Genomic DNA, 115,343 nt, shown 5'->3' on the forward strand with positions numbered 1-115,343 from the left:
GTGGTCGAGCCTGAAAGTATCGCATGCCCCTGCGGCTGCGGGGACATGGTCAAGATTGGCGAAGACCGGAGCGAGCGGCTGGATTACATCCCGGCGCGCTATCAGGTGATCGTCACGATCCGCCCGAAATACGCCTGCCCCAAGGGGCGCACAGGCGTGGTGCAAGCCAAGGCGCCTGCGCATCTGTTGGAGGGCAGCTGGCCCACCGAGGCGTTGCTGGCACAGATTGCCGTCTCCAAGCATTCCGAGCACATGCCACTGAACAGGCAGGCCATGGTCATGGCGCGGCACGGGGTCCCGATCGACCGATCCGTATTGGCCGACTGGATGGGCCGTACCGGGGCGCTGATCGCACCTGTCGTTGACCACATGGCCAAGCGCCTGATGGCCGAGAGCACGCGGCTTTACGTCGATGAAACCACCGCCCCGGTTCTCGACCCGGGGCGTGGAAAGACCAAGACTGGCTATTTGTGGGCCGTGTTGCGCGATGATCGCGGTTGGGGTGGGACTGCGCCGCCGGGTGTGGTGTTCCATTATCGTCCCGGACGGAAAGGCGCGTATGCCGCCGAAATCCTCGACGGCTTCAACGGCACGATCCAGGTCGATGCCTATGGTGGCTATACCCATCTGGCCACATCCAAGCGCACAGGTGGCGATCCGCTGCAGCTGGCTTTCTGCTGGGCGCACGGCAGGCGCAAGCTGATCAAGGCCAAGCCGAAGAAGGGATCGCCCATCGTGGACGAGGCGCTGTTGCGGATCGCGGCGCTTTACAAGATCGAGGACGCCATCCGGGGGCTCGACCCGGACCGCCGCCGGGCTGTCCGGCAGGAAATGTCCCACCCGCTTGTCGATGAATTCTTCACTTGGCTAAAGGCACAGGCCGCCCGCGTCTCGCGCAAATCCGACCTCGGTGAGGCCATGGCCTACATGCTGAAACGGCAGGACGGCTTCAGGCTATTCCTCGAGGACGGACGCGTCGACATCGACTCCAACCTTGTCGAAAACGCCATCCGCAGCCCGGCCATGAACCGCCGCAACGCGCTCTTCGCCGGCCACGACGAGGGCGGGCGCAATTGGGCCCGCTTCGCCAGCCTGATCGGCACATGCAAGATGAACGGCGTCGAACCCTATGCCTATCTGCGTGATCTCTTCACCAAGCTGGCCAATGGCCATCTCGACAAGGGCATCGATGCGCTGATGCCATGGGCATATGCCCAGCAGGACAAGGGTGCATAGGGAACTCGTTGCGTAGTACATTATGAGCTACTGCGCGCCCTCCGATCCGCACCATCTCACCAAAGCGCAAGCCCGGAACCAATGGGGCGTAGCCGCCGCTTGCGGTGATGCTCGATAGCCTGGATGCCGAGGGCCGTCGCAACATGCGATTTCCCTGTGCCAGGCCCCCCGATCAGCACCACATTCTCTGCGCCATCCAGAAATTCGCAGCGATGGAGCTGGCGGACCAGAGCTTCACGCATTTCACTGGCGGCAAAGTCGAACGCGGACAAGTCCTTGTATGCTGGGAAGCGGGCTGCCTTCATGTGATATGCGATCGAGCGCACCTCGCGCTCGGCCATTTCAGCCTTTAGCAGTTGCGACAGGATCGGCATGGCAGCCTCGAATGCAGGCGCTCCCTGATCGAGTAGATCCTGCACGGCCTGCGCCATGCCTGGCATTTTAAGGCTGCGCAACATGATGATGAGAGCTGCACCGGCGGGGTCATGACGCATGGCGTGTTCCTCTCGTGGTGCGCAACCCATCGTAGCGCGCGACATTGGCCTCGGGCTCTTTGCTCAGCGTCAAGGCCGCAGGAGGGTTCACATCCGGCTGGTCGGTCAGTTTGCCATCCAGCAGCCTGTGGAGCAGGTTCAGAACATGGGTCTTGGTCGGCACGCCCGCCTCCAGAGCCAATTCCACGGCGCACAGGACGGCCTGTTCGTCATGGTGCAGCACCAAGGACAGGATATCGACCATCTCGCGGTCCCCGCCGGGCTGGCGCAGTATCTTCGCCTGTAACATGCGGAAGGGTTCGGGCATTTCCACAAAGGGAGCACCATTGCGCAACGCTCCGGGTTTACGCTGAACCACCGCCAGATAGTGGCGCCAGTCATAGATCACGCGCCCCGGCTGGCGGTGCGACCGGTCGATGATGCGCTCATGCGTGCAAATCACATGCCCCTCGGCGACGACCACCAGCCGCTCAGGGTAAATGCGAAGGCTGACGGGGCGGTTTGCAAAGCTGGCGGGCACAGAATAACGGGTGCGATCAAAGTTGATCAGGCATGTCGGCGAGACGCGCTTTCTTTCCTCGACAAAGCCATCGAACATTGTGGGGAGCGCCATCAGCGCAGGCTTCTCGGCTGCCCACACATCTGCGATGCTGCCAGGCAAGGTGCCATGCGCCGTCTCTGCCCATAGCAGCTTACAGCGTTCTTCCAGCCAAGCATTCAGCGCATCCAGATCCGGAAAGGCCGGCATCAGCTGCCACATGCGTCGTGCTGGAAGCACGCCTCCGGCGTGACGGCGCGCGTCGCGGACATTCTTCTCGACCTGTCCCTTCTCCCAGCCCGCTGCCGGGTTACAGAACTCGGGATCAAAAACGTAATGGCTGGTCATCGCCGTGAACCGCGCATTCACATCGCGCTTCTTGCCAAGTCCGACCTTGTCGACCGCCGTCTTCGTTCGGCCTGGCCTCGGACCCGTGGCGGCCAAGCCTCACTGTCATAGATGCCGCGGCTTGGGACGCCTTCGAAGACACGGAACGCATGCCAATGGGCATCAAACAGCATCTCATGCGTTTGCAGCAGATAGGCCCGCACCAAAAATGCCCGGCTGTGCGACAGCTTAACGTGGGCGACCTGCAGCTTGATCCGCTCACCGCCGACATAGGCCCAGTCTTCGCTCCAATCAAACTGAAAGGCTTCACCCGGCTGGAACACAAGCGGCACGAAGACACCCCGGTCGGTCGTGTGATACGCGCGCTGGCGTTCGCCTTTCCATTCACGAACGAAGGCCGCAACACGCTCGTAGGAACCGTCATATCCCAGCTTCACCAGATCGGCGTGCATCAGCTTCGCCGTCCGGCGCTCTTTGCGTGATTTGCGCTGATCCGAGACAAGCCAAGCTGTCAGCTGCTTGGCATATGGGGCGAGCTTGCTAGGACGATCCGGCGTCTGAAACGCCGGTTCAACAATCCCCTCCCGCAGATATTTCTTGATTGTTCGCGGTTCCTTCGAACCGATGGCAGTCACCGCTCACTGCGCGATATGCCCGTGCGCCGTGCAATCTCGCGAATGGGCATCTTGTCTCGCAGCGCCCATGTTCTGATTACCTTCAAAAATCCCATGTCGATCACTCCATTTGCCCCCAGCTGGTTCAAGCCGGGGCAAGGTTGCACATGGGTCAATTCTCAATGACAGTTTTGGCGATTACCGGGTCAAATCTCAGTGGCAATCAACACCAGCACCCTTTGCGCCACCACCCGCCGCCAATCCAGACCTTCGAACAAGGCTTCCGCCTGCGCCCGAGACAGCCGCATAACCCCGTCCTGAATCTTCGGCCAGGCGAAGCTGCCCTGTTCCAGGACCTTGTAGATCAGCACCATTCCGGTGCCATCCCACACAAGGATCTTCAACCTGTCCCCGCGTTTTGACCGAAACACCACCGTCACCCCGGAATGCGGATCGAGCTTCAGCTCCGTCTGCACGATCAGCGCCAGAGCGTTGTGCCCACAGCGGAAGTCTACTGGCTTCGTCGCGATCAGGATCGGCAGCCTCTGACCCGCGACGATCATGTCGCCCCGCGCAATGCACGCACCAGCGCCGCCGCGCGCTCCACTGTAACATCACCGGGAATACGCAAGCGCAGGTCGGACCCGACCTCAATCGTCAGCACACCAGAGCCATCCTGCGCGGCCGCGGCCGTGGAAAACACCGGCTGATCCATGGGCTCGGGCAGAATTGACAGCGGCACAAAGGCAGGCTCCGCCGCCTCCGACGCAGGCGATCCGTTCAGCGCATCCATCAGGTCACCCGGCAAAGCCAACCGACCCTGTCGGGCATGGCGACGCCAATCTGACAGGTGATGTGGGAGCAAATCGTATTTGCGTGCCACATCCACAACCCGCGCCCCAGGCTGATAACTCTCCGCGACAATCTTCGCTTTCACTTCCGATGGCCATCGGCGATTGCGCCGTCGCGGTTCAACAATTTCACACCGACCCATAAATCCGTCGCCACCATCCGCCATGCGAAACCTCCATCTGCGCGCGCAGACCTTCTCGCAGGCATGCCACGCGTCAGGAACAGGACAAATCAATGGGGCGTGGCCGTCGCTTACGAATGGTCAGCGGCGCTGGCTGGATGTGGTGAGAGCGCGGATTGTTGCGGAGCCGCTGACGCCGGGGCCTACGGCAAATGAGGTTGCGCGGCGATACGGGTTGCGGGCCAATCATTTTTCAGAATGGCGGCGTCGTGCGTGGCGCGGCACGCTTGTTTTTCCGGCTGCCCCGGAAGGCGACAGACTGTGCTTCGCGGCGGTCATTCTGGCCGGATCGAGGGTAACGGTAGTATCTTCAATTTTATCTACTCCGTCGTTGCAACAAGCGGCCATTTATTGAACTTGGAAACAAAAAAGGCACGGTACTTTGCGGTTTCCTTCAGTCGCCCTATCCAGATTTGCGCTTCTGGTCGGAGCGGGCGTTTTATTGTCCGCAGGCCAAAGTGCAGCTGACGAAGATCCTGTTGGGCGCTTGGCGTTCGGCGTGGGATATGACCGGGATTCCGGTGTCAGCCTTGTGGGTGCGTTTCAGCATCGGGCCTTGATGGGGCGGGATCAGTCGATCGATCTCGCCTTTTCGGTATCGTCCCAAGAGCAGACCGTCGCGCTGGACTACCGTCTGAACCGGTTGGGCGACGGCAATCCGACATTTGGTGTTGCGGTCAGTCATGCGGAGCGGGATCGCAGCGAACGTCAGGGTATCGACACCAGCGTCACCCGCGTGTCACCGGGAGCGGTCTGGGATCTGGGCGATGCGGGGGTCATGTCGCTCGGCCTTGTCTTCATCAAGGATGATTTGCGCGCCTTGGCAGAGGCACCCGCCATCCTTCAGGACGAGGATGGAGCGCGGTCGCTGATGGGCGTGGCGCTGAATGGCGAGCTCGGGTTCGGCGCTGTTGAGTTGGGCTTCAATGCGGTCCTGCTCGATGATGGCGAGGATCTTCGCTACACCAAGGCCGAGGTTGCGCTGGATTACGCCCTGCCGATCCCGCCCGGTGCGCTTTCTGCCGAGCTTGCCCTCAGGGCAGGGGCCATCAATGTTGCGCAGGGACAAACCACGCTGAACGACCGATTTCTTCCATCGTCGGGTGCCATTCGCGGCTTCGAGGCGAACGGATTCGGCCCGGTGGATCCCGCGGCCCTTGATGGCGCGCCCGTGGGGGCGACGCGCTATGCGGTCATGTCCTTCGACACGCGTTATGCAGGGCTTTTGCCGGGTGCGCCGGACGTGTCCTTTGGCCTTTTCATGGATGTTGGCTCGGCCTGGGGGCTGGATGCGAATGGCGATGCGGCGCGCGCGACCATTGACGCCGATACCTACTGGCGCGGCGCGGCTGGCATCACCATCGGTCGGGATTTCGGGGCGGCGCGCCTTGAACTGGTGCTTTCTGATGCCTTTGCGCACAGGCCTTCGGACCGTGTGCAAAACGTACAACTGAATTTTTCCAGCACCTTCTGAGGTGGCAGAATGGAACGGGCTGTCATGCAACGCTTCGCGCAAAGGACAATGGGTCAGCTGATCGGACTGACACTGGCGATGGCGCTGGCAGGCTGTGGTGGCAACATCAAGTTCGAGAAGACGGCCGACGAGTTGCTCGAGGCGATGGAGCGCGAGGGCCCCGTTGTCCCGCTGCCCGACAGGCTTGCGCCGGCCACGATCGACAGCGCAGCCATGCTGTCCGAATTCGCGTTCGCGGCCTCACAGATGAGCCAGCGCACCGCCTCTGCACGGCGTCTGATGCTGGCTGCCGAAGCCCGTGTCGAGGAAGCGGAGCGCGAGTTTTATCCTCAGGTCACGCTGACGGCCGAGCAGATCACAACGGAACAGTCGATCCTCGAAAGTTCGAACCCGTCGGTTGAGGGCGATGTGTCGAGCTATGAGACAGGAAACGTGAATCTCACCGCGCGTCTGCGTCTACTTGATCTTCAACGATCTGCCGCCGTGGTCGCGGCCCGCTCAGAGGCGGCGGCCCGCGCCGCCGATCTGAAAGCGGCCGAGCAAGATCTGCTGGAGGATATCGTCACGGCCTATGTGCAGGCAGGCGAAGCGCTTGAGCGCTGGCGCCTTGCACAGGCCGAGGTGCAGTTCTATTCGGCGCGCGCTGAGTTCGAAGTACGCCAGGAAGCCGCTGGCGAATTGCGCGGCTCGGCGCGGTCTGTCGCTGCGGCGGAACTTGCGCGTGCGCGCAGTGATGCAGAGATCGCAGCCGCCGATTTCCGGATCCGAACCGATCAGATGTGCGGGCTGGGTTTCGATACCACATGCCCCTATCCCGCCTCGGCGCGTGTAACGGTTGCTTTGCCGCGCCCGCAAGCGATCACGCAGGACGAACTCGACAGTATAGAGAACGCGCCCGAGATCCGGGCCATGGCCGACCGCGTGAACGTGGCACTTCGCGAGGTCGATCAGGCACGCATGGCCATGTATCCGCGCATCACGCTGGAACTGGCGGCGGCGCAACGGGACCGGGGCGGTTCGCTCTTCGACGGCTCCAGCCTGTCGCGCACAAATGATGTCTCGCTGCAGATGGAATGGGATATTTACACCTCGGGCCGGCTGCGCAGGATCCGGGATGCAGAGTTGAACGAAGCCCTCGCAGCGGGTCACGACTACGAAGCCCGCCTTCAGAGCGCGGTCAGCGACATGCGCAGCGCGACCTCGGCGCTGAATGCGCTTTGGCAACATGACCGGTCGCTTGATCAGGTCGTCGCGCTGCGCCGTGCAGCCCTGCAGGAAATTGAGCGGGAACGCGACGCAGGTGTGCTGAGCGATCTGGACGTCGAACAGGCGCGGCTGGACCTTGTCCGCGCCGAGGTGTTCCAGCAGCGGACCCGCCGCAATTACATCGTAGCCACGGTTGCGCGCGCGCGCGCCCAAGGTGCGATGGATCAGGACCTTCTGAACACGGTTGAACGCGTGATGTCCGACAATCGGTTCTCGGTACGCGTTTATGGAATGGCTGCCCCGTGAAATTTCCAGCGTTGAATGATGAAGCATGAACAGACCATTTGATCCCTCCGCTAAAGCACGTCGGCAGACCGGGGCCAACCGGCGCAGGATCTCGATTGAGCCTCTGGAGGAGCGGATCCTTCTGTCGGTGGATCTTGTCCCCTATGCACCGGACAACCGCGACGAGATCGATGCCTTCTACGAGCGTGAGCTTGAGCCGGTCCGCACTGCGGTCGAACAGACCGAACAGTCGGCCGAAGACGCCGCTGCACGCGAACTTGTCCTGCTCGATAAAAGTCTTGGCGACCTCTCCTCGCTCACCGCTGCCCTGTCCGAGATCGGCTTTGGCGTACTGGACCGCAAGGAACTGGCGGTTGTTGGAACGCGCGATGACATCGTCGCGGCCCTGTCGAGCGGCTTGCGCTATGATGCGATCCACTGGATTTCGCACGGCTCCGCCGAGGGTCTGCAGCTCGGCAATGAGCTTTTGAGCGGTGACATTGCAACCGATGATCCCGTCGTCACGGCGCTGACGCGCGCGCTTGGCCCCGACAGCGACCTGATGCTTTATGGCTGCGATCTTGCGGCAGGGGAGCTTCCGCATCGTCTGGGGGTGTTGACCGGCGCGGATGTGGCGGCCTCAATCGATGTGACCGGGGCCGAGGGTGACTGGGATCTCGAGGTTGCATTCGGGCAGATCGAAACTGCGGCTCTGGATCTTGGCAATGCGGTTGCGGCCTTGTCCACGGCTGACACCCTGTCCGACGTCCTGAGCGGCACACCTTTGGCGAATGATACGGCATTTGCCGAGCTGTTCGCCACGGGCGGACAGTTCGATGGCCTTCATGTGCCCGAGGCCGAGGCATGGCGCGATCAGGCACGCGATCAGACAGGTGCCAATGTTGATCCGCTGACAGATCTGGGTGCGACAGACGCGGTCGAGAACGCCGTGCGCTGGCTGGAAGAGGCGATGCTGGCCGCAGGCGAGAAAACGCTTCGGGCGGAGATCAAGGCGCTGCCGGAGACGGAGCAGGCGGCGCTCTTGGCGCTCATTTCGATTGACGACGCCTTCGACGACAGCGACGCTCACGTCAACGCGATCATCGATGTGTTGGCGGACGGTCTGTACCTGAGCAACAAATACGGGCTGACCTTTGATGCCGACGAAATCGAAGCGCTGCGCCCGATTGTGACAGAGACAGATCCGAGCCAGCTTTCGGACCTCCTTGATGATCTTGAAAGCGCCGAAGGGTCTCTTGTTGAGACGATTTTTGATACCTCCGGCGAAACCGCGAATTACGACGCAAGCAGTGATAGCGACCGCGCTTACGTGCTGTCAGTCATCAGGGACGGTTCATTCTTCGAAAGCGCCATTTCCACAGCAACCCTGAACCGTCTGATGGCGGCTTATTCGACCGGTGCGGAAACCGTTGTCTTTGGCGCTGATACCGGGGCGCAAGACAGCGCGCTTGTGGCAGCATTGAGAAACAAGTTGCCTGCCACTCCTGCAACAGACGCGGATCTGGCGGTCAAACGGCTTTTCTCGCTGTTCTCGGGCATGAAGGTGACCCTCGATCTCAAAGGCAGTCAGACGCTTTTGGGTGGAATGACAGACAATTCCCTGATCGTCGAACTGGTGCTTGACGGCAGCTTCCGGGGTTTGCCGGAGGGCTTGACCCAAGGCTTCGAGACAGCCCGCGGCCAGATCAAGCTGACCAAGGTCTTTGATGATAGTGGCATTGATCAGACGGCAGAGACCGAACTGGAACTGCGGACCGTCACCGAGGTTTCGGCGACGCTGGCAACCGGCACCACTGCTCTGCAGTTGAGTAATATTCCGAATGTCGCTGTTCCGGCCCATGTCAGGCTGGGCAACCAGAGCTTTGACCTATTGCTCGATGCAACCGGCAAATCTCTTGCCGAGGCCCTGAAAGCGGCGCTGGAGGCCGAGACGGCGTTACCCTCCGGGCTGACGATTGCCGGGTCAGACAACACCATCTCGTTTGAGAACACCAGCGGTGCGGCGGTCGAGTTTTCCCTGTTCCTCAACAAGACCGGTGTCCGCAGCGCTACCCTGACCGATAACACCGCGCAGACCATCACGCTGCCCCCCGCCGCGACACCTTCGGGGCAGGCGGTCGCATCGCTGCCGGTGCGTTTCTCGCTGTCCTTCAAGGTGGACGACGCAGATGTGATCCGCAGCTATGATGCGGTGCTTGATACCGATGGACAGACGGTGGCAGAGGCGCTGGCCGCCAACCCTGATTTCACAGCGCAGGCCGTTGCGGCCGGTCTGACCGTCAGTGTGTCGGGCAACGACCTGACGCTGACCCTGCCGTCCGGAGAGAAGGTGGACTTCGGTTTCGAGATTCGCGAAACCGCCACCCTGTATGACGGTGCAATCGGAACAGGTTTTTTTGCGCGTGACCCGCAGGTCGACCCTGATCGTACCAAACTTTACGTCCGGTCCCTGACCACAGACGCCAGTGTGACGCCCGACAACAGCGCTTGGGTCATGGCGCTGCCGCTGGATTTCGGCGACTCGATCCTTGGGGCGCAATTCTCAAATACCTACACGATCGGTGGGCAGGGCGCTGGTAGCCCGGTTTTGACGATCGATCCCGACCAGCTACACGCCATCGACGATCTGAGCACGGTGTTGCTGGGCAGCAGCGATACGGGAATTGCCAGCTGGCTTGCAGACTTGTCGCGGCAGGTGGCGCTGGATCATCCCGTTGGCCGCGATGGTCTCGCTCTTCTCGGTCTACAAAGGATGGTCGAAAGCCTGCGCAGCGGTCAGACCGACATCTCCAAGGGCGTGGTCACTCCGGCGAGCGACAAGGCGGCGGTCGATCCGCTTCAGTTGCCCGTGCTGCGCAGCGGCGAGGCCTTCGTGGATGTCCCCGAAGACGGGTTTGGCGACCTCTTGGGGATCGGTGCCGCCGCACAGGATCCGCGCAGTCTGCTGGAGCGTCAGACTGCCGATCTGACCTCCTTGCCCGAGTTGATGGGGATCGGCGCGGCGGGCGGGCGTTTGCCGGAGCTGCTGGAAGGGCTGGCCGATGCGATTGCGCGGGCATGGGCCGAGCGCTCGGTCAACGATGCGGCCGCGGTGCAGGCCGCGCTTGCCGCGGTGTCCACGGATTTCGCCCTTGCCGGGCTGGTGGCCTCCGGCACGCGGTCTATGCTTGATGGGACCGCAGTGGCGTCGCCCTTCGCGCTTGACTATGACGGCACGACCTTCAGCGTGGACCTAAACGAGCTTTTGATCGCCGAGGAAAACGGCGTTCGCGCCGTCTGGGGCGAGATTCCGCTGCTGCAGAATATCGGTGAGCGCACGGCGGATCTGCGCCTGTCGGCAGCGCTGACCTTCACGTCCACTTACAAGACGGCCCCCGGCGGCATCAAGCTGGATCTTGGGGCCGAGGTGATCTCGGCCGATGACAGCCTGTCCAGCCTAGACGTCGATCTGCCGGGCGATCCGCGCATTGCGATGGATACGCTGCGGCTTGACCTGAGCCAAGGGTTTGTTCTGGGGGAGACCGGCTGGGAACTGGATAGCACCGATCCGGACAAGCAGGCGAAGCTTGCCTTCGAGTTGAAATTCACCGATCCGCGAGGCGAGACCGATACTTTTGCACATCAGCGGCTTGATCGTGCGTATTCGATTTCGCTTGAGGATTTGCGGGCGCTGCGCGTCGTAAACACCGGCCATACCGCGCTGTTCGACGCCGCCGACCGCGAGGCGCTCTACTGGTTCCAGATGCGCGCCGCTGACACGATGGTCGAGCAGGGCTTCCTGAACGCACTTCTGGCCATGCCGGAGCTGAAGGGCGTTATCCCCGTTCTGGGCAAGAGCATCACAGAGATGCTGGTGAACGACGCACCAGCCACCGCGACGCAGGACGATCTACAGAATTACCTCGTGAATGTTCTGGATGACGCGCTTGGCGGTATGGACCTGGACAGTTCTCTGGCAACGCTGCTGTCGGACCTTGCTGCCAACAGCCTTTATACCAACCATGCCTTCGATGCCACGGACGGCGTCACGCTTGAGTTCATCGGCCAAGACCTGAACCTGCCGGAAATCCTGATCGATTTCACGCGGCTGAGCACCTTGATGCTGTCCGGGGCGATGTTCCGCGAAACGCCGCAGGCCTCTGTCCGGATGCGGATGCGCCTTCAGCATGTGCTGGAGCAGGCCAATACTTACACGAAACCCTTGACCGGCACGGCCGAGATTGTCCTGTCCGAAGATCGGCTGCGCTTTGACACCTGGTTCGAGCCGCTAGGCACATCGGAATCGACGGACAAGATCTTCGAGTTCGCGCTGGCTTTCGATCAGTCCGGCATTCAGGGCGGGCCCCTGACGATCGATCTGGGGACGCTGGGCAAACAGGAGATCCCGGCACCGCAATTCGCGCTGAACGTGGGCTTTCGCCCCGAGTTGATCAGCGGCACGCAGGAATTGCCGGGGGCCGAGACGCCCCGGCTGTCACCGCTTCTAAGCGACGCCGAGGCGCGGCTCGACATAGATCCTGATGTCGAACCCATCGTTATTGATCAAGATATCAGGCTGGTCTTCAACGCCGCACATGGGCTGGTCGCTTCTGATATCGGCAAGATCTACATCGATGACACGGGCGCGCGGTTCCGTTTGATGGAGACTGTGGTCAGCAATGACAGGGTCGCCGCTTTCCGTTCGCTTGATCGGCCCGAGGATTCCAACCAAACGACGGCGCGCGTGCCCGTCGGGGGGCTGACGCCGCCCGTTGCCTCCTACGAAATGATTCTGCCCATAGATTATGCGGGCGACGGCGTGTCGGATGCCATGTTCTCGCCCCGCTTCGTCGCCTCGGGCTTTGATGAGATCGTCGCTGATGACCCGCGCCTGTTGCTGGTCAATGACAGCGAATGGGAGATGAAGAAGCTGCTGGACGAGGCGGCCGATCGCTTTTCGGGCGTTTGGCTCCAGCGCGATGGCGCGCTGTCGCAATTCGATCAGCTTCTGCGTCAGAGCGTCGGGTCTACCGATGGCTTGAGCGGGTTCATGACGCAGGGCATGGCACTCCTTCATGGCAAAAGTTTCATTGACCTGATCGAGGATCCCGAAGCCAGCGTCGATTTCGATACCGGGCTTGCGGCGGTGATCACGCAGCATCTTGGTGCGCTCAACACTTACACCCCGGATGCCCTGCCCAAGCATTTCACCGGCGCGGACATCCATAGCGACCTGCGCGTCTATGTCGATGCGCTGGCCGATAAGCTTTCGGAAATCACCGGGCTACAGCCGGAAAAGCTGATCAACCTGACAGAGGTGACGACTGGCAATTCAATTTCGGCCTCGACCCTGCAGGAGATGGACGACACGCTGTCGGCGGACGGGCGCCTGCTGGAAGAGGTGCGCTACCGCATCAAGATCCAGGATCTTGTGACCTACTCGAAAACCGTGGGCGAGGATTTTATATCCGAGCTTTTCGACATCAACGCCATGGGGATTACGCGGCTGCATGAAAACCCCGACCGGATGGACATCGACGGGTTCGAATTCGGTCTTTATGCGGATCTTGATCTGAATATCGACTTTGGCCTGAAGCGCGATGGCGGGCATTTTGAGCCCTTCATCGAACTGTCAGAGGTGATGGGCAATGTCCGGCTGACATCGACCATCGCCAGCGAACCTATCCCCGAGGTCATCTTCCGCAATGCTCAGCAGATCGTCGTGGGCGACAAGACCTTTGATGACGTCTCGAACCGGGCAACGCTGAAATTTGCGCCAAGCTTCGTGTTCCGTCCCGCCGAAGGTGCAAAGGATTTTTCTGGCGGCATCACGCCGGATATCGAGGGCATCGCCGAGTTCGTCTTTGGCCTGGATGTCGTCAGCGCAGGGGCCGCCCCGGAAATCAAGGTCGATCTGTTGCCGGGCGCGGCACAGTCCGGCCAGCTATATCAATACAACGGAAGCGGTCCGCTCACGTTGGCGGATATGGCCGACCATCTGAACACGCAGACCAGCGTCGACCTGAGGGTTGGAGATGTGGTGCTGGTGGGCACCGATACCCTTTACCAATACATCGGTTCTGCGGATCGGAGCGTGGTCGATCTGACCGCCGAGGATTATAGCGATACAGCACTTTGGGCGGCGCATGACCTGTTTTCGGTGCAGGGCATCTTCACCACCGCGCCGGAAACAGAAAACAAGGTGTTTGCCAACGCGGTGGCAGCGGGGGCCAGCACCGGGTTCCTGCGTGCGGGCGGCAATACCATCCAGATCACGGATAAAGAGGTCGGTCCCGATAGCGACAAGCCGCTGACCGTCATCCTGCAGCCGAATGACGATCAGGGCGAAGCATCGGTCAGCTATGACGCGGGCACGCATACCGTGACCCTGCGCTCGGGCGATGCGTTGTCTGCTGCCAATATTGTGAATCTTCTGAACAATATTCAGTATGAGAACCAGAAACTGTTTGATGCCAAGTCGGTCTGGTCCTTCCGTTTCAATGTTGGTCCGGCGAAGATCTTCCAGATTGGCGAAGCCACCGAGACCGAACTTGATCCGGGTGACGTGATCCGGACGGTTGGCAAACCGGCCACCGGCGATGCGCAGGAACGTATCGCGATCTTTGCCGATGGCACCACGGATCGCGCGCGCATCTCGGGCAATTTCGACGACAAGAAGCTGTCGGAACTGCCCGGCGGGATCAATCAACTGACCTTCCGCGGTGATATCCGCGACGCCGTTCAAGAACTATCCACAGCATTCGAGCCCGGCACGGGTATCTTCGGCGACCTGCTTGAGGTGGGTGTCCCGTTTGCCGGGGGCAAGACCATCGCGCAGGTGATGATCGATGCGTTGGGTTCAAATCCGCTGGGCGATCCCCCGCCCTCGATCGCCCAAGCGCTGCGCTTCGACGATCTTGTCGCGACGCTTGCCGACGAGCGGATGGATGAAGGCACTATCGGCTTTGTCGCGGCGCAACTGTCCAAGGTGTTCGAGCCGGCCCATGGCGATATCACGACCGAAGACAGCCCGGTCACCTTCGATTACGATGTGCGCACGGGCGAGTTGTTGATGCATTACCGCCCGTCCATCGCCTTCACCTACGAGGCCCGCGCAGCCCTGCGCAAGGACGAGCTGGCGGTTTTGCTTGGCATCGTCGCCGATACGGCCGACGCCGATGCGGCAACCATCGAGGAGATGCTCCGCGGTGATGCAGATCTTTACGTCGAGCCCAATATCCGCATCGCCTTCGCGCCTGACGGGTCCACGCGCATCGCCACCGGCGCGGATGGCGGCATTTCCTTTACCATCGCCAAGGCAGGTGTGGGGGCCAAGCGGGCGTCCGAACTGACGGATGCGGACAAGTCGATCAACTTGGCGTTCCTTGATGAGAACGATGCCGCAAAAACTCAGACACTGAATGTCGATCTCGGTCGCGACGCCGAAGAGATGCTGAGCTTCATCATCCAGAATGCCGCACTTGATGTGACCGGCTCCAAGGGGGCGTTCCGCATCGCGGGCAATTCCGCAGGCGGCGACTGGATGACTGTGCAAGAGGCGCAGACCGACCTTGCCATGGTGGTGCTGCAAAAACAGGTGAGCGCAAGCGATGATCTGCTCGCGCAAGCCACCGTGGTGATCGAGGCTGTATTGGGCCGGGCCGATGCCGTCGCCCGCGCCGAAGCGGCGCTGGACGAAATAAAGAAGCGCGTTGCCCTGCTGCCGAGCTTTGACAAAACGGTCGTCTATACCGATAGCGCAGAAGATCAAGCCGCGCGCGACTTTGCACTCGAGACCGCTGCCGAAAGTGACAATCCCGCCCTTGCGGCCCGGCTTGCGGCGGCGCAAGTTGCAGTGACAGCGGCGGAAACAGCCCTCGCTGCCGCGCAGGGCACGGACAGCGCCCTCGGCGCCTTGATTGCGGACCTCACATCGGCGCAATCCGCCCTTACCGGACAAGGATCGGTTGTCGCCCAAGCGCTTCGGGCCCTGCAAAACTCCGGCGGTGATGCGAATGTGGCCGGTGCCTTTGCAACGCTTGATGCACATGCGGCCTCGACCCTGTCGCGGATCGGCGGCGCGCTGGATGCGCTCGACGCAGTCAACCTGATAACACCGGATAACGGTGTTGCTGATCTGACGGCCTTGCAGCGCGATCTTGATTTGCTGGCACAGGCGCAGGATCTTTTCGAAACGCTCGATAGCTATGCGGCGCGTGCTGCTGCGGCGCAGGATCAGGCTCGCACCGCCGTGGCCCAGATCGCCCTGTCGGCGGCTGACCCCTTGGGAACCGAGCAGGCTGTCCGTACCGCGCTGGCCGAAGCGCGCACTATCCTGACGCCTCTTGCCGCGCAGATGATGGCGCTGGCAACGACGGCGGATGGGCTTGCCGCCACTTTCAGCGAGGAAGGACAAGCCGCGTTCATAGCGGATCTCAGCGGCACGGTGGCTGCGGCGAAAACGCAGGCGAATACGCTGTCGGCCGAGCTGTCTGGCACCCTTGCTTATGTGACCGAGATCACTCGTGGCATCGATGTCGATCTAGAGGTGATCCGCGATCTCTTTACCCAGATTACGCTGGCAGAAGCCGGTTTTGAAAAGGCCGCAGCGCTCTATGTGTCTTCGCTGGCAGAAGCTCTGTCGCTGACGCAGTTGCGCCGCCAGATCGAGCAGGACACCAGCAGCAGCACCAAGGAAGATCGCGCCAGTGCCAATATCGCAGCGCTTTCTGCGGTACTGGCAGCGGTGGAAGCCTCGGTCGACGAAATCAGTGCACTCAAGCAGGCGGCGGTAGACGCACGTGCCAAGGCCTTGGCTGATTACAAGCAGGTGCTGCCCGATGAGAGCGGCGAGCAGAATGCGCTGATCCCGGATTTCACGGTGTTCGACACGCGGATCGCCGCGACCGATGCGGCGTCCCTGAAAACCAAAATCGTGGACTTGCGCACGGACATCGCGGGGCTTGCAACGCTCGATGCAGCCGGTCTGCAGACAAAACTGTCCGAGCTTACGGGCACGCTGAAAGCGGCAGGCCTGAGCTACGCACCGCTTGTGGGCGCCTTCACCTCGGCCCGGTTGCCACAGCTCGATTTCAGCAGCCTTGATGCTGTTGTCAGCACGGACGGAGCGGTTGCCGCCCTGAACGATCAGAGCGAGAAGGTCGAACTGGCCATGCGGTCGCAACTGCCGCCCGTGGTGACTGCGGGTGAGGGCAGCGCGCTGCAGGGCGCTGTGACCTACACCGCCTCCTCTCTCGCGGACCTAAGGTTCGGCGGGCTGAATGGTTTGACCTCGGTCCAGCTGGGTGCAGAGGCAACGGATCTTGCGGGGACCGTCGATATCGCGCTCGAGGCGCTCTTGTCGGGGGCCTCTGCGCCCTCGGGAATCTCGGTCCTCTATCAGGACATCCCCCTGATCGGCCAAAGCCTTGCCGATCTGATTGGCCTCGATCAACAGCTTGATACGATCCGCGACGTCCTTGCCAATGTGCCGGCGTCTTCGATTGCGCAGCTAGACGCCATCGTTGCCGAGGCGCTGCCCGAAAACTCGCCGCTGTCAGTCCGTCTGGCCGGCCCGCAAACGGCGTCAGTTGCAGAGCCCAACCGTCTGGGCGTGGTCATCGAATTGCGTCTGCCCAAGGATTTTGACCCCTCGGTCACGTTGAACCTGACGGAATTCACCGAGTTCTTCGGCATTCCCACCCCCGAGATCCCGCCATCGGCCAACCTTGATCTGAACCTGAACGGGGCGGTGCAGTCGCGTATGGCGACGATCATCCTATCGGCGGACCAGAATGATGCGCTCAAGGGCAATGCGCCAGAGATGGGCGAGGCCGCGCGTCTGCGCCTTCAGGATGCCAATGGCGAAACGCTTGCGATCGGCGTGATCCGGTCCGTAGATTTCCAGAACGATTCCGGCGTCGCGGTAGACTTCGCCAGCAATGCTGACAAATTCGTCTATGAAATCGAATGGGATCGTGATTTCGATGAGAGCGCGGCCTATCAGATCACCCATGTCTTCCTTGATAATGCACGACAGGTCGCAAGCTCGGATGGTGTGAAATTCCAAAAGGACGATGACACGGCGGAATTTGCCGTGACCTGGGAAGCCGCCCCCGATCCAGTTCTGGCGGCCTTCCGGTTCGATATCGACCTGCGGTCGATGCAGGTGCTCTACGACAATTTCGATGCCACCGCGGCCAGTGCCTATGTTGGCAAGGAATTTGCGGTTCTGGATGGCGGCGGTGCCGTTGTCGCGCGCGGCGTTGTGGCCGGGGCAGGCGAGGATGGTCTTGGCCTCATGGTGCGCTCGGGTACCGTTCCGGCCGGCAGCACGATCGTGCTGGATGACAGAACCCAGCTTCTTGACGTCAAGCGGCTTTACGTGCTGGATTGGTCCGGGTCGTCAGATGGCAGTGACGATGCGTGGGTGGGTCAGACCTTCGAAGTCTACGACGCCCAGGACACGAATCAGGACAATCCGACCGGCACTGGAGTGGTCACCGAGATTGCGGACGGTCGCATCGCGGTTCAGGTTACCGGCGGCACGATCAACGCCACTGACAGGTTGGTGCGGGACGACACCGCGATCAAGGCCACTGCAGGCTTCGTGCATGGTGTCGGCATCCTGCCGCTCGAGATGGTGGACGAATTCGGCACCCGCGCGGGCGCAGACATCTCGCTCGATCTGGTGCCGGGGGCCAACAATGACGGGTTGCTGCTGGATTTCCAGACCTCGCTTGTTGGGGCAACATCGGTGCGGGTCACGGTCGGCTCCGGGCTTGACAGCGGCGTCACGCCCCAACCGCTGACCCTGGGCCGCGCGGCGATCCGGCTCAAGATGGACGATGGTTTGCCCGATTTCGAAGGGATCGTGCCTGCCTTTGAGCCTTCGCGCCTGAAACCTGTGTCAGCCATCGCTTACCATTCGAATACTGCGCTAGATGTGCAGGCGGCCATCGACTTCCCCGGCGTCGCTACAACGACGACGCTGGACCTTGGCACCGCCACGCTGTCGGCCACACTGAAGGACGGGCAGTTGACCGCACCGCGGATCGGCTTTGCCTCGGACGACCTTATCGCGGCGATGCGCGCCCAACTTACCAATGCCTCTCCGCTGACCGCGCAATGGGCCACGATCGACAGTTTCGCGACCGGGTTCGAAACGTTCGTCGAAACGATGCTTGGGGATCTGGACAGCGGGACTGGCCTGATCGACCTGACCATTCCGGGCGTCGGCCAAACGCTTGACGAGATCACGGGCCTTAAGGCGTCGCTGCGTCTGGCCCAGCAGGCATTGCGCGATGCGGGTGAGGACAGCCTCGACTATGCGGCGTCGATCATCCACAGTGCGCTGACCGGTGCGGACAATCCGCTGCGCTTTGCTCCCGATGAGCTGCGCGTCGCGGTGATGGCCGGGACGGAAACGGATGCAACGGAAGAGGACCGGACAAGCTCGGTCATTCTCGACCTGCAGGGCAGCCGGGTGATCGAGGGTGAGATCGACCTAGGCTTCGATCTTGGCGCCTTTGGGGTCACGGATCCCAGCGGGCTCGCAGAAAAGCTTGGACTGGACCCGAGCCTTCTGAGCATCACTGCGCTGGACGGCAGCACGCTGCGCTATGCGCTCTCGGTCGATCTGAAAACCGCGGTCGAGTTTCTGGCCGACGGCACCCTGCGGTTTGTTGAACAGGATCTGGACACGGGCGCTTATGCGGCGGTGAACGCTGAAACCGTCACACCGCTGTCGGTGCGCGCGCTGGCCGATCTGGGGCCGACGGATATCTCCTTTGCCATTGACGCGGGCAGCCTTGGCCGATTCGGTCTTGTGGCGGAAAACTCGACCTTCGTCTTCGGTCTGGCCGAGAATACACGCACGGATGCCGCAAAGCCGCTGGCGGATCAGTTGCGTAGCAAGGGCGCGCAGCTTGATTTCGCGATCGACACCACTAGCGGAACCGCGGCACCTGTCGTGCAAGGCGGGTTCGGCATGGGGCTGGCGCTGTCGCGGGCCTTTGGCGAAAGCCTTCAGGCCATCCCTGAATTTGCCCAGACGCGCATCCAGGGCGGCCTGAACATCGATCAGGTTGATATCGACAACGGGGTCACGCTGCCCAAGGTCGCGATGGACTTCCCGCAATTCCCCGATGGCGTCAGCCTGCGCAGCCTGCTGATGCCGCAGCTCGACGACTTCGCCACATTCAGCATCGACAACATCATCGCGATGGTCGATCAGGCCTATGAATGGGTCTTCGGGGTTGCCTACACCGCAACGGCACCTACCGGATCGGACATCACGGCGGAACTCCCCTTTGTCGGGCAAAGCCTGAATGACCTCTTGCCGTTGCATCAGGTCTTCAAGGTGGTGCGGGACGCGCTGACAGCGCAGGATGATCCCGACACGGCAATGCAGAATACGCTTCTGCTGCTTGAGGCGGAGGTAAACAAGGCGCTTGTTGGCGTTGTCGGCTGGGATACGCCGCCTGTCTTCGGGATCAGCTTCTCGACCCTACCGGGCAATGTCTGGACCAGCGGCGTGCCGCACCGGGCGCTTGAGATATCGCTCAACTTTGACAATGCCGTGGCGACCGAAAGCGCGCTCTCGCTCGATCTGTTGCAGGCGCTCGGGCTTGCGGACGTGCCCGGCATGACCTCCGAGGTTTCCGCAAAGGTCGGCGCATCGGTGGCGGCCAGCGGAAAGCTCGTCTTCGGTGGTGCCCTGCGCGAGGATGCATCGCTCGACAACCTCGGCTCGCTGGAGGCGGACACCGGCCTGCTCACGCCGTTCCTCTATATCGACACCTCGTCGGAACTGGGCCTCTCCTTCGGGATCGAGGCCACGGATGTGGACGTCGCGCTTGGCTTTACCGTCAATGCAGGCACCGCCGACGAGATAAGTGTTGCAGGCGGAATAGAGGACGGGTTCATCGGCCTGACGAACAAGGCAGGCGATGCTCCTGCCTCGCTCAGCTTTGCCCTGACAGAGCAAGGGGCAGACGTAGATGGCCCACGCTTCTTCGTGATCGGTGCCCCGGGCTACAGCGCGGCGGCGAATTCCGCTGAGGTTGCGACCGTCGAGCGGATCACGACTGCGCCTGCCGATACCCATCTTGCGCGCCTGACGCTGGACAGTGTCGCAGTGCCGGGCGGATCGGCGCAGCTGGTCAACATCACGCGCGCAGACGAGATTTCCAACGACCCCGATGCTGCGGATGCGGATTACGAGGCGCTGGGCCGCACTCAGGTCGGCATCGTCGTCTCGGGAGCGACGCAATTCCTTGTTCAGGAAACCGGCGTGCCCGGCACTGCGACATCCTCGCTTTCCGAGGGGGACACGCTGCAGCGGGTTGTCAGCGGTGCGGAATATGCGGTGGCCTCGACAGTCCGTAGCGGCAATCTGGCCACGCTGACCTTCGAAACGGTGTCCGAAAACCAGCCCAAGGCGGCTTGGTTCGACGGGATGTCCCATGTCCTGCTGGAAATCTCCGATGGCTCCGGCGGCGTGTTGCGATTGCCTTTGATGCTGGTCCTGCCCGACGATCTGAATAGTACGTCGATCAGCGTGGTGTTGCCTTCCGATATCCTAGCCCATGACTGGGGCAGCAATGTTGTGGTGCATGGGCTTGCGCCTCTGGCCAGCCTTGTCGACGCGCCCGAAGTGCGGACCTATGACAAGGTCGGCTTCATCTACAAGGTCAAGCTTGCCTCTGCCGATGGCGACTTCACCGAAATTGCGAAGGCTGACGATCTGGAACAGGCCAGCCTGACCTTCGGGGCCGGCAAGGTCAGCGCGCGCGTGATCGACGTGGAGACCGCTTCGGGTGGCGATATCCTGACGCTGGTTCTAGACTCCAACGATCCGGCGATTCAGGCGGTGCTTGGGGCAGGCGACGCCACTGCCGTGGCGACGCTTCTGGACGGTCTGAGCGTCGTCAAGGGCACTGCGCCTGTCTTTGACGCCTCGGCCATCCGGCCGACGCTGGATGCGGCGCTGAGCGTGGACATGACCGCGCGCGCTGATCTTGTGGGCCTTGATCTCGGCCGCCTGAGAAGCACTGTGGAACTGCCCGCGTTTGCCCAGCTTGCGCTGGAGGGTGCGAACGGCATCGACGATCTGTTCACCCTGCTCAAGGGGGCCACGGATGCAGAACTGTCCGGCCTTTTCGCGGATGGCCCGAGCTTCAACTTCGATGCGCGTGCCACCGCCGTTTCGGAAGCGCTGGAGCGGCTCAACACGTTGACGCCCGCCGAACTGGTCGGCCATCTGCGCACCGGGATCGAGGCGCTGCTCAAGGGACAGGGCGCTGGCACCTCGGTGCTGAACGCCGATATCCCCTTCGTTGGTCAATCGCTGGACGAGTTGACAGGACTTTCGACGCTTCTGGAAAAGGTGCTGGACACACTGCCATCTACGAGTGATCTGGACCTGCAAGACTGGCTGGACGATGTCGCCGCCTCGGCCGATCTTCCGGCTGGGTTCCTGAAGCTCGCCTATCGCGAAAGTGCTGCCATCCCCGGGCGCTGGTTCGTGGATGTGAATGTCAATTTCGCCCGGATCTTTCGCGCGGAGAAGGACGTCGACATCACGCTTGGCGATTTTGGCGATTTGGGGCCGATCTCGGGCAGCGCGCTTGACGGGTTCCTGATGGGCCTGCGCGTCGACGGCGCGGCCCGGCTGAACCTTGATTTGCAGCTGGTGGGCAGCGGCCTGACGCCGGTGGAATTGCGCCTGCTCGACAGTTCCGGCCTGTCGGTCGGGGCTGGTCTGCGCTTGGCGCAGAAGCAGGTTGAAGAGATCAAACTGAGCGACGGCGCAAAGACCATGCTGGCCGCGCTGCAGGGTGGTGGCAATAGCTTCGATCCAAGCCTCATGCTGGCAGGCGGCACGATGTGGCTGTCCTCGGACGCGGGTGCGCAGACGCAGACCGTCACGCTAAAGCGTGGCACCAACCTGACCGCGACCACCTTCCGGACCGGCGATATCGTGACGACCGCCACGGGCGCTGCTTACTCTGCTACGGGCGCACAATTCGGGATCGTAACAGGCTGGGATCACACAACCGGCGTCCTGACCCTTTTCGCGCCGTCTGGCAGCATCACGGGCGGCACGATCAATGTCTTCGATGCAGATCGCAAACTGGCCAAGGTGAATTCCGCAACGGGCGCGGTCGATTCTTCGGGCAATTGGTTCGACATCATGTCGGCCTCTGCGCCACAGAACCAGGTTCAGCTGATCGAAACCTCGGTGGCGCAGACCGGGCTCGACATCACGCGCATCCTTGGCCCGGATGACCGGATCACAGTCTATGATGGCAGCACCCGCATCTGGACGGGCGATGTCACCGCCGCCGACATGACGCGCGACGTCGCCAATCCCAAAGATGTGGTCCTGACCGCCAGCACCGTTGCAGGTGGGTTCGGAGCCTCGGATGAGAATAGCAGCATCAGCTTCGACCGGGTCGTCAGTTTTGAGGACGGCACCAACGCCACCATGGGGGCGTTGGGGCAATTGGCCGGGCCGGAGGCAGAAAGTGTCACCATCACGGGCGTGCCCAAGTCTGCCCAGCAACCCGATCTGAGCACGCGGTATCAGATCACCTTTGACGGCGATCCGCTGACAAGCGCAGTGGGTGGCTATCTGCTCGATGATCAAGGACGCTGGTTCCGGGTGGACCGCTACGAAAGCGGCTCTGCATGGATCACCCCCGTGGGGCATGCGGCAGCCCCCGTGGCAGGCGGCGCGCTTCATACGCCGGTCTTTGATGTGGCTACGTCGCCGGCTCCGTCGACCGTCGACCTTGGCTTCAAAGGCAGCGTCCAGCGTGTGACTGTCACCGGCGCGCCGGTCGGCCCATGGCTCGAGACGCTGCGCCTGATCAAGAATGGTGCCGACTGGTTCGAGATCCGGGGTTTCGATCCGGTGGCGAACACCATCGATCTGATCCCGCTTAATGGCTCGGCAACGGTCAATACGGCCGAAACTCTCAAGGTTGCGGCAATCTCGGACCTGCTTGGCGGGCTTCGCGCTGCGCCCGAGATCTTGGCCGATCAGGCGGGTCTTTCTGTCGGTGTCTCGGCCGCGACCGCGCCGGTATCGCGTGCGCTAGACACCGATCATGTCATCCCGTCTGGCAGCACGTTCGATGTGCGCCTGGCAGATGATGCCGCGGCCTTCACCGCGGCGGATCTGAACAAGGTCTTCTTGGATGCGGACGGGCGGGCCTATCGCCTTGTCGCGATTGACGGCGACGGGTTGGGCGGCGAACTGGTTGCACAATGGGCCAAGTCTACGGGCAGCGCCCCGACCGACGTCCCCACGGGGCTTCTGCGCCCCATAGCGCTGGATGTGGCGCGCACCGAACCGACATCGGAGGGCGGGCTGGCGGCGCAGCGTGTCTTCTTTGCCGACAGCGGCGCGCCTTTGGGGGATTGGACAACACAGGTCGTCGCTGATGGCGAGGCCCTGCGCCTGAGCGATGGCACGAACGATTTCATCGTCTTGTCTGTCGATACGACAAACGGCTCTGCCGTTCTGCGCGCCGTGGATGGCCTGTCGACCGTGGCTTCGCCTTCGACGCTGAGCTTCGGGTCGGATACGGGCTATGCCCGCTTGCCGCTGTTTGCAGGCGACCTGACGGTAACGGCGGTCAAACCTGCAAAGCCACAGGTCTTTGCGACGGGCGACACCTCCGCGCTGACGGGTGATGGGCTGCGGGTGCTGGAGATCACCGCCGATCCGACCACGGGGGCGGTCAATTCGCTCGTGTCCTCGAACATCCTGACCCGGATCGCGGGCGGCAGCCTGCAGGGGTCGGCCGTCGGGGCGGGGACGGATACCGGCCTTCTGCTCGATGGCAATGCCGCACAGTTCCAGCCGACGCGCAGCAACGTCAGCTATCATGTGCTTGGCACCGCTGCGGATGTGGTCGGCGGGTCCGATTGGCTGCAGCTGACGCTGACTGTCGTGAATGACGATCCCACCGGAGATTGGGCGTTGGTCATGGTGGACAATACGCCCGACCCCGTGACGGAACCGCCGCTTACGGCCTACATATCCGGCGGCCAGACCTTCGATCTGACCCCGGCCCAGATCGACACCTTGCTTGCCGGGCTTGCGAGCGGTCTTGACTTACACCTTGTACGCGAGACCACCGGGGAAAGCGACCCGCGCGTTTCGGTTGCTGTCGACCTGTCCACGGTGGTGGCCAGCTTCACAACCCGCGGTATTACCACCGACGAACTGATCGAAACCACGGCGGGCCTGCGCTACCTCGTCGGCTCCGGGGACGAGATCGAGATCCTCAGCGTTCCCTTCGCGGACCTGTCTACGATCCTCACGGGCGACGCCACGGCCTTCACGATCACCGGGCTATCGAAGCGCGACCTGACCGCGCTTGCGGCTCCGACGAACGGCTTTGCGGCACCCACGGCCTTCTCGTCGAGCAATGTCAATCTTCTCACTCTGGAGGGTGAGCACACACTTGGCGCGGGCCTTGCGATCGAGGATGCGAAATCCGGCGCACGGGGTATCGTCCTTGACGCCGTGACCAGCGGGACCGGTCAAAACACGATCACCACTGTTCTGGTGCAGCGTCTCGGCGACGTTGGTTTTGCCACCACCGATGCCCTGCGCGCGGTGGCCGACGACATCCGCTATGTCGCGGACATGAGCGCCAGCTTCGGCGTCTTCCTGCCCGTGGTCGCGAGTGTCGGCTCGGGCACAGACGCGGTTGGCATCCTGTCGGGCCGTGCCGGGCTGGATGGGGCGAGTTTCTCGGCGCCCGAATTGCGCGTGCCGACGACGCTTGTCGAGTTCCTGCAGGAAAAATTCAACGATGCGCTCGACGCCCTGCCGTCCGCCAATCAGCTGGGTGATCTGTCGAAACTCTCCTACGCCGATGTGATCGGTGGGATCACGACCGCCATTGACGTGCTCTTTGGAGAAGACGGTCAGGCAGGTCTGATCGATCAGCCCATTCCCTTTGTCGGCAAATCCTTGGGCGAGCTTCTGGGGCTCGATGGTGTCCGGCAGCTGATTGCAGATCTGAAATCGTCGGGCGCACAGTCGCTCGACCGGATCGAGGTGGCGCTGACCGAGGCGCTTGTACCCTTTGGCGCCACGGTATCCGTGGCCTTCACGCCCGTGACCGAGGCGGGCCAGAGTGGCCCGACCAAGATGAAGGCTGCGATCTCGATCACCGGCATGACCCTGTCGGAGTCTGTCCGGATCGACGTGCATGACAGCGATCTCGAGGCGACGCTGGGTGTCGACCTGGGGCCGTTGAGCTTTGCCGGCGGTGCCGAGGCGACCGTCGCGGCAAACGCACAATTCGCCTTCGACCTGCTCTTCGGGATCGATCCGAATGCGCCGGTAACAAGCGAGCCCAATTTCCAGGTTCTGGTGGGCGATGGCAGCGGTTTCGGCGTCGAGCTGACGAAATTCGACCTCAAGCCGGTCGGTTCCAGCACCATCGATTTCGGCTTTGCCGAGGGCACGGTGAGCCTGGGCGAAACCGCCAAGATCTCGCTTGATGCGGGCACCATGTCGGTGCGCGACATCGACACGACCGGTGGCAGCGAGGATCTTGAGGCGCTGGTTGGAAAAACCCTGACGCAGGGCACGGCGCTCTTCCGAGTGCTGGCTTTCCAAAACGATGCCGAAACGGATAAAGGCACGCTCTTGCTCAAGCGCCTGTCGGGTGTGCCGAGCGTTGACGACACCAGCAATGCGCTGGTCGAGTATAAGGTCACCGACGCAAGTTTCGGCAACCGCATCCATAAAATTGGCAGCGATTTCGTCTTCGACCTGTGGGTCTCGGACGCGCCGAGCTACGTGGCAGATGGTAGCAGGGGCTTTGAGGGTTTCGGCAGCGGCGTCCTCAACAGCGCGCTGACGGCCGACAGTATCATCCGCATGTCCGACGGGACGTCCTTCTACCTTGAAGGGTCCAAGGTTCTGAAGAATCGCGCGGCCATCGGTGGCGGTCTTACGGTGCAATCCGCGCAATTGGACACGGACACCGGACAGGTGACCCTCACGATGAGCGACACGGTCAGCGGCGTTGTTGACGATGACGCAATCACCATCGCAGGCCGCGAAGCAAAGGTCGTGTCGTTCAATACCGATGCGCTGATCATCGAGTTCACCGGAACGGCCACGCCAGTGGCGCAAGGTTCCGCCATTCTACGCCTGTCGGACGGCTCGTCGATGAACCTGAAGGGGGCTGCGGTATTGGCCGCGGGGCTGACCGTTCAGGGCCTGGCCTTTGACGCGGGCAGCGGGCAGGCGGTGCTGGAGATCAGCGGCGACATTCCCGACGCCATCCAGACTGGCACCGGGGTGCGCATCGCCGGTTTGGATGCGGTCGTCACCGACCTTGACCGTGCCGCGAACAGACTGACCGTGACCTTCATCGGCGAGTTGCGCCCCGTGGCACAAGGCAGTGGCATCCGGATCGATCTGCCGCTGAATGCGGGCGTCACCCAAGGCACCAGCTTTACGACTCCCGATTTCGATGTGTCCGATGCGCGGCTTGTGCACGACAGCGACACGATCCGGCTGACTTTGGTCCAGACGGGCAATGCCCTTGGCACGGCCGCCCAGATCTCAGATAACAACACCGCCCTGCGTGGCCTTCGGCTGGGCCAGATCCTGACCGCCACGTCAGGCGGCACCACGATGCACATGCGCGTGCTGAAGGTCGATGTCGCCTCGGGGCAGGTCGATGTCCTGTGGCTGAAGGATGACGCGGTCACCCATGACGTTGCCTATAGCGGCGAGGCGCCGGAATTGTCCGTCATGCTTGACGGCGTGGATACAAGTGTCGGCGTCGCGCAGGTAACCGTCAGTGAAAAGGGCGTTACTTATCTGCTGGCCTCGAATGTCGCTGCGGATAAGCTGGACGAGATCGCCGATCAGGCCGCGGTTGATGACCGGTTGACGCTGAACGGTGTGCTCGTCGATGCCGAGGATATCGTCTTCTCCGTCTCCAAGCGGACGCTCTTGGTCAAATCCGCGGCCAACCCGATCGCGGCGGGCAACGCTTATGCGGTTACCGGAACGCCGCCTTCCCTTGCCGCTGGGACCGCGCTTCAGGGCGCTACACTGGAGCAGACCCCGCTGAGTTTTGCGCTGCGCGCTGTGGCACCGCCCGTGGAAGGGACAGCGGGCCGCGTCATGGCATCGGATTTTGCCGAGGGCGAAGTTCTGCGTCAGAACGGTGTGGATCTGAGCGTGTCGGGCGTCAGCGCGGCTGGCGAAATTACGCTGAACGACGCCATTCCCGATATCGACATGCCGGTTTTCGATGTGAAATCGGGCCGCTTCATCCAGATGCAGGCCGTGGATGGCAAGACGAACGTCTACCGCGCCACAAACCTTGCCAGCCATGCTGTCGGCGTGACGGGAACGGTCACGGCGGACGACTTCGATGCTGGCGATGTCCTGTTCCAGGACGGGGTCGAGGTGAGCGTTACCAGCGTTGACGAGACCAACGGCCAGATCACGCTCGACGGGGCGCTTGCCAATGACGCGGCACCGGTGCTGGTGGGCAAATCCGGGCGCTTTGTCATCCTCAAGTTGGTGGATGCGGAAAATCACGTCTACAGCCCCATCGCCGCCACCTATATCCCGGTCTCCTCGGCCACCGGGGTCGCGCCGCGTCTGTCGACCGTCTTCTCTGGCGCGGCTGTCTTCGCCAACCTGCCGCTCGAAATCTCGGGCGGGATAGGCGGCATTGACGTGCCGACGCTGCCGCCCCTGTCCCTCGGTTTTGATTTTGCCCTGCCGTCGCTGAATTTCGGTATTGGCGGCCTTTTGCCCGGTCTTCCCGGCCTGACGCTCCCGTCGCTGTCTGGCATCACGCTGCCCAGCCTGCCCGATTTCCCCAGCCTCTCCGCGCCGTCGCTGCCGTCCTTGCCGCCGCTGCCCGATCTGCCGGGGCTAGGTAGCTTCCCGTCCTTGCCCGATTTCAACTTCGAGCTGCCCGATCTGAATTTCACCAAGTTGTTCGGGAACCTCGACATCGGCTCGTCGCTGAGCGCGCTGATCGAGTTGATCGAGACCGTGACCGATGACGTGATCTCGCCCGAGGGGATATCGAACCGCATCCTGACCGCGCAGCTTCCGCTCTTGAACTTCTCGATTGACGAAGAGCTCGGGATCATTCCGGTCTTCCGCGTGATCAATTCGGCTGTCACCGGGCTTGATGACAACCTGCTGGAATTGCAGACGATCCTTGATCGTGAATTCGCCAAACTCGGGTTCGAGCCGGGCGATCTTAAAGACCCGAACGCCAAGCGTGTCACGGTGAAACGCGTCGATTTCGACGATCCGGACGGGGACGGTGAGCGTAACGACCTGGTGTTCGGCATCGACATCCGCAAGGGCGCGGATGTGGCGATCGACCAGAGCATCGACATCGCCTCGCTAGTGGGCGAGATCAACGGGATCGATCCGGCCCTGGCAGACACGCTCGACAAGCTCTTCGACCTTGAAGGGACGTTTGCTGGAAAGCTCTCTGTCGGGGCGACCCTGAAGCTCAATCTTGGCCTCGACCTGAGCGATGTGCGCGCTCCGCGCGCCTTTATCGGAGAGGACTCCGGGCTGGACTTCGATCTGGGGATCGAGACCGACCATGCCGAGATGACGGCGGCATTCGATGTCGGCGGCGTTGGTGTGTCTGTCTCCACCTCGTCGGATGCCGGGCTAAAGCTGGAGATGGTCGAGAAAGACAGAGAACCGACCGAACAAGATACAAGGAAATCCTTCCTCGGGCTGACATTCGGCAACAATGGGAACGAAGGTGAGCGCAAGCTCTACCTGTCGAACGACTCGGTTGAATCTGATATCAAACCGGCCGTGACATCAGATAAACGGTTGAATGTCATCGTGCCGATCGTTGGCACCGTGGACGCTGGGGAAACCCTCGGCTCGTTTGACGCCAAGATCGTCGATTTCAACATCTCGCTCGATCCCTCGGTGCTGATCGAAAAGAACGGATCCATCGATCCTGCAAATGATCTGTTCATTGCCAGTTACCTTGGTCGTCCGTCCGTCATCGCAGAGATCGATGTCGAACGAACCGAAACGGCCGGATCAGAAAGCGTGAACATCGAGATCGAGCCAGTCGATCCGCTAGTCGCGAATACATTTACGCTTGTGGGTGTATCGAGTGAAAAGATCGCCGTCGACAAGGTCTTGAAGCAGGGCTCCAAGCGTTACAAAGTTACGTCGATCGACAACGGTGTTATCACGGTAGTTCCGCAGGACGACGCACCCGACCTACAGACGCAACCGGTGACTTTCGGCCAGTTGCGTGGCGATGCCTTGCTGGCCTTGGGCTATAAGTTCGCGAAAGATTTCGGCTTCGATGCGGCCCTGCTGCAGACCCTGGCCAATATCGCGAACCAGGAATTGTCCTTTTCTACGCTGTTCCAGCGCCTGAAGGATTTGGTCGACGGGATCGATACCGCGCTGACCGGGTTCGACGTGCCCTTCGTCGGTGAAACGCTGGCCGAACTGATGGGGATCGACGATGATCTGGGTGATACGCTGGATGACATCAAGGGCATACTCGATGGCCTGATTGCCGATACAACCGGTGATGCCAAACAGGCCTCTGCCGCCACCCTGGTCGAGATGTTCTACGAACGTCTACTGAAGCGTCCTGTCGGCACGACCAGTCATGACGGCGTCACCTTCGATCCGCGCTTTGTCTTTGGCAAGGATTCCACCGGTACGACGGTCGCCAAGGAGTTGGTGGTTGATCTGGAGATCAGCATTTTCGAGCTGCTGCGTCTCTATGACGTCAAGATTCCTACCAGCTTCACCCGTACGCTGCGGCCCTCTGATTATCTGCCGCGCAACGAATTGAACGCGCTGCGGGCGCTTGGGGTCGATATCGACCTCGAGATGGATCCGATCACGCTCGAATTCGGCTTCGACGCCGGGTTGACGGGCTCTTTCGGGCTGTTGATCGGCGGCACAATCGCCTCTCCGGATATCGATACCACGCTCAAGCAGGGTTCGGGCGTCTATGTAGGCATGTCGACGCGGGCCCATGTGGACGAGGCCACGCTTTCGGCCGGGTTGACCTTTGTGCCCGGTGGCCGGATCTCGGCGGGGATCCAGTCCGCATCCTTTGCGATCGATGGCGATGGCGCGGTCGAGCGGAACGGCGCAGGCGGCTTCGACGATGCGTTCTCGGACATGGCGCGGATCACCTATGCCACGACAACCGATATTGGCGAGGACGGACACTTCCAGCTTGCCGCGTCCAGCTCCGGGCGTGCGGCGCTGATCCTGCCGGTCTATTTCCCTGTGGGGGCGGCGCTCACAGGCTCGGCGAGCGTTGTCGACACCGACTTCCTCTCGGATGAAGAAGATCGCTACGCGACCTATGTGTCCGACGCGGATGACGGCTTTGGCGAACTGTCCGACTGGATCAGCGACGACGGCGCGAAGTTCGGTCGCAACGCGATCTTCATCGGCTACGACCTGAACAGCGATCCGGGCGCGGGCCTCGACCTGATCGCCAAGGACCGGCTATACTATTACGTCCCGAACCCCATGCCACAGCTTGGGCTAGGAATGTTCATCCAAGATCCGCTGCTGCTCGTGGACGGGTTGCGCGGCATTCTGGATGCGCTGGACAAGACGATCCGGCAGGCACCGCTGTTCAAGATGGACCTGCCCTTCATCGGCGACAGCTTGCGCCGCGGGGCGTCTTTCGTCGGCTCGACTCTTGTTGATCCCGTCGATGACGCATTGGGCGATCTGCAAAACCTGATCCGCAGCGAGAAATCCAAGCGCGATGGCGAATTCACCACCGTCGACCTGCTGCAATACGCGCTATTCGACCTGTTCGAGACGATCGAAGACGCCACAGGTGGCCGGATCGATTTCGTTGCGGCCGACGGTTCGGCCATCGTTACTTATGACGATGTGGATGTGACGCTTTCGGAGAATTTCGACGATCTCCAGATCGGCATCCGTGCGATGGGTGATATCTTCGATCCGATCCGCGTCGATCTAGATGTCAGTGCCGCAGTGCCCGGTTTGCCACTGTCCTTCGGGTCGGACGCTACGATCGCCATGGGCATGTCCTATGACATGTATCTGGGCTTTGGTGTCAGTTTCATCGATGGCGAGCTTGATTTTTACATCGACACCGCCCGCGAGAACGAGCTTGTTCTTGAGGCTTATGCCGATCTGAACGACGATGCGTCCCTGCGTGCCTCGCTCGGGTTCCTCGATTTCAACGTGTCCAACATGCTCAAGGATGGCCACAAAGAGCTGTCCGCGGCCCTGACCGTTGATCTGAAGGATCCCAACGCGGGATCGAAAGGGCGGCTCGACGATGGGCGCCTGTCCCTGATGAAAGAATTGCGCGGCGTGAAATTCCGCGATGTGGTCGACGCGCAGTTCACTGCCCGCGCGCAGGTCAGCCTTGCGCTTGTGGGGTCTTTCGGCGGTTCAACGCAGTTCCCGCGGTTCCTGACCGATTTCCACTATTCGCAGGTCTTTGCCGACATCAACCTGACCACCGGGGTCAAGCAAAGCGCTTTTGGCGGAACGCCCAACGTGGTGCTGGCCGATATGCGGCTGGATCTGGGTTCGTTCATTTCGGAATTCGCGGGTCCGATCCTGAAAGAGGTGAAGAAGATCACCGGGCCGGTTAGCGAAGCCCTCGATCCGATTACCGATCCGTTGCCAGTCGTTTCGACCTTGATGGGTGGTCCGACCTCTCTGCTCAATCTTGTCGAACAGTTCGGCGGCGCCAAAACAGCCAAGTATGTCCTGTTCTTCAAGGTCGTCAAAGGCATCATCGACCTGATCAACGCCTTGCCCAACCCGGACGATGCGAATGGCGTGATGATCCGCTTCGGGGATTACCAGATTTCCGGTGGCAATCGCGACGCAAGGAAAGCGCAGAAATACGATTATGACGCCGTCAAGAAGGAAAGCGGCAACAAGCAGATCGACCCGATCTCGCAAGCTGGATCTGGCAAAAAGGCATCCGGAAACTCGGGCCTGCCGTCCTCGGATACCAGCAGCAAGAAGGCCTCGGCGAAATCCAAGGGCTTCCTGTCCAAGTCAAAAGCCCTCGACGGTCTTCGTTTCCCGATCCTCAATGATCCGGCAACAGCCATCGGCCTGTTCACGGGCGCAAGCAACGTGGACCTTGTCGTCTTCGACCTGCCCGAACTCTATGTCGAGGGGCGCGTCTCCACCGACATCTGGATCTGGGCGCCGTTCCTGTCGGCCACCTTCGCGGCAGGGATCTATGCCAAGGTCAACCTGAGCTTCGGCTTCGACAGCCGCGGGCTGAACCTCTTCCGCGACAGCGGCTGGAACAACCCCGAATACCTGTTCTTCGGTCTGCATGTTCGTGACTGGAACGATGACGGGTCCGAACGGATCGAGCTTCAGATCAAGTTCGACGTCACGGCCTCGGCTCAGATCGGTGGCGATTTCATCATCATGTCGGTCAAGGCCGGAATCGCGGGCGGCATCTTTGCCACCGTGAATTTCGACATGAACGATGTCGCCAGCCGCGAAGGAACCTATGACGGCAAGGTTTATATCGACGAACTGGCCTATATCATCCAGCGCGATCCGCTGGGCCTGTTCGACGTCAGCGCCGAGGTGCGGGCAAAGGTCTGGGCTTTCGTCGAGATCAAGCTGAAGCTTCTTTTCGTGACCGTCACGATCTTCTCAAAGAAGGCGACGCTGGTCGATGTGGTGTTGTGGAAGTTCGACTACCACAAGCACTTCCAGTTGCAGCCGCTGGGCTATGTCAACAACGGCACGCTTTATGTGCACACCTCCGACCGCGGGGACCGGATCACCATCCACGAAACCCAGGACGGTCGGGTCATGGTGGACAATGCTGGCAATCTGCAACGCTTCGACGACGTGGTGCAGGTTGTCATCAACGGAGGCGCTGGCAATGATGAGATCATCATCGCCGACACCTTCACCCGCAAGGCGACGGTGCGGGGCGGTGCCGGGCGTGACGTTCTGATTTCCTATGCCGATGCCGAGATCATCTTCGACGGCGGCTCGGGCAACGACCGGCTCGTGCAACTGGGCGACAGCCCGGTCACCTTCTTCGGCGGCTCGGGCGATGACGAGCTGATCGGTGGCCCTGGTGCCGACACGCTGTACGGTGGTGCGGGCAATGACATCATCTACGGTGACATCGCGGGCGCACTTTACGGAACCGAGGAAGACGACGGGTTCGGCGACGGCGACATGATCTATGGCGGCGCCGGTGACGACCTGATCTATGGTCAATACGGTGACGACACCATCTTCGGCGATGATGGCGATGATGTGCTCTTCGGTCAGGAGGGCGATGACCAGCTGAACGCGGGCGCCGGCCGTGACGAGCTGTACGGCGGCGTAGGCCGCGACCGCCTGATGGGTGTCTCCGGCATCAACCTGCTGGTAGGCGGAAAAGACAATGATGTGATCATCGGCGGCACGGGGGCTGACACGATCCGCTGGGTCGTGGGCGACGGAACCGATTACATCGACGGTGGAGCGGGCAGCTCTGACGTTCTCGACTTGTATGCAGCGGAGTTCGGCGGCGGCGCGGTCGCCAAGGACAATATCGAGATCCTGAGCGGCCAAGACGGCGCGACCATCGTGAACTGGCGCGATGCGATCCTTGAGTCCCTGACCGCCGTCAATGTCGAAACCATCGACGCCAAGACCGGGCTTCTGGAAGATGCCGTGATCGTGCGTCGGGCCGACCCGGGCGTTCACGCCTCGCGGATCATCCTTCAGCTGGGCAGCATCTCGCCCAATGCACCGGGCGATCGCGCCACCGATCTGGTCCGTATCCTTGGCACCGACGACCCCGACCTGCGGGATCTGGTGACATCGACCGCGGTCAGCGCGGATGAATCCACCTATCGCACGCATGTCGTGGATCCACAGGATGATCGGACCTTCTTGCAGGCGATAACCCTGCGCGACACGGCCCGCGGTCCCGGTGAAGAGGATACCGTGCGCCTTGAGATGGGCGATGGCAACGACACGGTCGATCTGACGGGTCAGCAGATCCTGCAGGGCAGCGGCGGCGGCCTAGTGCGCTCGATCGATCTGGGCGCGGGCGACGACCTGTTCCTTGGCTCTGCGTTGGACGAGATCATCTCGCTTGGGGATGGCGATGACACGGTTGATTCGGGCCGCGGCAACGACATCATCATCGATGGTGGCGGGCGTGATACCTATGTCTACGATGCCGCCGAACAGGGCGGTGACAACAACGCCGTCACCTTCAGCGTCGATGGCCATGAGATCCGCATCGAACAGGGCGGCACCACCCAGGTCGAGCATCTCTGGGATATCGAGGTTCTGCGCCTCTCTGGTACGGATGCGGATGATACTTTCGACCTGCGCGGAACCAGCCAGCGGCTTGAGCTGGACGGTCGCGACGGATCGGATGTCTATCTGTCCTATTCCACAGCAGGCGTCACCCGCTTCGGGGTCGAGGAGTATTCGTCGAACACCGTGACCTTGTCAGAGCACGGCACCTTCAGCGATGGCGATATGCTTGTCGGGCTGGAGACCGCGCGCGTGCTGGTCGGGTCGGCCAATGGCGAATTCGTGGACCTCGTAGAGAACAGCACCGTTCTGCGCGGCGTCAAATCCGGTGTCATCGCCACGCTCGCCAGCTATAGCGCGCAGACTGGCGAGCTGTTGCTCAAGGATCTGTCGGGCGTGCCTGAACAGGGCGAAGCATTCGAGGTTGTGGGCCGCGCGGCGCTGGATGGCGCGCAGGTCTCGGCCTCGGTCGCGGGGGTTGCCGGTCTGGTGACCATCGAGATCGGCGAAGGCCAGACTCTGACCGGCGATCCGGTCAGTCAGACACTTCGACGCAAGGTGACCGATCAGAACGGGAACACCACATACGAACGCATCGGCACCGTTGATAGCTGGAACAGCACCACCAAGCGGCTTGAGCTGCAGTTGGAAAACGGGGTGGTCATCTCCAGTGCAGATTCGCTTTGGCTGGGCAGCGCCGATTCTTCGAGCCTAAGCAGCAGCACCGGCCTTCAGGCCCTTGAAAGCTTTACGCTTCCCGTTGCCGATGACGGTGCGCTTCTGACCATCGACGAGGAACGCTCGCCCGCGATCACTGCTGGGACGATTGCCAGTGCCTCGGGCACCTTGCGGCTGGAAAGCACCGATGCCGCCAATGGCACCGATATCGCAACGGGCGATGCGATCATTCGCGGTGGTACGGTCATTGGCCATGTCACGTCATGGTCGCAGGCTAGCCGCGCGCTGACCGTGGATCTTGGGTCCGAAAGGGTGGACGCTGGCGATGCGCTTTCCATCCGCGTGACGGCACCCGATAACACGACGCAAGATCTTGATATCACTTTCGACCTGCTGAGCGCGGGCACTGGCGATGCGGTCCAGTTGGCTGTCACTGACATCACCACCGGGGTGAATTTCGCGGTCGAAACGGTACTTATGCGAGATGGTCAGGTTGTCGGAAAGGTCACCGGCTGGAATGCGGACGACCGAAGCCTGACGGTCGATACTGGCAGCGTCCAGCTTGGCGCGGGTGAGGCTCTGAAACTGCGCACCAGCAGCGGCACCGAGATCGCGTTGAACTATACCCTGCTGGGCGTCGCGTCTGGCGAGGGTGTGATCCTGTCGATCAATTCCGATGTTCTGGATGATTTCGTGGCCGAAGCGATCCTGCGGCGCGAGAACACCGATACCTACGAAAAAGTCGGCGTGATCACCGCTTGGGACAATGTCACGAAAACCCTGACCGTCGAGATGGACGAGGGGCTGACCCTGAACGCCGATGACACGCTGCGGATGGGGGTTGGCGATGATACTGCCATTGTGACCAGCGCCACGGGCCTGACCGGCATGGGCGGTTTTGCGATCGAGGCGGTCTTGGGCGGCAGTGCGCGGATCGCGCAGTCCGGCTATGCGGCAGGGCAGGCGCCGACAGTGGGCGGTGTCGCCTACCAGATCGCAGGCGGCGCGACCGAGGCCATCGGCACGACCGAGGCCGTGGATGGCACAAGCTTGACCGTGAAGGTCGATGACGACAAGACATTGCTCCGCGGTGCCGATCTGCAGGCCACCGTTGTGCCGCACGCCGTCCTACGGCTGGGCAGCGTCGATACCGCGCTGTCCTCTGTCAGCGCGCGGCTGATCAGCGGTACCATGCAGGCGGGTGACAATACCTTCAGCCTGAATGATGGGGATACGCAGGTCACGCTCAACATCCGTAACCCCGAGTTCTTCACCACCGCACCGCGGGTGACGCTGGAGAAATGGGAGACCGATGGCGAGCTTCCGGCGATCTCCCTCGGGGCGCTCCTGACCGAGGACCAATCGGGCGGGCTTTACCGGATCGACGCCTTCGACGACGAGACCGTGACCATCGCCCTGCTGGAAGGGCGCTGGATTACCAGCGCGGGGACCGATGCGCTGGACAGCCTTAAAAGCGAGTTCCGCAGCCCCGAGCGGGCGCTGGCCACCCATACGCTCGGTCTGTCGGCTTTCGCCGGAACCAAGACCCCGACCTTGCCAAATGCCGGCGAAGTCTGGACCGTGGTCAATTCCGAGGTGGATGCGATCCTCTATATCACGGACGTCGACAGCGGTTCGGGAACGGTCAGCTTCGAGATGCTGTCGGGTCGCCTCGGCACGGGCTTCCTTGATGAAGAACTGAACTACGAGGTGGACAATGTCCCCGTTGCAGCCGAGATCAACAATTTCGGTATCGCAAAGGCGGGTACATCGGACGTCACGGCGGTGTTGCGCATCGGCAGCACGGCGATCACGCCTGCCAGCCCGGCCAGCGTGATCCGGTTCGATACCGAGGGGCTTGCCTCGACCGACAACGTCATCTTGCAAAACGGCGAGAGCGTCATCCTTGTCACTGGGCCGAACGAAGGTCTGCTGCTGAAAGGACGCGCGCAGATCGGCGCAGATTACACCCTGTGGGGCAGCGAGGAGACTTTCACGCTGCAAGCGCGGCGCACGGCTCTCGATCCCGTTCAGGTTCAGGCAAAGAGTTTCGTTCTGCCGTACAAGCCAGTTGTGGATGATCAGGGCAATCAACCCGTCGCGCCGCAGCCGGGCGCCTTGCTTGAACTGACGCGGACCGACGGGCCTGCCGCACTTCTTCTTGTTGAGGGTGTTCAGGGTGAATCCATCGTGGGACGCATCCTTGACGGGGCGATCCCCTACGAGGTCGACCCAAGCCTGCCGCCCATTCCGGGCGGCTACCCCGAGGGGGTTGTCGGCCTTAAGCCTGCCGGCGGAACCACACTGACCTATCGCCTGGCCGTTGATGCGAGCGGCCTTGCCGCCAGCCCCGGCACGGGCATTGACGTCGATACCGATGTCGGTAGCCCGGTCGATGGCTACTGGGTTGCGCGCGATGAATTGGGCAATGTGCTGGCTGTGCTGCGCAAGACGGGCACCACCGTTACGCTCCTGCACGGGCGTGCAACGGACGGCGCCGAACTAAACCGCCTTGGCGATACGTCTGGCACAATATGGACCTTGCGCGCGCCTGATCGTGTCGCGACGCTGGACGGGGGCAAATCGCCCCATATGCAGCGTGATTTCACCTACACGGTCGAGGTCGAGGGCGACATGGATGCGGTCGATGCCGCAGGCCAAGGCTTGCGCGACCGTCTTGCCGAAAGTGGAAGCGCCACGCTTTATGCCGTGGGGCCGGACGGCAAACCGCAGGCCGTGACCGTGACCGCGGTCAACCTTACGCTGGGGCTGATCGATATCTCCGGGCCTGCGTCGCTGTTGCGGGCAGGGGTTGCGCTTTACGATGCCGGGCAAGGCGAGGCCTTCGAGACGGATGTCGCTCTGAATCTGCGCGACACGGTGCGCCCTGCCTTGCGGCTTGAGCGCGAGGTCGATGCCGAGGGCGCCCAAAACGGCGCGCGCCGCTTCGCTTATATCGAGGCGGCGCCGCTCGAAGGGTCCGCACGCGCGCGGGTCTTCGACGTGCTTGCCACGGCGACATCGGATCGGCCGGTGGAATTGTATGACAGCCTTGGCAACGCCGTCCTGATCCGCGGCGCCAACGAGACTGCCGGTACGGTGACCTTCCAGTTCGCCATCGCCGACATCAACCAGACCGGCGCGCAGCGCGCGCGTCTTGCCTTCGGTGACATGGCGCTCTACGCGACGCCCACGGCAAACGCCAAGACGGATCGACCGGTGCTACGCCTTGTGGGGCAGGTCGAAGGAACCGCACAAGCGCTGACCATGAGCGCGTCGCGCGTGGCTGACGCCGCGACGACGACGGATCTTGCACCGGATGTGACGCTTGGCGGGCTGGGCCAGCCGCTCTTTGAAGGGCTGCAAGTTGCGCAGCTGTCGAACTCGACAATCGCCAAAGTCTATCAGGTCACCGGACGCGATCTTGACACGTCCGAGCTGAACCTGTCGATCGGTGACAGCGGCGCGGCCTCGACCACGGAATTGACCCTTGACGCCGCCTTGGCTCAGGAAGTGGCGGTCGAAAGCGTGGTGGTGAACCTCGATACGGCCATCATCCGCTTGCCTGCGGGCTTTGACGGCACCTTTATCGAAGGCCAGCCGGTTTATTCGATGGTCTGGAACGGCACGGCTTGGGTCCAGTCCAAGATCGGGACCGTCAAGGTGTTCAAGGCTGGGGCCGGTGAACTGCATGTCACGCTCGATCACGCCAACAGCACGCAATATGTCGCCTTCGGTGATCGGATCTGGTCGGAATACGTGGCCATGGGCGCCGAGGCCCATCGCGGCACGGTGGTCAATGCCCAACCCGATGACCTGAAGCTTGTGAACAAGCAGATCGTCTGGTCTGGCGTGGAGAAGGGAGATGTCGAAAATCTCGTGGCCAATGCCGAAGACGGCCTCATATCCGAGGATGGCCGGACCCTGTTCGAGATTGGCTATTTTGGGCCAGCGCGAGACACGTTTGGAAATGTCCTGCCCGGAGACACATACGACCTGGTGTTCAACCGCGTGCGCGTGCCCTTCCAGCCCTTCAATCCCAGCCAGGAGCTGTCGCTGCTATCGCGCGATGACGATACATTCAGCAACGAACTGGACAGAGTTGTGGTGGGCAATGGGGCGCTTGACGTGTCCTTTGGCCCCGCAGGCTGGCAGGTGCGGATCACCCAAAGCAGCGTAGAGGACTTCGAGGCAGCGATCGCGGATTACCTTGAATCGGGCGATGAGATTGACCCCGATCTCTTCAAGACCATGGTCGATCACCCTGACCGCGACGGGCTCTACATCTCGTCGCTGCCCAAGGCGCCGGGTCAGCGCGGGCTGGACAGTGGCCGGGTCATCGGCTGGGATCCGGCTGGGCGGATCATAACGCTCGAGGTCGTCGAAAGCGACCGGGCAGAGGCGAACCTTGCCGATAACCTGAACGGGGCCTTCTACCTGCGCGAAGCGCCGGTGTTCCGCCTTGATGACAAGCTGCTCTACGATCCGGCTGTCATCACGGGCGCCGACCGCGATCCCTTTGACGTCGTGCGGACCGGCAACCGGATCAGCGTCACTATCCCCAGGTTCCAGGCCGAGGCGAACTGGCCGCTCGATGCCGATTACACCAACATCTACCTGCTGGATAAGGACAGCGACGAGTTGGTGGCGACGGCACGGATCGACCGGCAGGCGACACAGGATGGTTTCAACGCGGCTGCTGCCGATGCCCCTACGCTGATGGTCTATGCCGATGCGGTGAATGGTGCCTATGGTTGGAGCAGCTTCGACAGCGCTCAGCACAAGATCGTGCTGGCCGAACCCTTCGACCAGATCGCCCGGATCAATAGCGTGTCTGAGGTCAGCACCGATGAGGAAACCGGGGTGCGCAGCGTCGAGGTGAAACTGCACGCGGATGCCCCTGTCCATATCGAGTACAGCCCCGCCGATGGCACGCCGCGCTTCGCGCAGGTGATCGCGATGAGCGGCGGCACGCCCGCAAGCGATGTGATCTTCGGCAAGGTACAGAAAGTGTCGGGCGACGCTGCTACCGGTTACACGCTGACCGTGGCGCTTGGTCAGGCTGCCGATGAGCCGGGCACGGGACAGGTCCGTCTTGCGACCGCCGACCGGATCGGGGCCTTCAAGCTTGCGCCGGAGCTGGTTGCAGAGGCCGAGCAGCATTACACCGCCCGCGTCAACCTTGCCGAGCTTGAATGGGAAGTAGACCGTATCACCCAGACGCTGCAACTGGGTAGCAGCCATGGCCTGTCGCTGGGCGATACCCTGACGGCCAATGGTGTCATCGGCGTTGTCACCGGGGTCAGCGGGGCCGATGTGACGGTCGAGCTGCGCCGCACGGCGAATGTGCTTGAGGGTGTCGAGGCACTCAAGATCGGGCGTGCCGATGATTTCGTCGGACAGAACGATTGGGACGTGATCGACAACAGCCTTGTGCAGATCTATGAGCCGGTCGCGAATGCCGATGGTTGGCCATCTGACAACCGCCAGACCGACGATTGGTCGGTCGAGGTAGGCTCAAACCTGACACGCGATGTCTATGCGCTTGAGCTGCGCTATACACCGCATTCGCCTCTGGTCGGCACGACAGTGGCCGGGCAGAGCGTGACCGGGATTACCTTCGATTATGCAACGACCCCGGCCCAGCCGACCGCCATTCTGACGCTGGCGGCGGCCCCGACAGGGCTGGCAAATGGCGATACGGTCAGCATCGGCGGCCGAATGGTGGCGGTGACCGCAGTGGACGGCGCGAAAATCACCGTCTCGGCCAATGATCTGGATCCCTCTGAGGCGAGCGTGCTGGCCAAGCTTGCGGCGAACCCGCTGGCCGAACTTTCGCCGATGGAGACCCTGATCAACGAGGGCATCGTGATGCCCTTGCGGCCGATCGTGAACGATCGTCTGGAATTCAACGGCGGCACCATCGCGGATCGCGTGGTGATGCCGGATCAGGCCACCGTCCTCGACATTCAGGATCTGAGCACCGCCAAAGACGGCTATCGCTTCCGCGTCTTTGTAGAGGTGACATGGCAGGATCTGCAGGATCCGGCCTTCCTGACGGGGCAGTCGGTCACGACCGGGGCGAGTACCGCGCTGCAGATCGTGACGGCGCGCGAGACCGAGGTCGAGGACACGCTTAAGGCGCAGACCTTGACCGTGGCCGCCAGCGAGACGATCGAAGTTGGCGATGAGATCGTGCTTGCAGGCAACCTGCGAGCTGTCGTGGCCGCTGTCACGCCTGAGGCAGGACAGAAGAAGGTCAAGGTTGTCCTGCCGACAGCTGGCGAGTTCGCAGCCGGCACAGTTACCCGTGAAAGCCGCGATGGCACGGTCACACATGACATCGCGGTGTCGCCCGTCACATCGCCCGCAGCCATTGGCGCGCTGCCCTATGACGTCTTTGTCGCCCTGCGCTCTTACGGGCTGCAAGGGGCCTCGCCCAAGCAGTTCTTTGCCGATCAGGGCTTCACGCTAGAAATGAATGGCAGCACGGTTGCCGAGGGTCGCGTCACGGATTGGAATGCGGATCTTCAGCAGATCACCCTTGCGGGCCTGACATCCGGGGGCAAGGGCGTCACGGCGCTAGATGGATCGCTTCGGGATCTCGTGACCAATGGCGCAACGCTGATCAGCGAGATCGACGCCACCGGCGGCGTGATCGTGGGCGAGCGAGTGCTGGTTGAGTTGGATGGTGACGGGTCGGATACGGTCAAGATCGGCAGCGCGCTGCGCTTTGCGACCGGCGATGTCGAAATCGGGCGCGTGCTTGCCAAGGTCGGCAACCTCTACGAGGTGCTGATAAACGCCGAAGCGCTGAAGGCAGGGACCGCGCTGGTGGAAGGGGCGACCGTCCTTTGGACCAGCACCGCGCATAGCGGCAGCCAGAGCGGCACAGTCAAGACGCTGCGCGTGGATGCGGTGGTTTCGGCTGTCCTGCATGTGCCGGGTGCCACAAATGTGGTAGCCGACAAGAACCGAGCCGAGATTTCGCCTGAACAGGGCGACCGTGTCGTGATCGACGCTGTTCATGTCGGCGAAGTGATCGGGTTCGATCCCGAAAAGGCGCTTCTGTCCTTCGCGATCTTTGCCGAACACCTGTCCAAGGTGGATCTGAGCAAACAGATCACCGTCGAATCCGCTTCGGGCGTTGCGCGAACGGATGCTAGCGGAAAGACGGCGTTCGACATCGCCGAGCTGCGGCTGGGCTCTGTCCGCTATGACGGAGTGGGCACCATCGCAAGCGCGGGCTCTTCGGACACGACACTGACGCTCGAGGGGCTGGCCCTTGGCTTTGACGGAGGCACGGGTTCCGGCAAGCTGGCGGTCCTGACAAACATGGACATGCGGTCCTCGTCCATCCTGTCAGGCTACACTGGCGTCGATTTCCGCAACCGCGACCGAATCGTGCTGGGGGTCAACCAGCTGCCTGCGGATGATGTGAGCTGGCAAGACCAGCGCGCCTTCGCGCTGACCGACCTGTCGCAGGACAGCTACCTGTTTGACATGACCCGCACCCAGATCGCGGTTGCTGTTGATGGGGGTCTCTCCTTCCGTTTGGAAGGGGGAGAGCTGCGCGCCTCGACCGTCAAATCCGCTCCGCGCTTCCTGAACTATTTCGGCGCGGACGAGGTGTTCATTCATGGCACGAACGCGGCCGACACTTTCACCTTCGACAACACCAGCGCGCTAACCTATGCCTTCGGCCACGGCGGCAAGGACAGTTTCAACATCGGCTCGGTGATCGAAGTCCGGCAGGCCCCGAACCCGGATGGTGAAGGCACCGTTTCGGTCGTCGAAACCACCGCGGGCACGTCCACCGACACGCGGCTATTCGGCGGCGGCGGCAATGACTATTTCCAAGTGTTCCGCAACAAGGGCGAAACCTGGCTTTACGGGGACGCGGGCGACGATACCTTCTTCGTGAAGGCCACGCTGGGGATTACCAACCTGGGGTCGGGCAAGGGCAAGAACAAGGTCGGCTTCAACCGCAACGCCCCGCTGCATATCGATGGTGGTTCGGGCTTCAACACCTTCATTCTTGAAGGGACCGAGATCAACGATCAGTTCGTGGTCTATGTCGATGACGATGGCGTTCAGCAGATAAAGGGTGCTGGCGTCGATATGGGCTCAATCCAGAATGTCCAGAACATCCAGATCAACGCGATCGACGGGGATGACACGATCTACATCTATGGTGTCAACGCCGAGACGCGATTGACGGTGAACGCGGGCCGCGGCAACGACACAATCCAGATCGGTGGTCCGGCGCTTCTGTTCAACCCGGACAGCCAGAGCATCGATCTCGACACCACTGCGCCCACGGCGCTGGTGCCGACTGTGGTCTACGAAGAGGTCGAGGAGTTCGTGCCGGGCTTCACCCGGGTCGAGCGGATCGCCAACCCCGACGGCACGGAAACCGTGCGCCAGATCGCCGTTCCAGGCTATACGCGGATCAAGAAGATCGCGACCGTGGCCATGGTGCCTGTTTCCAGCACCACCCAGAGCGAGCGCAAGCGCGTGCCGCCCGACACCGCCCGCATCGCGGCGCAATATGATCTGAGCGCGTTCGACAATTTGGTGACGATCGATGGCTCTGCCGGCGCGGACGTGGTCGATGTCAAGCTTTACGGGAACACCGATGGCGACCGGGCGAACGGCGAATTCGGCGTGACCACCGCTCGCGAAATCCAGGCCCGCGCCCTCAAGGCGATCTACGGGCAATCCTATGTCCCCTCCGAGGACGAACTGATCCCCGTCGACAGCCCCGACAACGAGACGTTCGGCTGGCTGACGGGCTTCGGCGGCAATTCGCAGGGTATCGTGCTCGACAACAACGAGCTTGTTCGTATCCAGCTGGGCAATGCGTCCAACAACATGATCCTGTCGGGTGTGGACCGCGATATCGAGTATGTCGTGCTGTCCATGGGGGGAGGCGACGACACCGTGCGCGTCGGCGCCATGTCCGAGATCGTTGACCGGATCTCGATGCTGAAGACCAACCTGGCTGACTATTCGGTCGAGGTGCAAGACTGGTTCATCGACGAGATCGCCGAGGCCGACCGCGACAAGGTGCTCAAGCAGGCGGCCTATGACGAGGTCGAGGCCACCGCCGCTGCGCTTGAGGCGTGGTATGCGGGCCTTGACGTCAGTGGGATCGATACCGCGCTTCTGGCCACCGATCTTGCCGAACAGCAGCGCCTTAACGGCAAGTTCATCGCCGATCTGGACCCGGCCCTGCGCGACTGGTTCACGGGTTACGAAAGCGTTCTGGCCCGGATCAACGCCACGGCGCAGGATCTGTATTCGCAGGCCCTCGTGGATGCCAAGGATCTGGACATCGACGAGACTCGCTCGGCAGAGCAGATCATCACGGACCTGGACGCCTGGTTTGCCGCGATCAACTTCAGGGAGTTCGCGGACAATCTGCCAGCCCTTCAGGCCAAGTGGGAACGCGCGAACCCTCGTCACGCGGGCACCGTGGGTTCAATCGAGAACATCCTGTCGCGGGCGCTGATCATCGGCGGCACAGGCCGCGATACGATCTCGATCTACGACACCGCGCGCGCCGAGGCCGTTCTGGCGCAGGTCGATGTCTTCTCGGCCAAGCCGTTCCAGCCTGCCGACCCCTCGGTGGCGACGTCCGCACAGATCGCGGCCGACCCGCTGCAGCAGCGCATCGACTTTACCCGAATTCGCTTTGCAGCCCGTGATGGCGGGCCGGGCCCGGATGGCTCGGTCGCGTTGAACAGCTTTGAGAACAGCTATGTCTATCTCGGCGCCGCCAACGACAAGGTCGAAGTGAAGGCCGCACTGCAACCCATCGGGATCTATACCGGCGGCGGCGATGACGACATCTTCATCGGCTCCACGCCGGATGATGCGCTGACCTCGACCCTTGACGGGATCGACACCATCGTGACCATCGACGGCGGCCTTGGCTCCACGCGCCTTGTGGTCAGCCGCGGGGGCGATACCGATGACACCGGCACCGTCTCCATCGGTGAGGGCGAGGTCATACTGCAGCACTTCGCGGGCAACGACCGCGCGCAGCCGCCCATCGTCTCGGCAGTGGCCTATCAGACGCTGGTCGACCCCACCTTCAACGACTTTGCCGCCGTCCTGATCGCGGGCAGCTACAAGTCTGACAAGGACAATGGCTTTGACCGGGGTGTCACCGTCTACACTGGTGACGGCGACGACAAGTCTGTTCAGATCAAGTCGATCCGCCCCGAGGCGCCGACGCGCATCTACCTTGGCAAGGGCGATGACATTGCCTCGGTCCTGCCCACGCTCGATGAGCACGGCAACAACATCGGTCTGAGGCAGCTGAGTGATCCCAGCAAGGATCCGCATGACAAGCTTGAGGTCTTCGGCGGCGACGGCAATGACCGGATCGATCTTTCCAAGGCACTGGTCAACGTGCGGGCCTTTGGCGGTGCCGGCAATGACCGCCTGATCGGCTCGACCGGGTTCGACATCCTGATCGGTGGCGATGGCGATGACTGGATCGAAGGCTATGGCTCGACCCTGCTGGGCGACCCGGCCGACGACAGCCTGTGGGGGCAGCAGATCGAGATTCTGGTGGGCGACCACCTGGGCCGCTATTTCGAGCAGCCGGGAACCGGTTCGGATGTCATCCGCTTCCAGCTGCCGGGCTTCATCGACGTCAACAGCCAGGATTTCGACGCGCGCTGGATGGAACGCGGTGGCCTCTACCTGTTCGACCGCACCGACAACGCGGGCCAGTTCCGTGACCTGACCGAGGCGTTGAATGGTGACGGTATTCTGCGCGAGAAATTCCGCGGCGCAGACCCGAGGGCTGAATGGAACAGCCTTGTCTCCCCGTCCGAGACGCTCGGGACTGGCGGCAACGACCTGATCTTCTCGGGTGTGGCCCTGCCCAGCGGACTTGGCATGAGCATGCAGGCAAATGCCGCTACACGGACCGGAACCAACGTGATCTTCGGTGGTGCTGGCCGCGACCGTATCTTCGCGGGCGACACCCACGCGGCGCATCGCTTTGGCCATGTGATCGTGGGCGACGAGGCGCGCCTTGTCCTGCGCGACGACAGCGGCGATCCCATCTTCAAGCTGCGCGATATCGCAGCCGCGATTCTGCCGCAGAACAACCCGCGCGGCGATGACTGGATCGTCTTCGGCGCTGGCCCGGCACAGGTTCTATCGGGACGCGGGCATGACGCGATCTTCGGTGGCGTGAATGCCGATGGCAGCAATGCCGCCAGCACCGCACAGGTCAATATCGTCTCCAGCATGGGCGAGATCCAGTTCGAGGATGGCACCACGACGCTTGGGTTAATGAAATCCCTCGAGGATCAGCCGGACGGGGACGACACGGTCCTGATGGGCGAAAATGACGTGCGCTGGATCGGCGGCGGCGGCAATGATCGGATCTGGGTGGGCTATGAAACCGACCTGACCGAAGCCGCGCGCTTCTCGGTTTGGAAGAATTACGGCGGCACCTCCGACACAGGCCGGATGGTCGAGAACGCACCGTTGCGCGACATCCTCGGCCAGAACCCGGCAAGCTTCAGCCTGACCACCGTGCAACCCTACCAGCGCTCGGCCGATGTCCAGTCGCCCGAGGCCGACAGCCAGTTCCAGGATGCCTATCTGCTGGATGGCACCACGCGTGCGGATAAGGCGATCGGGCCAGACAGCTGGACATGGATCCCCTCGACGATCCAGATCATCGACACATCCACCACCCGCCGGACGCAGACTGTGACGCTTCTGTCCGATTACGCGCAGATCGAGCGGACGATGCTGAACCGCCCGGGTGGGGTGAAGGACGGCTACGATTACGAGGCGGCGGATATCGAGCTATTCACCGATACCCAGCAGCTTGTCGTCGAAGTGGCGGAATCGATCACCCCTTCGGTGAATTTCGACGCTACTTACGAAAACTTGCCGGATATGCCGCTGTCCCTGCAATCGTGGAACCGCGGCGATGGCGGGCATGACCAGATCACGGTCGGCTCTGCCCGCGGCCAGATCATCGCGGGCGAGGGTAATGATAAGATCACAAGCGGTGAGAACCGTGCATCGACCGACGACACCCCCGATCCTAGCAGCGATCTGGTCGTCGCAGGCGATGCCGCACAGGTGCACCGGTTTGCCGCCGATGACAGCCGCTATGACACAAGGTCCGATTTCCCGCGCCTGATCCGCGTGTCCACCAGCACCGAATTGACCAAGGTCGACGTTCAGGGGACCGAGGAAAGCCAGGCCTATCGCGGCGGCGATGACGTGATGGACCTTGGCACCGGCCATCACGTCGTCCTGGGCGGTCTGGGACGCGACACGATCAGCGTGGCGACCACCGAAGCGGGCCTTGACCAGATCGTCGCGGGCGACGGGGCTACGATGCTCTTCGATCCGCGGCTTGATTACGGCCCGCCGCGTGCGGTGCTCTATTTCGAAACGATGGAGCGCAACAGCGCGCTACTTTCGAAAGAACTGCGCGGGGCGGACGACAATAATGACACGATCACCATCGGAAATGGCGACGTGCTGGCGGCCGGCGGGCTTGGCAATGATATCCTGACCCTCGGCAAGGGTCGGCAGTTCATCGCGGGCGATTCCGCCAGCTTCCTAACCGCACAATACAATGTCATCACGCCCGCCAAGAAGGACGTCCCCGAGGTCGGACGTCAGGAGATGATCTTTGAAGACCTGATGCCGGGCGTGGTCGGCGGTGATGATGTTATCACCTCGGCGGCCACCCAAGTCGTCTTCATCGGCGGCGGTGGTCATGACACGGCGACGCTGCAGCAGGGTATGAGCGTCGATGAAGAAGGCCATGCCTTCGCGATTGGCGGTCGCGGACAGTTCGTCTTCGAGCTTGATCTGCCTGGCAAAGACGGCTTCCGCAACGATGACCGCACGATACCGGGCATGTTCAACGTGCTGACGTTGAAGGATATGCAGACCTTCGACACCCAGCCGCTGCCCAAGTTCAACACCGCCGATCCGTTGACGGATCCAGTTACGGTCACGACCAACGACACGGTCATCGACCCGGCGTCCGGCAAGACCTACACCTACGTTCCGAACGAATCCAAGACTGTCGCGGATTGGTCCGAAGCGGAGTTCTCCAATCCGGCGCTCTGGTTCTCTCCGACCTTGGCGAGCCAAGAAGAAAAGAACCTGACCGGGGGCAATGACACGATCCACATGTCCTATGGTCGCCTTGTGGCCATGGGCGGGGGTGGCGCCGACACACTGACCGGGCTTGGCAGCGACAACGCGGGCAATGGCGGCACAGCCAGCGCGATTTTCGCAGGGGATTCGGCATACCTGTCGCTGACCTCGGACCCCGATGAGTTGAAGGTGCAGATCTTTGAAAGCCGGCGTGGCCCGGACGGGGATCTGAACCTGACGGGCACGCGGGGCAGTGCAAACTACGGCAAGGACGTCATTGATCTTGGCGGTGGGCATCTTCTGGCCATCGGTGGCGAGGGTGACGATACCATCACGAACGGCAACGGTCGCGCCATCGTGCTGGGCGATCATGGCCAGATGATCTTCTCGGTCTCGAACGGTCACAAGATCAGCACCGTCACCAATGCCGCGCGCACCGATGTGGACGAATCCGCCCTGCTCAGTCTGATTGCAGGTGATGACAGGATCGAGTTGGGTCAGGGTAGCCTTCAGATCGTCATGGGTGGCGACGGGAACGACACGGTCACGACCCAGACCGACGGGTTCGCAACACCGCAGCCAGGTGCCGTGGTGAACGACAGCTACTTTGCAGGTGATCGTGCCGAGCTGGTCTTCGACCCCTCGGTCGCGGGCGACCGAATGCTGAGGTTCACCGCGAAAAGCGATCCGAACTCAGGCGATGGTGACGACAGTTTCACCACAGCCGACGGGGATGTGCGTGCCATTCTGGGCTACGGGGCCGACAGCCTGACCATGGGTCATGGCATGGCCATCGTGCTGGGTGACGGTGGCGAGATCCTTGCCAACCCGACGAGTTTTGCGCTCAATCGCCTGACCTATCGTGCTGATATCGAACCGGGGCGCGACGGGAACGACACCATCGTCTCGGGCGACGGCGACATGGCCGCGATCCTTGGCGGCGGCAGCGACAGCCTTGTCACCGGCAATGGTGAGGTGCTGGGCCTCGGGGATTGGGGTGTGCTGCGCTTCGACGAAACCGATGTGCTGCGCGAGGTATCCAATACCCCTATCGAAAGCCTGCGGGCTGCAGCGCTTGCCCTTGCAGGCGACGACACATTCCGCCTTGGCGAGGGGATGCGCCACGTCATCATGGGCGGTGCGGGCAACGATACCGTAACGGCGCAAGTGTATGGGGATGGGGTGACGCCGCGCGATGCCCTTGCCTATGACCAGAGCTATTTTGCCGGTGACCATGCGGATCTGGTGTTCGATGCCCTCCAGACTCCGGGGCAATTGATCACCCAGATGCTGACCTTTACGGGCACCGACTGGACCGATTTCGTTGGCGACGACAGCTTCACCACCGGCAATGGCGAGGTTCGGGCGATCCTGGGTGTCGGGGCCGACACCCTCGTGCAGGGGGATGGCCTGGGCTACGTGCTGGGCGATCTCGGCACGCTGGACCAGAACAACCCTGCCTATATCCTCGGGCGGATCGAAGCCGCGCCCGTGCCCTTCACCTTTGCCAACGGGCACGACAGCTGGACCGCCGGGGATGGTGAGCATGTGGGTATCATGGGAGCCGGAGACGATACAGTGCGCCTTGGCGACGGGCCGGTCCAGGTGCTGCTCGATCACGGCTTCACCCTGCGCGATGTGACCAATGCCAAGCTCATCCATACCGAGGACGAGGCCGCCGAGGGCTGGGGCAATGACAGTCTGGTGGCAGGTAGCGGCTGGGGCTTTGTTATCGGCGGAGGCGGCAACGACAGCATCGCGACCGGTCGCACCGATCTGGGCACGAACGCTACGGTCGATGGCCGCCACATCCTTCTGGGTGACGCTGGCTATGTCGATTTCGACCCGACCCTGCCGGGCGAGATGGAACTGGTCCGCATCGAGGCCTATCTGCCGCAGATCAGGGGAAATGACCGCCTCTGGGGTGGGGCGGGCAACGACGTGCTGATCGGCGGCGGCGGGTCCGACGAGGTCCATGGCGAGGCCGGGCGCGATTTCGTGGCGGGCGATTTCCTTCTGATCGAGTATGAGCAGGGGCTGGAACGCAACGTCATCACCCAGCGCGACTACTATGATGAGGGTGCAGGCGATCTTGTGACCACCGGCTATGACGGTGATTTCGTCTTCGGGGGCACGCAGTCCAACACGATGGGCGTGGCCGCCTCGGTCGATATCATCTTCGAGACCTTCGGCCGGATCCTCTTTGAACAGGGCCGCGGCATCGACAAGGTCGAGCGGATCTTCAACATGGGCATCGCATCGAGCCTGCTGAACGACCGTGTCCGCGACGGCCAACTGAGTGTCGTTGGCACGACGGTCAACGCGTCTGAGGCTCCGGGAACGGTGCAGAACGTGATGACACCGGTGATCGCCGATGCCGAGGATCTGCAGACGGGCGTATTGGATACCGGCAGCGAGGACTTGCTCGGGACCGTTGGCACGCCCGGTCAAGTGAACCTCCTGCAAATAACCGATGTCGATGATACCGCGCAGTCCGCTGCCGCCAGCCCACAGCCGGTCAACCGTGCCGTGCCCACGGTCGAGGTGCCGAAGTTTGCCCGCGCAACACGCGATGTTCCGCCTGCGCCGCACGCCAAGGCGGCATCCGATCCGCTGCGCGACGCAGCAGGCATGTCAAAGATCCTTGCGGCCCGTGGCCAGATCGCCGAGGAACAGGAAGAGATGTTGAATTTCCTCGAGGCGGGCGCGGTACTTGCCGCCGCGGCGAAGGGCTATCGAAGGTACGGCAAACCGCGCAGCGTGGGCAGCCTTGAGCAACGCCTGCGGGTCTGGACGGACAACGGCTTCTCACTGAGAGGCGATGCGTCTCACGATACACGTCTCTAACCAAAATCGGCGGGGCCTTCACCGGGCAGAATCCACGGTCCCGCCTGCCAAAAGAAAATGCCTAGTTACAAGGAAATGACCTCATGGCTAAAGAACCTCAGAAAACCGACAGCCGGAAAACGGTGGTGTTCCGCGATGGCGCAATGCGCACAAGCTATTGCAATGTCGTCAATGTTGCTGCGACATCCGAGGAATTCGCCTTGCTCATCGGGGTGGGGCGGTCTTGGCATGGCAAGGGTGATGAGTTTGAGGTCGATCTCAACGACCGTGTGATCATGACGCCCCCTACGGCAAAGCGCCTTGCCGCGATGCTGATAAACGCCATCGCCCAGCACGAACAGCGCTATGGCACCATCGACGCCTCGGCACAGCCGCCGACGCCCGAGACCAATACCTCCGTCTCTAACTGACCCTTTGTGCGCGCGGAAAGCTGATCATAGATGCAGGACATCCTGAGCGCGCCGTCCAAGGGGAAATCGGCGCAGGCAGATAAAACGGACACTATTGCCCGACTGCAGGACTGGTGCGCAGAGTTGCGCGCGCGACTGCCGGGGCTGGTGGAAGTTGCCCTGTTGCGCCTTGCCCCCGAGGGCAGCGCGCTGATCACTGCGGCACCCGAGGATACGGTGACGGGCCGCTTGGGATATCGGGAAGCAATAGCCCGCATGCGGGCGGCGCAGGCAGCGGTGCTTTTGCCCCTCGACCGGACCGAGGATGGCATAGCCGAGGTCATCGCGATGCCGGTGCGCCCGCCGCATGCCGCGTCCGGCGCACCTGCCGAGATCGCCGTTCTGGTCGGGGTCGCTGAAATGTCGGCTTCGCGTGTGCAATTGATCATGGCGCAGCTCGAGGTGGCGCTAGGCTGGCTGATGTTTCATCTGGGCCGTCAAGCCATGGACGAGACAAGGGAACTTGCGCAGATCCACGAGCAGGCCTTCCTGATCTGTGCCGAGATGCTCGACGCCGAACGACCGACCGAGGCGCGCCAGATCCTGGCGTCGCTGCTTGCCAAGTATCTCAAGGCCGACCGCGTGGTGCTGGTGCGACTGGGGATCTTCGGGCTGCGCATTCAGTCGATCAGCGGCGAAAGCAAGTTTGACAAAAAGTCCCAGTTGAATGATTTGACACGGCAGGTCGCCCATGAGGCGCAACTGCGCCGGGCGCCGATCAGCTGGCGGCGCAGCGCGCCGGAAAAGGCCTCCTTGATGGGACGCCTGGGCGAGATGCATGGCGATGCCGCCATTGATGCTGTGCCGCTGACCGATGCGCTGGGCAACATCACCGAGGTTGTGGTGTTGCATTGGTCTGACGACGCCCAACTGCCCGATATAGATGCATGGTCGGTGGTCTGGACGCTTGCCCGACCCATTCTTGCCGAAAAGGACCGGGCGGCACGCGGCTTTGTCATGCGCAACCTTATGGCGTCGAAAACGGTGCTGAGGCGACTGTTCGGGCCGCGGGCCTTCAAGCTGAAGCTGGTTGCCGCCCTGTTGCTGACCGCGGTCTTTGTCACGGCCTTCGTGCAGGTCGAGGACACGCTGCGCGCCGATGTGGTGATCGATGATCCCGACTTGCGGGTTATGAGCGCGCCAATCGACGGATTTATCGAAGAGGTTTTCGTCATCCCCGGTGACCGGGTAAGCGCCGGTCAGGCTCTGCTGAAGCTAGAGGATGATGAGATCCGGCTGCGTATCGCCGAGCTTGAAGCCCAAAAGGCGCGTCATATGGCCCGCGCCGCATTGGCTCGTTCAAACCGCGACCGGGCCGAGGCCGCCGTTGCCGAAGCCGAACAGGCCGAGACCGACGCCCGCCTGTCGCTGGCGCGCCGTGAACTGGCCCAGACTGTGATCAGTGCCCGCGTGGACGGGATCATTCTGGAGGGCGACCTGCGCCAGAGGCTTGGCGCGCGGGTCACCTTTGGGGAAGAGCTGATGCGGATCGCGCCGCAGCAGGGGATCGAAGTGCAGCTTTCGGTGCGCAACCGCGATGGCGACAGGCTCGCGATCGGGTTGCAGGGGCGCTTGCGCCTGGAGGCGGCGCCGGATGTGCCGCTGAGCGTGCAGGTCATGCGTTTGCAGCCGCGCGCCGAGACCATAGACGGCGAATTGCGCTTCGTAGCCTTCGGTGAACTGTCTGCGGGCGCGCTCGAGATCGAGAATGGCATGCAGGGTGCGGCGCGTCTCGATCTGGGGCAGGCCACGATCTACGCGGTCTGGATCCGGCCGATCCTAGAGACGGTCTACATGTTCCTCTGGCGGTGGCTGCCGTAATGGCACGAGTGCAGCTGCACAGCGAAGACTGGTACCGCGTTTCGGCCTTGTGCCCGCGTTTGCGCCCCCAGGTTCAGGTCGCCTTGCACGATTACAAGGGTATGCCCTGGTATGTGCTGACGGATCGCTCTTCCGGGCAGACATTCCGCATGACGGCCGATGATTTCGAGATCCTGCGCCGCTTCGATGGGCGGACGAGGATTAGTGAGATCTGGAACGGTATCGCCTGGAGCCATGAGCGCGACCTGCCGCCGCAAGACGAGTTTCTGGAATTGCTGTCACGTCTGTACGACTCTGGGATCATCTTGGTCGACGCGCTGCCGCGGGCCGCGACGCTTGCGCGCGGACAGGAGGAGAAGGCGCGCGAATGGATCACGCGGCTGTTGAAATCTCCGGTGTCGCAAAAGATCGGGCTGTTCAATCCCTCGGCGCTTCTGGAAGGGCGCGTGATGACGGGCCTTGCGCATCTCGTTTTTGGACCGGTCGGGCTGCTTCTTTGGCTGGCGGCGATTCTGGGCGGGGTCCTGACCGCGCTGTCCTACTGGCAACCCCTGACTGCGAATCTCGGCGACCGCGTTCTGGACCCCGGAAACCTGCTGATCATGGCCTGCGTTTATCCTGCGGTGAAGCTGATCCACGAACTGGCACATGCCTTGGCCGTGCGCCGTTTTGGCGGTTCGGTCACGCAGGTGGGTGTCATGTTTCTGGTTTTCGTGCCGATGCCCTATGTCGATGCCTCGCAGGCCAACGCCTTTCGGTCCCATGGGGTGCGGGCGCTGGTCACGGCGGCGGGCATCATGGCGGAATTCGCCATTGCCGGTGTGGCCATGATCCTCTGGGCCGAGGCGGATCCGGGCCTGTGGCGGGCGATACTGTTCAACACCATCCTGCTCTGCACCATCTCGACCATTTTTTTCAACGGCAACCCTCTGTTGCGGTTTGACGCCTATTTCGTGCTGGCCGATCTGACGCAGACACCAGCGCTGGGCACGCGCGGGCAAAGGCTTTTGATGCGTCTGATCAAGCAGCTGGTGGGCCTTGATCCCGGCCCCGACACCGAAAGCGGTGGCACGGGCGAACGCGTCTGGCTGGTCAGTTACGCGGTGGCCGCGGCGATGTATCGAGTCTTCATCGTCTTTGCCATTGCCTTCGGGCTTGCGCAGATGTTGGGAATGGCTGGGCAGATCCTGGGGGCATGGGTTGTCATCGGGGGTTTGATATGGCCCAACGCCAAGGCATTGCATGGTGTTGCCGTATCCCCCGAGGTCAGAAAGAGGAAATGGATTCTCATGCGCAGGCTGCTCATCTTCGGTACCGCCTCTCTTGCCATGCTGGTCGTGATCCCTTTCCCGCTGCGCACGACCGTGCCGGCGGTGGTGGTGCCAAGCCCGCAAGCGGCCCTTTATTCGCGTGGCGAGGGGTTCGCGGAAACCCTGGCGGTTGAAAGCGGTGCGCCGCTCTTGCCCGGCGATGTGGTGATGATCCTTGACCGTGCGGCGCTCGCCACGGAACTCGACGCGCTCGAGGCGCGCCGCGCGGCAAGTGCGGCACGGCTTCTGGCTGCACGCAATGATGGCGAGACCTCTCTGGCGCAAGCGATCGAGGCCGAGCTGGGCGCCATCGCGGATGGCGCGGCGCAGATCCGTGATCAACTTGCCGCGATCCGGGTGGTGGCGGATCGGGCCGGGCAATGGGTGGACGCCCTCACTCCGGTCGAGCGGGGCATGATGGTGACACGGGGTCAGCAGCTTGGCTGGATCCTTGGGCCCGAGGATCGCAGGCTGGCGGCCCACATCCCGCAGTCGCGCGGCTTTGCCTTGCGTCACGGTGTGCAAGGGGCCCGGCTGATGGTGGCACCCGGCGATACTCGCGAGGTTGCGCCAGATGCCATCGCGCTACGCCCGGATGCTAGCCGCTCGCTGGTCGACCCGATGCTGGCCGATCGCATGGGTGGACCTGTGCTGACCGATCTGGAAAGCCCGCCAGAGGCAATTCTGGCGCTGAATGCGGCTTTTCAACTGGTGATCGATGCTCCCGGTAATGATCTTCAGCTGGGCCAGACCGTTCTGGTCAAGCTGGTCCATCCGCCCATGACCCTCTTCGATCGCTATTGGCCGCGCATCGTCACCTTTGTCGGAGAGCGTTTTGGCGCTGGCGCCTGACATCCCCGCGCCTCGCGGCGATTTGGGCTTGTTCCCACCCGAGCGGGAGATCCCGGTCGATGAGAAACTGTCCTGGGACATCATCATCCGGCTTCGCAAATGGGCTTTGCGCTCACACCTTTCGCGCCGCCGGCTTGTGGCATGTGTGCGTGCGGCGCGTGGCAGCTTGCGCGACCTGTCGCCGGACGCTCTGCGGGCCGAGGCGCAGGCACGCGGCGTCCGACTGGGGCAGGGGCCGCTGACGGCGCGCGGCTTGGCGGATGTGATGGCCACGGTAGACGAGGCGCTCTATCGCGCCCGCGGTTTCACCTTTCACGACAACCAGCTTCAAGCGGGCCTTGTCATGGCCAGCGGGCATTTCGCGGAAATGGCCACTGGCGAGGGCAAGACCCTGACCGCGACATTGCCGATCGCGGTTCATGCCCTCGTCGGCTGTGGCGTTCATGTGGTCACGGTCAATGACTATCTGGCCCAACGTGACGCAGAAGAAGTCACACCGATCCTCGGTCAACTGGGGCTCAGCGTGGGCTGCGTGCTGCATGACATGGATCTTGAGCAGAAGCGCGCGGCCTATGCCTGCAACGTGACCTATTGCGCCAACAAGGAACTGGTCTTCGATTACCTGAAGGAACGCGCGCGTTGGGATCGGCCCTCGCCGCTGGCCTATCGCCTGCAACTGTCCGGCCTTGGAGAGGAGTTCAGGGGCACGCCCCCGCTTGTGCAGGCGCTGGATTTCGTGCTGATCGACGAGGCGGATTCGGTCCTGATCGACGAGGCGAACATCCCACTGATCCTGACCGAACCCGTCGACGATACCCTGTCGGAGGCTTTTGTCGCACAGGCGATCGATCTTGTCGCCCGTGCCCCTGACGATGTGTGGGAAAGTGCCGATGCGCTTGGCTACCGCGGTCTGCGCCCCGAGGCCCTGTCGCGGTTGATCGACGGCTTGGCAGACCCCTCTCCGGAATGGCAAAGCCTTGCCATCGCGGAAGAGATGATCTCGAAAGCCCGGCTTGCACAGGACAAGTTCATCCGCGATGTCCATTACATCATCGCAGAAGATAAAATCGTGCTGGTGGATGCACAGACCGGGCGGCCCACGCCGGACCGGACCTTGCCATGGGGCGTTCAGCAGGTGATCGAATACCGCGAGGGGCTAGAGATCAGCTCGAACCGCGCCGTGATCGCGAAGCAGAGTTTCCAGAACTACTTTTGCCGCTATCACAAGTTGGCGGGCATGAGCGGAACGCTGCGCGAGGTCCGGCAGGAATTGACGAAAACCTATGCCACGCCTGTGGCGCGCATTCCCTCCAATCGCCCGGTGATCCGCAAGCGCCTGCTGCGGCGTCTTTTCACCAGTACCGAGGACAAGATCGACTGGGCCATCGCGCGCGCCGAGGAGATGGCAAGCCTTGGGCGACCGGTTTTGATCGGCGTGTCGAGTGTGCTGTTGTCGGAACAGGCAAGCGCCGCGCTTAGCGCAATCGGTCGGGACCATGACGTCCTGAACGCCCGGCGGCCCGAGCAGGAGGCCGATATCGTCGCCTCGGCCGGTAGGGCAGGGCGGGTGACTGTGGTGACCAATATGGCCGGCCGGGGGACGGACATCAAACTGCCACCAGAGGTCAAAGCGGCCGGCGGCCTGCATGTCATCATTCTGGATGCGCTTGAAAGCAGCCGCCTTGAGCGTCAGCTTTTCGGCCGGTCGGGGCGGCAGGGCGATCCCGGCAGCTATGACGTGGCCCATGCCCTCGACGAGGTCGAATTGCAGCGGATCCTCGGCGCGGGCACGCGCCGTCTGATCGCGGCGCTTTTGCGTCTGTCTGAGCGGCTTACCGTGCCCTTGCATTTCCACTATGTTGAGTGGAGCCGCAGGCGGCTGGAACGCCATCGGCGGAGACGTCGCTGGAAACTATTGAAAAGTGAGGAAAAGCGCAATGACTTGTTGGTTTTCACGCGCGCGGGCTAGGGCGGCTCTGGCCATGGGGCTGGCGCTTTCGGCCATTGCGATTCCCGCGGGCGCACAAGATCTGGATAGCGGATACTGTCAACTGGCCCCCATCACCGACACGCGGGTGGGTTTTGCAGGTCGCGAGATTGTGCGCGAGGTGGCCGTGGAGCTTGGCCAGCGCGTTGCGCGGGACGATGTTCTTGTGCGTCTGGATCCGGCCGGTTTGCCCGCGCGCCTGGAGCGGGCGCGTGCCGAATTGCGGCAGGCTGAACGCGCCATGGACCGGGCCAACGCGCTGGAAGGGGTGCTGGTCGCCGAAGAGCGTGACCAGCGCGAAACCGATCTGGCCGTGCGGCGGGCCACATTTCAGGAAATCGAGCTGGAGATGCAAAGGCTGACCCTACGTGCCCCGCACGGCGGCATCGTCGTGGAGATCATGGCGCGCGAGGGCGAGCTTCTGGAAGACAGCGTCGCCATGCGCATTGTCGAATTGTCGCGCCTTCTGGTCGAAGCGGATATGCCCCTTGGGCGGTTCGGCAGCTTTGAACCGGGCCAAATCTTGCGCCTTGAAACCGAAACGGGGGGCGAGGCAGAGGCGCGCATCACCTTTGTCGATCCGCTGGCAGATCTTGCCAGCCGATCCTTTCGGATCCGGGCGGAACTGGACAATCCCGACGGATTTTTCACACCGGGCACGACCTGCGTGTTGCTGGAGTGAACGCATCTGCCGCGCTTCCCCTTTTGCGAATGATCGGATGCCGCTCTGCCCCATGGGCCTTGGTGTGCAAGACGACGCTGCTCAGGACGCTTGCGGGCCTTGCGCCGTCGTTTGCAGGGAGCGCCGGGGCGAATCTGAGGTTCTGGGCTGTTGTTTTGCGCTTACAACTGAGATGGGTTTTCACCGAGAAGTGAGCCACTGTTGTTTTTAACTGAGAACTGATCCGGCAACAGCAGAAATTGTCATTGAGAATTGATCCATGTGCAACCGTGCCCCCGCGCCGTGCTCTCGTGGCTCGCAATCCCGCGCCGGGGCTGGTTCATCATTCCGACCGCGGGTCGCAATACTGCTCAGTCGACGATCAAGCGCTGCTCCGCAGACGCGGGAGCTGCTATGACAACGGGATGGTCGAAACGTTCTTCAAGACAATTTAATCAGAGCTGATCTGGCCGGTCGCGTGGTAGACACGCGCTCAGGCCGCAAACGCCGTCGCCTTCGAGAGGAAGGCCCGCGAAGTGAGCTAATCGCTCTCGACAAAAGCGGGGCAAGTCCAAAATGGCCGAGCGTCAGGTACGATCGGCCGCCTACCACATGAAGGCTGCCCGCTTTCGGGCTTACGAGCGCATCTCGGGATTCGATTTTACCGCCAGCGAAATCCGCGAAGCCTAGATACGCCAGCTTCATCATTACGAGTTCCTGCATGGTGCTGAAAATGTGGTGCTGACCGGCGGTCCCGGCATGTGGAAATCCCATGTTGCCGTCGTGTTGCAAGCACAGCTCTGGCGTGACCCTCGGCAGCCAGGCTTGAGCACCACCGCAAAGCCGCCGCGCATACTGTCATGTGCGGCGGTTTTTCAGTATCATTCGCTTTCAGTTCGGGGCACGCAGGTTCAGTTCGTGCGCGCATTGCCCCCGGCGGCGGTACCAAGAGCCGCGCCCCCCAGCATTGCTGCCGTGCGGCCCGATCCTGACCCGATCTTGGAGCCAGCAGCCGCACCGATAAGCCCACCCGTAACCGCATTGATCTGTGGATCATTCGTGCAGCCGGCCAAAGCGCCAAAACCAACGGCAAACACTGCGATGCTTACTATTTTCTTCATCTGCATACCCTTCTTTTCTTGCAGTCTTTTTGCAAAGACACGTGGGAGGGATACGCTGTCGCATTGAGAAAGTTTCGGCCTGCTGCATCCCAGATGCGACACAGAAGCGTGAATGCTACGGTCTAGGCTCCAGACTCATTGATATTCACAGCCAGAAGAGGACGGTTGCTGCGAGCGCGACTGCGGAAAGGAACACCTTTGGGCATCTGTCGTAGCGAGTGGCGATCCTGCGCCAATCCTTTAGCCGACCGAACATGATCTCGATCCGGTTGCGCCGTTTGTAGCGTCGCTTGTCGTATTTCACAGGGGTCTTGCGCTTCTTTCGACCAGGGATGCAGGGCTTTATCTCTTTGTCTTTCAACGCATCTCTGAACCAGTCCGCATCATAGCCGCGATCTGCAAGCAGCCAATCAGCTTCTGGCAACTCCCGCAGCAAAGCCGCCGCACCGGTGTAGTCGCTGACCTGTCCGGCCGACATGAAGAAGGTAATGGGGCGACCGATAGCATCTGTGACAGCATGCAGTTTGGTATTCATGCCGCCTTTCGTGCGACCGATCAGGCGGCCAGGCCCCCCTTTTTGACCCGCAGGCTCGAAGCCGTGCGATGTGCTTTCAGATATGTGGCGTCGATCATGACCGTCTTGGTCTCAGTCCCCTCCGCCGCCAGACCCGCCATGATCCGGGCGAACACGCCCATATCGCTCCAGCGCTTCCAGCGGTTGTATAAGGTCTTGTGCGGACCATATTCCTTGGGCGCGTCGCACCACCGCAACCCATTGCGATTGATGAAGATTATCCCGCTGAGAACGCGTCTGTCGTCAACGCGAGGCTTGCCATGGCTCTTGGGGAAGAAGGGTTTTAGACGCTCCATCTGGGCGTCGGTCAGCCAGAAAAGATTGCTCATTGATCAGTCTCCTTGCGGAGCGTGAATCACGCCGCAAAGGTGAAATCAATGGGTCCTGAGCCTAATGGCCTAAAGGATGATTTATAATAATACCCTGATCGTCCAAAGGTGCGCATTGCAAAAATCCTTCAAGGAATAAGTGGACTTTGGAATGATAAATAGGCGGATGGTAAAATATACCTCTGGACGATCACATTTCATTAACCCATCACATTTCTGAGAAGCCTGTAGTGGGCCTCGGATCAACCCCAAACACCCGATAGGAGTTTGAATGATGTTGAAAGTAACCAAAGCACTAAAGGCTTTTTGCAACGACGAACGTGGCGCCACTGCGATTGAGTACGGCTTGTTCGCCGCTCTTATCGCCGCGGTCATCGTGCTGAACGTTGAGAGCATCGGCGAGTCGGTCAACTCTGCGTTCGCAACTGTCAAGGATGCGCTGCCGGCCGACGAAGAATAGTAAAACGGCCCAATGCGTTGACGGCCCGCCATCTGGTCGGCGGGCCTGCCTTTCTTTCGACTGATGAACGGCTTTGCGACAATGCGAAACTTCACGATTCTTTTGGTCTCAACCGTGATCGCCCTATGGGCGGCCTATTACGTGGCTGGGTCCGAGGGAAGCACTGAAGACCCTGACATGCAGGCAACGCCGGCATCTGTCGGCACGCCGGAACCCGTGCAGGTGCTCGCCTTGGCGCACCCAACTTCGACACTACCGAGCGTGATTTGAGCGGCTTTTGCTGGCTGACGGTTGAAGTTTCAATGTGTTAGCTTGGCGCCACGGGCTGATCTTCGGAAATCTTGTAGTCACACACTTAGTTCTATTTCATCTTGATTTGCGGGCGAAATCTTTGATACCTTCGCTACACAATGTATACGCGCATCACCAAGACCGGCGACCGCCAATACCTGCAACTGGTCGAATCCTTCCGCAACGACTGCGGGCAGGTGCGCGTGCGCGTCATTGCCAATCTCGGACGCCTCGACAGATTGAGCCCCGACAAGCTTGATCCGCTTATCAATGGGCTGAACCGTGCGCTTGGGCGCAGCGAGAATACATCGTCCGAGATCATTCAGGAGGCAGGCCGGGCACATGGAAATGTCTTTGCCCTTCATGAGCTCTGGTGCGAACTGGGGTTCCAGAAGGCGCTCAACCGCGCCCTGCGTTCCAGCCGCCGTGAGTTTGACGCGGAAGCCCTCGTCCGCGCCATGGTCTTTAATCGACTTTGCGAACCCGACAGCAAATTGGGCTGCCTGCGCTGGCTGGAGACAGTGGCCATGCCGGCAATGCCCGACAGCGTGACGCACCAGCAATTGTTGCGCGCGATGGATGCGCTCATGGATAATGCGGGAGGTGTCGAGGAGGCTTTGGCGCGCCAGATCCGCCCCTTGGTCGATCGTGATCTGGCCGTTGTTTTTTATGACCTGACCACAGTGCGCATCCATGGGGAAGGCGCGGTCGAGGATGATATCCGGGCGTTCGGGATGAACAAGGAGCGGGGTGGTATCGCCCGTCAGTTTGTCTTGGGCATTGTGCAGACCGCCGATGGCCTGCCACTCATGCACACAGTTCACCCCGGCAATGTCGCCGAAACCAAGACTCTGCAGGCCATGCTGAAGACCGTTCTGCAACGCTTCCCCATTGACCGCGTTATCTTGGTGGCAGATCGCGGCCTGCTGAGCTTTGATAACATTCATCACCTGACGGAGATGGCCAATCAGGGTGGGCGCAAGCTGGAATTCATCCTGGCCGTGCCTGCCAGGCGGTATGGCGAATTGACCGGCACTTTCCGAGAGCTGAACTTCGATGAAGAGGGTTTGGCCGAGGCGCAGTTTGCCGATCATCGTCTGATCGTTGCTCATGATCCACTGCGCGCAGCTGAGCAAAGTGACAAGCGCCGTGCGCGCATCGCTGAGCTCGAAGCCATGGCCGAGAAAATGGTCACAAAACTTGATGCACAGGATGATGGGAAAACCGCTCAGGGGCGTCGTGCTTCAGACCGCGGCGCCTACAGCCGCTTCACCCGCGCTGTCGCCGAGGCCGAAATGTTGCGCTTTGTGAAGCCCGACCTGACCGCAGACCGGTTCTCCTGGAGCATTGATGAAGATGCCATTGCCGATGCACAGCTATTCGATGGCAAGCTCGCCCTGATCACCAATGCCCCAGACCTGACACCAACTGAGGCGGTCGAACGCTATCGTTCCCTCGCAGATATTGAACGCGGATTTCGAGGCCTCAAATCCGATATCGAAATCGCACCAGTGCATCACAGACTGCCAGATCGCATCCGCGCCCATGCATTGATCTGCTTCATGGCCTTAACCCTCTACCGTGTCATGCGCATACGCCTGAAGGCCCAAAGACATACCGCCAGCCCGAGCACCGCTCTGAACCTTCTCGCACGCATCCAGAAGCACACTGCCCATATCGGCGATCGCACATTCAACGGAACCAGCAAAACCACACAGGAGCAGCTCGATCTCTTCGAGGCCATGGGCCTCAAAAAGCCCGCCTGACCGGCAGTGTAGTCACACAAACACAATTTCCGTGTGAACAATATCAATCACTTACGCGATTAACTGTCGAACCTGGGATTCCTGACGTGCTGGCTCAGACCGCAACAGAATGCCGGGCGGTGCTTTGCGCCAGATAGGTGTCGAACGCAGCCGCCGCAAGCCGCACCAAGGGGCGGCCTCGTTCTGTCATGGCCACCTGCCCGCCCGTGACAGAGACAAGGCCATCCGCCTGCATCTCGGCAAGCGCGTCGGCTGCATCGTGCCACCAACCGGCAGGGGCACCATATTTTGCGCCAATGATATCGGCATCGACATGCCCGTCGCACATCAGCCGCTCAATGACTGCGCCGCGCAGCCGGTCCTCGTCGATAAAGGCCCGGCCCTTGGCAACGGGCAGATGACCCGCGTCGACCGCGCGCGCCCATGCACCGGTTTCGGCAATGTTCTGCAAATAGCCGGCAGGTGTGCGCCCGATAGATGTGGCACCCATCCCGAGCAGCGTCTCTGCCTGATCGGTCGTGTAGCCCTGAAAGTTGCGGCGCAACCGCCCCTCACGCGCTGCGCGGGCCAAATCGTCCTCGGGCAGCGCGAAATGGTCCAGCCCGATGGCGACATAGCCTTCTGCGGCCAGTGCCTCTGCGGCTGCGCTGGCTTGGGCGGCGCGCTCCTCTGCGCCGGGCAGGGCGCTTTCTTCGATCATGCGCTGGTTCTTGGCCATCCATGGCACATGGGCATAGCCGAACAGCGCCACCCGGTCGGGGCGCATGTCAGCACTTAGCTTCACGGTTTCGATCAGGCTTTCGACGGTCTGGTGGGGCAGGCCATAGATCAGGTCGAAATTGATGCCTGCAACACCTCCGGCGCGCAAATCTTCGACCGACCTGCGCACCATTGCGGGCGGCTGAACCCGGTTGATGGCCTGTTGCACCTTGAGGTCGAACTCCTGCACGCCAAAGCTTGCGCGGGTAAAACCCAGCGCGCCAATGCGCGCGGCCATCTCTGGCGTCAATGTGCGCGGATCGCTTTCAATTGCAATCTCGGCATTTTCGGTGAAATCCCACCGCGTCCGGACCTTGGCCATCAGGGCTGCCAGATCATCGGGTGAGAGCGCAGTTGGTGTGCCCCCGCCCCAATGCAGATGCGAAACTTTCATCCGACCGGGCAGCGCATCGGCGGTGAGCGCGATTTCCTTGCCCAGACTGCGCGCATAGTCCGCAACAGGGTCATATCGCGCGGCCAGCTTCATGTTGCAGCCGCAATACCAGCACATCTGCCGACAAAACGGCACATGCAAATAAAGCGAAATCGGCTCAGAAGGGTCCAGCGCCGCCAGCCAATCGCGGTAGCAGGCTTCATCGACATCTTTGCTGAAATGCGGTGCCGTCGGATAGCTGGTATAGCGCGGAGAGGCCCGCCGAGCGTAGCGGTCGATAACAGGGTCCATGGGATCAGCTTTCCGAACGGGTAATAAGAGCAACCGAGGCGGCCTAAGTAGTCAGGCAACACCAAAGTTGCCGCCAACCTAAAGCAGCGTCGGTCAGCCTTCATTGACATGCATCAAACCCGTCACGCGGAGCCAGTGCAGGCTTCACCGGTGCATTGCCAATTGACATGGCGGGCGGGTGCAACATCTAGCTAGCGCAGCGGAAATAGCGCGATGATGATGCGACAACACACTCTCGATCCTGCAACGATCAGCGAAATCGTCGAAATGGCCTTGAGTGATAAGGTCAGCTTTGACGAAATTCGCGCCCAGCATGGGCTTGCTCCGGATCAGGTTCAGGCCCTGATGCGTCGCAATCTGAAACCGGGCAGCTACCGTGCATGGCGCAGGCGCGTGCGGCAATTTTCGGACAGGCGCGAGAGGTATAAATGACGCAAGATCCCTTTGTTTGGGCGCAGTCGCTGGACACGCTGTTCGAACAGGTCTGGAGCAGGCTTTCGCGTGGTGTCCGTGATCGTCACGCCCCGGCACGTCATCCGACGCTGGCCACGGTTTCGACCGACGGTCGCCCGCAACTGCGCACAGTGGTGTTGCGTGGGGCGGAAAAAGCGGACGGAACCTTGCGTGTCTACACCGATATGCATTCGCACAAGGTTGCAGAGTTGCAGGCAACGCCCTTTGCCGCGCTGCATATCTGGGACAGCAGCGCGCATTTGCAGATACGTCTTGCCACCTTGGTGACAATCCTGACAGGGGCAGAGGTGGCGGAACTCTGGCACCAGTTGCCGGATCATGCGCGCTTGGCCTATGGCAGCACGCCTGCACCCGGAACCGCTTTGCCAGCAGCACTTGACTACAGCAAAACCCCCGACCCGACCGCATTTGCGGTGCTGCACCTGACAATCGACAGTATGGACGTGGTTCATCTTGGGCCAAATCATCGTCGTGCCGCGTTCCGCCGCGAAGATGATTGGGCTGGTCAGTGGCTGGCCCCGTGACAGCTTGGGCAAGCCACAAAGGGCAGTCCAAAACGGTCGATCTTGGCCCTAGCAGAGGTCTGCAACTTGATGCGCGACAGACCAGTCGGGTTTTTGCGATCCCGGGGTGAATTCACTGCGCGCATCTTGGTATGCGTTAGGTCTGGTCTGGTTCTTGGTCGTCCAGTTCCAGACGATCCGCGATGTCCGGCGCGATCAGCCCGGCATGTAGCGCAAGCAAGATCAGCTTTGCGTCGAAACTGTTGCCCGCCTCAAGCGCGGCATCGACACGTTCGTCGGTGCGCGCCGTTATTTCCCCACCGTTGCTGTCCGTGAATTGGTCATGCCCTAGGATACAATAGGCCAGAAGGGCTGCGGATTTCCCAAAATCTGTGCCCTGAGGCGCTGTTCCGGCGTGTTTCCGCGTCAGTTCTATGACCGTCAGCTTCACCGGCTCTGGCACCAGCAGGGGGTGCAACCCTGCGGCCCGAAATGCATCATCCAGCCTGCGCATGGCAGTGGACCGCCCAAGGAACATGTCGAAAAACCGGATCATGCCGGGTGCAGTATCAGGTCTTGCACGAACTGGCATCTGAAATCCGAATCGCGGCTTGTTCAGCGCTGATCTGTCTACGACTCGCCAAAGATTACATCGAGGTTCCGAGGCGGGGCAGCCGGGGCGAAAGACGCATAAAATCTGAAGAAAGAGCCATTGTGTGGCCGCAATGTGGCCGCGCGATGGCGTGACCGATCATGCCAAATCCCGAGCGGTTGAGGGTGGGTCTCGACCGGGTTGGGGCCAGTAGGCCCGCTGTCAAACTCGGGATATCTGACATGCAAATTAAATTTCCCCCGCTGCGGCGGGTTTTGAACCTATTGCCATCGTGTTTCATGGAGCGCGCCAAGGGCTATCCGCTGCGTGCGGCGACGATCGGTTTGGCCATTCTTGCGCTTTTGCACGGTCCGGCACTGGTCTATGCGCAAGCGGCGCCCGTTAGCGTTATTCACAACGATAATGGCGGCAGTCTTGAAGAGCGGCTAGAGATGATCGACCAAATGCGCCGCGCGGGGCAGCGTGTTGAAATCCGCGGCAGATGTGCTTCTGCCTGCACCATGTTTCTGGGCTTGCCAAACGCGTGTGTTGCCCGGACGGCGCGACTTGGTTTTCATGGTCCATCATCGCAATTCTACGGGATCTCTTTGGCCCCAAGGGAATTCGAATATTGGTCGCGGGTCATGGCAGACCATTATCCGTCTGCAATTCGCACTTGGTTCATGCGCACGGCGCGCTTTACCACGATGGATACCATCACAATCACCGGCGCAGAGGCGATTCGCCTTGGCGCACGGGCTTGCGCCTAAGGCTAAACCAAGCAGGCGCGCGGCTGGCCGCGCAGGGCGCGACCAGCCGTTGAATTGCGACGGTTCTGGTGGTGGCGCATGGGTGGCACGCAAAGTGGGGCGGTGCTGAGCGCGGCGTGATGCCGCCCACAGAACCTGCCACCACGTCACAGCGGGCCAGTGTCACGCTCGCTCTGCTCATCCGCGCCCATTAGTCCGGCATCGCGCAATTGCCGCAACCGGATACGATGCGCCGCTTCGATATGGTCGCGCATCCGCGTTTCGGCCAAAGCGCCGTCGCGCAGTTCCAGCGCCTGTAGCAAGGCGGCGTGTTCTTGGGCGGCTGCGGCGCTGCGGGCCGGATCATGCAAGGTAGAGGGGCCAAGAATAAGCAATGTGCGCGCCATGCTGCCGATGGCGCGTTTCAGGTAACGGTTCTTGGCTGCATTTATCAGGGCAGCGTGAAACTGGCGGTTCAGTCGTGCCGTCTCTGCCGGGGCGTCGCTTTGTATCATCTCGGCGTTGATCTCTGCCAATTCGCGCAATTCCAGATCCGACGCCGCGCGCGCGGCCAGACGCGCGGCCGTGCCTTCCAGCACCGCACGCATGTCGTATAGCTCCATCACCTCTGCATAGGTCAGGCGGCGCAGACTGGCCCCTTGACGCGGCAGATGCTCCACCAGCCCATCAGCTTCCAAGCGGCGGATCGCCTCTCGGATCGGGGTGCGCGACAGGCCAAGCCGCGCGGCCAGTTCGACCTCTCGCAGGCGGGTGCCCGGCGTAATCTTGCCTTGCCGAATGTCGTTCAGCAACCGGTCATAGGCCGTGTGGCCCTGCGGAAGTTCAGCGATGGGGTCGGCGGGTTTAGACATGGCGGCCCAAATGACTGGCGTGATGGCCCTGATATTGCATACACATGGATACAAGAGTATTCAATACAAGAACTGTAAAGGAATCGTCATGCTGACCCGCGCCCGTTTGCAGACCTTCGTCATTGCCATGCTGGGTGTCTTGGCGTTTCACATGCTTGAATTGCCTTTGCCGTTCCTGTTCGGGCCAATGTTTGCCTGCCTTGGTGCCGCGCTTGCCGGCATTCGGATGCAGGGCGCAGGTCAGATCTCTGTCGCCGCGCGCACCGTGCTGGGCGTGGCTGTAGGCGCGTCCATCACCCCGACCATTCTGGGGCAGGTGCCGCTTATGGCGTTTACGCTGGCGCTGGTGCCTATCTATGTGGTGCTGATCGGGCTGGTGGGCGTGCCGTTCTTTCAGCGCATTTGCGGGTTCGACCGCGTGACCAGCTATTACGCCGCCATGCCGGGCGGGTTTCAGGACATGGTCTTGTTCGGGCAAGAGGCAGGCGGCGACCCGCGCGCCCTGTCGTTAATTCATGCCACGCGTGTTTTGGTGATCGTCAGCCTTGCACCGCTGCTTCTGGCGGGGCCGTTCGGCGTGGGGCTGGACCACCCAATCGGCGCTCCGGCCCGTGACCTTCCCGTGGCCGAAATGGCCATTATGGTCGTCATTGCCCTGATCGGCTGGAAAGGCGGGCAGCGCCTTGGCTTGTTCGGGGCGGCCATCCTTGGGCCGATGATACTGGCTGCGGCCCTGTCGCTGACCGATATCTTGCACCACCGCCCCCCGGCAGAGGCGATCATGGCGGCCCAATTCTTCATTGGCATGGGCATTGGTATGCAGTTTCGCGGCGTGACCTTGCACGAATTGCGCAAGGATGTGGCGGCTGGAGCGGCCTTCGCGGTTATTCTTGCGGTGCTGGCAACCGGGTTCACGCTGGCGGCCCATCGGTTGGGCGGCGCGCCGATCCTTGATGCGTTCCTGTCCTTCGCCCCCGGCGGGCAGGCAGAGATGACGGTTCTGGCCATTGTCGTTGGGGCAGACCTTGGTTTCGTGGTCATTCATCACCTGATGCGGCTGGTCGTCGTGATAACCGGCGCGCCCATCGTGGCGCGGCTGATCTGGGGGAAATCGGCGTAGCCATCGCCATTCTGGATGGTCGCGCCGCGGGGGTCAGACCGGCGGTGCAATACCCGCGAGCTTGGCCATATGCCAGGCAAGGCATTGGTTCGAACTAAGCACCGGCAACCCAATTTCCCGCGACAGCGGGTCGAGTATGCTAAGCGTTCGCAGGTTGGTGCACGACAGGAACACCCCATCCAGCGGGGCTTGCTGCATCAGCGCGCGGACTGCACTTGCAATAGATTGTGGCGCAATCCGTGCGACCCGGCTTTCGACCTCTTCACCGAAGGACACGGTCGCGGGCACCGCGATCCCGCCTGCTTCAAACGCCGCGCGGATTGGTTCCGCCACCGGCGCGATATAGGGCGAGACAATCCCGATCCGCCGCAACCCAAGCGCATGGCACTGCGCCAGCGCAGCCGTCAGCGGGTCGGTGACGGCGTGGGTGGCAATCGTGCCGGATACAAGCTGTCGGACGCGTTCTACACCGATCAGCGTGGCCCCCGATGTGCAGGCATAAGCAACCACATCCATCGGCGCGGGCAAAAGGGCCGCGGCGGCAGGTAGCGCGCGTTCCATCTGGGCAATAGTTTCGGGCGTCAGTTCCGCCCCGGATGGCACCCGGCTGACAAACAGCCGTGCCATATCGGGCGCGAACAGGCGGCGGAAATCCTGCTCTATGGTTTCATCCACCTGAAGCACGATAACACCAAGCCGGGGCAGGGTATCTGCCTGCAAGTCATAGGGAAACCGGGTCATGCCAACACCTCTGGCAGTTCTGCGGGCACGCGGGGGGATAACAGCTCCGCCCCATGCTCGTGCAGCACGATGTTTTCTTCCTGCACCATCATGCGGCCCGGCCCAAGCATGCAGCCGGGTTCCAGTGTCAGCACCATTCCGGCGCGCAAGGGGGTTTGGTCCAGCGGGGTGAAAGATGGCCATTCGGTCAGTGTCACGCCCAAGCCGTGGCCCAGCCGTCCGCTTGCAGGGGTTGCGCCCTGTTTTTCCAACCCTTGCCACAGCAGCGCATGTACATCACAGGCCCGCAAACCGGGGCGCAAGGCGGCGAGCGTATCTTCTGTTGCCTGCCACAGCGCAGCATGGGCGCGCCGCGCGCTGTCCGAGGCTGGGCCAATGGCGAAATTGCGGTCGAAATCGCAGAAATACCCGTCTTTTACCGCGCCTGTGTCCAGCATCAGCACATCGCCCGGCTGCAATGGTTGCGCACCAGCGGGCGAAATCACATCGCCATAGCCATCTGGCCCCGCGCCGCCGGCAACATAGCTGACCCAATCCGCACCTTCGTTCAAAAGCGCGATCTGAAAATCGCGGAACACATCTGCCAAGGGCCGCCCGACAGCCGCAAACCCCGGCACGCGCGCGAAAGCGCGGCCTGCGATGGCGCAAATGGCGCGAATGCGGTCAATCTCTGGGCCGGATTTCACCTCGCGCACACGCTGCACGATATCGGTTGCATCCACGATGCGGCGCGGTGCAAGCCGGGCGCGCAGCCTTTCGAAATCGGCCATGGGCATGCGCAAATGCGTTTCCAACCCCATGGGCACGCCGATGGCCCCGCGTGCGGGCAGGGTTTGCGCTAGCGTGTCGGCCAGCAGGCCGACCCCGTCATCCACCGGGTTTGGGGCGTGCCATGTGCGAATGTCGTCCAGCCATGTGCGGCCCATCAGCTCTGCCCCGATAGATGGGATCACGGCAATCGGCGCGCCGGAACCCGGCACGACCACGAACCATGGCCGCGCGGGGCTTTCCCAGAACCGTGTCAGAAATCCGGTTGTGTAGAACAGATCGGCGGGATTTGTCAGCAGCAACGCATCCACCCCGCGCGCGCCCATGGCTGTTTGTAGCCGCGCCACCCGGTCGCGATATTCCTGCGCCGGAAAGATCATGGAGCGGTCAGCCACCCTCTGGCCCTTCGCTGAGGATGACCATGACACGCGCCTGTGCCGATAAGCGCAGCCCAGCCAGCAGCGCGCCAACCCCCGCCGCGCCAGAGGGTGTGGTGGGCAGATCATGCGCAGCCAACAGGGCAACCGCATCTTCCGCCTGCGCGTCCAAGATCGTGACAAAGGCATCGGCATCGCGCGCCAACCCGGCCAGCGCGATCATGGACGCGGTTTTGCAATCCAGCCGCCCCATGCAAGAGACCGGGCCATCCGCATCCACAAGCATACCCGCGCGAATGGCGCTTATCAGGGCTGGGGCGGCATCCGGTTCGACCACAATAATCTGCGGGCCGTCCCCCCAGACCTGCCGCGCATGGGCAGCAACCGCGGCGGCCAACCCGCCGACACCGGCCTGCAACAGAATATGGGTCGGGGGCTGGTCAATTTGTTCCGCCGCCTCTGCGGCCAGTTGCAGATAGCCTTCCATCACCCGCAAGGGCAGATCGGTATAGCCGGGCCATGAACTGTCCGACAGCAGCGTCCAGCCCTTGTCGCGTGCGGCCTGTTCCGCCGCTTTCATGCTGGCGTCGTAGTCTTGCCCTGCGCGCATGACCTCTGCGCCCTTGGCGCGCAGACGGGTGGCAAAGGCCTCTGGCACGGTGTCTGCCAGAACGATGACCGCACGCGCACCAAACAGCCGCGCCCCGGCGGCAACCGACATGCCGTGATTGCCAGCACTGGCGGTGACATAAACATGCCCGCGCAGCGCCTGCGACAGGTCATCGGCCTGCGTGGCCGCTGCCGCGCGTGCAATGGCATAGGCGGCGCCCAGTGCCTTGAAACTGCCCAGTCCCATCCGGGCGCGTTCATCCTTCAGCCAAAGCTGTGCGATCCCGAAATGCGCGGCCAGATCGGGCAGGTTACGCAGTGGCGTCGGCGCATGCGCGGGGCAGCGTTGCAGCAAATGCGCCACCTCTTGCGGGTTGCTAAGCGGCAGCAGGTCAAACCCGTTCAGCCCGCGTCCGCGCCATGGGTTTTCAAGATATTGCTCCATTCGGCCCCCGACATTTCTGACAGCCTAACGCGGGCGTGGTGCGAAATACGACCAAAAAGGCCGGGTCGCGGCCATTTTCCGGCGTCGCCGCCCAAGCGGGCGCTACCATTTCAGTAGGCGTTGCCCCAAGGCGGCCCCGGCCAGCATGACAATCGCCACCGCAGTTGAATAGGCGGGCAGAACGAACAGCACCATGTCCTTGTCGCAAAACAACGAATAGACCGAGGCCGCGATCCCCCCCGCCACAAGCCCGGCCATTGCGCCGGTCAGGCTTGGCCGTAGCGTGGCCCCAGAGGACAGCGCCCAAAGCGCCGCAGCCAGAAGCGGCAGGGCAAGCGCGGGAATCGACAACAGGCACACCCACAGATCGGGCAGGGCGAGCGTTTGCGCCAACCCGGCCTGACCGTCACGCGCAAGAAACAGCACAAACACCCCCAAGCCCCCGGCAAGCGCGGCCCCCAACAGCACAGCCGGTGTCTTTTGCGACGCGGCCGGGTGCACCGATGCCACCGCCACCGCCAAAGCCAATGCGACCAGCCCCAAGGGCACCAGTGTTTTCAGCACCGCAAAAGACGCCATGGCCGCGGCAAGATCTGCCCTTGGCCCCCAGAGCAGGGCAAATGCGCCCAGCGACAGCCCTAGCGCCAATGGCAGCGCGCGCAGAAGCCGGGTCGAAACCTTGGGCTGTGGCAAGGTATCGGCGGCCAGGGCAGAGATCAGGTCCTCGGTTTTCAATCGATCATCCTTTCGCGCAGCCGGGCGACGGATTTCAGCGCACGATGCAGTGCCACACGCACTGCCCCTTCGGACATGTTCAGCCGCGCTGCGGTTTCGGCGGTGCTTTCCCCGTTCACGCCAAAGGCGCGGACCAGATCGGCCTCGCGTGGTTCAAGCGCGTTCAGCACCTTTTCCATATCGCGCCCCATGGTCGGGTCCGGTGGGTCGGCGGCGGGCAACCCTTCGGCGAAATCGTCGATGGACAGGACCACGCGCGACCCGCGCGTCCGAAACGCATCGACCACCTTGTGACGCGCAATCGCATACAACCAAGGGCGCAAGGGTTGGTCTTCGCGCCATGTGTGGCGTTTGCGGTGAATGGCCAGCAGTACATCTTGCAAGACATCTTCGCAGCCTTCTGGCCCAAGGCCCGCCCCGCGCGCCCGCACCACCTTGCGCAGGATGGGCGTGATCGCTGTCAAAGCGCGATGATAGGCGAGCGTGTCGCCGCGATTGGCCGCGCGCATCAAATCCTCCAGGCGGTCCGGCTCTGTCATTCCAGTCTCAACCCTCTGTTCGGTGCGCGTGCGTCAGACGTTACGTCCCATATTCGTTGGCAACACAGAATAGGTATAGGCTTGTGGCGTATCAAAACGGCGTGTCCTGTGATTGCAGGTCAGGGGCAGAGCAAGCAATCCGCAACGCCCTGCCATCCCTGCGCAGATCATCCGGGTTGCACGACCATTGCGGGCCGGTGGGGGCATATAGCCCGTCGAACTGCCCGGCTTGGGCCGTAACCGCGCCACCAAGGCATAGGGCGCTGAAACCTGTTCTGAACCGCATTTTGCTTAGTCAATCCGTCGATAGATCGGGACTGTAGTTTAACGCCGGGGATGCGCATGAACAGTGGGTTTGTGCGCATCAATGATCGTGCAGAAAATCTTGCACCAGCGAATTGAACAAGGCCGGCTTTTCCATATGCGCGGCATGGCTAGCGCCGGGGATGACCGCCAGTTCTGCGCCGCGTATCCCGGACCACAGGGCATTGACCTGTGGCCAGCGATATGACCTGTCCAGATCGCCCCAGATAATCCGGCAAGGCAGGGCGAAACCCTGAAGTTGCGCGCGCCCGTCCCAATCGCGCATCGCGGTCAGGGCGTTGCGCGCAGCGTCTGGCCGGGCCATGCGCGCAATGTCGCGCGTTGCGGTATACCCCTGCCCGGTGGGGCCAGTGCGGAACCATGTGGCGCTTATCCGGTCTGCGGTGGCGTGCACCCCGTCCGCGTCCAGCCGTGCGAGGGAGGTTTCGATCGGCTCGAACCGGTCGGGCATCAGGCCCAGTGGGCCGGTGCCGTAAAGCACAAGTGCCTTTATGCGCTGTGGGTGGCGTGCTGCGATGTCTTGCACGATCATCCCGCCCATGCTGTGGCCCAGAAGCGTGAACCTGTCCAAGCCCAGCCGGTCAAGGCAGCCCATCACGGCGGCGCTAAAATCGGCTATGCTGCGTGGTCCCGGCAGCGATGCAGCCCGGCCAAAACCCGGCAGGTCTGGTGCAATCACGTCATGGCTGGCCGAAAACGCCGCGATCTGCGCGGCCCATTGCGCACTGCCGCCCAGATAGCCATGCACCAGCACCAATGGCTTGCCCGCCCCCGCACGCAGATATGGCAGGTCCATCAACGCACCTGTTCGGGCAGCCAAAGCGCGGCTTGCGGGAATGCGATCATAACGCCCACCAGCACCACCAGCGCGGCGATGAAGGGCAGGCTGCCGACGATCACATCAGGCACCGACACTTTGCCCCGGCTGATGCCCGAGATGACATACAGGTTCAGCCCAACCGGTGGCGTTAACACCGCAATTTCCATGGTGATGGTATAGACAATCCCGAACCAGATCAGGTCGAACCCGGCTGCCAGAATAAGCGGGATGATGACGGGCAGGGTGATGAAGGTCATCGACACGGGTTCAAGGAACATGCCCAGTGCGATGTAGAACGCGATCACAAGTGCCAGCACCATGTAGGGCGACAGCTCGAATGCCAGGAAAAGCGCTGTCACCTGTTGCGGCACGCGGTAATAATTCAGCACGAAGCCGAACAGCACACCCGCCGACAGCAGCAGCCCCAGATAGCCCATGGTGCGCATGGTGGCCATCAGCGCTTCGACAAAGCCCTTCCAACGCAACCCGCCGACACCCACGGCCAGCGCAACCGTGACCAGCGCGGCAATGGCGGCGGCTTCGGTCGGCGTGGCAATGCCGCCATAGATGGACACGGTAATCACCCCGCCGATGATGATGATCGGCCCCAGCGACACGGCAATCTGGATCAGCGCCAGCTTTGGGCCGGTGTCGCGGTCGGGCACATGGGATGGGTAAAGCTGCGCCCAGATCAGCACCACAACCACGAAGAATCCGGCCAGCAGCAGGCCCGGGACCACCCCGGCCATGAACAATTGCCCGATGGATTGGTCGGTGACGATACCGTAGAACAGCAGGATCAAGCTGGGGGGCAACAGCACGCTAAGCGTGCCACCCGCCGCCAGCACCCCGCTGGCCAGCCGCCGGTCATAGCCCAGTCGCAGCATTTCTGGCAGCGCCACGCCGCCGATGGTCAGCGATCCGACCATGGACGACCCCGACACCGCGCCAAACCCCGCGCAGGCCCCGATGGACCCATAGGCCGCAGACCCCCGGATCGGCACGCCGCGATGCAGGAACATGTATAGGTTGGCCCCGATATTCGACCGGCTTATCAACTCGCCCAGGAACACGAATAACGGCACCGCCAGCAGGATGTAGTTGATCCACACGCCCCAGAGCTTCAGTTGTGCGGACACCAGCGAGGTGTTGAAACTCTGGATTTGCCACAGGAAGGGCAAGGACGCCGCCGCCAGTGCAAAGGGTATAGGCAGGCCCAGCCCAATCATCACGATCAGCAGGCCCAAAAGGCCAAGCGCGACTTCATACCATTCCATCAGGCGCGTCCTTAGCAGGGGCGGGGCGCAGCGCGATCTGCACCAGCCGCAGCATGGCGTAAAGTGTGAACACCGTCAGTGCGAACGCCGCGACACCCCAGAACAGGTAGCGCGGCCAACTCAGGATTTCCGAGGACGACCCGGAATTGAACGCCCGGATCGTGGCGTTGACCGTGGTGATGGAAAAGAACACCCCAATCAGGACCATGATTGCGCCGTTCATCAATGCGACCAGCTTTTGCAGGGGTGGGCTGAAGGCATCGGTCAGCAATGTTACGCGAGGGTAGGAATCTTCGCGCATGGCATAGGCCAGCCCGACCAATGCGACGGGGAACAACAGCAGCGCCGTGGCCTCTGTCACCATCCGGTCGGGCTGGCCCATGACATAGCGCATGAACACGCCGTAGCTGATCCAGACCATCTGGATCACGATAATCGCAGAGCCGAGTGCGGCCAAAGCAACCACCACCCATTCAACGGCTTTCGTGGCCCTGTCGACAAGATTGAGCATAGAACCCTCTTGGTCTGGACTGACGTGGCGTGCAGGGGGATGACGCCGCAAGGCAGCGTCACCCCCTAGCACATTATTTCTGATGCGCGGCGAACAGGTCGCGGATTTGGCCTGCCATATCCGGCCCGCAGGCGCTGTCGACCTCTTCCGTCCATTTCGCCGCGATATCTGTGATCATCGCGTTGCGCTCGTCGTCCGAAATCGACACGGCTGCGCCGCCGCCCTTCATCACGGCATTGCCGACTTGCCCGTCAATCCAGTCCTCGTAGCGCGGCTGCAACCAGAGTTCCGATTCCGCCCCCGCTTCCAGCAAGGCGGTCTGGTCAGCTTCGGACAGGCTGTTGAAGCGGTCAAGGTTCATCATGTATTGGATGTTGCCATAGAACAGGCTGGCATTGACCATGTAGGGCATGACATTCCACAATTGCCACGAACTGTAGGTCGCAACGCCCATATTGATGCCGTTGACCACGCCGCGCTCGGCGGATTGGAACACCTCGCCCGGTGCAATGAAAACCGGCTCGCCGCCCCAGCTTTCGATCATCATGCTCACCAGCGGCCCAATAGAGCGCACAAGCTTGCCGTCCAGATTGCTCAGGCTGTCGATCGGCCCTTGGAACCACCATTCCTGGTCGTAGGAATAGTTTGAATTGATGACCGGTATCAGCCCGACATTCGCGGCTTCGGGCGCGATCAATTCGGCATAGGCGGCGTCCAGCCCGATCTGGTCGGTCAGGTCGATTGCCGCGGGGTAAAGCGATGTCACGCGGTAGCAAGGCAGACGGGTATCTGCGGAAATCCAAGCGATGTCAGCTACACCGCCCTGAATGGCATCGACCCCGTCCGACCACCCATGCAAGGTCGAGGACGGAAATATCTCGACCGTCAGGCGGCCTTCGGTCTTTTCGGCAACCAGTTCGGCGAATTTCACGAACCCTTGGTAGCGGATGTCGGTTTCATTGACATAGGTGGACAGGCGGATCGTTTCGGCCTGCGCTATGCCAGCGACAAGGGCACCGCCAAGCGACAGGGCCAGCAATTTGGAAAGCTGTGTCATGGGTCATCTCCGTTGTTGAACATGGGGGTGGCGGGCCGCTCAGGCGGCCTTCTGGGTATTGAACAGGTGGCCATAGGCAAACAGCGCCGCAGACCCGCCCGTATGCAGAAAGACAACGCGGTCGGTTTTCCGGAATGCACCCGCGCGGACCATGGCGACCAGCCCGGCAAAGCCCTTGCCGGAATAGACCGGGTCCAGCAAAATCCCTTCCAGCCGGGCCAACAGTAGCATGGCGTCTACCATCGCATCGGTGGGTTGGCCGTAGCCGGGACCGACCTGATCGTCATACGCCACAACCATATCGCGGGGCAGATCGCCACGCGCGCCTAACAGCTCGGCGGTGCGTTGCGCCAGCTTGTGCACATTGTCGATCTGCTTTTCGCGCGGCGCGCGCACGGAATGGCCCGTGACGGGAATGGGGGCGTTCATTGCGAACAGCCCGGCCAGAAGCCCGGCTTGCGTGCCCGCGCTGCCAGTGGCATGAACAATGTGGTCAATGCGCAGATCGGCGGCATCGGCTTGGGCCACCAGTTCCTCGGCGCAGGCGGCATAGCCCAAGGCCCCCACAGGGTTCGACCCGCCACCGGGAATGACATAAGGCTTGCGGCCTTGGTCGCGCAGCGTGTCGGCCAAGGCTTCGGCCTCGGCATTCATGTCCAGACCTTCGGGGCGGAAATCGAAGCTACAGTCCATCATAACGTCCAGCAGCACATTGCCCGCGTCCTCATAGTCCGCGCCTTGGTTGGTGACACGCCGTTCCAGCAGCGCATGGCAGCCCAGCCCCGCGCGGCAGGCGGCGGCGGCGGTCTGGCGCACATGGTTGGATTGCGTGGCACCTTGCGTCACCAGCGTATCGGCCCCCTGCGCCAGCGCGTCGGCGACCAGAAATTCCAATTTGCGGGTCTTGTTCCCGCCAGAGGCCAGCTGTACGCTGTCACTTGTTTTGATCTACGTTGTCACTTGGTTTGATCCGCCGGGATTATCTTGGACGTGGTGGCATCTGGTGGGACTGGATGCCGTTTTCGAACGCCGGTTACAGACCGTTTAACTGCCGGTTGAGGGCGCGTTTCAGGCCGCCGATCCGGTGCGCATAGCGGTGCAGACTACTGCGGCTTGGAGCCTTGTCACCGAAGCGCGCGCGACATTCTTCGGCCAGCGCGCTGAAGGTCATCGTGCCGATCCGGGCATTGACGAACGCCAGAACCTCCGCATTCCGCATGGCCATAGGCATTGCTCCACCCTTCCGGGGGAGGCTGACCAGCGTGGCGCGGATGCGATCTTCGCGCCAGGCATCGGAACCGAAGCGCGCCGCGCATTCCTTGGCGATCTCAGCATGGCAAAGGCCAGCGGGCTGTACGATCAGCCAACTGGCAATCTCCATGTCCTTCGCGCCCAAGGTGGGCATGTCAGCCGCCTTCGCGCTGAAGCGTCTTGCGGAACGCCTCTTGCGACACGCCCAGGCGCGACAGGATTTCCTGTTCATCACCCGTCCCGCCGCTGGTCATGAGGGCCAGCTCTTGCCGGTCACGGGGTAGACCGCGCCCCGCGATCTGACTGCCGGGGGTCAGAACCGGCACCATCTGGCGGGCGAACTCGTCAAACCGTTCCGGGTTTTCACGGCAAAGGGCGAGGCCCCATTCCCGCAGGTAGGGCGGCAACTTGCCCGAGGTGATTGCGCCATCCACGGCGGCAAGCGCCTTGCCTTCGGCTTCGCGCGCCCGTGCCCGGTTCAGTTCAAGCGCCAGCTCCATCGTGCCGCCATCCGTCTCCTGACGTTGCTGCGACGGCTCCGGCGCAGGCTCGCTTTCACGATTGACCAGGGCCGACACCGCTTGCAGCAACGCGTCATCCGCGATGTCCTCCGGCAAGGCCAGCATCTGGATGAGCTGCCCGCGCAGATCAGCCGCCGCCAGTTCGGGCGGATCAGCCGGTGGGTTTTCCTGACTGGCGAGCGCAGTGAGTTGAAGGTTGGGGTTGTTCGTCAACGCGGCGCGGTGAAGGCGCATGATTTCTCCTGTGGTCTTGTGGAACGTGAAGACAGGGCTGAGGAACCGGTACTCCTTGCTGGCAAGATGCTGGCGCGCCTTGTCGGTCCATTCGACACGTCCCCAGATGCCCTGGGCATCGGCCTTCAGTTCCTTGATCCAGCCCGCCGCCGGAGCGGGCTGGCCGTTTTTGGTGGCGTGGTCGATCTGGTGTTCATAATCGACCGGCAAATCCATGCCGAGCTTGCGGGTCGCAGCGATGATGTCGGCGGCATCGCGCACCATGTAAGGGCCGCGCCCATCGCGCCCGTTGAAGGTGCCGAGAGGCAGAAGGTGAACCCAGTCTTGCGCCTGGCCGGATGTGGCCAGCTCGACAGACCAGGCGGACTGGTGAATGGAAGTCATCGGCGAAGCCCTTCTGTGATGTGGTCGTTGACGATGCGCCCGATTTCCTGCCGGTTTTCCTCGTTCAATCCGAGGAAGGGACGCGCGGGAATTGTGACCTGACGGCCCCGGCCCGCTTGTCCGCCCATCTGGTGAATGCGCGCATAGGCGCGGTTCGTCCCGACCGCGACTTGCGAATGCGAGGCGCTGTAGCTCAGGGAGCCATAGAGGTGACCACGGTCGCGCAACTTCTTTGCCCCGGCACCGCGCCGCAAAAGGGTGGCGGTGGAATGGCCCGCCCATCCGGTTCCATCCGGGGCGGTTTCGCTTTCGAAATTGCTTTCGACCTCAGACTGAAGATAGCTGCCGATTTCCTGGAACACCGACTGCATGTTGGAGCCGCGTTCCGCAAGGCGTTGCAGCGCAGCCATGAAGCCGTCTCTATCGACCACCTGGATAATCATCTGACGGCCGCCCTGGGCGATGCGCCCCAGTTCGACCAGGCCACCCGCAACATCGCCTCCTATGGCACCGGCTTCAACATTGCGGCCGCCCCGACCGGCTTGGCTTGCACCGCGCCGCGCCCCGCCGCCCGCCATCGCCCGCAGAACGACACCCAAGATCGGCCCTGCCATGGCGTATCCCCCTTATGCTGCCAGATGCGACGTGACGATCAGCTTGGCGCTGTCTGCCCATTCGTTGGTCACGGCAACATGCTGCCCGCCCACCTCGACGATGGTGGAGCCGTTCTTCAGAAGCCGAAGCGCCGCACCTTCCAGTTCCGGCGGAACAACCAGGGCCGTGGGGCGCACGTTCAGAAGCTGGCCGTGATCCCCGCGCAGGGTCATCATCGCCGTGCGGGCCGCTTCGTAATTGTCCTTGGTCAGATCGGCTTTGCTGGCATAGGCCAGTTGCCACAGGCCGAACCCGGCATTGACGCGCGCCCGTACCCCGTAGATGTATTCGTCGCGCATGAACACATGCTCATCGTTGTCGCGGTCCAGGGCGGTGAACTTGTAGGGCACACGCTCCTGCCAGATGATCGGACGCACTGCGCGGCTCAGATCGAGAAGATACCAGGCAGGACCACTGCCCGCCTGCATGTTCGAAACACTGACCTCTTCGCCCTGGGCATTCGTGCCCAGGTGATCGGTATCGAAGAAATATTGACCATCATAGCAAGCCGTGCTGAAGCCGTTGGCCAGAAGGCGGAATACCAGCTCGTTGGGATGGTCGCGCGCTTCGCGGCCCATTTCCGAGATCATCGGCCCGAAGACACCATAGGTGTCATCTTCGAGAGCATCACGCGGCACGGCGATGGTGCTTTCGAACTTGCGGTTCTTGATGCGCCAGTCATGCACCGACAGGTTGCGGATGACGCGATCACCAATCCACTCGCGCAGGCGCGGGAAGCTGCCCAGCCATCCGTAGATTTCTTCGGCGTTCGAACTGGGCACCCGCATGGTGATCTCTTCAAAGTGGCTTGGCGCATTGTCGAACGCCTCGTTGAAGACGGTCTGGAAGCCACGGAAGACGGTGGAAAGGTTTCCGGAATTGACGATCATTGCTCGAACTTCTCTTTCGATTTGGGGTTCTGGGGGCGATGCGGCAGGGCAACGCCCGCTTCACGCATGGTGCAGATGGTACGGCGCGCGGTTCTGCGGCTGACGCGCGTCAGCTTTGCGATTTCGACCGTGCTGAGGGTGGTGTTGACGATCAGGCGACGGATACGGATAGCCTGCGCATTCTTGCTCGACATGGCCCCGTGCGGGACTTCGACTGCACCGCTTCCATATTTGGTGATCAGCCATTCCAGCACATCCCGACCAACCAGCTTGCTCACGGGATGGTCATCGGTGGCCTTCAGCGGAACGAACAATTCTCCGCCGCCGAAGTTCTCAAGGAAGAGGCGGGCGGCATGCTCCCCGAACCGCTCAGCAAGCTCGACCTCCATGTACGTGACATAGAGACCGAGCTTTCGCCTTTCGGCGATGGAAGGGTATTCGTTGGAAAGCACTGGTGCCGCCCGCCTCGCTTGCATGATCATCAATGCAGGCGACGCTATCCGGACGTATGTCCCTGATCACCCCGGACAGCGTTCCGGTTATCGTGCTGTGGGTGAATGAAGGTTGCCCCGGACTGGACTGGGCGGCGGCGGGTCAACTGCCGCCGCTTTCCTTTTCCCGGCGTTCCTGAAGTGCGACCAGCGCCGCGCGCAAGCCTTCCAGGGCGGGCAACAGGAAGAACTTGCAAAACAGCCCCACCAAGACCCATGCAAGCATCAGCGCCGCGAACGCAATCCCGAGAAGCGCGCCGATGCCGAAGAACAGGAAAAAGGGTCCGAAGGCTTCCATCTGTGATCTTTCTGTCAGCGGTCAGGATAGGCGGAACACGGCGCGCATTTCAATGCCCATCGAAGGCCGCGCCCAAAACGCCCCACAGCCCCTCCTTAAACGCGTTTAACAGGCGTTTAAGAAATTTTCGGCGGTGAGGGGTGCCGAGAGACAGGAAGCCGCTCAGTGGGCCGCTGAGAGGCTTGGAGCAAAAAGGGGCGATGCCGCGCACCGCCCCCTTCAACGTTTGTCGCGCCGCGCAGGTCATGCGGCCTTGTCGCGGGCCTTCATCTTCTTCAGGGCGGTGATCACCTTGCGCGCGTCGTGGGCCGTCACGAAGCGCAGGCTGGACATGCCGAAGTACCGTTCCAGCCAGACCGCCAGACCGTCTTCAACATCGGCACCTGACCACTCCTTCCAGATCGTCCTGATCAGTTCGAGCTGGGCGAAGCTGGCCATGCCCTCCCGCGCGCCATAGTCCGGCCCCTTGGCGGTCAACGGCTTGAAGCCCAGATATTCGAACAAGCCCATGAGCGCCGTGAACCCGTCCTGGTCGAGCTCCGTCACGGAGGTGACCCCGCAAAGATCGACCAGGCCAGACCGGAACTCTGCTTCGGTCAGCCCCAGCTTGCTCTTGGCCACATGGATAAGGGCGATCTGTTTGTTACTGATCGACATTGCCCGCCTCCTTTCCGTTGCGCGTGGTGGCGTTGATCAGATCCACGATCTGCGTGTGCATGCCTTCAAGATCGGCCTGGACGCGCACGCCCATCTCCGCGCCCGCCTTCGCGGCGGCGCTGATCATGTCGATCTTGTGCGAGTGGCGCGAGGAAACCTCGAGTTCGGTCACCAGGTCATCCACCAGCTTCAGGAGCGCCGCCAGAGACCCCACGTCCGCGATTGCGTCATTGGATGCCATGTAAAGGCCGTCGCGGCACAGGGTCAGCGTTGCCTTGGGGTTTTCAGAAGAAGTGATCATTGGACAATTCCTTTATTTTACGCGCAGTTGAGCGAGGGCGGTGTTGATGTGGGCTTGGGTAATGTCTCCTTGCCGCGCAAGGATCGCTGCAAGCTGAAGAACCTTCACGACGCTTCGGATTTGACGCGTTGCCGTTCCCTCCGGATTTTCACCAGAGAGGGCGGCGAGCGCGGATGCACACCTGACCCCGTAGGAAGCGGCGATCTGTTGAAGGTCTTGCGCTGTTGCGGCACCGAGGATCAGCTTTGGATCCGCTCTGGTCCATAGCTTTGACAGTCGCTTGAGTTTTTGCGCAAGGCTCATGTCGCCGATCAGCGCAAGGTTTGCGCCAGCCTCTTCACAAGTGATGCGCAGCCATTCAAGACCGGTTTCGCTGAGATTGTTGGCCTCGTCGAAGATAATGGTTGCGCCCGAAAGCTGCCGCCCTTCCCGAAGCGATCGACGGATCGAGGTTTCGTTTTGGTATTCGTATGCAACATGGCAGTGTGAGGCGAGGAGCTCTGCGGGCTCACGATCTCGGGTTTTTCGATTGCCACTCCCTGCCGCGGTGAAGATCAGAACATTGCTGTTCATCATCTTGAAGTGCTTGGCAGCCTCGGTTTTGCCGATGCCTGGGACACCAGCGATCATCGCCATCTGCGGACCGGGCAGCACCGTGATCAACTCTAGGGCGTCAACAATTTTCTGAGCTGTCGGCGTGGTTACAAAACCTCCAGGCTCAGGTGGCGGATCGGTCTTGGCAAGAGGGATAGGTTCTGGCATGTTTGCCTCCTCTGAGTACGCGGGCTCGCCCGCATTAATGGCATGAGAGGCGGGTTCAGCGCTTCTCATGCCTCATTCCTTTTCTTCAAACCTTCGGTCTTGAATTGTTGCAGCACAGCCAAGATTTTTGGGTCAGAAGAGTGTTCTGAAGTCGGTTTTTTCGATCCGCGCAGCGGTGACGCAAAGTGCCCGGCGACAACTTTGCTGTTTTCGACTTCTGTCGAAGCGGTGTCGCATCCGCCTTCGTCCAGTTCTGCAAGAAGTTGCTGATATTCATTAACAGCCAATAGATTGGTCGCGGCGTCTGCTTCCTGGGCCGCTTTTCGGGCAGCCTTCTTGTTCTTGCTCGCCTGTTGGACGCCTTCGGAGCTGTCATAATCTCCGCGCTTTACGTGCGCGATGTCAGCACAGATAAGCCGCATACTCTCGTCATAAGCTACGCCTGGAGCGCTGAAGTTGGTCGGATCATATCCGAACAGAACCTTCTTTTTCTTTTCGTGGTGCGGCATCAGTGCGTTCACCGATGTATGATCACCGTAAACCCAGTTGTTGATCTTGATGCGGCCATTGAGGTCAACGGCCCGCCATTCGTAAGTCAGGCTGGCATGATAGAGCTGTTGCTCCGTCGCTTTGCGCAATACTCGACCCGCCATAAGATCATTGAATTGCTGATCGTAAGAACGCCCATTCGCGCCTTGGTTGCGCCGTCCTGTCTCTGTATTGTGCCGTTCGACCTCGCGCGTGATCACAGAACGCGCGAACTCAAAAGTCACGGGAGTGATGCTGCTATCAGGCTTTTCGCCAACGCTGTGGCCAGCATGCGCGCCTTTGAACTCAGGTCGATCATCTATGCTGCGTGATAGGGTTCGAAAGGTTCGCTCCGCCTCCTTGGCGCGACCATTCCTTGGAAGTGCGAAGTGCATCTTGATGCCCAATAGAGCACAAACACCGGGCGGCGTTGTGCCGACCTCCAGCTTGCGCTTCTTTCTGAAATGGGTTGGGTTGCCGCCAGCAATGAGGTTCCCGGCGAAGGCGCGGCCATTGTCAGTGTACAGCTTGTCAAACAGGCCATATTTACGCACGGTCTCGACGATAAGCGCCTTGGTTGTAGCGGCATCTTCGGCTGAGGCCAGCTTCCAGCCAAGAATCTTGGTGGATGCCACATCAACCAGAGCCAAGAAGGTAGGCCGAAGCGGGCTGCCATTCGTCCCCTCGATGAAGAAATCAAGCGTCCGGCCATCCAGCGAAACCCATTCCAGAGCGTGAATGCTTGTCTTGTCGCGCAACACAGGCTGCGAAAGCCGCTTCTGCGCCTCCTTCTGGCCCACCCGTGCAGTCAGCCTTTCGGTGTATGGCAGCGCCTTCCAGCGGCGATTGACTGTTTCATATGCAGGCCAGCGCCAGCCCTGCTTCTGCGCCACATCGCGCGTATCACGCCACGCTTGAATGATCGGGAAATCCTGATGGGCGAGATGGATCGTCTTCAAGAAGAATTTCCAAGCGGCTTCGCTCATCTCCGCCTCCACCGTCCTTCCGGTATGTGCGGTGAGGAGTGCGGGGGCGTAGTTGATTTGGTCAACACCTTTCAGCGCGGCGAGAAGGCGTTTCAGCGACGCAACTGAGAGCATATCACCATTGAACTGCGCGCTCAGGCGCCCATGGCAGTCGGCCCACTTAACCCCGCTGTCGCGTAGCTGTTGGAGCGCGCATGCAATCTTTGCCTTGCGCTCAGCATCGGCGCGGCGTGTCGGTGCGGCCGCCAGGAAGGCTTCCCAAGCATCGCCGTCCCACTCACCTTGCGCCCGACCATCCTTTGGGCCAAGCGCCGCCGCAAATGCCTGAAGCTCCGGTTGCGGCAGCTCTGCGGGGTCGATCACCAGCCTTTCGCCGCCTGGACATGGTTGGCGGTGAACGGTGATCCCATTACGCTCAAGCCACTTTCGGGCAGATGTTTTGTCGCGCGGTATCGCCCCAACACCAAGGAGTTCTTTTACTGGTGTCATGGCGCGTCTCGCCTTTTGGCTTCGCAGTATACACGCTCCACCAACGCCGCTGCTTTCGGTCCTGCCCAGTCGCCGATCAGAGCTTTTCTCACATTCTGCTTTGCAAAGCCGTTTTTTCGTGCCCAGCCCGATAGGGTTTGACCCTGCATAACCAGCAAGCCCATGACCTCTTTCAAGAGTTCTGGAGATGGTGTAGGGTGTTGATAGGCAATCATGCATCGACCTCGTGGGTTTGCATGTAAACTATGTCATCGACATATTCAAGTCAAGGGGGCTTCATGGGGACTACCACCGACGATTTAATCGACCAGTTGAAGGAAAAGTTCGCGGTCGAAACCGATGCGGACCTCGCGCGGAAGCTCCGGGTGGATAAGAGCACTGTCTCATCTTGGCGGCGCAGGGATGGACTGCCCGCCCGGTTCCAAAAAATCCTAGAGGTTGGCCTTTCGGCGCAATCGGTGCAGGCACCGCCGCTTGAATGGGGCGAAGAAGAGAAAAAGGCATTCTCGCTCGCCCTATTTCGTTATTGCCGCCTATACGCAGACATCGTGAAGCGTGGCGAGTTCCGAGACCTTGCCAACTTGTTCCCCGGTGGTATGGGGGCTTTCTGGGTGTTGATGTCTCAGGCACACAGAGACCTGATCAGTCGGCAAGGCTCAGGCCAGCACAGCCTCGATACGGCCCTGAGCTTGTGCATCTACGATGACCTCGAATACGGCTCTGGCGCAATCGAGAGAGATCTGTCTCTTGTGCCCAGCCATATGAGACCGGCTCAGGCCGCCGATGACCGCCCGTCAGACAAAAAATGAGGTGTGGGGTGTGGGCAACTTGCCCACACCCCCTCAGTTGGCCATCATTGATTTTTAAGCGTTTTTCGCGCCAGCTTCGAAGGCCCATACCCCCCCAAATCGCGCGCCAGCATGCTCCCGTATCAAATCAAGTGACAGCGTTCCCGCTAAGTCATTGATTTGTAACGGTCGAAAATTCGCGGCTGGATCAAATCAAGTGACCGCCCACACCAGCCCGGTGCAATCATCGCGCTTGATCCAGATTTCCGGGCCACCCAGTTCGGCGCTCAACCGGTCCAGACGTTCCAGAGGGGTTGGAAAATGACCAAGCCGATACCGCGGAAAGCGTGCAAGATGCATTGTGTTTATCCTGTCCTGTTCATATCAATATGTGAAACACGGAATTTACCCTTGTTCAAATGCCAATATGCGACATAAACATGCACAAATTGCATATAGGAGTGCAAATGCGGTTGGAGTGGATAGAAGATATTCTGGCTGTGGCCGAGAATGGGTCGTTCCAGATGGCTTGTGAAAAGCGCAATGTCTCGCAGCCTGCTTTTTCGCGCCGGATACGGCAGATTGAACAGGCCTTGGGTGTTACGCTGTTTGACCGCAGCACCCGGCCCGCGCGGCTGGCCCCGCATATTCAGGACCAGCTTGACCGGATGCGCGACCTGTCCGCCGGGCTGCGCGATCTGGCGGCGGCCATGCAAGACAAGGACGGCACGCGGCGGCGGCGCATCGTCATCGCCTCGCAACATGCGATTGCGGCCACATCAACCCCCGAAATCATGGGCCGCTTTGCCGATCTGGATATCGACACACGTTTGCGTTCAGCAAACCGCGACGATTGTCTGGCGCAGGTGATGACGCGCCGCGCCGATATAGCCTTTATCCATGATGTGATGGGAGCCGAAGAAATCCCCGGTTCGGATTTTCTGGACATTGCGACCATGGGGCGCGAAACCCTGATCCCGGTTTTCGCGGGTGACAAGTTGGCGCTTTTGAACGATGCCTACAGCCATGGCGAATTGCCGGTGATCGCCTACCCGTCGGATGTGTTCCTGGGGCAGGTGCAAAGACGGGTCATCTTTCCACGATTGATCCGTGTTGGTCGGGTGCGCCCCCGGCTGGAAACCGCGCTTACACTTGCCGCGCTGGAATTTGCGCGCACGGGCTTTGCGATCGCGTGGATACCAGAGCCGCTTGCGCGAGACGAAATCCGGGATGGGCGGCTGGTTGACCTAAGCGCGACGTTGCCTTCTGTCCCGATGACGCTGATCGCCGCCCGGTTAAGCGATACGGTAACGCCGATTGTCCGCGATGTCTGGCAACGGATTGTCCAGCATCCGCCGGCGCCGCATGGCCAAGGCGCTGTGCGGCACAAGAACGGGGGTCGCAATCCGGACTCGTGATACGGCTTGCAACATGGGCATCAATAATATATCGTAAAACGACGATATACGATACTGCTTCCGGTCAACATGGTGCAACAGCTCGAAAACCCTGAAGATGCGCAACTTGCGGCGCTGGCGAAAGCCCTGGGGCATCCGGCCCGGCTGCGCATCTTGCGGCTGCTGGCGCAAACGCCGGGCTGCATTGGGGGCGATATCGTGGGCGCGGTTGGGCTTGCGCAATCCACAGTGTCGGAACATCTGCGCATTCTGAAAGACGCCGGCGTGATCGCAGGCCAGATCGACCCGCCGCGCGTGTGCTATTCGCTTAGCCCCGGTGCGCTTGTGCCGCTTGCCGCCCTGATCGGCGTGCTCGAGGCCGCGCCGACGGGCGATGCGTGCTGCACCCCACCCACCGCCACCGAAGGATAAGCCATGTCCCTGTTCGACCGTTACCTGTCCGTCTGGGTTGCGCTGTGCATCATCACCGGCATCGTTCTGGCAATGCTCCTGCCGGGTCTGTTCGCGACACTCGCCGCGCTGGAATACGCGTCGGTCAACCTGGTCGTGGCGGTGCTGATCTGGGCGATGGTCTACCCGATGATGGTCGCGGTCGACCTTGGCGCGCTGAAGGGCGTAGGTCAGCGGCCAAGGGGCCTGATCATTACCGTGGTGGTGAATTGGCTGATAAAGCCCTTCACCATGGCGGCCCTTGGTGTGCTGTTTTTTGAGCATGTCTTCGCGGGTATGATCGACCCTGCCGATGCGGGCGAGTATATTGCCGGGCTTATCTTGCTGGGCGCGGCCCCTTGCACGGCGATGGTATTCGTCTGGTCGCAACTGACCAAGGGCGACCCGAACTATACGCTGGTTCAGGTGTCGTTGAACGATGTCATCATGGTGTTCGCCTTCGCGCCCATCGTAGCGGTGTTGTTGGGTGTGACCGATATTGCCGTGCCATGGGAAACGCTGGTTTTGTCCGTGGTCCTTTACGTCGTTTTGCCGCTTGTGGCCGGTGTTGCCACCCGGTCGTGGCTGATGCGCCGCGAAGGGGAAAGCGCCGTCGCCCGCTTTACCGCGCAGATCAAGCCAGCCTCTATTGTTGGGCTGCTGCTGACGGTGGTGCTGCTGTTCGGGTTTCAGGGCAATGTCATTCTGGATAATCCGGTGCTGATCTTGGTGTTGGCCACGCCCATCCTGATCCAGTCTTATGCGATGTTCGCGTTGGCCTATGGCTGGGCTTGGGTTTGGCGCGTGCCGCATAAGGTTGCCGCACCCTGCGCGCTGATCGGAACATCGAATTTCTTTGAACTGGCGGTGGCTGTCGCCATCGGGCTGTTCGGCCTGAATTCCGGCGCGGCACTGGTCACGGTTGTCGGCGTGCTGGTCGAAGTGCCGGTGATGCTGTCGCTCGTCTGGTTCGCCAACCGCACCCGCGAGCGCTTTCCCGCATGAGTGACACACCCCAGCTAAACGCCGCCGCTTTTGCCGCAATCGACCGTGATCGCTTGTTGACCCCAGCCCTTGCAACCCATGCGCCGCGTATCCTGATCCTGTATGGATCGCTGCGCGCGCGGTCGTTCAGCCGCCTGACCGCCGAAGAAGGCGCGCGCATTCTGATGCGGCTGGGCGCAGAGGTGCGGTTCTTTCACCCGTCCGGTCTGCCCTTGGTGGATGACGGTGTCGATGCCCGCCATCCCAAGGTGCGCGAATTGCGCGATCTTGTGGCTTGGTCCGAAGGCATGGTGTGGTCCAGCCCCGAACGCCACGGCGCGATGACGGGCCTGATGAAAACGCAAATTGACTGGATACCCTTGTCAGAGGGGGCCGTGCGCCCGACACAAGGCAAGACGCTGGCGGTTATGCAGGTCTCTGGCGGGTCGCAAAGCTTCAACGCGGTGAACCAGATGCGGCTCTTGGGGCGTTGGATGCGGCTTTTGACCATTCCCAACCAATCCTCTGTCGCCAAGGCCTTTCTTGAATTCGACGAAGAGGGGCGGATGAAACCATCAGCCTATTACGATCGCATCGTCGATGTCATGGAAGAGCTGGTGAAATTCACGCTTCTGACGCGTGATCGGGCCGAGTATTTGGTAGATCGTTATTCCGAACGCCGCGAAAGCGCGGTAGAGCTGTCGGCGCGGGTCAACCAATCCACGCTCTAGGCGCAGGCCGTGGCATTCCTGCATTTTAGGGTTGTTCCGGGCGCGGTGCATGGGCATGCTTGACCAAGCCCCAGTATTCCGTGGTTTCCGTGCCAAAAATTCTGCACACCGCTGATATTCATCTTGATTCCCCGTTGCGGTCGCTTGCCCTGCGCGATGAGGCCCTGCACGACAGGGTGCAGGCGGCCACGCGGATGGCATTTACCCGGCTGGTCGATACCGCGCTGGCCGAACAGGTCTTGGCGCTGCTGATTGCGGGCGATCTGTTTGACGGGCGCGCCCGGAGCGCGCGCACCGCCGCGTTCCTGACCGCGCAGCTTGAGCGCCTGCGCGGCGCGGGTATCCGGGTGTTTTACATCAAGGGCAATCACGACGCGGAAAACCCGCTGAGCGGTGCGCTGGACCTGCCGGAAAATGTGCATGTGTTCGATGCGCGCGGCGGCTGCGTGCAACTGACAGACACCATCTGGATACACGGTGTCAGCTTTGCAAAGGCCGAAGCACCCGACAGCCTGTTGCCACGCTTTCCCGCGCCGGTGCCGGGGGCGGTCAATATCGCGATGCTGCATACCTCTCTGGCGGGGGCGGCGGGCCACGACACCTACGCCCCGTGCCGCCTGTCCGATCTGACCGGCATGGGGTTCGATTACTGGGCCTTGGGCCACATCCACAAACGACAGGTTCATGCAAGCGACCCGTGGGTGGTGATGCCCGGCATCCCGCAGGGCCGCGACATTGGCGAAGCCGGGCCGAAATCTGCAACCCTGCTGCGCATTTCGGATGATGGAATCGCGCTGTCCGAGGTGCCGAGTTCGGTTGTCGAATTCACGCTGTCTTCGCTCGACATTTCGAATGTGGATAGTGATGACGCCCTGCGCACGGCGCTGCGCCGCCATATTCACGCGCTGGCAGAGGGGTTGACCGCGGGGTCCGGCGTGCTGCGCCTGACATTGAGCGGCACACCGCCGCGTCATTGGCATATCCTGCGCGACCGGGACTATTGGGTCGAAACCGTCGCCGCCTTGCTACAGGATAGCGGCAAGCTGTGGCTGGACAAACTGCTGCTAGAGCTTGACGCCCCGGGCAACGCTACGCCAAGCGGCAGCGCAACGGCGGAATTGGGCCGGCTGATGCAGGGGATCGGCACAGAACCCGCCTTCGCCGCCGCCGCCCGCGCCGAGATTGAAGAGTTGACCGGGGATCTGCCCGCCTCTGTGCGGGCGGCGTTGCTGGACGGTCCCGATGCACCCGACAGGCTGGCCGAAACCCTGTCGCAAAGCGGAGCGCGCCGGGTTCTGGCGCGCTTGAAAGGGGCCGAGGGCTGATGCGGTTGCGACGCCTCTCGCTGGATCGCTTCGGCCATTTCACCGGCCATGCGCTGGATTTCGGCCCTGCAAGCGCGCGCCCCGATTTCCATATTGTCTATGGCCCGAACGAAGCCGGGAAAACCACCACGATGGAAGCGGCCTTGCGGCTGTTCTACGGGTTTCAGCATGTCGAACCCTATGCGTTCAAACACCAGCGCGCCAATTTGCAGGTCAGCGCCGAGATAGAGATTGACGGCACGCCCCGCAGCTTTACCCGCTTGCCAAAGCGCAGCGGCAACTTGGTCAATGGGCATGGCAATGCGCTGCCAGAGGCCGCGCTGGCCGCGCATCTGGGCGGTATGGCCGAAGAGGATTATCGCAACCTGCTGTGTCTGGATGATGCCACCATCGAACGCGGCGGCGAGGAAATCGTGCAGGCCCGCGGCGATACGGGGCGACTGCTGTTTTCCGCAGCCGCCGGGCTTGCGCATTTAAGCAGCGTTCTGGATGCCGTGCGCACCGAGGCCGATGAGATTTGGCGCAAGCGCGCCAGCAAGACCCGCATCGCCGTGCTGAAGCGTGACTTGGCCGATGTTGAAAAAGCCATTCGCGCGCAGGACGTGACCGCCAGCGCATGGCAGGCTTTGAAAAAGACAGCGGCGGAAGCGGTCCGCTCTGAAGCGGTGGCCCGCGAGGCGCGTCACGCCGTGCAGGCCGATGCCGCCGCATTGGAGGGCAAGCGCCGCGCCTTGCCGCTTTTGGTCGAACTGGATGCGCTGCGCGACGATCTTGCCCCGTTTGCCGATTATCCCGATCATCTGGGCTTTGATCTGGAAGCGCTGGTCACGCTCAAGACTGACCAAAGCCGTGCCGAGGGTGATATCGTGCGGCTTGAACAGGAACTGACCGACCTTGGCGCGCAACGCGCGGCGCTGGTTCTATCGCCCGCGCTGGTGGCCTTGTCGCAGGAACTGGACCTGCTCGACCCGTTGCGCGCGCGCGATGTGTCCGCCGGGTTGGACCTGCCGCGCCGTCGCGACCAACTGGCCCAGACCGAAGCGGCCATGGCGCAAGCCGCCCGCGATCTTGGCGCGCCGACAGGCTGCGACCCGGCTTTGCTGGTGCCAACACAAGCGCAACTGGCCGGGCTGGAGGATGCGCGCGACCGGCTGCGCCAAGCGCGCGCCACGCTGCAAGCCGAAGCACAGGAATTGGCCGAGCTGACCGAAACCCGCGACCGCGCCAAAGCGGCGCTTGATCGGCTGGCGGTGCAAGGGGCGCAACCGGCGGATCTGGGCGCGATCTTGGCCCGGCATGACGCGGACAGGCTGATGCCGGAACATGCCTCTGCGGTGCAGGCCATTGCAACTGCGGAACAGGCCGCGCGGCAGGCTTTGGACCGGCTTGGCCACCCCGGCGCGCGTTTCACGACGATCCCGGACTGCCCGATGACCCCGCTGCGCGCGCGCCAACTGGTCGAGTTGCATAGTGAAATCGCAGGCAAGATTGCACAAGAGCAAGCGCTGCGCGACACCCACCGCGCCGATGCTGCCGCGCGACAAGCGCAGGCCGAGGCGCTGTTGCGCGACAGCGATCTTTGCACCGACGACCGGATTGCGCAAATGCGGGCCGAGCGCGACAGGCTTTGGGCCGACCACAAGCTGGCGTTGTCCGCGCGCACGGCGCAAGCGTTCGAAACCGCTATGCAGGCGCTGGATGGCGCGCAGGAAACCCGCATCGCCCATGCCGCAGAGCTTGGGCAGCTACGCCAGATCGCGCAGGCCAGCGCAGAGGCAAAGGCCCGCGCCGATCAGGCCGATGCAAGGCTGGCCGCTTTGCACAGCGAGCGCGACGCCCTGCTGGCAGAGATTGACGAAGCAGCGGCGCTGTCGGGGCTGCGGACCCCGATCCAGCCCGATGAATGGCTGGATTGGGTTGTGCGCCATGGTGCCGCGCAAGAGGCACAGTTGGCTGCTGCCGCCACGCGCGACGCATATGCAGACACGCTGGCCCGCGCGCAGGCGCTGCGCGATGCGTTGGCACCGCATCTGGATATGGTTGCGCCGGATGTGGCTGGCGCCGTTGCCGCCGCGCGCCGCTTTGCCGAGGCGGACCGCAGCGCCCGCGAAACCCGCGCCGCCGCGCAAGAGGCTTTGCGCCGCGCCGAAGACGCGCTTGCAAAACGGGCTGAGCGCTTTGCAAATTGCCAGCATATCGCGGCAAAGGCCGAGACGGCGTGGCAAGCCGCGGTTGAAGACGCTTTGCGCGGGTCGGTCGCGCCCGAGGGCTTGCTGGCCTCGCTGGAGCCTGTGCGCAACCTTGTCGCCCAGAACGCCGCGCGCAAGGATGCCGCGCAGCGCGTCGGCACCATGGAGCGCGATCAGGCCCTGTTCGCAGAGAAGGTGGCGGCCTTGGCCCAGACACAAGGCATGAGTTTGGGCGCGACACCCGCTGACAGCTTTGCCAAGCTGCGCGCGGCATCGGATACCGCCCGCCGCGCCCAGACCCGCGCGCAAGACTTGGATGGGCAATGTGCCAAGACGCGCGCTGCGCTGGACGAAGCGCGCGCAGCTTTGGCCGAAATCGCGCGCAGGGTCGAAACCTATGCTGCCGAATTCCCGACAAGTGCAGAGACCAGCACGCTTGATGCGCTGCGCGTGACCGCAAATCAGGCCATGCAGGTGATCGAGAAGCGTGTGCAACTGGTGAAGCTGGAACGCGATATCCTGTCAGAACTTGGCGCAGCGACGCTTGCGTCTGCCCGCACAGCGCTAGAGGGGGAAACCCTTGTCACCCTTGGCACCAAGCTGGACCGCGCCCGCGCCGAGCTAGAGCGCGCCGAGCAGGCCTGGACCGCGGCGACAGAAGCGCGTGTGACCGCGCAACAGGCGCTGGCGCAGATCACGGGCGATGCCGGTATTGCCAGCCTGACCGAGCAGCGCAGCACATTGGAATTGCAGCTTCAGGACGCGGTGCAAGAGTATCTGGAATTGTCTTTCGGCCACAGGCTGGCAGATGCGGCCATTCGGCGGTATCGCGACACGCATCGCAGCGGCATGATGGCCGCGACCGAACGGTGTTTTGCGGCCCTGACGCAAGGTGCATATACCCGGCTGACCAGCCAGCCCGACGGGGCAGGGGAAACGCTGCTGGCGGTTGATGCATCGGGCACGGCCAAGCGCGTGGCAGAGATGTCGAAAGGCACCCGGTTCCAGCTTTACCTTGCCTTGCGGGCCGCCGCGCATGAGCAATTGATCGCGCAAGGCACCTGTTTGCCCTTTTTCTGCGACGATATTTTCGAAACTTTCGACGAGGCGCGCACCAGCGCCGCCTGCCGCGTGATGGAGCAAATCGGCACGCGCGGGCAAGCAATCTACCTGACGCATCATCGCCATGTGGTCGAGATCGCGCAACAGGTCTGTGACACGCCGCCAATTTTGCACGAGATTTAGGTCTGGCTTGCCCCCCTTGACAGGCAGGCGCTGCAAGACGATGGTGCAATATGTGACAGGGGCGTCCGCGCAGGCGGGCTGAGAAGCACCCTTCGAACCTGAACCAGATCATGCTGGCGTAGGGAGTCGCGGAAACCGTCCAGCGCCAGAATGGGGCTATGGCGGTTTTGCGTTGCTCCCGCAGGCGTTTGGCGGGAGGATATGATGACAGACCACGGAACCCATTTGGACCAGATGCGCGCACAAGCGCCCTTGGTTCATAACATTACCAATTACGTCGCCATGAATATTATGGCCAATGTCCTTCTGGCGGTGGGCGCGTCGCCCGCGATGGTCCATGCCCGACAGGAAGTGGCCGAATTTGCCGGGCTGGCGCAGGCGCTGACTGTCAATATCGGCACCGCAGACCCCGATTGGGTAGAGGCAATGGCACTTGCCGCGCAGGTCATGACGCAGGCTGGCCGTCCTTGGGTGCTGGACCCGGTCGGCGTGGGTGCAACCCGGTTCCGGCAAGACGCCTGCGCGCGGCTGGTCGATCTGGGGCCAAGCATCATTCGCGGCAACGCATCTGAAATACTGGCGCTGGCCGGGACCGCCGCCGCCGGACGCGGGGCAGATGCCGCCGACAGTGTCGCCGCCGCACAAGAGGCCGCGCTGGCGCTGGCACGGCGCAGCGGGGCGGTGGTTGCCGTCTCTGGCCCCGAGGATTTCGTGACCGATGGACAGCAAAGCTTCCATGTCGCCAACGGACACCCGATGATGCCGCGGATCACGGCGCTGGGCTGTTCGCTCAATGGGGTGATCGCGGCTTTCGCGGTAGCAGCCCCAGCGCTGCCCGCAACTGCTTCGGCGCTGGCCTATTACGGGCTGGCGGGCGAGCAGGCAGGCGCGCGCAGCGAGGGGCCGGGTGGGTTTCAACCCGCGTTTCTGGATGCGCTTTACGGCATGACAGCCAGCGCGCTTGATGCTGGCGCAAAGGTGCGCGCCGCATGATGGGGCCGGTCTATGTCATCACCGACCCCGACGCGCCCTGCCCGGTGGCCATGCAAGCCCGGCTTGCGGCGCAAGGGGGTGCGGGTGCGGTGCAAATCCGCGACAAAACCTTGCCCGATGACGAGTTCACTGCCCTTGTCGCCAGCCTGCTTCCAGAAATGACCGCGCGCGGTGTCATGCTGATCGTGAATGACCGCGTTGATGTGGCGCTGCGCAGTGGTGCCCATGGGCTGCATATCGGGCAGGGCGACGGCGATCCGGCGCAGATCCGCGCGCGTCTGCCACAGGGCATGATCCTTGGCCTGTCGGTCGAGACACTGGCGCAGGCCAAACAAGTGCCGGCGGGCGTGGATTATATCGGTGCAGGGCCGGTGCGGGCGACCGCGACCAAGCCTGATCATGCCGCGCCCATTGGCTTTGACGGGTTGGCGCAGATTGCCGCTGCGGCACGCCTGCCCTGCTACGCGATAGGCGGGATCAAGCCGGGCGATGCGGGGGCGGTCAAGCATGCCGGGTGTGTGGGTATGGCGGTCGTCTCTGCCGTGACCCGCGCGCCAGACCCGGCCCTTGCCACCCGCACCCTGCTGACCGAATGGAGCGATGCATGATCCCGAATATCCTGTCGATTGCCGGGTCGGACCCGTCCGGCGGTGCTGGTATCCAAGCCGACATAAAGGCGATTTCGGCCAATGGTGGCTATGCCATGGCCGCAATCACGGCCCTGACGGCGCAAAACACCCAAGGCGTGCAGGGCGTGCACATGGTTCCGCCCGAATTTGTTGCCGCGCAGATTGCCGCCTTGCGCGCGGATATCCGCATAGATGCCGTCAAGATTGGGATGCTGGGCAGCGCTCAGATGATCGCGGCGGTGCGCGATGCCGTGGCGGGGCTTGGCGTGCCGGTGGTGTTGGACCCTGTCATGGTGGCCAAAGGCGGTGATCGGCTGTTGCAGACAGAGGCCGTGGCCGCCTTGCGTGCGGCGCTGCCCATGGCCAGCGTCCTGACCCCGAACCTGCCAGAGGCCGCCGATCTGCTGGACCGGCCCGAAGCCACGGACCGCGACCAGATCGAAGATCAGGCCAAGGCGCTTCTGGCGCTTGGGCCGGGCGCAGTGCTGCTGAAGGGGGGGCATCTGCCGGGCGCAGACTGCCCTGACCTGCTGGCCACGGCCGATGGGCTGACATGGCTGCCCGGTCCGCGCCATGACACCCGGCGCACGCATGGCACGGGCTGCACGCTGTCTGCGGCGCTGGCCACGCTATTGGGGCATGGTCAGGCGCTGCCGCAGGCGTGTGCCGGGGCCAAGGCCTATGTCGCAGGCGCTATTCGCCATGCCGATGCCTTGTCGGTCGGGCAGGGGCACGGCCCGACACATCATTTTCACGCAGTGAAAGGCTAGTTCCATGAGTTTTATGACACGCGCGCTGGCCGAAACTGCGCCGCTCTGCGCCGCGATGCGCGATATGCCCTTCAACCGTGGTCTGGCCGATGGGTCGTTGCCGCGTGCAGCGTTTCAACGCTACATCATTCAGGATGCGCATTACCTAAATGGGTTTGCCCGGGCCTTGGCGCTTGCCGCCGGGCGCGCGCCAGATGCGCAGGCCGTCAGCCAGCTTGCGGGTTTTGCCGCGGGCACCTTGCAGGCAGAGCACGAATTGCACGCCCATTACATGGGTCTGTTCGGGGTGACCAAAGACGACTTTGCCGCCACCCCGCCCAGCCCGGCTTGTGACCATTACACCAATTTCCTGATTGCCACTTCTGCCACGCGCAGCACGGCTGAAAGCGTGGCTGCCGTGCTGCCCTGTTTCTGGGTGTATCGCGATGTCGGGCGCGCGATCCATGCGTGCGCCGCGCCGGATACCCCCTATCGCGCTTGGATTGACACCTATGTCAGCGACCGCTTCGATGCCGCGGTAGAGGCGTGCTGCGCCGTTGCCGAACGCCTATACGAATCCGCGCAGGGCACCACCCGCGACAGCATGTGCACCATATTCGCGCGCAGCACCTTGCTTGAATGGAGCTTCTGGGACAGCGCTTGGCATGGCCATGCTTGGCCTGATCCGGTGGCAGTGGGGCAGGGGTGAACGCAGCCAAGGCATGGACCCCGATTGCGACAATTGTTCCAAGCCGGGCGGGAAACCCGGCGCAGTGCAATCGTTTTGTCATGGAAGGCTGTTACGAACTGGTTAAGCGGGGTAATCCCCCAATGTCACCAAGCTGTGGACAGGCGCGATGCAGACCATATTCAGTGCTTTTGCCGAATCTCGGATGCAGGATCGTATGTGCCAAGCTCGCGCCGCTTTGTGGAGGCGGAAATGAGCCTGATGGCTGCCCTTGGTGTTGCGGGTTTGACCGGGGTGCATCTGCTCTCGGCAGCGCTTGTGGCTGCGCGTCTGAGGCCTGCCACCGTGACCCGTGTTCACCGCCCGGTTTCCATAACGCTTCTGCGCCCCGTGCATGGGCTGGATGCGTTCGATCTGGAAACGCTGGAAAGCAGCTTTTATCTGGCTTGGCCGGACTATGAGATCATCTTTTGCGCTGCCCATGCCGATGACCCGGTCTGCGAAGCCCTGCGCCAGATGATCGCGCGGCACCCCAACCGCCGCGCCCGGTTGATGATCGGAGAGCACAGGACCACCGCGAACCCAAAGCTGAACAATCTTGAAAAAGGTTGGCGCGCGGCAAGTGGCGAAGTGATCGTCATGGCGGATGCCAACCTGCTTTTGCCGCCCGATTACCTGCAACGCCTGTTCGCCGTCTGGGACGAGGACTGCGCACTGGTCAGCAGCCCGCCCGCAGGCATTCGCCCCGGCAACCTTTGGGGCGCGGTTGAATGCGCCTTTCTGAACGGGTTTCAGGGCCGCTGGCAACTGGCGGCGGACAGTGTCGGTTTGGGCTATGCCCAAGGCAAGACCTTGATGGTGCGCAAGGATTGGCTGGAACAGGCCGGCGGGTTGCAGGCGTTGGGCCGCAACCTTGCCGAAGACGTGGCCTTCACCAAACTGGTGCGCGAACGTGGCGGCAAGGTGCGGCTGACACGGCAAATGTTCGCGCAGCCTGTGGGCGAGCGTCGCGCGCGTGCCGTTTGGGACCGGCAGTTGCGCTGGTCACGGGTGCGGCGCGATGGGTTCGCGGGGCTGTTCGCCTTCGAGATCTTGCTGGGCGGCTTGCCGCCCGCGCTGATGTTGGCCAGCTTTGCCGGGCCTGGCTGGATTCTGCCTTTCCTTGCCTTGTGGTATGGCACGGAATGGGCCTTGTCGCGTGCGGCGGGTTGGCCGCATGGCCCGCGCGACGTGGCCGCCATGGTGCTGCGTGACCTTATGCTGCCCGCGCTCTGGGTCGCCGCCTATGCGCGGCGTGGCTTCGAATGGCGCGGCACGCGGCTGGATGCCGCGCAGCATGATCCAGCTTGAAACGCTCGCCCCTCTGGTCGCGGAGTTCGGCTTGTGGATCGTGGCGGCGGCGGCGATCATAGAAGGGCCGATCGTTACTGTCTTGTCCACGGCACTGGCGCGGCAAGGCTTGCTGCCTTTGGTGCCCTTGGCGGCCATCCTGCTGTTGGGCGATCTGGTGGGGGATTTGCTGCACTATGCCCTTGGCCGACGTGGGCTGGCCCAGATGCCGCGTGCATGGCGGCGGTGGCTGGGGCTTGGCCCGGCGCGCGCGCTCCAACTGACCCGGCATTTCGGGCAGCATGGCGGCAAGACGTTGATGCTGGCCAAGCTGACCCATTCGGTCGGTGCGCCTGTTCTTGTGGCTGCCGGGATGGCCCGGATGCCGGTTGGGCAGTTCTTGGGGTGGAACGCGCTGGCATCGGTTCCCAAAACCGCCGCGCTTATGGCGCTGGGCTGGTATGCGGGCGATGCGTGGCGGCAGATCGAAACATGGCTGGGGCGCTGGACATGGGTTGTCCTGATCTTGCTGGTTGCCTCGCTGGCGCTTTGGTGGCTTTGGAGGAAACGATGGCCGCAAACGTAAGCTGCATCATTCCCGCCTATAATGAAGGCCCGCGCATTGCGCAGGTTCTGGCGGTGGTCCGCGCGCAGCCACTGATTGACGAGGTGATCGTGGTGGACGATGCCTCTGACGATGACACGGCTGCGCAGGTTCTGGCTATGGCGGATGTTACCTTGATCCGGCAGCCCCGCAATGGCGGGAAATCGCGCGCCGTCGCCGCCGGGTTGCGCGCGGCGAAGGGGCGGATCATTCTGTTCTTGGATGCAGATCTGACCGGGCTGGATGCACAGGCCCTGCGGGCCTTGATCCTGCCGGTTGTGACAGGCCGCGCCGATACCACGATCAGCCTGCGTGGCAATGCGCCTTGGCCGTGGCGGCTAATTGGCCTTGATTACATCTCTGGCGAGCGGGCCATGACGCGCGCATTCGCCCCGTGTCCCGATCTGTTGCAAACCCTGCCGCGGTTCGGGATGGAGGTGGCGATGAACCGCCTCTGGCTGGACCGCACCGCCCGGTTGCAAGTGGTCGCTTGGCCCAAGGTCGCCAGCCCCTTGAAGGGCGCGAAGCGCGGCTTTGTGGCCGGGCTTGTTGCGGATATTGCCATGCTGCGCGATATCGTCGCCACCGTCGGTGCCCGCGAGATTCTGGCGCAGATACGCGGCCTGCGGCGCAATCGTATCCAGACCGTGACCGGCAGAGCGCGGCCAGATGCTGTGCAGCACCAAGGCTGAACGAAGAGTCTGCGCATTTAGTCAGACGCGCAGCCCGTCTGTGCCAAAGAAGCTAAGCCGCTCGGGTTCGAACGCCAGCCCGATGCGGTCGCCCGGCCTGACGGGGCTATCGCCTTGAATGCGCGACATGACCTGTCCAAGCGCGCCGCAATCGGTCACGACAAAGCTGTCGGCGCCAAGATATTCGACCACTTCGACACTGCCGGAACACTGGCCCGCGCCCGGTTCGACCATACGGATATGTTCAGGCCGCACCCCTAGATGAACTGCTGGGCCGGTGCCCGCGAAGGGCCCGGTTCCGCCACCGTCCAGATGATACGCGCCCGCATCGGTCCGGCAAGGCAAGATGTTCATCTTGGGGCTGCCGATGAACTGGGCCACGAACAGGTTGGCGGGGCGCTCATACAGCTCTTTCGGGGTGCCGACCTGCGCAATCTTGCCAAATTCCAGCACCACGATACGGTCCGCCAGCGTCATCGCCTCGACCTGATCATGGGTGACGTAAATCATCGTGGCTTGCAGCCGGTGATGCAGCTTGGCGATTTCCAGACGCATCTCGACCCGCAAGGCGGCATCTAGGTTCGACAGCGGTTCGTCGAACAAGAAGGCCGTCGGGTCGCGCACGATACAGCGCCCGATCGCCACGCGCTGCCGCTGCCCGCCTGACAGGTCTTTGGGGCGGCGGTCCAGATAGGGTTCCAGCTTCAGCACCTCTGCGGCCTTGTCGACCTTGGCGGCGATTTCGGCCTTGGATGCGCCAGCGGTTTTCAGCGAAAACCCCATATTGTCGCGCACCGACATATGCGGATATAGCGCATAGCTTTGGAACACCATCGCAAGCCCACGTTTCGAGGGTGGCTCTGCCGTGACATCGCGGCTGTCAATCTCCAGCGTGCCGCGGCTGATGTCTTCCAACCCGCCGATCATGCGCAGCAGCGTGGATTTGCCGCATCCCGAAGGGCCAACGAACACCACGAATTCGCCGTCGTGTATGTCAAGGTCTATGCCTTTGATGACCTGCACCTCGCCGAACCATTTTTCGACTGTGTTCAACCGTATCCTACCCATCACGCACCCCCGTTCGAGGGCGAGGCCCATGCCAGCCAGACCGCCGCCGTCCAAGTAAAACTGCCGCCGCCCGCCGGGTCGCCCGTCAGCGGGTCGTAATATTCGGCAAAGCCGTGTTCGGCCATCAGCGCCGCGGTGCGGGCGCGCAGTTCCTCTGCCTCTGCCTTGTGGCCCATATCGGCCAGTCCCAGCCCGATCAGCATATTGACAATCCCCCATGTCGGACCGCGCCAGTAGCGTTTGGCGTTGAACCAGTCGCTGCCCACCTTTTGGCTGGGCACCGGGTAGCGGCATTGGTCAAAGGCCTGATGCAATTCGTCCAGCATTTGCGCGCTGTCCAGATGCCCATACCAACACAGGAAAGATGCGTTCGACACCGACCCGGTATGATGCCCCGCATTCAGGTTGAACCCGTCAAACACACCCGCGGTGTTGCGCAGTTTTTCGGCACCGGCCGTTAGCTCGGCGGTCCATTGGTCCAACTCGGCGCGGTCCTCGCCCAAGGCATCGGCCAGTGCGGCCAGATCACGATTGGCGCGCAGCAGCACAAAGGTCATCAGCGGGTCGGCCACCTTGAAAGGCTGGTCTTGCGCCACCGCCGCATCATCCCACCCCAAGCCGCGTGCACGCTGCACCAGCCAGATGTAGCGGTCGTAATCGTCCTTTGTGGGCCGCATGGACGCGTCAACATGGGCGGTGTCGCGGCGGGTGTAGTCGCCCACGCCGACCGGGTCAATGGCTTGCATGGCGCTGTCCCAATCGGGCGCATTGTCGCGGCCACCTTCCCACGGGTGCGTGATGAAGATCATGCCATCTGCGTTGCGCCAGCGCATGAACCAGCGATGCCACGCCACCAGCTTGGGGAACAGCGCGGCCATGGGGTTGCGCCCCGCATCCGGGTTTTTGTCGTAGATCATGCGCGCGAATGTGGCGGCAACGGGCGGCTGCGAAATGCCAGAGGACGGGATCGGCCCCTTGCCTTCGGTGCCCCAGACGTCAGGCCCCGGAAAATAACCCGGATCGGGCTTGTGAAACAGGATATGCGGTAACATCCCGTTTGGCCATTGCCCGGAAAACAGCGTTGTCAGTTCCAGCCATGCGCGCTCAATGTCGAATTGGGCAAAGCCCCAAGCGGCAAAGGCGCTGTCCCAGTTCCATTGGTAGGGATACAGGCCAGAGGTCGGCAAAGTGTAGCCGCCACGGTCGTTCTTGCGCAGGATCGCGCGGGCTGCCTGGTCCAAGGCAAGGTGGTCCATTATCGTCATCCTTTCACAGAGCCTGCGGTCAGGCCCTTGGTCATGAAACGTTCCAGCCCCAGAAACAGCGCCATGATGGGCACCGTGGCCACAACGGCCCCGGCCATCAGGTGTTGGCGCGGAATCTCGGAGGAGTTGAGCGAGGCGATGCCCCGTGTCAGCGTAAACTTGGACGGGTCGTCCAGCAGCATGAAGGCCAGCAGGAATTCGTTCCACGCGATCATGAACACGTAAAGCGACACGCTGGCCAGCGCGGGCAGCGCCAGCGGCAAGGTGATTTTCCAGATCACTTGCAGGCGGTTCAGCCCGTCCATCAGCCCGGCTTCTTCCACCTCTGCCGGAAGGCCCCGGAAATAGCCTTGCAGCATATACAGCGCGACCGGAATGGTCGTGACCGGGTAGATCAGCAAAATGCCGAACAAGGTGTTGCGCAACCCGGTCATGGAAAACCCGATATAGATGGGCAATGCCAGCACGATGACGGGCACCATGTAGATCAGCAGGATGGACCGTGAAAACACCGCCTGCCCCTTGAAGCGCAGCCGCGCCACCGCATAGGCGCCCGGCACGCTGAACAGCAGCGTGATGACCACCGTCATCACAGAGATGAACAGCGAATTGACCATGTAGGTGCCGAAATTGTAGCTGGTGAACAGCTCGTAATACGACCGGAACAAGCCCCAGCCCTGCGTCAGGTCCAGCGAGAAATCGAGCGGATTGGCCACCAGTTGTTGCTGGTTCTTCAGGCTGGTCATGACCATGACGTAAAACGGAATAGCCACGATCGCCGTGAAGAAGATATAGCCGAACCCTGTCAGGAAGTGGATAACCGCATCCTCGAATTCGTGGCGCGTCAGGGGGCCGGGGCGCAAGGGCGCGGTCATCTTCGACAGGCCAAGGCCAAAACCCACGCCAACCATCAGCGCGGTGACCAAGCGCAGGCCAAAACCGGCATCCGGCATCATGATCGGCGATGGGCCAGCATAGGTCAGAAGCAGAAGCGCGCCAGCCGATGCCGCCGCCAACAGCCAGCCCCGCAGGCCCGACACGGCGATAATCCCGGCAGGCGCCCCGAAAAACAGCGCAGCAAGGATGCCCGGCCGAACAGCAGCCCCGGTGGCGAAGGCAACGGCAACCGATACCGTTACAGCGACAACAACCATCCACAACGCACCAAGGAACAGGCCCGTCACATAGCCCCGGCGGATCATGCCCATCATAACCCTTCCTCCCGGCTCATGAATTTGAAGAAGAACACGGAGAAGGACAAAAGGCACAGGAAGATGACCACAGCCACCGCCGCACCCGCGCCGATATTCGACACGGCAAAAGCCTGTTCATACACATTCACCGTCAGGGTGCGCGTGCCGGCATTGCCGCCCGTCAACAGGAAAATGTCGTCGAACTTGTTGAAGGTCCAGATAAAGCGCAGCAGGAACAACACGCTTAGAATGCCCAGAAGCTGCGGCATCGACAGATACCAGAATTTCTGGAAGGGCGATGCACCGTCCATATCGGCGGCTTCATACATGTCGCTGTCGATGGCCTGCATCCGGGCAAGGATGAACAGGAAGGACAGCGGAAAGTAACGCCAGATTTCGAACACCGTGACCATGATAAGCGCCAGCGGGCGCTCGCCAAAAAAGTTGATCGCTTGGTCGGTCACGCCCATTTGCACCAACAGCGCATTGGCAGAACCGGAAAACGGGTCGAACAGGATAAGCCACGAAAACGCGACCGCGATGATGGGGGCGACATAGGGGAACAGGTAAAGCCCCCGCAATATGCCCTGCCCGCGAAACGACTTGTTCAGCAATAGCGCCGCGAACAGGCCCACACCCAAGGCCCCCACGGTGCCAAAGACCGTGTAGAACATGGTTACACCGAACACGCCCCAGAATTCTTCGCCGTCAAAGATGCGCGCGAAATTGTCCAGCGTGAAGGTCGTATTGGTCAGGATGCTGTCGGATTGACCGGTCACACGGGGTAGGCTGGCCTCGGCTAGGTCTTCGGTCAGGTCGGCATCCTCTGCGGCCAGCGGAATGATGATGCGTTCGTTATACCCGCCTTCGATCGTGCCGATATCGCAGGTCAGTTCCTGCCCGGTCAGTGCGCAGGGCGCGGGCAGATCACCGCGCAGGGTTACGCCCTCGGGAAATGTGTCGGACAGGGTAACGCCCGTGACCGGAGTTTCTTGGCTGGAATTGCGCAACCGGTATTCAACGCGCAGATCGTCGCCCGCGCCGCGCACGCTTTCGCGCAAGATGGGCGCAGGGGGGCGCAGATCGGCTAACCCGATGGGCTTGAAACTGATCCAAAAGATCGCAAGCAGGGGCAGCAGCACGACCAGCGCGACACTTATCAGCGTCGGCGCAAGCAGGCCCCAGGCAAGCCGGGCCTCGCGCCGGGCAAGCGGCGTAGTACCGTTGGGGGGAACGGCTGACATCGGACAACTCCTGTCAGGGATGGGGCCGCCGCTAGGATGGCGGCCCCGGCAAGGTTACTCGATCGCGGAGAGTTCCGCGTTCATCGCCGCGACAGCGCCTGCCGCGTCAATGCGCCCGTCGATATACTGGCGCACAATGCGGTTGATGGCTTGGCTGTTGATCATCTTCGACGCCAGCGCAAGCTGGCCTTCAGCTACGCCCCAACGCTGCGCAACTTCCAGCCCGCCGACAATCTCGTCAATCATGGCCGGATCATACAGTTCGCCCAAGGGCGCTTTGCGGTCAACGCCGACGGGCAGGGTCGCCCAAAGATCCTTGAACTTGCTGGGTTCTTCCGCCGTGCCCGCACGCACCGGGAACTTGCCCTCGGGGGCAATGGACAGCGTCTGGCCATAGCCCTCATCCATAGAGAACTTGATGAAATCCATCGCGGCATCGGTGTCGGCATCTGTCGTGATCCCGAAATACCGCACATCGCCCCAAGCGGCCCCATCGGGGTTGGATGGGCCAGAGAAATTGGTCACGATACCGGTCAGGCTGGCCAGTTCCGGCGATGTCGGGTCATCATTGATGGTGGGCGGCGCGCTGTCACGCAGGCCAGCCAGTTCGTCCAACACAAAGGGCGACCAGATAATCATCGCCGCATTGCCACTAAAATACAGCGTGCGCGATTGGTCCCAATACAGATCGCCGGGGGGCGAGGCTTCGGCAATCGCCTTGTAGAAGTCCAGCACTTCGATGGTTTTGGCCTCGTCCAGCGGCTGGAACCCATCTGGCCCCACGGGCGAAACGCCATTGGCCAAGAATACATGTTCCAGAACTTGGCTCATGAAGTTTTCATCTACCTTGGTGGCGGCGACGAAGCCATACATTTCCGGCGGGTTGTGCAGCGCGTCTATCGCGGCCAGCACATTGGCATAGCTGGTCGGCGCGTCCAGCCCGGCGGCATCGAACAGGTCTTTGCGATACAGGATCATCTGCGTCCAGCCATCGACCGGGACAGACGCAGTGTTGCCTTCATAGGCGGCCATGGCTATCGCACCGGGCGCGAAAGTGTCGGCGCCCAGATCTTCGACCACTTCGGTCGCGGCGTCGGTGTCCAGAATACCGGCTTCGGCCCATGGCAGCGCATATTGCAAGGTGTGATAGATCACATCGGGCAGATCACCGGCAGCGAAAGCGGCGGTTGCGCGTGTGCCCAAGTCGCTTTCGGTAACCGGGATCACCTCTACCGATACGCCGGTCATGTCCTTGAATTGCGCGGCCATCTCTTCTTGCTTGGCTAGGCGCTCTGGCTGTTCTTCGGTTGTCCAGAAGCGGATCGTGTCTGCCGATGCCGCCAGCGCAGACAGGCTCAGCGCCAGCGCCGTTCCTGTCATCAGCTTGGAAATACGTGTCATTCTCTCTCTCCCTTGGTGCAGTTGGTTGATGGACTACGCCGCACCCGGCGCAACCCCGTGTGACCCGCGCGACTGAAACGCCGCGCGGCCCAATTCTCGCAAATCCTCTGGCGCAGCCCCGCGGCAGCGCCGTATCAGCAGGTTGGCAAGCCGTGCCCCCGCGGCGCGCGTATCGACCCGGTAGGTCGACAGCGGCGGGTCCAGCAGCGTGGTTTCCGGAATGCCGTCATAGGAAATGACCGACAGGTCGGTGCCAATGCGAAGCCCCCTGTGGCGCGCAGCATCATAGACACCCAGCGCCGCCGCATCGACAGAACAGACAATCGCGCTGGGCGGATTGGGCAAGTCCAGCAGGCTCGCGGCAGAGGCCGCGCCCGCAATCCGCGCCATTGCAGGCCGGGCAATCAGTTGCGGGTCATGTTCCAACCCGTTTCGCGCCAATCCGGCCATGAAACCGTCATGGCGCAGCTTGGCATAGGTATAGCCCTCTGCCCCCGGCACAAAGCCGATGCGCTGGTGCCCCAGCCCTGCCAGCAATGTTACCGCGTCCTCGATGGATTTTTCGCTTTCAATGTCGAACCATGCGCAACCTTGCGTGTCAGCGGTCCGGCCATACAGAACGAACGGCACATTGCGCGCGCGCAGAAACTCTATGCGCGGGTCGGTCAGCTTGGTGCGCGGCAGGATGAAACCATCGGCCTTTTTCTCTGCGGTCAGGCGGTCCAGCAATTCCAGCGTCTGGTTGTCGCTGCTGGCGGTCGCGACCGTCAGCGTCCAATCCTCGGCAGAGGCAGCTTCCGACAACCCTGCCAGAAACTCTGCCACGAAGGGACGGTGCGCATCATGTTCATTGACCTGCAACACCAGCCCCAGCGACCGCACGCGCCCTGTGCGAATGGCCTGCGCATGGCTGAGCGGGCGGTAGCCCAGTTTCTCGGCGGCCTTGCGCACGCGCATCCGGGTGCGGTCGGAAATATCGGGATGGTCGTTCAACGCCCGGCTCACCGTGCCCTTGGTCAACCCAAGCTGTGCGGCTAGGTCGACAAGCCGCACCCGTTTGGGCTGCCCAGATCGCGGCGTATCTCCGCAAATTTGCATGTGATTCGTCCTCCCAATTCTGAAATTCGGCTCCGAAACCGGTTTCGGCAACCGCTTTCGCCGAATTTCTTCACTCGGGGCGGATGGCAGGGCTTATGACCGCAGTTGGACTTCGGGCATCTGCACTTATCGTTTGCATAGCTGTGGGGCGCAGAATGGACAGTCTAGCAATGCTTGGCGCGATTGCAGGCGGAGGGTGATTTTGAAAAGCACCCCCTGCAATCCCCGTAAACACGCGACGCGGTTTTTTTATTCTACGCCCCGCGTGCCAACACGGGCCATCCCTTTTGGTCCGGGGAAAAATTTACGCCGTGTGCGCGGATTGCCCACGCGCGATTGCCGCCATACGGAAGGCTTGCACGCAGGTCTTACAGCGCGTTTGGGCATGGGTGGGCCGGGGGCATTGCGGGCAGCCAACCGCCACTAAGCATGACATGTTGCAAAAGCGCGGGCGCGTTTGTCAGTCCGGATCATAGGTCCAGCGATAGGTTGGTGGGGTTGGTCCTTTGTTGCGCCCACCTTGTTCGATCTGCTCCCACGCATGGGCCAGAATCCCGACGCTGCGTGACAATCCGAAAAAGCCCCGCGCCAAAGGCGGCGGGCAGCCAAGTTCGGCATAGATTACCGCCGTCGCCCCGTCGATATTCATCGGCACGGGTTTGCCGCGCTCGGTGGCCAGATGCTCCTCTATTGCGCGGGCTATGCGGGCGACGGCGCCACTGACCACACCTTGGCTGGCCGCCTCATCCACCAGCGCCAGCAGGCGGGGCGCGCGTGGGTCAACAGGTTTGTGAAAGCGGTGGCCGAAGCCCGGCAGATAGCGGCCATGGGTGGCGCGCCATGTGTCGAGTGTTGCGGCCAGGCTATCTGGCCCTGCGTCCAGCGCGCGCTGATACAGCGCGACCGCCTGTTCACCCGCGCCGCCATGCACATCGCCCAGCATGTTCAACCCTGTGGCCATGGCCGATTGCAGCCCCACGCCGCAGGTCGCGGCCATGCGCGCGGCGGCGATGGAGGGGGCTTGCGGGCCATGGTCCACCGCGGCGACAAGCGCGGCCTCGAACAGTTTTGCATGCGGTCCGTCAATCTGTTCGCCCATGACCATCAGCCAGATCATCTGCGCAAAACCCATAGTGCCGATCAGGTCTTGCACCGGCTGGCCGCGCAGATGAATGCGCCCCGGTTCCATGTCGATGATCTTCGTGCGCCACCAATCGGAAACGTCCTTGTTGTCTGTCATGTCACGCCCTCTGCCCGAAAGGTTGCGATGTCTTGCGCGCTATAGCCCAAGTCGCGCAAGATCGCGTCGCTATCTGCGCCGAGGGCAGGGGGCGGTGTTGCAACTGCCGGGCGCACGCCATTTATCAAAGCGCCGATGCGCAACACGTCAATCGCGCGGCCTACGCCGGGCGTGTTGTCGAACCGCGCCAGCAGATCGCGCGTTGTAATCTGCGGATGGGACAGAATATCTGGCACGGACATAACTGCGCCCGCAGGCACGCCGATGGCGTTCAGCGCATCGGCCCAGTCGCTGGCCGGGCGGGTGGTCAGCACGGTTTCCAGTTCGGCGCGCAGGCGCAGGCGGTTGCGCTTGCGGTCTTCGCGCGTGGCAAAATCCGGGTGCTCCAGCAGGTCGGCCCGGCCCAAGTGTTGGGCCAGCGCCTGCCATTGTTCGTCCTTGTTGGCGGCTATGTTCAACAATCCATCGGCGCATTGAAAGGCACCCGACGGGGCAGATGTTGGGTTTTCATTGCCCTGCCGCTCTGGCGTGATCCCGCCGATCAGGTGGTTCGACACGACCCAGCCCATAGTGGCCAGCACCGCATCGACCATGGGAATGTCGATGAAAGCGCCGCGCGGGTTGGCGTTTAGCGCGGCGCAAATGGTCATGGCGGCGGTCAGCCCGCCCACGGTATCGGCAAGCGGATAACCCACGCGGGTTGGGGTGCCGTCCGCCGCGCCCGTCACCGACATGACGCCCGATGCGCCTTGTACGATCTGGTCATAGGCGGGGCGCGTCGCCCATGGCCCGGTTTGGCCAAAGCCCGAGATCGCGCAATAGATCAGGTTCGGGTTCTCTGCCTTGAGCGCGTCAAACCCCAGCCCCAGCCGGTCCATCACGCCGGGGCGAAAATTCTCGACCAGCACATCGGCGCGGCGCACCAACCGACGCAACGCTTCTTTGCCGCGAGGGTCTTTCAGGTTTAACGTCAGCGAGCGTTTGCCCGCATTCTGCGCCAGAAAGCTGATGCCCATTCCCTGCGCCGAAAGCGCAGGGTCCGCGCCAAGGTTGCGGGCCAGATCACCCCGGCCCACGGTTTCTACCTTGATGACATCGGCCCCCAGATGGGCCAGTTGGTGACAGGCAAACGGTCCGGCCAGCACATTCGTCAGGTCCAGAACCGTGATGCCGGCCAGCGGGTCAGTCGCCATCGGCCACGCCCTCGGCGCGTTTGCGGGCTATATAGCCCCGGTAGCTGGGCAACAACACCAGGAGCAGCGCCAGCACCAGCAGACCCAGCGTCAGCGGCCGCTCTAGGATGAACCCGAAACCCTTATACAGCTGCATAGCGCGGGCAAAGTTGTCTTCCAGCATGGTGCCAAGGATGAACCCGATCAGCAGCGGTGCCAGTGGGAAATCGGCAAAGCGCAGGATGGTGGCGACCACGCCAAAGCCCACCAAGATCAGCAGTTCCGTGGAATTGTTCTGACCCAGATAGCTGCCCATCAGGGTGAAGAACAAGATGAACGGAATCAAGAAGGTGCGCGGAATGGTCAGGATCTTGGCGATATAGGGGATCAACGGCAGGTTCAGGATTAGCAGAACCAGATTGCCGATATACATTGAGATGATGACCGCCCAGAACACGTCAGGCGTATCGGTCATCAGCCGTGGCCCCGGTGTGACATTCAACGCCAGCAGCGCGCCCAGCAGAATGGCGGTGGTGCCAGAGCCGGGAATGCCCAGCGTCAGCAGCGGCACAAAAGACCCGGTGCACGCCGCGTTATTGGCGGTTTCCGGCGCCGCCAGCCCTTTCAGAGACCCTTTGCCAAATTCAGCCTGTTCTTCCTTGGTGGCCAAGTTGCGTTCGACCGCGTAGCCCAGAAAGCTGGCGATGGTCGCCCCCGCTCCGGGCAGAACGCCGATGAAAAAGCCCTGCAAGGATTGCCGCCCGATCACGGGGGCAATGATTTTGGCTTCGGCGCGGTTGATGCGCAGGTTGTCGATCTTGCCGCCGTCGCCGCTTGCGGCGCGGGCGGGGTTCATGACCAGAAACAAGGCTTCGGGCAGCGCGAACATGGCCATGGCCAAGGTGATGAAGGAAAAGCCCGATTGCAGGTCCATCATCCCAAAGGTGAAGCGCGGCATGTTCGACAGCGCGCCTTCGCCCACGGTCCCAAGGATCAGGCCCAGAATGGTCATCATCAGCGCCTTGGCGACCTGTCCGGTGCCCGCGAAGGCGGCGATGGCCGACAGGCCCACCACCATCAGCGCGAAATATTCTGCCGAGTGGAACAACAGCGCCACGGATGACAGCGCAGGCGCGAACACCATCAGCAGGATCGCGCCAATGGTGCCGCCCGCGAAACTGGCGATGGCGGCAATGGTCAACGCTTTGCCCGCTTGGCCCTTGCGCGCCATCGGGTAGCCGTCAAAGCTGGTGGCGACTGTGCCTGCCACGCCGGGAGCGTTCAGCAAGATGGAACTGGTCGAGCCCCCGAAAATAGCGCCGTAATAGACGCCCGACAACAAGATCAGCGCCGCGGTTGGATCGCCGATGCCGATGGCCACGGGGATCATGATGGCGATGATGGACATGGGCCCCAGACCCGGCAACATGCCGATCAGGGTGCCGATCAGGCAGCCCAGAACCACCATCAACAGGTTGAACGGGGAAATCGCGGCGGTCAGGCCGATAAGCAAACCTTCAAGCATCTTAGCGTCCCCTTACATGAACATGGCAGGCCAAGGGCGCAGGAATATCCCCAACACCTCTTGCACCAGATACCAGATGGACCCCACGGCAATGCCCGCGACCGGCAGCAGGATGTGAAAGCGCCGCTCGCCCAGCAGCAGCGACCCGATGACCAGAAAACCAACAGTCGCGCCCACAAAGCCCACGGGCCGCAGCATCAGGGCATAAGCAACCATTAGCGCCAGCAGAGCAATGGCCTGCCAGATGTGGTAATCGCCCAAACGTGTCAGGTCGATTGCGCCGTCTTTGGCAGGTTGCGGGCCACCGGGTTTCGGGCTGAACAGCACGATCAGCCCCACGATCAGGCCCAAGACGGTCAAGATCTTTGGGAAGGTCGACGGCCAGATCGGATTGCGCCGCAAAATGGGCGGAAGCGTATCGTCCATGGTGAAGAATGCCGCGTAGCCATACACGCATACAAGCGCGATAAAGGCCAGCGCGATCCAGCGATCGAGCGCCATCGGGTTTCCCCCTTTGTCGATGTTCTGAATGGGATGCGGCTGGCCCAGCACAAGGGCAGGCCAGCCGCGTGGTGGGCTAACAGATCAGAGGAAGCCCAGATCGCGCATCAGGTCGCCCAGTTGCTTTTCCTGCGTTTCAAGGAAGGCGGTGAAATCGTCGCCGGGCCGGTAGATATTGACCAGACCCATGCGCGCGCGCACGGCTTCCCATTCGGGGGTTTCCATCATCGTGGCCAGCATGTCCTGGTAGGCGGTCAGTTGTTCCTCAGGCAGGCCGGGGGCGGCGAAGAAACCGCGCCAGTTCACGAATTCCGCTTCGATGCCTTGCTCGGCAAAGGTGGGGGCTGCGTCATAGGCGGGCACGCGCTCTGGCGCGGTCACGCCCAGAATGCGCACTTCGCCCTGCTCGGCCAGCGCAATCGCTTCCGAGAACCCGGTGGATAGCGCATCAATCTCGCCCGACAGAAGGCCCGCCATGGCCTCGCCGCCCGCGTCATAGCCGATATAGTTGAAGGCGGTCGGGTCTTCGCCCGCGCCCTGCATCACGATGGCGGCGACCAGATGGTCCATCCCGCCGGGAACCGACCCGCCGCCAATGGCGAAATCCATCGGTGCTTCGCGGTAGCTGGCCAGCGCGTCTTCCATGCTTTGCAGCGGGCTGTCCGCGGTCACGACAAGGGCCGCATAATCGCCCACGGTGCCGGCCACCATGGTCAGGTCGCGGAAGCTCTGCGAAATCTCGCCCGTCAGCGCGCGGATCACGATGGGGGTCGAATTGACCATCAGCGTGCCGTGGCTGGACTCGGCATTCTCGATCAGGTTGGCAATGGCCACACCACCGCCGCCGCCCGACAGGTTCTCAAAGGTTGCATTGTCGACCAGCCCGGAATTGACCAGCGCCTCGCCCGTGCCGCGCGCGGTGCCGTCCCAGCCGCCACCAGCGCCGCCGGGGATCAGGAAATGCACGGCATCCATCATCTGCTCGGCTTGTGCCTGAACAGCGCCGCCCAGTGCCACGGTTGCGGTTGCCGCTGCGATGACCGCGCGACGGGTCCACCCAAAGGTGTTCATTGGTATTCCTCCCATTTGACAGGCGGTCCTCTGCCGCCCATGGTTATGTGAAGAACATAGAAAGCTGACAGAAGCCTGACACGGGCGCAAAAGGGACAACGCGTGCGGTATTTGCTGGTCGAAGATAACGCCGAACTGGCCGAGGCCGTGGTCAAGCGGCTGGCGCTGGATGGTCACGCGATAGATCATGCCGCCACATTGGCACAGGCAGAGGACTGTCTTGCCGTTGCCAGCTACGATCTGATCTTGCTGGATGTCATGCTGCCCGATGGCGATGGGCGCGAATTTCTGGTCCGCAGCCGCGCGCATTTGCAAACCCCGGTCATCGTGCTGACCGCACGGGCGCAGGTGTCAGACCGGGTGGGGGCGTTGGATCAGGGGGCGGATGACTACATTACAAAACCGTTCGACTTTTCAGAGTTGGAAGCGCGGTGCCGTGCCGTTCTGCGCCGTAGGGGCGGGTTGGCGCGCAACCAGATCGCGCTTGGCGCGGCATTGTTCGATCCGCTGGCCGGAACCTTGCAATACAACGGTATATCGCTTGCTCTGCGCAGCCGCGAGATTCGCCTGCTGGAAATTTTCGCCCGGCATCCGGGACAGATTCTGTCAAAAGCGCAGGTGATGGATCATTTGTTTTCCTACGATGCAGAGGTGACGGAAAACGCCATAGAGGTCTATGTCGGTCGTCTGCGCCGCCGTATTGATGGCATGGGGCTGCGCATAGAAACGGTGCGCGGTCTTGGGTATCGCATGGATGCGGACGCAGCATGATCCGCACGGCCTCTATCGGGGAACGGCTGACACTTCTGCTGGCGGGTGTTGCCGCGGCCCTTTCGCTGCTCAGTTGGGGCATGGTCACAAGCCTTGCAACGCAAGCCGCAGCAAAAACGCAGGACAACGTTCTCGCGGCCTCGACCACCACGATTGCCGAAACCCTGCGCAGCGAGCAAGGCGAGGTCCGGCTGGAACTGCCCTATGCCGCTTTCGCCATGCTGGGTGCAATCAGCGAAGACAGGGTGTTCTATCGTGTCGAAGCAAGCGGTCGGATGCTGACAGGCTATGAAGACCTGCCCAAGCCATCTGACGGTGCCCTTGGACAGGTCGTCTTTGATACAGGGGCCTATCGCGGTGCCCAGATCCGAATGGCATCTATCACGCGGCTGGTGCTTGTGGGCATAGATCGGGTGGCGGTTACGGTGACAGTGGCGCAAACTCGCGATGGGGTCGATGCGGTCACGTCCGAAATATCTTGGTTGGCCGGTGTCTTGTCCGTGGCGTTTTTCTTGGTGGCCGTGGCATTGTCTGCCGTCGCCGTGCGCGTGTCGCTGCGCCCATTGAACACCATTGCCGCCGCTGTCTCGCGGCGCGGCCCATTCGATTTACGCCCGCTCATGCGCCCGGCCCCGGCAGATCTGGCGCCGCTTCTGGATGCACTCAACCGCCTGATGGAACGCTTGCGCCAGTCCATCAGGCGCTCTGAGGATTTCATCGCCGAAGCCGCGCACCGGGTGCGCACGCCGCTTGCAACGGTGCGCACCCAAGCAGAGATTGCTTTGCGCACCGTGTCTGACGATACCGAGAAAGAACGCCTGCGCCGTATTATTCGCGCGGTTGATGAAAGCGCACGATCTGCCGGGCAGTTGCTGGATCACGCAACGGTCGCCTATCGGGTCGAAGACCTTGCGCGCGACAAGTTGGACCTTGCCGAGATTGCGGCGCTAACTGCCGCCGGGATGGAGCCGACAGCCGATATGCGCGATATCCGTTTGGAGCTGGTGCTGACACTGACCCCCATCTTGGGCGATTCCGTGTTGTTGGAAAGCGCCATACGCAACGTGCTGGACAATGCCATAAAGTATTCCCCCGAAGAAACGACTGTTACCCTGCATGTCGAACCCGTCGGGCAAGAGGCGTGGCTGACCGTCCGTGATGAGGGGCCGGGTCTGGGCCACGGCCCGACATGCGAACTGACCGATCGCTTCCGGCGTGGCACGAATGTTGCGGGTATTGTCGGCTCGGGGTTGGGGCTGACCATCGCCGCAGAGGTGTTACGCGCCCATGGTGGGCGCGTTGAATTGACCAATGCCGAAACAGGGAGTGGCGCATGCGTTTCGCTTATCTTGCCCTTGGCCTGATTCTGACATGGTGCGCGCCGCTAAAGGCGCAAACCATAGAGGACCAGCGCGTATTCCTTGGAACAAGCGACCGCCTGTTGCGGATTGTTTCGACCACTGATCTTGCCGTGTTCGTACCCTATATCCGCAGCTTTCAAGAAGAGCACCCGGAGATCGGGGTAGATTACACCGTGATGTCCTCCAGCGACCTGCATCAGGCCATTCGGCAGGGCGCGCAGGCCGATCTGGTCATATCATCCGCGATGGATTTGCAGTTCCAACTTGTGAATGACGGCTTCGCGCTGCCCTATCGGTCCGACCAGACCGATGCGCTGCCGGAATGGGCGCGCTGGCGAGATTTGATCTATGCGTTTACCACCGAG

The 115,343-nt window shown here is 62.0% G+C and carries 73 protein-coding genes, 4 pseudogenes and 1 riboswitch (1 of these 78 running past the window's edge); of the genes and pseudogenes, 34 read left to right on the top strand and 43 right to left on the bottom strand.

From position 1 onward, the window contains the following. Positions 1 to 1,236: IS66 family transposase (gene tnpC, locus AWT76_RS00005; RefSeq protein ID WP_072244157.1), on the top strand; the 1,236-nt coding region annotated here is incomplete at its 5' end. A gap of 95 nt (positions 1,237 to 1,331) precedes the next feature. Here the strand turns inward: tnpC and AWT76_RS00010 are convergent. From AWT76_RS00010 to tnpA, 4 genes and pseudogenes are all read right to left on the bottom strand, one after another. After that, positions 1,332 to 1,730, bottom strand: a pseudogene (locus AWT76_RS00010) (ATP-binding protein); the annotation flags it as partial. Then, a pseudogene (istA, locus tag AWT76_RS00015) lies at positions 1,720 to 3,346 on the bottom strand (IS21 family transposase). The pseudogenes AWT76_RS00010 and istA, both read right to left, overlap by 11 nt. A gap of 90 nt (positions 3,347 to 3,436) precedes the next feature. Further along, complete coding sequence (tnpB, locus tag AWT76_RS00020; RefSeq protein ID WP_072244158.1) at positions 3,437 to 3,793, bottom strand: IS66 family insertion sequence element accessory protein TnpB; 357 nt, start codon at positions 3,791 to 3,793, stop codon at positions 3,437 to 3,439. Further along, complete coding sequence (tnpA, locus tag AWT76_RS00025; RefSeq protein WP_072244159.1) at positions 3,790 to 4,248, bottom strand: IS66-like element accessory protein TnpA; 459 nt, start codon at positions 4,246 to 4,248, stop codon at positions 3,790 to 3,792. Before tnpA ends, tnpB begins: the two co-directional genes overlap by 4 nt. On the opposite strand from tnpA, the gene AWT76_RS00030 reads away from it, so the two are divergent. The 10 genes and pseudogenes from AWT76_RS00030 to AWT76_RS16415 all read left to right on the top strand — a co-directional run. Continuing rightward, complete coding sequence (locus AWT76_RS00030; protein ID WP_072244160.1) at positions 4,247 to 4,618, top strand: transposase; 372 nt, start codon at positions 4,247 to 4,249, stop codon at positions 4,616 to 4,618. The genes tnpA and AWT76_RS00030 overlap by 2 nt on opposite strands. Positions 4,619 to 4,762: 144 nt before the next feature. Then, positions 4,763 to 5,737, top strand: coding sequence for a BamA/TamA family outer membrane protein (locus tag AWT76_RS00035; protein WP_141655830.1), 975 nt, complete (start codon positions 4,763 to 4,765; stop codon positions 5,735 to 5,737). A 48-nt stretch (positions 5,738 to 5,785) separates the two neighbouring features. Beyond that, a complete protein-coding gene (locus AWT76_RS00040) occupies positions 5,786 to 7,249 on the top strand; it encodes a TolC family protein (protein ID WP_072244162.1) in 1,464 nt (487 codons plus the stop codon). A gap of 25 nt (positions 7,250 to 7,274) precedes the next feature. Beyond that, on the top strand, positions 7,275 to 51,251 hold the full coding sequence (locus tag AWT76_RS00045) for a DUF4347 domain-containing protein (RefSeq protein ID WP_082700027.1): 43,977 nt from the start codon (positions 7,275 to 7,277) through the stop codon (positions 51,249 to 51,251). Between the two features lie 83 nt (positions 51,252 to 51,334). Next, positions 51,335 to 51,661, top strand: a complete 327-nt coding sequence (locus tag AWT76_RS00050; RefSeq protein ID WP_072244164.1) for a DUF3467 domain-containing protein — start codon at positions 51,335 to 51,337, stop codon at positions 51,659 to 51,661. 30 nt (positions 51,662 to 51,691) lie between these two features. After that, complete coding sequence (locus AWT76_RS00055) at positions 51,692 to 53,521, top strand: efflux RND transporter periplasmic adaptor subunit (protein WP_072244165.1); 1,830 nt, start codon at positions 51,692 to 51,694, stop codon at positions 53,519 to 53,521. Next, positions 53,521 to 55,683 carry a zinc metalloprotease gene (locus tag AWT76_RS00060; RefSeq protein WP_141655831.1) on the top strand — a complete coding sequence of 721 codons (2,163 nt, stop codon included), beginning with the start codon at positions 53,521 to 53,523 and terminating at the stop codon, positions 55,681 to 55,683. Before AWT76_RS00055 ends, AWT76_RS00060 begins: the two co-directional genes overlap by 1 nt. Further along, positions 55,667 to 57,652 carry a preprotein translocase subunit SecA gene (locus AWT76_RS00065; protein ID WP_072244167.1) on the top strand — a complete coding sequence of 662 codons (1,986 nt, stop codon included), beginning with the start codon at positions 55,667 to 55,669 and terminating at the stop codon, positions 57,650 to 57,652. The genes AWT76_RS00060 and AWT76_RS00065 overlap by 17 nt, the downstream gene beginning before the upstream one ends. After that, positions 57,621 to 58,352: an efflux RND transporter periplasmic adaptor subunit gene (locus AWT76_RS00070; RefSeq protein WP_082700029.1), complete on the top strand. Its 732-nt coding sequence runs from the start codon at positions 57,621 to 57,623 to the stop codon at positions 58,350 to 58,352. The genes AWT76_RS00065 and AWT76_RS00070 overlap by 32 nt, the downstream gene beginning before the upstream one ends. Positions 58,353 to 58,630: 278 nt before the next feature. Further along, positions 58,631 to 58,783: pseudogene (locus tag AWT76_RS16415) on the top strand (IS3 family transposase); the annotation flags it as partial. 459 nt (positions 58,784 to 59,242) lie between these two features. Here AWT76_RS16415 and AWT76_RS00080 read toward each other — a convergent pair. Then, the gene (locus AWT76_RS00080; RefSeq protein WP_141655832.1) at positions 59,243 to 59,452 is read right to left on the bottom strand and encodes a glycine zipper 2TM domain-containing protein; all 210 of its coding nucleotides are present in this window, start codon (positions 59,450 to 59,452) and stop codon (positions 59,243 to 59,245) included. A gap of 145 nt (positions 59,453 to 59,597) precedes the next feature. Beyond that, a protein-coding gene (locus tag AWT76_RS16420) for an IS5 family transposase (protein WP_141655833.1) occupies positions 59,598 to 60,355 on the bottom strand; the annotation gives its coding sequence in 2 pieces (ribosomal slippage) (positions 59,598 to 60,019 and positions 60,019 to 60,355; 759 coding nt in all). A 274-nt stretch (positions 60,356 to 60,629) separates the two neighbouring features. Between AWT76_RS16420 and AWT76_RS00095 the strand changes: the two genes are divergently transcribed. Continuing rightward, the gene (locus AWT76_RS00095) at positions 60,630 to 60,815 is read left to right on the top strand and encodes a Flp family type IVb pilin (RefSeq protein WP_072244632.1); all 186 of its coding nucleotides are present in this window, start codon (positions 60,630 to 60,632) and stop codon (positions 60,813 to 60,815) included. A gap of 410 nt (positions 60,816 to 61,225) precedes the next feature. After that, entirely contained in the window at positions 61,226 to 62,872 is a 1,647-nt protein-coding gene (locus tag AWT76_RS00100; RefSeq protein ID WP_072244172.1) for an IS1634 family transposase, read from the top strand. 94 nt (positions 62,873 to 62,966) lie between these two features. On the opposite strand, the gene hemN is transcribed toward AWT76_RS00100, so the two are convergent. Then, positions 62,967 to 64,316 (bottom strand): oxygen-independent coproporphyrinogen III oxidase, encoded by a 1,350-nt coding sequence (gene hemN / locus AWT76_RS00105; protein ID WP_072244173.1) that lies wholly within the window; start codon positions 64,314 to 64,316, stop codon positions 62,967 to 62,969. Between the two features lie 216 nt (positions 64,317 to 64,532). Between hemN and AWT76_RS00110 the strand changes: the two genes are divergently transcribed. Further along, positions 64,533 to 64,748 (top strand): TIGR03643 family protein, encoded by a 216-nt coding sequence (locus tag AWT76_RS00110; protein ID WP_407071398.1) that lies wholly within the window; start codon positions 64,533 to 64,535, stop codon positions 64,746 to 64,748. Next, positions 64,745 to 65,314, top strand: coding sequence for a pyridoxamine 5'-phosphate oxidase family protein (locus AWT76_RS00115; RefSeq protein WP_072244175.1), 570 nt, complete (start codon positions 64,745 to 64,747; stop codon positions 65,312 to 65,314). The genes AWT76_RS00110 and AWT76_RS00115 overlap by 4 nt, the downstream gene beginning before the upstream one ends. Positions 65,315 to 65,450: 136 nt before the next feature. Here the strand turns inward: AWT76_RS00115 and AWT76_RS00120 are convergent, their stop codons facing one another. Further along, positions 65,451 to 65,885 (bottom strand): hypothetical protein, encoded by a 435-nt coding sequence (locus AWT76_RS00120; protein ID WP_245638734.1) that lies wholly within the window; start codon positions 65,883 to 65,885, stop codon positions 65,451 to 65,453. Between the two features lie 242 nt (positions 65,886 to 66,127). Between AWT76_RS00120 and AWT76_RS00125 the strand changes: the two genes are divergently transcribed. Continuing rightward, complete coding sequence (locus AWT76_RS00125; protein ID WP_176699292.1) at positions 66,128 to 66,655, top strand: hypothetical protein; 528 nt, start codon at positions 66,128 to 66,130, stop codon at positions 66,653 to 66,655. A 146-nt stretch (positions 66,656 to 66,801) separates the two neighbouring features. Here the strand turns inward: AWT76_RS00125 and AWT76_RS00130 are convergent, their stop codons facing one another. After that, the gene (locus AWT76_RS00130; protein ID WP_072244178.1) at positions 66,802 to 67,506 is read right to left on the bottom strand and encodes a GntR family transcriptional regulator; all 705 of its coding nucleotides are present in this window, start codon (positions 67,504 to 67,506) and stop codon (positions 66,802 to 66,804) included. A gap of 88 nt (positions 67,507 to 67,594) precedes the next feature. Between AWT76_RS00130 and AWT76_RS00135 the strand changes: the two genes are divergently transcribed. After that, positions 67,595 to 68,626: an AbrB family transcriptional regulator gene (locus tag AWT76_RS00135; RefSeq protein WP_072244179.1), complete on the top strand. Its 1,032-nt coding sequence runs from the start codon at positions 67,595 to 67,597 to the stop codon at positions 68,624 to 68,626. A gap of 33 nt (positions 68,627 to 68,659) precedes the next feature. Here the strand turns inward: AWT76_RS00135 and AWT76_RS00140 are convergent, their stop codons facing one another. The 22 genes from AWT76_RS00140 to AWT76_RS16795 all read right to left on the bottom strand — a co-directional run bounded on the left by AWT76_RS00140 (position 68,660) and on the right by AWT76_RS16795 (position 85,490). Continuing rightward, a complete protein-coding gene (locus AWT76_RS00140; RefSeq protein WP_072244180.1) occupies positions 68,660 to 69,367 on the bottom strand; it encodes a maleate cis-trans isomerase family protein in 708 nt (235 codons plus the stop codon). Continuing rightward, complete coding sequence (locus tag AWT76_RS00145) at positions 69,364 to 70,530, bottom strand: M24 family metallopeptidase (RefSeq protein ID WP_072244181.1); 1,167 nt, start codon at positions 70,528 to 70,530, stop codon at positions 69,364 to 69,366. The genes AWT76_RS00140 and AWT76_RS00145 overlap by 4 nt, the downstream gene beginning before the upstream one ends. Continuing rightward, entirely contained in the window at positions 70,523 to 71,566 is a 1,044-nt protein-coding gene (locus tag AWT76_RS00150; protein WP_072244182.1) for a pyridoxal-phosphate dependent enzyme, read from the bottom strand. The genes AWT76_RS00145 and AWT76_RS00150 overlap by 8 nt, the downstream gene beginning before the upstream one ends. Before the next feature lie 102 nt (positions 71,567 to 71,668). Next, positions 71,669 to 72,301, bottom strand: a complete 633-nt coding sequence (locus AWT76_RS00155; protein WP_072244183.1) for an NrsF family protein — start codon at positions 72,299 to 72,301, stop codon at positions 71,669 to 71,671. After that, positions 72,298 to 72,840 carry a sigma-70 family RNA polymerase sigma factor gene (locus tag AWT76_RS00160; protein WP_072244184.1) on the bottom strand — a complete coding sequence of 181 codons (543 nt, stop codon included), beginning with the start codon at positions 72,838 to 72,840 and terminating at the stop codon, positions 72,298 to 72,300. The genes AWT76_RS00155 and AWT76_RS00160 overlap by 4 nt, the downstream gene beginning before the upstream one ends. 91 nt (positions 72,841 to 72,931) lie before the next feature. Then, positions 72,932 to 73,126, bottom strand: a complete 195-nt coding sequence (locus tag AWT76_RS16535; RefSeq protein WP_141655834.1) for a hypothetical protein — start codon at positions 73,124 to 73,126, stop codon at positions 72,932 to 72,934. Between the two features lie 78 nt (positions 73,127 to 73,204). Continuing rightward, complete coding sequence (locus tag AWT76_RS00165) at positions 73,205 to 73,960, bottom strand: alpha/beta fold hydrolase (protein WP_072244185.1); 756 nt, start codon at positions 73,958 to 73,960, stop codon at positions 73,205 to 73,207. Then, on the bottom strand, positions 73,960 to 75,261 hold the full coding sequence (locus AWT76_RS00170) for a TRAP transporter large permease (protein ID WP_072244186.1): 1,302 nt from the start codon (positions 75,259 to 75,261) through the stop codon (positions 73,960 to 73,962). The genes AWT76_RS00165 and AWT76_RS00170 overlap by 1 nt, the downstream gene beginning before the upstream one ends. Next, positions 75,248 to 75,772: a TRAP transporter small permease gene (locus AWT76_RS00175; RefSeq protein WP_072244187.1), complete on the bottom strand. Its 525-nt coding sequence runs from the start codon at positions 75,770 to 75,772 to the stop codon at positions 75,248 to 75,250. Before AWT76_RS00175 ends, AWT76_RS00170 begins: the two co-directional genes overlap by 14 nt. Before the next feature lie 73 nt (positions 75,773 to 75,845). Next, on the bottom strand, positions 75,846 to 76,829 hold the full coding sequence (gene dctP / locus AWT76_RS00180; protein ID WP_072244188.1) for a TRAP transporter substrate-binding protein DctP: 984 nt from the start codon (positions 76,827 to 76,829) through the stop codon (positions 75,846 to 75,848). A gap of 39 nt (positions 76,830 to 76,868) precedes the next feature. Continuing rightward, positions 76,869 to 77,777: a D-cysteine desulfhydrase family protein gene (locus AWT76_RS00185; RefSeq protein ID WP_082700030.1), complete on the bottom strand. Its 909-nt coding sequence runs from the start codon at positions 77,775 to 77,777 to the stop codon at positions 76,869 to 76,871. An 85-nt stretch (positions 77,778 to 77,862) separates the two neighbouring features. After that, positions 77,863 to 78,234, bottom strand: coding sequence for a hypothetical protein (locus AWT76_RS00190; protein WP_072244190.1), 372 nt, complete (start codon positions 78,232 to 78,234; stop codon positions 77,863 to 77,865). A gap of 1 nt (position 78,235) precedes the next feature. Next, positions 78,236 to 79,219, bottom strand: coding sequence for a phage protease (locus AWT76_RS00195; protein ID WP_072244191.1), 984 nt, complete (start codon positions 79,217 to 79,219; stop codon positions 78,236 to 78,238). After that, positions 79,216 to 79,833 (bottom strand): phage virion morphogenesis protein, encoded by a 618-nt coding sequence (locus AWT76_RS00200; RefSeq protein ID WP_072244192.1) that lies wholly within the window; start codon positions 79,831 to 79,833, stop codon positions 79,216 to 79,218. Before AWT76_RS00200 ends, AWT76_RS00195 begins: the two co-directional genes overlap by 4 nt. A 12-nt stretch (positions 79,834 to 79,845) precedes the next feature. After that, positions 79,846 to 80,763: a Mu-like prophage major head subunit gpT family protein gene (locus tag AWT76_RS00205; protein WP_072244193.1), complete on the bottom strand. Its 918-nt coding sequence runs from the start codon at positions 80,761 to 80,763 to the stop codon at positions 79,846 to 79,848. Continuing rightward, positions 80,760 to 81,215, bottom strand: coding sequence for a hypothetical protein (locus AWT76_RS00210; RefSeq protein WP_176699293.1), 456 nt, complete (start codon positions 81,213 to 81,215; stop codon positions 80,760 to 80,762). Before AWT76_RS00210 ends, AWT76_RS00205 begins: the two co-directional genes overlap by 4 nt. Before the next feature lie 142 nt (positions 81,216 to 81,357). Continuing rightward, the gene (locus AWT76_RS00215; protein WP_072244195.1) at positions 81,358 to 81,552 is read right to left on the bottom strand and encodes a hypothetical protein; all 195 of its coding nucleotides are present in this window, start codon (positions 81,550 to 81,552) and stop codon (positions 81,358 to 81,360) included. Positions 81,553 to 81,795: 243 nt separating this feature from the next. Beyond that, complete coding sequence (locus AWT76_RS00225; RefSeq protein WP_072244197.1) at positions 81,796 to 82,209, bottom strand: regulatory protein GemA; 414 nt, start codon at positions 82,207 to 82,209, stop codon at positions 81,796 to 81,798. Continuing rightward, positions 82,196 to 82,510: a hypothetical protein gene (locus tag AWT76_RS00230; protein WP_072244198.1), complete on the bottom strand. Its 315-nt coding sequence runs from the start codon at positions 82,508 to 82,510 to the stop codon at positions 82,196 to 82,198. Before AWT76_RS00230 ends, AWT76_RS00225 begins: the two co-directional genes overlap by 14 nt. A gap of 12 nt (positions 82,511 to 82,522) precedes the next feature. Then, complete coding sequence (locus tag AWT76_RS00235) at positions 82,523 to 83,341, bottom strand: AAA family ATPase (RefSeq protein ID WP_072244199.1); 819 nt, start codon at positions 83,339 to 83,341, stop codon at positions 82,523 to 82,525. Then, a complete protein-coding gene (locus tag AWT76_RS00240) occupies positions 83,338 to 85,275 on the bottom strand; it encodes a transposase domain-containing protein (RefSeq protein WP_176699294.1) in 1,938 nt (645 codons plus the stop codon). Before AWT76_RS00240 ends, AWT76_RS00235 begins: the two co-directional genes overlap by 4 nt. Then, positions 85,272 to 85,490, bottom strand: a complete 219-nt coding sequence (locus AWT76_RS16795; protein WP_176699295.1) for a hypothetical protein — start codon at positions 85,488 to 85,490, stop codon at positions 85,272 to 85,274. The genes AWT76_RS00240 and AWT76_RS16795 overlap by 4 nt, the downstream gene beginning before the upstream one ends. A gap of 63 nt (positions 85,491 to 85,553) precedes the next feature. Between AWT76_RS16795 and AWT76_RS00245 the strand changes: the two genes are divergently transcribed. Next, entirely contained in the window at positions 85,554 to 86,084 is a 531-nt protein-coding gene (locus tag AWT76_RS00245) for a helix-turn-helix domain-containing protein (protein ID WP_072244201.1), read from the top strand. Between the two features lie 210 nt (positions 86,085 to 86,294). Here AWT76_RS00245 and AWT76_RS16540 read toward each other — a convergent pair. Further along, positions 86,295 to 86,423: pseudogene (locus AWT76_RS16540) on the bottom strand (D-cysteine desulfhydrase); the annotation flags it as partial. A 107-nt stretch (positions 86,424 to 86,530) separates the two neighbouring features. Here AWT76_RS16540 and AWT76_RS00250 point away from each other — a divergent pair. The 13 genes from AWT76_RS00250 to AWT76_RS00310 all read left to right on the top strand — a co-directional run bounded on the left by AWT76_RS00250 (position 86,531) and on the right by AWT76_RS00310 (position 100,068). Then, positions 86,531 to 87,481, top strand: coding sequence for a LysR family transcriptional regulator (locus AWT76_RS00250; protein WP_072244202.1), 951 nt, complete (start codon positions 86,531 to 86,533; stop codon positions 87,479 to 87,481). A gap of 72 nt (positions 87,482 to 87,553) precedes the next feature. Beyond that, positions 87,554 to 87,892, top strand: a complete 339-nt coding sequence (locus AWT76_RS00255; RefSeq protein ID WP_245638736.1) for an ArsR/SmtB family transcription factor — start codon at positions 87,554 to 87,556, stop codon at positions 87,890 to 87,892. Between the two features lie 3 nt (positions 87,893 to 87,895). Then, positions 87,896 to 88,915, top strand: a complete 1,020-nt coding sequence (gene arsB / locus AWT76_RS00260) for an ACR3 family arsenite efflux transporter (protein ID WP_072244204.1) — start codon at positions 87,896 to 87,898, stop codon at positions 88,913 to 88,915. After that, positions 88,912 to 89,625: an arsenical resistance protein ArsH gene (gene arsH, locus AWT76_RS00265; protein ID WP_072244205.1), complete on the top strand. Its 714-nt coding sequence runs from the start codon at positions 88,912 to 88,914 to the stop codon at positions 89,623 to 89,625. The genes arsB and arsH overlap by 4 nt, the downstream gene beginning before the upstream one ends. Before the next feature lie 59 nt (positions 89,626 to 89,684). Further along, a complete protein-coding gene (locus AWT76_RS00270; RefSeq protein ID WP_245638737.1) occupies positions 89,685 to 90,950 on the top strand; it encodes a metallophosphoesterase family protein in 1,266 nt (421 codons plus the stop codon). Further along, positions 90,950 to 94,384: an ATP-binding protein gene (locus AWT76_RS00275; protein WP_072244206.1), complete on the top strand. Its 3,435-nt coding sequence runs from the start codon at positions 90,950 to 90,952 to the stop codon at positions 94,382 to 94,384. The genes AWT76_RS00270 and AWT76_RS00275 overlap by 1 nt, the downstream gene beginning before the upstream one ends. 47 nt (positions 94,385 to 94,431) lie before the next feature. Then, positions 94,432 to 94,526: riboswitch (TPP riboswitch) on the top strand. A gap of 62 nt (positions 94,527 to 94,588) precedes the next feature. After that, positions 94,589 to 95,377: a hydroxyethylthiazole kinase gene (thiM, locus tag AWT76_RS00280; protein WP_072244636.1), complete on the top strand. Its 789-nt coding sequence runs from the start codon at positions 94,589 to 94,591 to the stop codon at positions 95,375 to 95,377. Then, positions 95,374 to 95,985, top strand: coding sequence for a thiamine phosphate synthase (gene thiE, locus AWT76_RS00285; protein ID WP_072244207.1), 612 nt, complete (start codon positions 95,374 to 95,376; stop codon positions 95,983 to 95,985). The genes thiM and thiE overlap by 4 nt, the downstream gene beginning before the upstream one ends. Further along, positions 95,982 to 96,776 carry a bifunctional hydroxymethylpyrimidine kinase/phosphomethylpyrimidine kinase gene (gene thiD, locus AWT76_RS00290; protein WP_072244208.1) on the top strand — a complete coding sequence of 265 codons (795 nt, stop codon included), beginning with the start codon at positions 95,982 to 95,984 and terminating at the stop codon, positions 96,774 to 96,776. Before thiE ends, thiD begins: the two co-directional genes overlap by 4 nt. Positions 96,777 to 96,780: 4 nt before the next feature. Then, on the top strand, positions 96,781 to 97,464 hold the full coding sequence (gene tenA, locus AWT76_RS00295) for a thiaminase II (protein WP_072244209.1): 684 nt from the start codon (positions 96,781 to 96,783) through the stop codon (positions 97,462 to 97,464). A gap of 231 nt (positions 97,465 to 97,695) precedes the next feature. Further along, positions 97,696 to 98,793 (top strand): ceramide glucosyltransferase, encoded by a 1,098-nt coding sequence (locus AWT76_RS00300; RefSeq protein WP_072244210.1) that lies wholly within the window; start codon positions 97,696 to 97,698, stop codon positions 98,791 to 98,793. Then, positions 98,780 to 99,358: a DedA family protein gene (locus AWT76_RS00305; RefSeq protein WP_072244638.1), complete on the top strand. Its 579-nt coding sequence runs from the start codon at positions 98,780 to 98,782 to the stop codon at positions 99,356 to 99,358. Before AWT76_RS00300 ends, AWT76_RS00305 begins: the two co-directional genes overlap by 14 nt. Further along, a complete protein-coding gene (locus AWT76_RS00310; RefSeq protein WP_072244211.1) occupies positions 99,343 to 100,068 on the top strand; it encodes a glycosyltransferase family 2 protein in 726 nt (241 codons plus the stop codon). The genes AWT76_RS00305 and AWT76_RS00310 overlap by 16 nt, the downstream gene beginning before the upstream one ends. Before the next feature lie 21 nt (positions 100,069 to 100,089). On the opposite strand, the gene AWT76_RS00315 is transcribed toward AWT76_RS00310, so the two are convergent. The 11 genes from AWT76_RS00315 to AWT76_RS00365 form a co-directional block, all read right to left on the bottom strand. Then, entirely contained in the window at positions 100,090 to 101,136 is a 1,047-nt protein-coding gene (locus AWT76_RS00315) for an ABC transporter ATP-binding protein (protein WP_072244212.1), read from the bottom strand. Further along, a complete protein-coding gene (locus AWT76_RS00320; protein WP_141655837.1) occupies positions 101,136 to 102,392 on the bottom strand; it encodes an MGH1-like glycoside hydrolase domain-containing protein in 1,257 nt (418 codons plus the stop codon). The genes AWT76_RS00315 and AWT76_RS00320 overlap by 1 nt, the downstream gene beginning before the upstream one ends. Positions 102,393 to 102,397: 5 nt before the next feature. Then, positions 102,398 to 103,609 carry a carbohydrate ABC transporter permease gene (locus AWT76_RS00325; RefSeq protein WP_072244214.1) on the bottom strand — a complete coding sequence of 404 codons (1,212 nt, stop codon included), beginning with the start codon at positions 103,607 to 103,609 and terminating at the stop codon, positions 102,398 to 102,400. After that, a complete protein-coding gene (locus AWT76_RS00330; RefSeq protein ID WP_072244215.1) occupies positions 103,609 to 104,838 on the bottom strand; it encodes a carbohydrate ABC transporter permease in 1,230 nt (409 codons plus the stop codon). The genes AWT76_RS00325 and AWT76_RS00330 overlap by 1 nt, the downstream gene beginning before the upstream one ends. A gap of 54 nt (positions 104,839 to 104,892) precedes the next feature. Next, positions 104,893 to 106,239 carry an ABC transporter substrate-binding protein gene (locus AWT76_RS00335; RefSeq protein ID WP_072244216.1) on the bottom strand — a complete coding sequence of 449 codons (1,347 nt, stop codon included), beginning with the start codon at positions 106,237 to 106,239 and terminating at the stop codon, positions 104,893 to 104,895. Positions 106,240 to 106,272: 33 nt separating this feature from the next. Beyond that, positions 106,273 to 107,337, bottom strand: a complete 1,065-nt coding sequence (locus AWT76_RS00340; RefSeq protein WP_072244217.1) for a LacI family DNA-binding transcriptional regulator — start codon at positions 107,335 to 107,337, stop codon at positions 106,273 to 106,275. A 460-nt stretch (positions 107,338 to 107,797) separates the two neighbouring features. Continuing rightward, positions 107,798 to 108,577 (bottom strand): citryl-CoA lyase, encoded by a 780-nt coding sequence (locus tag AWT76_RS00345; RefSeq protein WP_072244218.1) that lies wholly within the window; start codon positions 108,575 to 108,577, stop codon positions 107,798 to 107,800. Further along, the gene (locus tag AWT76_RS00350; RefSeq protein WP_072244219.1) at positions 108,574 to 109,770 is read right to left on the bottom strand and encodes a CaiB/BaiF CoA transferase family protein; all 1,197 of its coding nucleotides are present in this window, start codon (positions 109,768 to 109,770) and stop codon (positions 108,574 to 108,576) included. The genes AWT76_RS00345 and AWT76_RS00350 overlap by 4 nt, the downstream gene beginning before the upstream one ends. Then, a complete protein-coding gene (locus AWT76_RS00355) occupies positions 109,760 to 111,274 on the bottom strand; it encodes a tripartite tricarboxylate transporter permease (RefSeq protein ID WP_072244220.1) in 1,515 nt (504 codons plus the stop codon). The genes AWT76_RS00350 and AWT76_RS00355 overlap by 11 nt, the downstream gene beginning before the upstream one ends. Before the next feature lie 12 nt (positions 111,275 to 111,286). Further along, positions 111,287 to 111,775 carry a tripartite tricarboxylate transporter TctB family protein gene (locus AWT76_RS00360; RefSeq protein ID WP_072244221.1) on the bottom strand — a complete coding sequence of 163 codons (489 nt, stop codon included), beginning with the start codon at positions 111,773 to 111,775 and terminating at the stop codon, positions 111,287 to 111,289. 84 nt (positions 111,776 to 111,859) lie between these two features. Next, the gene (locus AWT76_RS00365) at positions 111,860 to 112,846 is read right to left on the bottom strand and encodes a tripartite tricarboxylate transporter substrate binding protein (RefSeq protein WP_072244222.1); all 987 of its coding nucleotides are present in this window, start codon (positions 112,844 to 112,846) and stop codon (positions 111,860 to 111,862) included. 102 nt (positions 112,847 to 112,948) lie between these two features. Between AWT76_RS00365 and AWT76_RS00370 the strand changes: the two genes are divergently transcribed. The 3 genes in view from AWT76_RS00370 to AWT76_RS00380 are tightly spaced (each overlapping or abutting the next) and all read left to right on the top strand, a layout consistent with a single transcriptional unit that may run on beyond the window. Further along, positions 112,949 to 113,617: a response regulator transcription factor gene (locus tag AWT76_RS00370; RefSeq protein ID WP_072244223.1), complete on the top strand. Its 669-nt coding sequence runs from the start codon at positions 112,949 to 112,951 to the stop codon at positions 113,615 to 113,617. Beyond that, the gene (locus tag AWT76_RS00375; RefSeq protein WP_072244224.1) at positions 113,614 to 114,981 is read left to right on the top strand and encodes a sensor histidine kinase; all 1,368 of its coding nucleotides are present in this window, start codon (positions 113,614 to 113,616) and stop codon (positions 114,979 to 114,981) included. Before AWT76_RS00370 ends, AWT76_RS00375 begins: the two co-directional genes overlap by 4 nt. Continuing rightward, positions 114,951 to 115,343, top strand: the beginning of a protein-coding gene (locus AWT76_RS00380) for an ABC transporter substrate-binding protein (protein ID WP_072244225.1). 633 nt of this gene lie beyond the right edge of the window; 393 of the gene's 1,026 nt are visible here — the first part of the coding sequence; the start codon lies at positions 114,951 to 114,953; its stop codon lies off the right edge, out of view. Before AWT76_RS00375 ends, AWT76_RS00380 begins: the two co-directional genes overlap by 31 nt.

The sequence above is a fragment of the Roseibaca calidilacus genome (genome assembly GCF_001517585.1).
GTDB lineage: Bacteria > Pseudomonadota > Alphaproteobacteria > Rhodobacterales > Rhodobacteraceae > Roseinatronobacter > Roseinatronobacter calidilacus.

Coding starts and splice junctions, on each gene's coding strand:
- thiM (WP_072244636.1), top strand. CDS start 94,589: ATGACAGACCACGGAACCCATTTGGACCAGATGCGCGCACAAGCGCCC.
- AWT76_RS00365 (WP_072244222.1), bottom strand. CDS start 112,846: ATGAACACCTTTGGGTGGACCCGTCGCGCGGTCATCGCAGCGGCAACC.
- AWT76_RS00045 (WP_082700027.1), top strand. CDS start 7,275: ATGAACAGACCATTTGATCCCTCCGCTAAAGCACGTCGGCAGACCGGG.
- thiD (WP_072244208.1), top strand. CDS start 95,982: ATGATCCCGAATATCCTGTCGATTGCCGGGTCGGACCCGTCCGGCGGT.
- AWT76_RS00120 (WP_245638734.1), bottom strand. CDS start 65,885: ATGCCAGTTCGTGCAAGACCTGATACTGCACCCGGCATGATCCGGTTT.
- AWT76_RS00225 (WP_072244197.1), bottom strand. CDS start 82,209: ATGTCGATCAGTAACAAACAGATCGCCCTTATCCATGTGGCCAAGAGC.
- AWT76_RS00360 (WP_072244221.1), bottom strand. CDS start 111,775: ATGGCGCTCGATCGCTGGATCGCGCTGGCCTTTATCGCGCTTGTATGC.
- AWT76_RS00205 (WP_072244193.1), bottom strand. CDS start 80,763: ATGATCGTCAATTCCGGAAACCTTTCCACCGTCTTCCGTGGCTTCCAG.
- AWT76_RS00170 (WP_072244186.1), bottom strand. CDS start 75,261: ATGGAATGGTATGAAGTCGCGCTTGGCCTTTTGGGCCTGCTGATCGTG.
- AWT76_RS00320 (WP_141655837.1), bottom strand. CDS start 102,392: ATGGACCACCTTGCCTTGGACCAGGCAGCCCGCGCGATCCTGCGCAAG.
- AWT76_RS16535 (WP_141655834.1), bottom strand. CDS start 73,126: ATGCGGTTCAGAACAGGTTTCAGCGCCCTATGCCTTGGTGGCGCGGTT.
- AWT76_RS00055 (WP_072244165.1), top strand. CDS start 51,692: ATGCAGGACATCCTGAGCGCGCCGTCCAAGGGGAAATCGGCGCAGGCA.
- tenA (WP_072244209.1), top strand. CDS start 96,781: ATGAGTTTTATGACACGCGCGCTGGCCGAAACTGCGCCGCTCTGCGCC.
- AWT76_RS00070 (WP_082700029.1), top strand. CDS start 57,621: ATGACTTGTTGGTTTTCACGCGCGCGGGCTAGGGCGGCTCTGGCCATG.
- AWT76_RS00240 (WP_176699294.1), bottom strand. CDS start 85,275: ATGACACCAGTAAAAGAACTCCTTGGTGTTGGGGCGATACCGCGCGAC.
- AWT76_RS00060 (WP_141655831.1), top strand. CDS start 53,521: ATGGCACGAGTGCAGCTGCACAGCGAAGACTGGTACCGCGTTTCGGCC.
- AWT76_RS00355 (WP_072244220.1), bottom strand. CDS start 111,274: ATGCTTGAAGGTTTGCTTATCGGCCTGACCGCCGCGATTTCCCCGTTC.
- AWT76_RS00245 (WP_072244201.1), top strand. CDS start 85,554: ATGGGGACTACCACCGACGATTTAATCGACCAGTTGAAGGAAAAGTTC.
- AWT76_RS00080 (WP_141655832.1), bottom strand. CDS start 59,452: ATGAAGAAAATAGTAAGCATCGCAGTGTTTGCCGTTGGTTTTGGCGCT.
- AWT76_RS00250 (WP_072244202.1), top strand. CDS start 86,531: ATGCGGTTGGAGTGGATAGAAGATATTCTGGCTGTGGCCGAGAATGGG.
- AWT76_RS00350 (WP_072244219.1), bottom strand. CDS start 109,770: ATGGCGACTGACCCGCTGGCCGGCATCACGGTTCTGGACCTGACGAAT.
- thiE (WP_072244207.1), top strand. CDS start 95,374: ATGATGGGGCCGGTCTATGTCATCACCGACCCCGACGCGCCCTGCCCG.
- AWT76_RS00095 (WP_072244632.1), top strand. CDS start 60,630: ATGTTGAAAGTAACCAAAGCACTAAAGGCTTTTTGCAACGACGAACGT.
- AWT76_RS00135 (WP_072244179.1), top strand. CDS start 67,595: ATGCTGACCCGCGCCCGTTTGCAGACCTTCGTCATTGCCATGCTGGGT.
- AWT76_RS00040 (WP_072244162.1), top strand. CDS start 5,786: ATGGGTCAGCTGATCGGACTGACACTGGCGATGGCGCTGGCAGGCTGT.
- AWT76_RS00345 (WP_072244218.1), bottom strand. CDS start 108,577: ATGACAGACAACAAGGACGTTTCCGATTGGTGGCGCACGAAGATCATC.
- AWT76_RS00125 (WP_176699292.1), top strand. CDS start 66,128: ATGCAAATTAAATTTCCCCCGCTGCGGCGGGTTTTGAACCTATTGCCA.
- AWT76_RS00335 (WP_072244216.1), bottom strand. CDS start 106,239: ATGACACGTATTTCCAAGCTGATGACAGGAACGGCGCTGGCGCTGAGC.
- AWT76_RS00200 (WP_072244192.1), bottom strand. CDS start 79,833: ATGGCAGGGCCGATCTTGGGTGTCGTTCTGCGGGCGATGGCGGGCGGC.
- AWT76_RS00340 (WP_072244217.1), bottom strand. CDS start 107,337: ATGCAAATTTGCGGAGATACGCCGCGATCTGGGCAGCCCAAACGGGTG.
- AWT76_RS00160 (WP_072244184.1), bottom strand. CDS start 72,840: ATGACAGAGCCGGACCGCCTGGAGGATTTGATGCGCGCGGCCAATCGC.
- tnpA (WP_072244159.1), bottom strand. CDS start 4,248: ATGGCGGATGGTGGCGACGGATTTATGGGTCGGTGTGAAATTGTTGAA.
- AWT76_RS00300 (WP_072244210.1), top strand. CDS start 97,696: ATGAGCCTGATGGCTGCCCTTGGTGTTGCGGGTTTGACCGGGGTGCAT.
- AWT76_RS00110 (WP_407071398.1), top strand. CDS start 64,533: ATGATGCGACAACACACTCTCGATCCTGCAACGATCAGCGAAATCGTC.
- AWT76_RS00330 (WP_072244215.1), bottom strand. CDS start 104,838: ATGTCAGCCGTTCCCCCCAACGGTACTACGCCGCTTGCCCGGCGCGAG.
- AWT76_RS00100 (WP_072244172.1), top strand. CDS start 61,226: ATGTATACGCGCATCACCAAGACCGGCGACCGCCAATACCTGCAACTG.
- AWT76_RS00325 (WP_072244214.1), bottom strand. CDS start 103,609: ATGGGCATGATCCGCCGGGGCTATGTGACGGGCCTGTTCCTTGGTGCG.
- arsB (WP_072244204.1), top strand. CDS start 87,896: ATGTCCCTGTTCGACCGTTACCTGTCCGTCTGGGTTGCGCTGTGCATC.
- AWT76_RS00030 (WP_072244160.1), top strand. CDS start 4,247: ATGCGAAACCTCCATCTGCGCGCGCAGACCTTCTCGCAGGCATGCCAC.
- dctP (WP_072244188.1), bottom strand. CDS start 76,829: ATGACACAGCTTTCCAAATTGCTGGCCCTGTCGCTTGGCGGTGCCCTT.
- AWT76_RS16795 (WP_176699295.1), bottom strand. CDS start 85,490: ATGATTGCCTATCAACACCCTACACCATCTCCAGAACTCTTGAAAGAG.
- arsH (WP_072244205.1), top strand. CDS start 88,912: ATGAGTGACACACCCCAGCTAAACGCCGCCGCTTTTGCCGCAATCGAC.
- hemN (WP_072244173.1), bottom strand. CDS start 64,316: ATGGACCCTGTTATCGACCGCTACGCTCGGCGGGCCTCTCCGCGCTAT.
- AWT76_RS00275 (WP_072244206.1), top strand. CDS start 90,950: ATGCGGTTGCGACGCCTCTCGCTGGATCGCTTCGGCCATTTCACCGGC.
- AWT76_RS00165 (WP_072244185.1), bottom strand. CDS start 73,960: ATGGACCTGCCATATCTGCGTGCGGGGGCGGGCAAGCCATTGGTGCTG.
- AWT76_RS00190 (WP_072244190.1), bottom strand. CDS start 78,234: ATGCCCACCTTGGGCGCGAAGGACATGGAGATTGCCAGTTGGCTGATC.
- AWT76_RS00215 (WP_072244195.1), bottom strand. CDS start 81,552: ATGGAAGCCTTCGGACCCTTTTTCCTGTTCTTCGGCATCGGCGCGCTT.
- AWT76_RS00115 (WP_072244175.1), top strand. CDS start 64,745: ATGACGCAAGATCCCTTTGTTTGGGCGCAGTCGCTGGACACGCTGTTC.
- AWT76_RS00235 (WP_072244199.1), bottom strand. CDS start 83,341: ATGAGAAGCGCTGAACCCGCCTCTCATGCCATTAATGCGGGCGAGCCC.
- AWT76_RS00310 (WP_072244211.1), top strand. CDS start 99,343: ATGGCCGCAAACGTAAGCTGCATCATTCCCGCCTATAATGAAGGCCCG.
- AWT76_RS00150 (WP_072244182.1), bottom strand. CDS start 71,566: ATGGAGCAATATCTTGAAAACCCATGGCGCGGACGCGGGCTGAACGGG.
- AWT76_RS00130 (WP_072244178.1), bottom strand. CDS start 67,506: ATGTCTAAACCCGCCGACCCCATCGCTGAACTTCCGCAGGGCCACACG.
- AWT76_RS00315 (WP_072244212.1), bottom strand. CDS start 101,136: ATGGGTAGGATACGGTTGAACACAGTCGAAAAATGGTTCGGCGAGGTG.
- AWT76_RS00140 (WP_072244180.1), bottom strand. CDS start 69,367: ATGACCCGGTTTCCCTATGACTTGCAGGCAGATACCCTGCCCCGGCTT.
- AWT76_RS00195 (WP_072244191.1), bottom strand. CDS start 79,219: ATGACTTCCATTCACCAGTCCGCCTGGTCTGTCGAGCTGGCCACATCC.
- AWT76_RS00175 (WP_072244187.1), bottom strand. CDS start 75,772: ATGCTCAATCTTGTCGACAGGGCCACGAAAGCCGTTGAATGGGTGGTG.
- AWT76_RS00375 (WP_072244224.1), top strand. CDS start 113,614: ATGATCCGCACGGCCTCTATCGGGGAACGGCTGACACTTCTGCTGGCG.
- AWT76_RS00230 (WP_072244198.1), bottom strand. CDS start 82,510: ATGATCACTTCTTCTGAAAACCCCAAGGCAACGCTGACCCTGTGCCGC.
- AWT76_RS00305 (WP_072244638.1), top strand. CDS start 98,780: ATGATCCAGCTTGAAACGCTCGCCCCTCTGGTCGCGGAGTTCGGCTTG.
- AWT76_RS00050 (WP_072244164.1), top strand. CDS start 51,335: ATGGCTAAAGAACCTCAGAAAACCGACAGCCGGAAAACGGTGGTGTTC.
- tnpB (WP_072244158.1), bottom strand. CDS start 3,793: ATGATCGTCGCGGGTCAGAGGCTGCCGATCCTGATCGCGACGAAGCCA.